Source organism: Billgrantia hypersalina (assembly GCF_052584175.1).
The window spans coordinates 111512-224775 of the sequence record NZ_JBMIQI010000012.1 but is presented as its reverse complement, the minus strand read 5'-3'; the positions used below and the strand labels follow the sequence as shown (position 1 = coordinate 224775).

At 63.2% G+C, this 113264-nt stretch carries 105 protein-coding genes, 1 tRNA gene and 1 pseudogene (2 of these 107 running past the window's edge); 62 read left to right on the top strand and 45 right to left on the bottom strand.

Annotation, left to right across the window (positions count from 1 at the left end):
* On the top strand, window positions 1-594 hold the 3' portion of the coding sequence (locus ACOJCM_RS11905; protein ID WP_445212259.1) for a universal stress protein. The gene continues 297 nt to the left of window position 1, outside the view; 594 of the gene's 891 nt are visible here — the last part of the coding sequence; its start codon lies off the left edge, out of view; it ends in the stop codon at window positions 592-594.
* A gap of 35 nt (window positions 595-629) precedes the next feature.
* Here the strand turns inward: ACOJCM_RS11905 and ACOJCM_RS11900 are convergent, their stop codons facing one another.
* The gene (locus ACOJCM_RS11900; protein WP_445212258.1) at window positions 630-1343 is read right to left on the bottom strand and encodes a DUF3581 domain-containing protein; all 714 of its coding nucleotides are present in this window, start codon (window positions 1341-1343) and stop codon (window positions 630-632) included.
* A gap of 243 nt (window positions 1344-1586) precedes the next feature.
* Window positions 1587-1808 carry a hypothetical protein gene (locus tag ACOJCM_RS11895; protein WP_445212257.1) on the bottom strand — a complete coding sequence of 74 codons (222 nt, stop codon included), beginning with the start codon at window positions 1806-1808 and terminating at the stop codon, window positions 1587-1589.
* A gap of 45 nt (window positions 1809-1853) precedes the next feature.
* Between ACOJCM_RS11895 and ACOJCM_RS11890 the strand changes: the two genes are divergently transcribed.
* The 4 genes from ACOJCM_RS11890 (at window position 1854) to ACOJCM_RS11875 (ending at window position 7204) form a co-directional block, all read left to right on the top strand.
* Window positions 1854-2288: a hypothetical protein gene (locus ACOJCM_RS11890; protein WP_445212256.1), complete on the top strand. Its 435-nt coding sequence runs from the start codon at window positions 1854-1856 to the stop codon at window positions 2286-2288.
* The gene (locus tag ACOJCM_RS11885; protein WP_445212255.1) at window positions 2257-3471 is read left to right on the top strand and encodes a hypothetical protein; all 1215 of its coding nucleotides are present in this window, start codon (window positions 2257-2259) and stop codon (window positions 3469-3471) included. Before ACOJCM_RS11890 ends, ACOJCM_RS11885 begins: the two co-directional genes overlap by 32 nt.
* A gap of 45 nt (window positions 3472-3516) precedes the next feature.
* The gene (locus ACOJCM_RS11880; RefSeq protein ID WP_445212254.1) at window positions 3517-6315 is read left to right on the top strand and encodes an EAL domain-containing protein; all 2799 of its coding nucleotides are present in this window, start codon (window positions 3517-3519) and stop codon (window positions 6313-6315) included.
* A gap of 76 nt (window positions 6316-6391) precedes the next feature.
* On the top strand, window positions 6392-7204 hold the full coding sequence (locus tag ACOJCM_RS11875; protein ID WP_445212253.1) for a PEP-CTERM/exosortase system-associated acyltransferase: 813 nt from the start codon (window positions 6392-6394) through the stop codon (window positions 7202-7204).
* Here the strand turns inward: ACOJCM_RS11875 and ACOJCM_RS11870 are convergent.
* Genes ACOJCM_RS11870 through ACOJCM_RS11860 form a run of 3 tightly spaced genes read right to left on the bottom strand, consistent with a single transcriptional unit; the run spans window position 7142 to window position 9678 of the window.
* Window positions 7142-8269: a DUF3541 domain-containing protein gene (locus tag ACOJCM_RS11870; protein WP_445212252.1), complete on the bottom strand. Its 1128-nt coding sequence runs from the start codon at window positions 8267-8269 to the stop codon at window positions 7142-7144. The genes ACOJCM_RS11875 and ACOJCM_RS11870 overlap by 63 nt on opposite strands.
* 33 nt (window positions 8270-8302) lie before the next feature.
* Window positions 8303-9079, bottom strand: a complete 777-nt coding sequence (locus tag ACOJCM_RS11865) for a trimeric intracellular cation channel family protein (RefSeq protein ID WP_445212251.1) — start codon at window positions 9077-9079, stop codon at window positions 8303-8305.
* A 17-nt stretch (window positions 9080-9096) separates the two neighbouring features.
* The gene (locus ACOJCM_RS11860) at window positions 9097-9678 is read right to left on the bottom strand and encodes a helix-turn-helix domain-containing protein (protein WP_445212250.1); all 582 of its coding nucleotides are present in this window, start codon (window positions 9676-9678) and stop codon (window positions 9097-9099) included.
* Between the two features lie 222 nt (window positions 9679-9900).
* On the opposite strand from ACOJCM_RS11860, the gene tdh reads away from it, so the two are divergent.
* The 4 genes and pseudogenes from tdh to ACOJCM_RS11840 all read left to right on the top strand — a co-directional run bounded on the left by tdh (window position 9901) and on the right by ACOJCM_RS11840 (window position 16231).
* Window positions 9901-10929: an L-threonine 3-dehydrogenase gene (gene tdh / locus ACOJCM_RS11855; RefSeq protein ID WP_445212249.1), complete on the top strand. Its 1029-nt coding sequence runs from the start codon at window positions 9901-9903 to the stop codon at window positions 10927-10929.
* 1 nt (window position 10930) lies between these two features.
* On the top strand, window positions 10931-12121 hold the full coding sequence (gene kbl, locus ACOJCM_RS11850; RefSeq protein ID WP_445212248.1) for a glycine C-acetyltransferase: 1191 nt from the start codon (window positions 10931-10933) through the stop codon (window positions 12119-12121).
* 180 nt (window positions 12122-12301) lie between these two features.
* Window positions 12302-14302, top strand: a pseudogene (locus ACOJCM_RS11845) (type VI secretion system Vgr family protein); the annotation flags it as partial.
* Between the two features lie 1089 nt (window positions 14303-15391).
* Complete coding sequence (locus ACOJCM_RS11840; RefSeq protein WP_445212247.1) at window positions 15392-16231, top strand: ankyrin repeat domain-containing protein; 840 nt, start codon at window positions 15392-15394, stop codon at window positions 16229-16231.
* Between the two features lie 140 nt (window positions 16232-16371).
* On the opposite strand, the gene copM is transcribed toward ACOJCM_RS11840, so the two are convergent.
* Window positions 16372-16968: a CopM family metallochaperone gene (gene copM, locus ACOJCM_RS11835; RefSeq protein ID WP_445212246.1), complete on the bottom strand. Its 597-nt coding sequence runs from the start codon at window positions 16966-16968 to the stop codon at window positions 16372-16374.
* 102 nt (window positions 16969-17070) lie between these two features.
* Here copM and ACOJCM_RS11830 point away from each other — a divergent pair, with 102 nt between their 5' ends.
* Window positions 17071-17523 carry an NfeD family protein gene (locus tag ACOJCM_RS11830; RefSeq protein WP_445212245.1) on the top strand — a complete coding sequence of 151 codons (453 nt, stop codon included), beginning with the start codon at window positions 17071-17073 and terminating at the stop codon, window positions 17521-17523.
* A gap of 69 nt (window positions 17524-17592) precedes the next feature.
* Window positions 17593-18642, top strand: a complete 1050-nt coding sequence (locus tag ACOJCM_RS11825; RefSeq protein ID WP_445212244.1) for an SPFH domain-containing protein — start codon at window positions 17593-17595, stop codon at window positions 18640-18642.
* Here the strand turns inward: ACOJCM_RS11825 and zapE are convergent.
* Together zapE and ACOJCM_RS11815 are read right to left on the bottom strand one after the other, a co-directional pair.
* Window positions 18639-19775 (bottom strand): cell division protein ZapE, encoded by a 1137-nt coding sequence (gene zapE / locus ACOJCM_RS11820; protein ID WP_445212243.1) that lies wholly within the window; start codon window positions 19773-19775, stop codon window positions 18639-18641. The two genes, ACOJCM_RS11825 and zapE, sit on opposite strands and share 4 nt — an antisense overlap.
* The gene (locus ACOJCM_RS11815; protein WP_445212242.1) at window positions 19772-20248 is read right to left on the bottom strand and encodes a GNAT family N-acetyltransferase; all 477 of its coding nucleotides are present in this window, start codon (window positions 20246-20248) and stop codon (window positions 19772-19774) included. Before ACOJCM_RS11815 ends, zapE begins: the two co-directional genes overlap by 4 nt.
* A gap of 127 nt (window positions 20249-20375) precedes the next feature.
* On the opposite strand from ACOJCM_RS11815, the gene ACOJCM_RS11810 reads away from it, so the two are divergent.
* The gene (locus tag ACOJCM_RS11810) at window positions 20376-21404 is read left to right on the top strand and encodes an SDR family oxidoreductase (RefSeq protein WP_445212241.1); all 1029 of its coding nucleotides are present in this window, start codon (window positions 20376-20378) and stop codon (window positions 21402-21404) included.
* A 29-nt stretch (window positions 21405-21433) separates the two neighbouring features.
* Here ACOJCM_RS11810 and astB read toward each other — a convergent pair whose 3' ends face one another.
* The 9 genes from astB to fabV all read right to left on the bottom strand — a co-directional run bounded on the left by astB (window position 21434) and on the right by fabV (window position 30481).
* On the bottom strand, window positions 21434-22792 hold the full coding sequence (gene astB, locus ACOJCM_RS11805; protein WP_445212240.1) for an N-succinylarginine dihydrolase: 1359 nt from the start codon (window positions 22790-22792) through the stop codon (window positions 21434-21436).
* The gene (locus tag ACOJCM_RS11800) at window positions 22789-22938 is read right to left on the bottom strand and encodes a hypothetical protein (RefSeq protein WP_445212239.1); all 150 of its coding nucleotides are present in this window, start codon (window positions 22936-22938) and stop codon (window positions 22789-22791) included. The genes astB and ACOJCM_RS11800 overlap by 4 nt, the downstream gene beginning before the upstream one ends.
* A complete protein-coding gene (astD, locus tag ACOJCM_RS11795) occupies window positions 22935-24404 on the bottom strand; it encodes a succinylglutamate-semialdehyde dehydrogenase (protein ID WP_445212238.1) in 1470 nt (489 codons plus the stop codon). Before astD ends, ACOJCM_RS11800 begins: the two co-directional genes overlap by 4 nt.
* Window positions 24401-25447, bottom strand: a complete 1047-nt coding sequence (astA, locus tag ACOJCM_RS11790; protein WP_445212237.1) for an arginine N-succinyltransferase — start codon at window positions 25445-25447, stop codon at window positions 24401-24403. Before astA ends, astD begins: the two co-directional genes overlap by 4 nt.
* Window positions 25448-26521, bottom strand: coding sequence for an arginine N-succinyltransferase (locus ACOJCM_RS11785; protein ID WP_445212236.1), 1074 nt, complete (start codon window positions 26519-26521; stop codon window positions 25448-25450).
* Window positions 26522-26574: 53 nt separating this feature from the next.
* On the bottom strand, window positions 26575-27789 hold the full coding sequence (locus tag ACOJCM_RS11780) for an aspartate aminotransferase family protein (RefSeq protein ID WP_445212235.1): 1215 nt from the start codon (window positions 27787-27789) through the stop codon (window positions 26575-26577).
* Between the two features lie 140 nt (window positions 27790-27929).
* Window positions 27930-28901 carry a GlxA family transcriptional regulator gene (locus ACOJCM_RS11775; RefSeq protein WP_445212234.1) on the bottom strand — a complete coding sequence of 324 codons (972 nt, stop codon included), beginning with the start codon at window positions 28899-28901 and terminating at the stop codon, window positions 27930-27932.
* Window positions 28902-29011: 110 nt separating this feature from the next.
* On the bottom strand, window positions 29012-29224 hold the full coding sequence (locus ACOJCM_RS11770) for a hypothetical protein (RefSeq protein ID WP_445212233.1): 213 nt from the start codon (window positions 29222-29224) through the stop codon (window positions 29012-29014).
* 60 nt (window positions 29225-29284) lie between these two features.
* Window positions 29285-30481, bottom strand: a complete 1197-nt coding sequence (fabV, locus tag ACOJCM_RS11765; protein ID WP_445212232.1) for an enoyl-ACP reductase FabV — start codon at window positions 30479-30481, stop codon at window positions 29285-29287.
* A gap of 159 nt (window positions 30482-30640) precedes the next feature.
* Between fabV and ACOJCM_RS11760 the strand changes: the two genes are divergently transcribed.
* Window positions 30641-31024 (top strand): DUF7079 family protein, encoded by a 384-nt coding sequence (locus ACOJCM_RS11760; RefSeq protein WP_445212231.1) that lies wholly within the window; start codon window positions 30641-30643, stop codon window positions 31022-31024.
* On the opposite strand, the gene ACOJCM_RS11755 is transcribed toward ACOJCM_RS11760, so the two are convergent.
* Window positions 31021-31515: a glutathione peroxidase gene (locus ACOJCM_RS11755; protein WP_445212230.1), complete on the bottom strand. Its 495-nt coding sequence runs from the start codon at window positions 31513-31515 to the stop codon at window positions 31021-31023. The genes ACOJCM_RS11760 and ACOJCM_RS11755 overlap by 4 nt on opposite strands.
* Before the next feature lie 221 nt (window positions 31516-31736).
* Between ACOJCM_RS11755 and ACOJCM_RS11750 the strand changes: the two genes are divergently transcribed.
* The gene (locus tag ACOJCM_RS11750; protein WP_445212229.1) at window positions 31737-33389 is read left to right on the top strand and encodes an acyl-CoA dehydrogenase family protein; all 1653 of its coding nucleotides are present in this window, start codon (window positions 31737-31739) and stop codon (window positions 33387-33389) included.
* Here ACOJCM_RS11750 and ACOJCM_RS11745 read toward each other — a convergent pair.
* From ACOJCM_RS11745 to ACOJCM_RS11735, 3 genes are all read right to left on the bottom strand, one after another.
* Entirely contained in the window at window positions 33329-34564 is a 1236-nt protein-coding gene (locus ACOJCM_RS11745) for an EAL domain-containing response regulator (protein WP_445212228.1), read from the bottom strand. The genes ACOJCM_RS11750 and ACOJCM_RS11745 overlap by 61 nt on opposite strands.
* Window positions 34565-34637: 73 nt before the next feature.
* Complete coding sequence (locus ACOJCM_RS11740) at window positions 34638-35255, bottom strand: LysE family translocator (protein WP_445212227.1); 618 nt, start codon at window positions 35253-35255, stop codon at window positions 34638-34640.
* A 117-nt stretch (window positions 35256-35372) separates the two neighbouring features.
* Window positions 35373-35531, bottom strand: coding sequence for a hypothetical protein (locus tag ACOJCM_RS11735; RefSeq protein ID WP_445212226.1), 159 nt, complete (start codon window positions 35529-35531; stop codon window positions 35373-35375).
* A 196-nt stretch (window positions 35532-35727) separates the two neighbouring features.
* On the opposite strand from ACOJCM_RS11735, the gene ACOJCM_RS11730 reads away from it, so the two are divergent.
* The 10 genes from ACOJCM_RS11730 (at window position 35728) to ACOJCM_RS11685 (ending at window position 47436) form a co-directional block, all read left to right on the top strand.
* Window positions 35728-36117 (top strand): YkvA family protein, encoded by a 390-nt coding sequence (locus ACOJCM_RS11730; protein WP_445212225.1) that lies wholly within the window; start codon window positions 35728-35730, stop codon window positions 36115-36117.
* Window positions 36118-36653: 536 nt separating this feature from the next.
* Window positions 36654-39074, top strand: coding sequence for a poly-beta-1,6 N-acetyl-D-glucosamine export porin PgaA (gene pgaA / locus ACOJCM_RS11725; protein ID WP_445212224.1), 2421 nt, complete (start codon window positions 36654-36656; stop codon window positions 39072-39074).
* Window positions 39071-41029 carry a poly-beta-1,6-N-acetyl-D-glucosamine N-deacetylase PgaB gene (gene pgaB / locus ACOJCM_RS11720; RefSeq protein ID WP_445212223.1) on the top strand — a complete coding sequence of 653 codons (1959 nt, stop codon included), beginning with the start codon at window positions 39071-39073 and terminating at the stop codon, window positions 41027-41029. The genes pgaA and pgaB overlap by 4 nt, the downstream gene beginning before the upstream one ends.
* Window positions 41026-42273, top strand: a complete 1248-nt coding sequence (pgaC, locus tag ACOJCM_RS11715) for a poly-beta-1,6-N-acetyl-D-glucosamine synthase (protein ID WP_445212222.1) — start codon at window positions 41026-41028, stop codon at window positions 42271-42273. Before pgaB ends, pgaC begins: the two co-directional genes overlap by 4 nt.
* Window positions 42266-42559, top strand: a complete 294-nt coding sequence (locus tag ACOJCM_RS11710; RefSeq protein ID WP_445212221.1) for a hypothetical protein — start codon at window positions 42266-42268, stop codon at window positions 42557-42559. The genes pgaC and ACOJCM_RS11710 overlap by 8 nt, the downstream gene beginning before the upstream one ends.
* Before the next feature lie 962 nt (window positions 42560-43521).
* Entirely contained in the window at window positions 43522-43692 is a 171-nt protein-coding gene (locus tag ACOJCM_RS11705) for a hypothetical protein (protein ID WP_445212220.1), read from the top strand.
* Window positions 43693-43951: 259 nt separating this feature from the next.
* Window positions 43952-44650 carry an NYN domain-containing protein gene (locus tag ACOJCM_RS11700; protein ID WP_445212219.1) on the top strand — a complete coding sequence of 233 codons (699 nt, stop codon included), beginning with the start codon at window positions 43952-43954 and terminating at the stop codon, window positions 44648-44650.
* A 169-nt stretch (window positions 44651-44819) separates the two neighbouring features.
* Complete coding sequence (locus ACOJCM_RS11695) at window positions 44820-45206, top strand: hypothetical protein (RefSeq protein WP_445212218.1); 387 nt, start codon at window positions 44820-44822, stop codon at window positions 45204-45206.
* A 503-nt stretch (window positions 45207-45709) separates the two neighbouring features.
* Window positions 45710-46153, top strand: coding sequence for a LexA family protein (locus ACOJCM_RS11690; protein ID WP_445212217.1), 444 nt, complete (start codon window positions 45710-45712; stop codon window positions 46151-46153).
* A 2-nt stretch (window positions 46154-46155) separates the two neighbouring features.
* Window positions 46156-47436, top strand: a complete 1281-nt coding sequence (locus ACOJCM_RS11685; RefSeq protein ID WP_445212463.1) for a Y-family DNA polymerase — start codon at window positions 46156-46158, stop codon at window positions 47434-47436.
* A gap of 7 nt (window positions 47437-47443) precedes the next feature.
* Here ACOJCM_RS11685 and ACOJCM_RS11680 read toward each other — a convergent pair whose 3' ends face one another.
* Window positions 47444-48106, bottom strand: a complete 663-nt coding sequence (locus ACOJCM_RS11680; protein WP_445212216.1) for an SOS response-associated peptidase — start codon at window positions 48104-48106, stop codon at window positions 47444-47446.
* 1839 nt (window positions 48107-49945) lie between these two features.
* On the opposite strand from ACOJCM_RS11680, the gene ACOJCM_RS11675 reads away from it, so the two are divergent.
* Complete coding sequence (locus ACOJCM_RS11675) at window positions 49946-50221, top strand: type II toxin-antitoxin system Phd/YefM family antitoxin (RefSeq protein WP_445212215.1); 276 nt, start codon at window positions 49946-49948, stop codon at window positions 50219-50221.
* A gap of 1200 nt (window positions 50222-51421) precedes the next feature.
* Here ACOJCM_RS11675 and ACOJCM_RS11670 read toward each other — a convergent pair.
* Window positions 51422-52024 (bottom strand): recombinase family protein, encoded by a 603-nt coding sequence (locus ACOJCM_RS11670; RefSeq protein WP_445212214.1) that lies wholly within the window; start codon window positions 52022-52024, stop codon window positions 51422-51424.
* 275 nt (window positions 52025-52299) lie between these two features.
* On the opposite strand from ACOJCM_RS11670, the gene ACOJCM_RS11665 reads away from it, so the two are divergent.
* On the top strand, window positions 52300-54009 hold the full coding sequence (locus tag ACOJCM_RS11665) for a hypothetical protein (protein WP_445212213.1): 1710 nt from the start codon (window positions 52300-52302) through the stop codon (window positions 54007-54009).
* Here ACOJCM_RS11665 and ACOJCM_RS11660 read toward each other — a convergent pair.
* The 8 genes from ACOJCM_RS11660 to ACOJCM_RS11625 form a co-directional block, all read right to left on the bottom strand.
* Window positions 53995-54564, bottom strand: coding sequence for a hypothetical protein (locus tag ACOJCM_RS11660; protein WP_445212212.1), 570 nt, complete (start codon window positions 54562-54564; stop codon window positions 53995-53997). The two genes, ACOJCM_RS11665 and ACOJCM_RS11660, sit on opposite strands and share 15 nt — an antisense overlap.
* A gap of 236 nt (window positions 54565-54800) precedes the next feature.
* Window positions 54801-55316 (bottom strand): hypothetical protein, encoded by a 516-nt coding sequence (locus ACOJCM_RS11655; protein ID WP_445212211.1) that lies wholly within the window; start codon window positions 55314-55316, stop codon window positions 54801-54803.
* A gap of 295 nt (window positions 55317-55611) precedes the next feature.
* A complete protein-coding gene (locus ACOJCM_RS11650) occupies window positions 55612-55944 on the bottom strand; it encodes a hypothetical protein (RefSeq protein WP_445212210.1) in 333 nt (110 codons plus the stop codon).
* A gap of 354 nt (window positions 55945-56298) precedes the next feature.
* A complete protein-coding gene (locus tag ACOJCM_RS11645) occupies window positions 56299-57636 on the bottom strand; it encodes a GIY-YIG nuclease family protein (protein WP_445212209.1) in 1338 nt (445 codons plus the stop codon).
* A complete protein-coding gene (locus ACOJCM_RS11640; RefSeq protein WP_445212208.1) occupies window positions 57633-59714 on the bottom strand; it encodes a DEAD/DEAH box helicase in 2082 nt (693 codons plus the stop codon). Before ACOJCM_RS11640 ends, ACOJCM_RS11645 begins: the two co-directional genes overlap by 4 nt.
* A 3-nt stretch (window positions 59715-59717) precedes the next feature.
* The gene (locus ACOJCM_RS11635; RefSeq protein WP_445212207.1) at window positions 59718-62459 is read right to left on the bottom strand and encodes a DNA methyltransferase; all 2742 of its coding nucleotides are present in this window, start codon (window positions 62457-62459) and stop codon (window positions 59718-59720) included.
* A 124-nt stretch (window positions 62460-62583) separates the two neighbouring features.
* On the bottom strand, window positions 62584-64149 hold the full coding sequence (locus ACOJCM_RS11630; protein WP_445212206.1) for a DUF6538 domain-containing protein: 1566 nt from the start codon (window positions 64147-64149) through the stop codon (window positions 62584-62586).
* A gap of 100 nt (window positions 64150-64249) precedes the next feature.
* Window positions 64250-64336, bottom strand: a tRNA-Leu gene (locus ACOJCM_RS11625).
* Window positions 64337-64484: 148 nt separating this feature from the next.
* Between ACOJCM_RS11625 and queA the strand changes: the two genes are divergently transcribed.
* From queA to secF, 5 genes are all read left to right on the top strand, one after another.
* Window positions 64485-65525, top strand: coding sequence for a tRNA preQ1(34) S-adenosylmethionine ribosyltransferase-isomerase QueA (gene queA, locus ACOJCM_RS11620; protein WP_445212205.1), 1041 nt, complete (start codon window positions 64485-64487; stop codon window positions 65523-65525).
* Window positions 65526-65631: 106 nt separating this feature from the next.
* Entirely contained in the window at window positions 65632-66750 is a 1119-nt protein-coding gene (gene tgt / locus ACOJCM_RS11615; protein WP_445212462.1) for a tRNA guanosine(34) transglycosylase Tgt, read from the top strand.
* A gap of 94 nt (window positions 66751-66844) precedes the next feature.
* Window positions 66845-67174 carry a preprotein translocase subunit YajC gene (yajC, locus tag ACOJCM_RS11610; RefSeq protein ID WP_445212204.1) on the top strand — a complete coding sequence of 110 codons (330 nt, stop codon included), beginning with the start codon at window positions 66845-66847 and terminating at the stop codon, window positions 67172-67174.
* Window positions 67175-67328: 154 nt separating this feature from the next.
* A complete protein-coding gene (gene secD / locus ACOJCM_RS11605) occupies window positions 67329-69179 on the top strand; it encodes a protein translocase subunit SecD (protein ID WP_445212203.1) in 1851 nt (616 codons plus the stop codon).
* A 22-nt stretch (window positions 69180-69201) separates the two neighbouring features.
* Window positions 69202-70128 carry a protein translocase subunit SecF gene (gene secF, locus ACOJCM_RS11600; RefSeq protein WP_445212202.1) on the top strand — a complete coding sequence of 309 codons (927 nt, stop codon included), beginning with the start codon at window positions 69202-69204 and terminating at the stop codon, window positions 70126-70128.
* A gap of 121 nt (window positions 70129-70249) precedes the next feature.
* Here secF and ACOJCM_RS11595 read toward each other — a convergent pair whose 3' ends face one another.
* Complete coding sequence (locus ACOJCM_RS11595) at window positions 70250-71044, bottom strand: inositol monophosphatase family protein (protein ID WP_445212201.1); 795 nt, start codon at window positions 71042-71044, stop codon at window positions 70250-70252.
* Between the two features lie 214 nt (window positions 71045-71258).
* Here ACOJCM_RS11595 and trmJ point away from each other — a divergent pair, with 214 nt between their 5' ends.
* The 15 genes from trmJ (at window position 71259) to ACOJCM_RS11520 (ending at window position 85364) form a co-directional block, all read left to right on the top strand.
* On the top strand, window positions 71259-72071 hold the full coding sequence (gene trmJ / locus ACOJCM_RS11590; protein WP_445212200.1) for a tRNA (cytosine(32)/uridine(32)-2'-O)-methyltransferase TrmJ: 813 nt from the start codon (window positions 71259-71261) through the stop codon (window positions 72069-72071).
* 115 nt (window positions 72072-72186) lie between these two features.
* The gene (gene cysE / locus ACOJCM_RS11585) at window positions 72187-73053 is read left to right on the top strand and encodes a serine O-acetyltransferase (RefSeq protein WP_445212199.1); all 867 of its coding nucleotides are present in this window, start codon (window positions 72187-72189) and stop codon (window positions 73051-73053) included.
* A 131-nt stretch (window positions 73054-73184) separates the two neighbouring features.
* Window positions 73185-73655 (top strand): Fe-S cluster assembly transcriptional regulator IscR, encoded by a 471-nt coding sequence (gene iscR / locus ACOJCM_RS11580; RefSeq protein WP_445212198.1) that lies wholly within the window; start codon window positions 73185-73187, stop codon window positions 73653-73655.
* 38 nt (window positions 73656-73693) lie between these two features.
* On the top strand, window positions 73694-74842 hold the full coding sequence (locus ACOJCM_RS11575; RefSeq protein ID WP_445212197.1) for an aminotransferase class V-fold PLP-dependent enzyme: 1149 nt from the start codon (window positions 73694-73696) through the stop codon (window positions 74840-74842).
* A 26-nt stretch (window positions 74843-74868) separates the two neighbouring features.
* On the top strand, window positions 74869-75195 hold the full coding sequence (locus tag ACOJCM_RS11570) for a HesB/IscA family protein (RefSeq protein WP_445212196.1): 327 nt from the start codon (window positions 74869-74871) through the stop codon (window positions 75193-75195).
* 220 nt (window positions 75196-75415) lie between these two features.
* Window positions 75416-75841, top strand: coding sequence for a nucleoside-diphosphate kinase (ndk, locus tag ACOJCM_RS11565; RefSeq protein WP_445212195.1), 426 nt, complete (start codon window positions 75416-75418; stop codon window positions 75839-75841).
* 74 nt (window positions 75842-75915) lie between these two features.
* The gene (rlmN, locus tag ACOJCM_RS11560) at window positions 75916-77040 is read left to right on the top strand and encodes a 23S rRNA (adenine(2503)-C(2))-methyltransferase RlmN (RefSeq protein WP_445212194.1); all 1125 of its coding nucleotides are present in this window, start codon (window positions 75916-75918) and stop codon (window positions 77038-77040) included.
* 135 nt (window positions 77041-77175) lie between these two features.
* Window positions 77176-77901, top strand: a complete 726-nt coding sequence (gene pilW / locus ACOJCM_RS11555) for a type IV pilus biogenesis/stability protein PilW (RefSeq protein WP_445212193.1) — start codon at window positions 77176-77178, stop codon at window positions 77899-77901.
* Between the two features lie 31 nt (window positions 77902-77932).
* On the top strand, window positions 77933-78910 hold the full coding sequence (locus tag ACOJCM_RS11550; protein WP_445212192.1) for a RodZ domain-containing protein: 978 nt from the start codon (window positions 77933-77935) through the stop codon (window positions 78908-78910).
* A 5-nt stretch (window positions 78911-78915) separates the two neighbouring features.
* A complete protein-coding gene (gene ispG / locus ACOJCM_RS11545; RefSeq protein ID WP_445212191.1) occupies window positions 78916-80031 on the top strand; it encodes a flavodoxin-dependent (E)-4-hydroxy-3-methylbut-2-enyl-diphosphate synthase in 1116 nt (371 codons plus the stop codon).
* A 27-nt stretch (window positions 80032-80058) separates the two neighbouring features.
* Entirely contained in the window at window positions 80059-81366 is a 1308-nt protein-coding gene (gene hisS / locus ACOJCM_RS11540) for a histidine--tRNA ligase (protein WP_445212190.1), read from the top strand.
* 33 nt (window positions 81367-81399) lie between these two features.
* Complete coding sequence (locus ACOJCM_RS11535; protein ID WP_445212189.1) at window positions 81400-82044, top strand: YfgM family protein; 645 nt, start codon at window positions 81400-81402, stop codon at window positions 82042-82044.
* Complete coding sequence (gene bamB / locus ACOJCM_RS11530) at window positions 82041-83207, top strand: outer membrane protein assembly factor BamB (protein WP_445212188.1); 1167 nt, start codon at window positions 82041-82043, stop codon at window positions 83205-83207. Before ACOJCM_RS11535 ends, bamB begins: the two co-directional genes overlap by 4 nt.
* Entirely contained in the window at window positions 83204-84607 is a 1404-nt protein-coding gene (der, locus tag ACOJCM_RS11525; protein WP_445212187.1) for a ribosome biogenesis GTPase Der, read from the top strand. Before bamB ends, der begins: the two co-directional genes overlap by 4 nt.
* Window positions 84608-84725: 118 nt before the next feature.
* Entirely contained in the window at window positions 84726-85364 is a 639-nt protein-coding gene (locus tag ACOJCM_RS11520; protein WP_445212186.1) for a hypothetical protein, read from the top strand.
* Here ACOJCM_RS11520 and ACOJCM_RS11515 read toward each other — a convergent pair whose 3' ends face one another.
* Window positions 85365-86234, bottom strand: a complete 870-nt coding sequence (locus ACOJCM_RS11515; protein ID WP_445212185.1) for an ATP-binding protein — start codon at window positions 86232-86234, stop codon at window positions 85365-85367.
* Between the two features lie 119 nt (window positions 86235-86353).
* Here ACOJCM_RS11515 and ACOJCM_RS11510 point away from each other — a divergent pair, with 119 nt between their 5' ends.
* Together ACOJCM_RS11510 and ACOJCM_RS11505 are read left to right on the top strand one after the other, a co-directional pair.
* Window positions 86354-87154, top strand: coding sequence for a M48 family metallopeptidase (locus ACOJCM_RS11510; RefSeq protein WP_445212184.1), 801 nt, complete (start codon window positions 86354-86356; stop codon window positions 87152-87154).
* A gap of 73 nt (window positions 87155-87227) precedes the next feature.
* Window positions 87228-87488: a hypothetical protein gene (locus tag ACOJCM_RS11505; RefSeq protein WP_445212183.1), complete on the top strand. Its 261-nt coding sequence runs from the start codon at window positions 87228-87230 to the stop codon at window positions 87486-87488.
* Window positions 87489-87491: 3 nt separating this feature from the next.
* Here the strand turns inward: ACOJCM_RS11505 and aroE are convergent, their stop codons facing one another.
* The 5 genes from aroE to ACOJCM_RS11480 all read right to left on the bottom strand — a co-directional run bounded on the left by aroE (window position 87492) and on the right by ACOJCM_RS11480 (window position 92122).
* Window positions 87492-88304: a shikimate dehydrogenase gene (gene aroE, locus ACOJCM_RS11500; RefSeq protein ID WP_445212182.1), complete on the bottom strand. Its 813-nt coding sequence runs from the start codon at window positions 88302-88304 to the stop codon at window positions 87492-87494.
* Window positions 88301-89227 carry an oxygen-dependent coproporphyrinogen oxidase gene (hemF, locus tag ACOJCM_RS11495; protein WP_445212181.1) on the bottom strand — a complete coding sequence of 309 codons (927 nt, stop codon included), beginning with the start codon at window positions 89225-89227 and terminating at the stop codon, window positions 88301-88303. Before hemF ends, aroE begins: the two co-directional genes overlap by 4 nt.
* Before the next feature lie 42 nt (window positions 89228-89269).
* Window positions 89270-89827, bottom strand: a complete 558-nt coding sequence (locus tag ACOJCM_RS11490) for an L-threonylcarbamoyladenylate synthase (protein ID WP_445212180.1) — start codon at window positions 89825-89827, stop codon at window positions 89270-89272.
* A 79-nt stretch (window positions 89828-89906) separates the two neighbouring features.
* Window positions 89907-90974, bottom strand: coding sequence for a DNA-processing protein DprA (dprA, locus tag ACOJCM_RS11485; RefSeq protein ID WP_445212461.1), 1068 nt, complete (start codon window positions 90972-90974; stop codon window positions 89907-89909).
* Between the two features lie 44 nt (window positions 90975-91018).
* Window positions 91019-92122 (bottom strand): LysM peptidoglycan-binding domain-containing protein, encoded by a 1104-nt coding sequence (locus ACOJCM_RS11480; protein WP_445212179.1) that lies wholly within the window; start codon window positions 92120-92122, stop codon window positions 91019-91021.
* Window positions 92123-92305: 183 nt separating this feature from the next.
* Here ACOJCM_RS11480 and def point away from each other — a divergent pair, with 183 nt between their 5' ends.
* The 7 genes from def to ACOJCM_RS11445 all read left to right on the top strand — a co-directional run bounded on the left by def (window position 92306) and on the right by ACOJCM_RS11445 (window position 99808).
* A complete protein-coding gene (def, locus tag ACOJCM_RS11475; RefSeq protein WP_445212178.1) occupies window positions 92306-92818 on the top strand; it encodes a peptide deformylase in 513 nt (170 codons plus the stop codon).
* 108 nt (window positions 92819-92926) lie between these two features.
* Window positions 92927-93913 carry a methionyl-tRNA formyltransferase gene (gene fmt, locus ACOJCM_RS11470; protein ID WP_445212177.1) on the top strand — a complete coding sequence of 329 codons (987 nt, stop codon included), beginning with the start codon at window positions 92927-92929 and terminating at the stop codon, window positions 93911-93913.
* Window positions 93913-95262 (top strand): 16S rRNA (cytosine(967)-C(5))-methyltransferase RsmB, encoded by a 1350-nt coding sequence (rsmB, locus tag ACOJCM_RS11465; protein ID WP_445212176.1) that lies wholly within the window; start codon window positions 93913-93915, stop codon window positions 95260-95262. Before fmt ends, rsmB begins: the two co-directional genes overlap by 1 nt.
* A gap of 37 nt (window positions 95263-95299) precedes the next feature.
* The gene (locus ACOJCM_RS11460; RefSeq protein ID WP_445212175.1) at window positions 95300-95506 is read left to right on the top strand and encodes a dodecin; all 207 of its coding nucleotides are present in this window, start codon (window positions 95300-95302) and stop codon (window positions 95504-95506) included.
* Between the two features lie 112 nt (window positions 95507-95618).
* Window positions 95619-96992, top strand: coding sequence for a Trk system potassium transporter TrkA (gene trkA / locus ACOJCM_RS11455; protein WP_445212174.1), 1374 nt, complete (start codon window positions 95619-95621; stop codon window positions 96990-96992).
* 43 nt (window positions 96993-97035) lie between these two features.
* A complete protein-coding gene (locus ACOJCM_RS11450; RefSeq protein WP_445212173.1) occupies window positions 97036-98484 on the top strand; it encodes a TrkH family potassium uptake protein in 1449 nt (482 codons plus the stop codon).
* Window positions 98485-98563: 79 nt separating this feature from the next.
* On the top strand, window positions 98564-99808 hold the full coding sequence (locus ACOJCM_RS11445) for a TraB/GumN family protein (RefSeq protein WP_445212172.1): 1245 nt from the start codon (window positions 98564-98566) through the stop codon (window positions 99806-99808).
* A 95-nt stretch (window positions 99809-99903) separates the two neighbouring features.
* Here ACOJCM_RS11445 and ACOJCM_RS11440 read toward each other — a convergent pair whose 3' ends face one another.
* From ACOJCM_RS11440 to aceK, 3 genes are read right to left on the bottom strand one after another with little or no spacing between them, the layout of a single operon-like run.
* Entirely contained in the window at window positions 99904-100677 is a 774-nt protein-coding gene (locus tag ACOJCM_RS11440; RefSeq protein ID WP_445212460.1) for a tRNA-uridine aminocarboxypropyltransferase, read from the bottom strand.
* 51 nt (window positions 100678-100728) lie between these two features.
* Window positions 100729-101463, bottom strand: coding sequence for an SIR2 family NAD-dependent protein deacylase (locus tag ACOJCM_RS11435; RefSeq protein ID WP_445212171.1), 735 nt, complete (start codon window positions 101461-101463; stop codon window positions 100729-100731).
* Between the two features lie 20 nt (window positions 101464-101483).
* Window positions 101484-103229, bottom strand: a complete 1746-nt coding sequence (gene aceK, locus ACOJCM_RS11430) for a bifunctional isocitrate dehydrogenase kinase/phosphatase (RefSeq protein WP_445212170.1) — start codon at window positions 103227-103229, stop codon at window positions 101484-101486.
* Window positions 103230-103407: 178 nt separating this feature from the next.
* On the opposite strand from aceK, the gene ACOJCM_RS11425 reads away from it, so the two are divergent.
* Both ACOJCM_RS11425 and ACOJCM_RS11420 read left to right on the top strand, forming a co-directional pair.
* Window positions 103408-104571 (top strand): glycosyltransferase family 4 protein, encoded by a 1164-nt coding sequence (locus ACOJCM_RS11425; RefSeq protein WP_445212169.1) that lies wholly within the window; start codon window positions 103408-103410, stop codon window positions 104569-104571.
* Window positions 104543-105085 (top strand): phosphatase PAP2 family protein, encoded by a 543-nt coding sequence (locus tag ACOJCM_RS11420; RefSeq protein WP_445212168.1) that lies wholly within the window; start codon window positions 104543-104545, stop codon window positions 105083-105085. Before ACOJCM_RS11425 ends, ACOJCM_RS11420 begins: the two co-directional genes overlap by 29 nt.
* Window positions 105086-105087: 2 nt before the next feature.
* Here the strand turns inward: ACOJCM_RS11420 and ACOJCM_RS11415 are convergent, their stop codons facing one another.
* Complete coding sequence (locus ACOJCM_RS11415; RefSeq protein WP_445212167.1) at window positions 105088-105753, bottom strand: SDR family oxidoreductase; 666 nt, start codon at window positions 105751-105753, stop codon at window positions 105088-105090.
* Window positions 105754-105924: 171 nt separating this feature from the next.
* Here ACOJCM_RS11415 and ACOJCM_RS11410 point away from each other — a divergent pair, with 171 nt between their 5' ends.
* The 5 genes from ACOJCM_RS11410 (at window position 105925) to ACOJCM_RS11390 (ending at window position 110905) form a co-directional block, all read left to right on the top strand.
* Complete coding sequence (locus tag ACOJCM_RS11410; RefSeq protein ID WP_445212166.1) at window positions 105925-107349, top strand: hypothetical protein; 1425 nt, start codon at window positions 105925-105927, stop codon at window positions 107347-107349.
* A 230-nt stretch (window positions 107350-107579) separates the two neighbouring features.
* On the top strand, window positions 107580-108878 hold the full coding sequence (locus tag ACOJCM_RS11405; protein WP_445212165.1) for a Glu/Leu/Phe/Val family dehydrogenase: 1299 nt from the start codon (window positions 107580-107582) through the stop codon (window positions 108876-108878).
* A gap of 87 nt (window positions 108879-108965) precedes the next feature.
* The gene (locus ACOJCM_RS11400) at window positions 108966-109733 is read left to right on the top strand and encodes a pseudouridine synthase (RefSeq protein WP_445212164.1); all 768 of its coding nucleotides are present in this window, start codon (window positions 108966-108968) and stop codon (window positions 109731-109733) included.
* 32 nt (window positions 109734-109765) lie between these two features.
* Complete coding sequence (gene tcdA / locus ACOJCM_RS11395; RefSeq protein ID WP_445212163.1) at window positions 109766-110620, top strand: tRNA cyclic N6-threonylcarbamoyladenosine(37) synthase TcdA; 855 nt, start codon at window positions 109766-109768, stop codon at window positions 110618-110620.
* 15 nt (window positions 110621-110635) lie between these two features.
* Window positions 110636-110905 carry a DUF1653 domain-containing protein gene (locus ACOJCM_RS11390; RefSeq protein WP_445212162.1) on the top strand — a complete coding sequence of 90 codons (270 nt, stop codon included), beginning with the start codon at window positions 110636-110638 and terminating at the stop codon, window positions 110903-110905.
* Here the strand turns inward: ACOJCM_RS11390 and ACOJCM_RS11385 are convergent.
* The 3 genes in view from ACOJCM_RS11385 to ACOJCM_RS11375 are tightly spaced (at most 9 nt apart) and all read right to left on the bottom strand, a layout consistent with a single transcriptional unit that may run on beyond the window.
* Window positions 110902-111669: an ABC transporter permease gene (locus ACOJCM_RS11385; protein ID WP_445212161.1), complete on the bottom strand. Its 768-nt coding sequence runs from the start codon at window positions 111667-111669 to the stop codon at window positions 110902-110904. The two genes, ACOJCM_RS11390 and ACOJCM_RS11385, sit on opposite strands and share 4 nt — an antisense overlap.
* Window positions 111670-111678: 9 nt before the next feature.
* Entirely contained in the window at window positions 111679-112467 is a 789-nt protein-coding gene (locus ACOJCM_RS11380; RefSeq protein ID WP_445212160.1) for an ABC transporter ATP-binding protein, read from the bottom strand.
* A 5-nt stretch (window positions 112468-112472) separates the two neighbouring features.
* A protein-coding gene (locus tag ACOJCM_RS11375; protein ID WP_445212159.1) for an ABC transporter substrate-binding protein crosses the window boundary here: on the bottom strand, window positions 112473-113264 show its 3' portion. 255 nt of this gene lie beyond the right edge of the window; 792 of the gene's 1047 nt are visible here — the last part of the coding sequence; its start codon lies off the right edge, out of view; it ends in the stop codon at window positions 112473-112475.

The following is a 113264-nucleotide window of genomic DNA, read 5'->3' as shown; positions in this document are numbered from 1 at the left end:
TTCGTGCGGCACCCGGCCCGCGCCATCCTCGACCATGCACGCAAGCAAGAGCGCTGCTTGCTGGTCGTGGGGGCACGGCATTCGAGCGACTTCGGCAAGCTCGTGGAAGGCAGCGTCAGCAATGAATTAGTGCATAAGGCCACCTGTCCGGTCACGGTCGTCCACCCCGAGATGGCCGACGAAACCGGAGAGCGCATCGGCAAGGTGCTACTTCCAGTCGATGGTTCCCCGCACTGCGATCGCGCTGCCGGGCTGGCAGGGGAACTGGCCCGTAGCGCCGGTGCCACGGTGGAACTGCTGTACTGTCGGCCGGCAGGCGCTCTTCCGTTCCAGGAAGGGGAGTCGGACGAATCCGAGCATGTCTTCGACCAGGCGCGCCAGCACCTGGGCGAGATTCCGGCCGGGGTCGCAACCCATTGTCTGGAGGGGGAACGCTACGCGGAAGTCATCATTAACTTTGCTCACGGCCTGTCCGATAGCCCTGTCATCGTTATGGGGCGCAGAGGGCTAGGAACCTGGCGTGAGAAATTGCTGGGCAGCGTCAGCCATCGCGTCATCGACCTGGCTCACTGCCCGGTTACCGTCACGGTGTAGCGATACCCTGCCGGACGACACTCAGCGGATCGGGTTCAACGCCCGCGTTCGTAGGCCGACTTGAGGCGATAGAACTCGGCGACGATCTCGTCCATCGCCGCTGCGTCGTAATCGCTCAGGCCACTGACGACCAGCTTTTTCGAACCGCTGCCCACGGCCTCGCCGCGGTCGACGATACGAAACTCGAGCTTCACGTCGCCGCGCTTTCCCGCAACGTCCAGCCTCGAGTCGACCAGCTCCAGGGTCGGGTCGACCAGGTCGACTCGATCGAGTGAAAAACCCATGCTGTCGTAGATCACCAGCGGACGCTTGGGATTGAACATTACGCCCTTTTCCTCGAGCAACGGCTTGAGAACATGGGGGAAGTTCTTGCCGGAAAACGCCACGTAGCAGCGCGTAAAGGCCTCGATGACGGATTCGTCATGGTTCGTCGCGCCATTCCGGCTCACTTCCAGGTACTGCTTCCCCTCGTCGTCGCTGACCGTGACCTGCCCCTCGGCTCGTTCCTCCAGGCAGAGCAAGGTGCCGTCTCCCACCATGCTGCGAAAACGAAAATCCATTCGCTGCGAGAGACCGAACCGACTCAGCACCAACGCGAACAGAAGATCGCCTGGGACGCAGAAGCGTCGGGCGTCCGCATCGTGTATCGGATTGAAATCTCCGGCGATGCGCTTGGCGAAATCGCTGGCCTGCTGCGCCGTAATGCAGACCCGCGAGCCCGCTTGCGTATGGTAGGAATCGAGAAACATGGGAGTTCTGGCCTGTCCTTGGTTGGAATGCCTCAGAATAGTGATGATGCCATACTTTACCTAGGTGAGGTCACTTCAAGCCGGACGGGGCAATATCGCGGGTTGCCCTCACCCTGGGTCGTGTCGTCGCTTTCGCGTTCTCGGGCTTCGCTCCTGCCGCGGCAATCCTACGTTGAATCTATGTTACCGTAGTCACACGAAACAACTGGCATCATGGGGGCGCGTGGCCAACGCCTGCGCATGTCATCCTTGTGAATCGTCAGTAGTGTGCAACGACACCCAGCGGCTAAAGTACGATACATAATCATCAGGGAGCTTGACATTGCCGGGCATGAGCGTTGCCGCCCGCAATGGCTCGGGGGATAACATTATCGATACGCTCGTGAAGTCCTGGCTGACCATCACCGTCACCGGGCCAGGCATGGGGAGAGTCCTGCCGGACCGTGCCGTGTCCTTGTCGCTCATGTCTCTCACCATGCCGATTCGGCAAGCCCTTTGGAAAGGTGGCGCGTGGCTGGGCTGACGCGACTGTTGCTGCTGCCGTTGGTGCTGGCTCTTTTCATTCCCGCGGCCCATGCCGATGAGCCGCGGGTCATGCTGATCGGCCACCCGCAGGTAGCCAATTCCACACTGACCCGCGATACCGCCCGGGCCATCTTTGCCATGCGTCAGCGCAGCTGGCCCGATGGCCAGGCCGTTCGCGTCTTCGTGCTGCCCAATAACCATCCCGTACACGCACGCTTCGCCAAGGAGCGGCTCACCGTCTATCCCCATCAGCTTCAACTGGCCTGGGATCGCATGGTGTTCTCGGGAACGGGGCAGGCACCCAATCAGGTCAGAAGTCAGTCAGAGATGCTGGAACGCGTCGCCGCCACGCCCGGCGCCCTTGGGTATCTGGAGAGGGAGTATCTGGATGATCGTGTCCAAGTCATTACCATGGAGTAGCCGCCTCTCACGTCCCATGCTGTTGGCTCTGGCACTGGCCTGGGCCCCCATGGCGGCGGCGGAAGACCTCATGGAGACCCTGCAGCTGCATGGCTTTCTCAGCCAGGCGCTGGTCATCACCGATCATAATGACTTCTTCGGCCCCAGCAGCAGCGGAGGCGGCAGCATCAAGTACACCGAAATCGGTGCCAACGCCTCGCTCCGGCCTCGCCACGACGTACTCATCGCCGCCCAGGTGCTGAGCCGTCGAGCGGGTGGCGATGGAAGTGACGCACGGCCGGTTCTCGACTATGGGGTCGTCGACTATCAGCCGCTCACGAATCAGCAACGCACCCTGGGCATACAGGTGGGCCGCTTCAAGAATCCCTTCGGCTTCTATAACCAGACGCGAGATGTCGCTTTCACGCGCCCCAGCATCCTCTTGCCACAATCCATCTATTTCGATCGTACGCGCTCGCTCGGGCTCGCGGCGGACGGCATTACCGCCTACTACGAGGAGCGCGTCCCCACGGGCACGGTTCGCGCCCAGGTCGGGGCGGGCGATACCCAGACAGGCGACGACCTGCGCCGCACCATGCGTCTGGAGAACACACCCGGCTCCCTGGAGCCGAGGCTCTCGGCCATCGGCCAGCTGCGCTATGAACACGATGGTGGGCGCGTGATCGCCGCCATCAGTGCCGCCAGCGCGAGGGCACGCTTCGAGTCCGGCATGCCCGGCATGAGAGATGGAGACTTCCATTTCCGCCCCTGGATCCTCTCGCTGCAATACAACGCCGAGCTGTGGAGCCTCACAGGGGAATATGCGCTGCGCACGTCCACGCTTCAGGGATTTGCCAATCCTTTCCTCAACTTCGACGTTACCGGGGAGAGCTGGTACGTACAGTACACCCGCCGCTTCAGCGACAATTGGCAATGGCTGGTGCGCTACGACAGCCTGGTCAACAATCGCGACGATCGGTCGGGGAGCCGGTACGAGGCCATGGGGGGCGGCCCGGCCCATACGCAGTATGCCGATGACCTGACCCTGGGGCTGCAGTGGAACGTGACGCCTCGGGTCCTGCTGTCCGGAGAGTATCATCACGTCGATGGCACAGGCTGGCTGCCATTGCATGACGAGCCGGAACCCAGCGAAACCCGCCGGCGCTGGAACATGGTGCTTTTCCAACTCTCGCTGCGCTTCTGAACGACGGCACGCGACGCCTCAATGAACCGGTCACGGACAGCCAGCATGCACGCTCACCCGACAGCCCCTCGTCCTCGCTTCAGCCTGACCTGGCGCGTGCTTGCCCTGAGCAGCCTGTTGTTGCTGCTCCTGGCGGGGCTGTTTACCTGGCTCGGACATGCCAACTTGACGCGCCAGTTCGAGGAGAGCCTCAGCGAGAGCAACGAACGGGAAGCGCGCGAGATTCGGCTGACCCTACAGCGCTCCGAAGAGAGCCTGCTACAGCTTGCTGCGCTGGCCGCGGCGTCTCCCGATCTGGGGCCGGCGCTGGCCGCCAGCGACCAGGCACAACTGGTCGGCTCCCTTTCCCCCCAATGGCCCACGCTTCAGCTCGAGGCCGGGGTCGACGAGATCATGGTGTTCGACGCACGCGGCCGCCGATTGGCCGAATGGGGGGAAGGCCAGGTCGACCAGGAGCGTCCGGTTCAGGAATGGGTCCGCCAGGTCATGGAGACCGAATATCCTCTAACGGCTCTGCGGTGCGCCAACGATTGCCGACAGTACGCCGCGGTTCCGGTACTGGTCGAGGGGGATAGTGTCGGCATGGTGATACTGTCGCGTTCGCTAGCCGATGTGACCCGCCAGGCCCAACAGGTTTCCGGCAGTGAAGTCGCCCTGCTGATCACCGGCTCCCTCGAGACGGATGTCCTGCCGGATCGACACTTGCCGAACTGGAGCGGCCACCTGGTGGCTTTGACGCATACCGAAGAGTACCTCCCGCTACTCCGCCAGGCTTCGCAGGAGGCCATGCTCAGCGACATTCTCGAAGCCCCGCTGCGGCTGGAGCATGGTGGGCGCGACTACGAGCTCTCGGCCGTGCGCATGGAAACCGATGAGAACCGACGCAGCACCGGCTTCTTCCTCCTCGCCACGGACATTACCCAGCAGATCCGCAACATCCAGCGCAATACACGCAACCTGCTGTTGGTCGGCCTCGGCGGCTGGCTGGCAGCCGAGCTCCTGCTGCTGGCCATTCTGCTGCGTCCCATGGCCAGGCTGCGACGTCTGGCCGGCGTCCTTCCGGCACTGGCCCATGGCGGCTTCGAGGAAACCCGCAGCGCCATACCCGCCCCGCGCAGCCGGCTTCAGGACGAAATCGACGTGCTGGAAGGTACGACGCTGGCCCTGTCCGACCAGCTCGAGGCGTTGCAGCAGGAAGTCACCGCACGCGGCGCCCAGCTTGCCGAACGGGTTGACGAACTGGCCCGCGAGCGCGATTTCGTCGGTAGCCTGCTGGATACGGCACGCGTCTTCATCGTTACCCAGGACAGTCAGGATCGCATCACGCTGGTCAACGATTACGCCCTTTCCATTATGGCCATGCAGGAGGAACGGCTCCTGGGCCGACCTTTCGATGATGTGTTCAATTCAAGCACCGGCAGCGGTCAGGAGTCCTTCCAGGAGGAGCGTAGCCTGATGACCTCGGATGGTCGACAGCGCACCATCGCCTGGTACCACGCTCCCCTGGCGGCGCGCGGCGACGACCGAGCGGCTCGCATCTCGGTCGGGCTCGATATTACCGACCGCAAGCTGGCCGAAGCGCGGCTCACCTGGCTGGCTGAGCGCGACCCACTGACGGAGCTGTACAATCGGCGCTATTTTCAGGAAGCCTTGGGCAACGTCATGCAGCGTGGGCGCAGCGGCGCGGTCCTGTTGCTCGATCTGGACCACTTCAAGGATGTCAACGAGCTCAGCGGGCACCACACCGGCGACCGCTTGCTGCGTATGGTGGCCGATTCGCTGTTTCAGGAGTTCGGCCACTGCGGCATCCTTGCACGCCTGGGTGGTGACGAATTCGCGCTGCTGCTGGAGGGCGCCGATGCCAGGCGAGCCATCAGCATCGCCAAGCAGATCACGCCGCTGCTCGACGGCACCGGCCTGGATACCGGCGGACAGCTCCACCGGGCAACCGCCAGCCTCGGCATTGCCCTGTTTCCCGTACATGGCACCAACCCTGCCGACCTGATGGCCAATGCCGACCTGGCCATGTACAAGGCGAAGGAGAGCAGTGCCCAGCGCTGGCACCTGCTCTCGACGCACGATCGCTCCAAGGACGAACTGCAGGAGCGCGTCTACTGGGTGGAACGAATTCGCCAGGCGCTCGATGAGGACGGTTTCGAGCTGATGGTACAGCCCATCATGCGCCTCAGCGATGGCGACGTGCGTCATTACGAAGTGCTTTTGCGCATGCGGGGCCACAAGGGCGCCCTCATCTCGCCCGCCCACTTCGTTTCCGTGGCGGAGCGCAGCGGCCAGATCGTGCAGATCGATCGCTGGGTACTGCAGCATAGCCTGCAGGCCCTGAGCCGAATCCAGGCGCAGGGCCTCAGCCTATCGGTCAACCTTTCGGGCCAGACCCTGCACGACGAGGGGCTCCAGCAGTTTCTCATGGAGGAGCTGGCGGCCAGCGGTGCAGACCCACGCCACCTGATCCTCGAGATCACCGAAACGGCGGCCGTTACCGATTTTTCCAGCGCTCGCGGCGTACTACATGCACTGCGCGACCTGGGCTGTCGCACCGCCCTCGACGATTTCGGCGTCGGCTTCAGCAGCTTCCACTATCTCGGTGAACTGCCCGTGGATTTCATCAAGATCGATGGCACCTTCATCAGCAGCCTGATCACCAATCCCGAGAGTCAGGTCATCGTCAAGGCCATCGCCGACATCGCGACCGGATTCGGCAAGCTGGCCATCGCCGAGTTCGTGGATCAGGAAGCGCTGATACCGCTTCTGACCTCGTATGGCATCACATACGGCCAAGGCTACCACTTGGGCAAGCCGTCACCGCTTCAGGATATCTTCTAGGCAGGGTTCATTCGTATCGACTAATTTATAGCACTGTAGAGTTGTCACCCACCGCGCTAGCGCAAGGAGTGCACCGATGGGAAGTCGCAGGACACCCGCGCAGGAAACGACCGGACGCAGCGAGCAGTTCCAGCAACTGATCGACGAGTTCTTCCTCAAGCTGGCCATTGACGAGCGAGACAGGCAACGCGTCTACCGCCTCAGGCATGAAGTCTACTGCCAGGAGATTGGTTATACGCCGCCCGATTGCCACAGCACAGGCATGGAACTGGACCCCTACGATGACAGCGCCCTGCATTGCCTGATGGTACATCGCCGCTCGGGCATCGATGCGGGATGCTTCCGTTTGATCCTTCCTCCTCCCGACGCCGAGCACACCGGGCTTCGCCTCCCTCTACAGGAATACGCCGGGACGAGTCTGACCCACGCCACTCTGCACCCGGGACGCCTGCCCCTCGACCAGATCTGTGAAATATCTCGTTTCGCCACGGCTCGCGTATTCCGCAACCGCCCCATCCGCCATGAAACGCTCGCCGATGGCCCTCTCACCCATGCATTTTCCGATCATGAGCGCCGGGTCTTCCCGCTGATCACCATCTCGCTGTTCCTGGCGACTCATGCACTGGTCGACCTGGTCGGGCGCCGGCACATCTTCGCCATGATGGCGGCCCGCCTGCCGCGGTTATTGGCCATGTCGGGGTTCCGCTTCACCCGGGTGGGTGATGCCATCGAGCTGCATGGCCAGCGCAACGCCTTTTATATCGACAACGAGGTGGCCAAGCGCGAGAGGAGCCGCGCCCTGGCAACCCCTTACCATCTTATCCGCTCACAGCTGGCTTGCCAGCTTCCGCTCGCCATTGCCGACCGGGAGCAGCTCGGCCTCTGGTAGCCTGCGTGACAGATCGGGCCCGGCGTAAAGCCGCCCAGGCCAGGTGAGCACCATGACAGCCAGCACGTTGCGATGTTCACCGCGCGCCAGGTCGGTTTCGCCTTCCGCGGAGGGGATGATGCCTGTGTCAGGATCGATGGCCTCGACCAAGCGCCGGCGAATTCGTGTCACGACCGGATGGTTCTCGTGGCCCGCCAGCAGAAAGCTGAGCGCGACTTCGGCCTGGATGTCGGCCGTCGCCTCATCCAGGATACGCTCGAGTTCGCTGGAGAACGCCTCGAGAATCCAGGCGTGCCTCTCGCTCTCCACCCAACGCTGATAATAGCGACTGTCGGCGATCACCATGTGCGTCATGCCGTAAAGCCGGTTGCGATAGTCGGCATCGCCCAGGGCCGCCACGCTATCCGCCGGAAAGGTATCGAGAAACGCCTCGCGCACTTCCTGGCGCAGGTCGGCGACACCCAACTGCTGCAGGAACCAGGCTTGGTTGGCTACCTGAGCGGCATACAGGCGCATGACGCCGGGATCCGTCAGGAAGCGCTGCCACGCCAGGCCTGCGAGGTAATCGAGCGCCCGTTCATGATCGGGTAACGCTTCCAGCAGGCCGTAGTACTCCAGCTGTACCAGGCGAAAAAGCAGCTGGCGAGCGAATGCCATCTCGCCCCACTCCGCCAGCATCGCCTGACGTGCTCGCTGCTTGGCCGTGCGGCGTGGATAATGAGCGATTACCTCGAGAGCCCGGGCTGCCGCATAGCCGGGTTCCTTCAGGCCATCGATGTCGCGTTCGAGCTGGAGCAGAAGCCGGCGGCCATGCGCCTTGATGGGACCGAGGTAGTGCGCCTCGCCGCTGATGCGATAGAGTCGCTGGGCATAGTGCCGCTGCTTGTCGCGAGGCAACTCGGTGAAGGCAGCCTCGTAGACGGCCTGAATGGTCTGGCCTGCCGCCGAGTCGTCGTGCGCCGGCCTCACGGACTCGACCGCGCATCCTGTCAGCCACAACAGCAACACCAGCGCGTACCAGCGGCCGCCAGGCAGGCACGGCAGGGCCGTTGCCGAGGGCTTCATGATCCTGCCTTTCGCCGTGGCTCATTCATGGTCTCAGCCTCCTTGGCGGCCTCGCTGCGTACGCTGCTGCCTGGGCGTGATCATGCGTACCCTGACCTTGGGGCGCGCCTGGACCCTCTTTTTCTGCTCGTCGGACGTTTCGCCTGCCCCGGGCTCGCCGTTCGGGGCCGCTGCCGGCTCCGTGGGCGGAGGAATGACCACCCAGGCGAACACCGGCAGGGCAAGCCCCCAGTAGATGGCAGCCAGTCGCAGACCCAGTGTGACCCCAAGCGCCAGGCCGATAGCGATACCGGCCGGTACGCCGAGCGCCCCCAGGCCCACATAGGCAATGCCGCCGGCAATGGAGGCCGTGGCATATACCTCCTGGCGCAGCACCATCGGCACGCGCCGTGCCAGCACGTCGCGCACCATGCCGCCCGCTACGCCTGTCAAAAGCCCCATCAACACCGCCACCACGCCCGGCGCTTCCAGCTGCAGCGCCTTGTGGGCGCCAATGACCGTGAACAGCGCCAGGCCGAAGGCATCGGCGACCGGGAGGAAAACCCGCGAAAGGCGGTGGATGTAGTGGAAGCCGACGATGGACAGGCCCACCGTGGCGAGGATCACCCACAGGTAGGTGGGATCGACCACCCAGAACACCGGACGCACGCCGAGCACCAGGTCACGCAGGGTGCCGCCGCCGATGCCGGTGACCGCGGCCAGCACCAGCATGCCGAATGGGTCCATGCGCGAACGGCAGGCGAGAATCACGCCCGAGAGGGCGAAGACGATCACGCCCGCCATGTCCAACCAGTACACCAGCCCCGTCAAGTCCACCTCCGCTCGCTCTATTGGTAGGTCACGACGAGAAAGCTCACCAACTCTTCCTCGCCATCGTTCTCGATGGTGTGCTCCAGGTCGGCATGGTAGTGGGCCGAATCTCCTGGGTTGAGCTCACAGCGGTTCTCTCCCGCCAGGATTCGCGCGTGGCCCTGGGTAACGGTCAGCAGCTCCCGGGTCCCCTCGTAGTGGGCCGAACTTTGCAGGCGCGCACCGGGCGCCAGCCGTACCTCGTAGAACTCCACGTTCTTTTCCATGTGCAGCGGCGAAAGCGTCCGGATGCGGCAATCCCGATCGTCGCGAAACAACTGGCTGGCGTCGTCGCTGCGTACCACCTCGATTCGCGAAGCGGTCCAGGGCTGATCCACCAGATCGCCGATATTCATGCCGAAGGCCTGGGCGATGCGCAGCGTCACCGCCAGGGTGGGATTGGCCTTTCCTCGCTCGATCTGGCTGAGCATCGAACGGCTGACCCCCGACGCCGCCGCCAGTTGCTCCAGGGTGAGCCCGCGCCGCTTGCGCAATTCGATCACGCGTGTGGAGAGACTGCCGGCCTCCGCCTGCGATCCGGTCGTCGTTCTGTCGTCCACCTACACTGCTCCTCATTGAATGACTATTTCCCGTCATGCTCAGCGTTCGAGCGACACTGTGACGAAGGGCGTCTCCATGATGCAGGATTTTTTTCTTGCATCGGGGATTTGTTCTGCAATACTGGAATTCATTCCTCTATAGTAAATGTCTTGTTGCGAATTGCCATAAGCCTCTCGCAACCCATCCACCGAACCCTCCAATCACAAGTCGGGAAGGTAGACATGAAAGCACTGATCAAGAAGGAGGCCGCACCCGGTCTCTGGCTGGATGAGGTGCCGGACCCACAGGTCGGCATCAATGACGTGCTCATCAAGGTGAAGCGCACCGCCATCTGCGGCACGGACGTGCACATCTACAAGTGGGACAACTGGGCGCAAAAGACCATTCCGGTGCCCATGGTGGTGGGCCACGAGTTCGTCGGCGAGATCGTCGAGGTCGGCTCCAACGTCAACGACTTCCACCCGGGACAGATCGTCTCCGGCGAAGGTCACGTCGTGTGCGGGCGCTGCCGCAACTGCCTGGCCGGGAGACGCCACCTGTGCGCCCACACCAGCGGCGTTGGGGTCAATCGCCCCGGTGCCTTCGCCGAATACGTCTCCTTGCCCATGTCCAACGTGTGGGAACACCAGGCGGGGATCGATCTTGACGTGGCTGCGCTGTTCGATCCGCTGGGCAACGCCGTGCATACCGCGCTGCAGTACGACCTGCTCGGCGAGGACGTGCTGATCACCGGCGCCGGCCCCATCGGCGCCATGGCCGCTGCCGTATGTCGCCACGCCGGAGCGCGCCACGTGGTGATCACCGACCTCAACCCGGGGCGCCTGGCACTGGCCAAGCGCCTGGGCGCCACCCGCACGGTTAACGTGGCGCATGAGAGTCTCGCCGAGGTGCAGCGCGAGCTGGGCCTCACCGAGGGCTTCGACGTGGGCCTGGAGATGTCCGGCAGCCCCGCGGCGCTTCGTGACATGCTGGCCAACATGTGCCACGGCGGCAAGATCGCCATGCTCGGCATACCCACCGAGGAGATCGGTATCGACTGGAACACGGTGATCTTCAATATGCTGACGCTGAAGGGAATTTATGGCCGCGAAATGTACGAGACCTGGTACAAGATGTCGGTCATGGTCGAGTCCGGCCTCGATATTTCGCCGGTGATCACCCACCGCCTGCCCTATACCGAGTTCCAGCGCGGCTTCGATGCCATGCTGAGCGGAGAAGCAAGCAAGGTCGTCCTCAACTGGGAGTCATGACATGTACGGAGCCTTTCAGCAGCACCTGCGCGGCGAACTCGATGCCATCCGCCAGGCCGGGCTATACAAGCACGAGCGCCAGCTGACCACCGCCCAGGGCGCCCACGTGGGTATCGGTGCCGGCCAGGAAGTGCTCAACCTGTGCGCCAACAACTACCTGGGCCTGGCCCAGCATCCCGAGGTCAACGCCGCCGCCAGGGCAGGCCTCGAAGCGTGGGGCTATGGCCTGGCCTCGGTGCGCTTCATCTGCGGCACCCAGAGCCTGCACAAGCTGCTCGAGCAGCGCCTGACCGATTTTCTCGGTACCGAGGACACCATTCTCTACCACTCCTGCTTCGACGCCAACGGCGGGCTGTTCGAGACCCTGCTTGGCGCCGAGGATGCGGTCATCTCCGACGAACTCAACCATGCCAGCATCATCGACGGCGTGCGCCTTTCCAAGGCCAGGCGCTACCGCTATCGCAACAACGACATGGCCGACCTGGAAGAGCAGCTGAAAGCCGCCGACCGCGACGGGGCGCGCTTCAAGCTCATCACTACCGACGGTGTATTCTCCATGGACGGCTACATTGCCCGGCTCGACGAGATCTGTGACCTGGCCGAGCGCTACGGGGCACTCGTGCATTTCGACGACTGTCACGCCACCGGCTTTCTCGGCGAGGGCGGGCGCGGCACTCACGAGTACCGTGGCTGCATGGACCGCATCGACATGACCACCGGCACCTTGGGCAAGGCGCTGGGCGGCGCCAGCGGCGGCTACACCAGCGGCAAGCGCGAAGTGATCGAGCTGCTGCGACAGCGCTCTCGACCCTACCTTTTCTCCAACACCGTGGCACCGCCGGTGGTGGCCGGCGCACTGAAGGCCATCGAGCTGGCCGCCGAATCCCGCCAGTTACGCGATCAGCTGCGCGAGAACACCGCCTTCTTCCGTGAAGGCCTCGAGCGGCTGGGGTTCGAGCTGCTGCCGGGCGAGCATCCCATCGTGCCGGTGATGCTGCACGACGCCGGGCTTGCTGCGCGCTTCGCCGAGGAAATGCTCAAGGAAGGCGTCTATGTCATCGCCTTCTCCTATCCGGTGGTACCCCAAGGCAAGGCGCGCATTCGTACCCAGATGTCCGCCGCGCTGAACCGCGACGACCTAACGTTCGCCCTGGCCGCCTTCGGGAGGGTCAAGGAGCGCCTGGGGCTATAGCCGTACGTGGGCAAGAAATTGCCAGGCAGGCAATTTCTTGCCCGCTTCAGGCAACAAGTTGCCTGATTCCACTTAGGATTCCTGCCGCCTTAGCCATAACATATTGCCACCTCTTGAATTAGGCGTGGCTGGCATAGCGCATGCTGCTCCAGGGCCGTATCCGTCTTCCAGGAGGGAAGCATGGCCCTTGAAACCGGACTCCGATTTACCTTGCAACTTGCCGGGGCGGCCGACACCGAGCTGAAGGTCACCGAATTCACCCACCGCGAGCAGCTCTCCGCTCCCTTCGCGCTGACCGTGCGTTTCGCCAGCCGGAACGGCACTCTTTCCGCCACCGACATCCTCGATCGCGAGGCCACGCTGACGATAAGGCAAGACGGCACGGCGTTGCGTCTCATCCATGGCGTGGTGAGCGAATTCGCTCGTGGCGACCGTGGCCACCGCCACACGTTCTATCGGATCGAGGTTCGACCCGCGCTGTGGCGCCTCTCGCTACGCCACAATTCGCGTATCTTTCAGAACGTCTCGCCGCTCACCGCGCTCAACACCCTGTGCGACGAGCACGGCCTGGTCGACATTTCCTTCGCCGTCACCCGGGAACCCGAGCGCCGCGAGTACCTGACCCAGTACCGCGAAACCGACCTGGCGTTCATCGAGCGCCTCGCCGCCGAAGAGGGGCTCTTCTACTTCCATGAGTTCCACAGCCTCAACGGCAGCGCCGCCCATCGGCTGCTCTTCGCCGACGCACCCCATGTGTTGCCCCACCTGGGCAACCGTACCTACCACAGCCGCCCCGGCGGCACGCCACCGAGCCGCCACGTCCGCCAGCTGGAACATTTCGCCCGCGTCGCTCCCTCCTCGGTGACGCTCAAGGATTACGCCTTCGAGCGCCCCGCCTATTCTCAGCTCCACGGTCAATTGGCCAACGGTCTCGAAGAGCATGCGCAGCGAGTCGACTACGAGCACTACGACTACCCCGGCCGCTACAAGGTCGATTCCTCCGGGGAGGCCTTCACCCGCATCCGCCTCGAGGCGCTGCGCCAGGATGCCAGCACCGCCGTCGCCGAGAGCGACCTGCCCGAGCTCGCCCCCGGCACCCGCTTCACCCTGACCGAGCACGACCTCAGTGAACTCAACCGCGACTGGCAGGTGCTCGCGGTGGTCCATCACGGCGCGCAGCCCCAGGCACTGGAGGAAGACGGCACCGTTCAGGGCGACGATAACGGCATGACCCGCTACCACAACGAACTGCTGCTCATGCCCGCCGATCTGGCCTGGCGCCCCACGCCCAACCCCAGGCCTCGGGTCGATGGCCCTCAGGTCGCCTTCGTCGTCGGGCCCGAGGGCGAGGAGATCCACTGCGACGAGCATGGCCGGGTCAAGGTCCAGTTCCCCTGGGACCGCTATGCCGAGCCCAACACCGCCGGGGCTGAAGGCGAAGCCGCTGAAAGAGCGTCCAGCGCCTGGCTCAGGGTCAGCCAGGATTGGGCCGGCGGGGGGTACGGCAGTATCGCCATCCCGCGAATCGGGCACGAAGTGATCGTCAGCCATCTGGAAGGTGACCCCGACCAGCCACTAATCACCGGGCGCGTCTACAACGCCGTCAGCACACCGCCCTATGCCCTGCCGACGCACAAGACGCGGACTCTCATCCGCACCCGGAGCCACCAGGGTGACGGCTTCAATGAACTGCGTTTCGAAGACGAAGCCGGCCAGGAACAGATCTGGCTCCACGCCCAAAAAGACCTGGAGTTGCTGACGAACCACAACCGCACCGAGGAAATCGGCAACGACAGCCACCTCACGGTTCACCGAAACCGCATCAGCGAGATCCATCGCGACGATCACCAGGCGGTTCACGGCCAGCGCCAAGTCCGTATCGACGGTGACGATCACCTTATCGTCGGCGGTACGCGCCACGAGAAGACCGCCCGCGCCCAGCTCGTCGAGGCCGGTCGGGAGATTCACCACCAGGCGGGTAGCAAGGCTGTCATCGACGCCGGTGCCGAGATCACGCTCAAGGCCGGAGGCAGCTTCCTCAAGCTCGACCCCAGCGGCATCACCATCGTTGGCGCCCAGGTCAGGATCAACTCCGGCGGCAGCCCCGGCACGGGGAGCGGGCAGGTCGCAGCCCCTGCCTTGGTGCCGGGAGCCGCCACGCCGGAAGCGAGTGAGGACGTGACGCTGAGGGCAGCCGGCACGCCACTGGCGGGCGGCTTCATGTCGGCAGCACTGGCAATTGCCGCCACAGCACCAGGCGAAGCCACGTCAGCGGTGAGCGAAGAAGCGACGGACTCGCGTGTAGACGACCTCGAGGCGGCCAGGCAGCAGAAAGCGGCGCGCTGGCAGTGCCGCCAGGGCCAGATCGCCGCCGCCAGGACCAAGCTCGACACCATGCCACCCGGCGGCTCCCGCGACACATTGGCTGCCACTACCGAGCGCTTCGCGCGCAACAACGTCGCCGTCGAACATGCCCGCCTGGCGCAGCATGTCTACGACCCCAGCCAGCCCGTGCCGGTGGGTTGGGAGGATATAAGTCAAAATGAGGAACTGCTTGAAAACTTGGGGCTCTCTCCCTCAGACCTCCATTCTGATGGGAGTTCTTTCAGGGCAGGAGCCTATCAACCCGACCTAAAAGTTTTTAGATACTCTTTAAGTCTCACAATAAGCTTTAAGGGTACAGACTTTTCAAACAGTGAAGACCTGCTCAATAACATAGCCCAAGGCCTCGACTTGCACTCAGATTATTACGAAAATGCAGTAAAAATAGGGGAATCTCTCACGACAAGTGGCTCTCAAGTACATTTGGCAGGTCATTCCCTCGGCGGTGGCCTGGTTTCCGCCGCCTCAAGGGCAAGCGGTCTTCCGGCAACAACATTCAATTCTGCAGGCCTGAATCGCAACACGGTGGAGCGCTATGGTGGCGCCTTGCATCAGCCTCGGCCCGACAACATCCGGGCGTTTCGTGTCGCGGGTGAGCTGTTGACTGCTATGCAAGAGCACTCCGTAACCTCCACCCTGGCAGCTGCCGGAGTGGGTGCAGCGGTGGGAGGAGGAGCGGGCGCCCTTGCCGCTATCGCCAGCAGCACGATACTGGCCACCTTGATGCCGGATGCGGAAGGCACACCGTATCGCCTGCCCGGACGCGGCTTCAATCCGGTCGAGCGGCACAGTATGGTGCAGGTCATCGAGGGGCTGGAAGCCCAGAAGGCTTTCGATCAGCGTATCCTGGCCGATGCCACGGGCCATCACTGCACGTAAGGAGTCTTCATGCAGGCCACGCGACGCCCATTTCTTCTGCACTTTTGTTCATTTTTATTGCTTGCCCTGCTTCTTCTTGTCAGCGGCTGCCAGCCAACCCAGGGATTGACAATGACACGCCAACACACTGCCGACGAGTTCTTCAGCGGCCCGCATCTCGAGCTGGCCCGGGCCATCGAGCGCAACGACATGGCGGCGCTGCGCCGCAGTGCCGAGGGGGTGGACCTCACCGCCCGGGGCGACAAGCAGATGACCCTGATGTGGTTCGCCCTGCTGCAGCAGAATCCGGATGCCGTACGGACTCTAGTGGAACTAGGGGTGCACCCCAGTGAAAGCCCTATGGAAGGTATGGCGGCGCGAACCCCCTTAGGCGCAGCCCTAATGAGTGAAAGTACGAAGTATTTTGAGGCTATGCTGGACGGAGGCTTGTCAGCAAATGACGAATCAGGGGACGGAACGCCTCTTCTTCACCGCACTATCACCAGTGGCAAACTGGAGCATATCAAACTACTGATTCAGCATGGCGCCGATATAAACAGCCAAGATAGTATTGGCAGGTCTGCCTTTCACGATGCTTGCCTCGGAACCAAACCAGAAATAGCTGTATACCTGCTTGAGCAAGGTGCGAGAGTAGATACCCGGCTAGCAACTGGAGTTACACCTGCCTGGGTTGTGTACGATAGGCTACAGCGCTTACCTCTTAGCGAAGTTCGACAAGGCTTCGAGACAGTAAGTGAGCTAATGATCGAGCGCGGCGTCGAGTTCCCGCCGCCTTCCCCCCTCGAGGTGCGCGAGCGGATGCGGGCCGAAGGGCTGACGCCGCGAGTGCCACCGGGCCATGATCGCTGACCCTTCATTTCCGTTATGGACGTTCCGGCAGCCCCTACCGCTGCTGTTTGCAGTCAGGGCTGCCAGGCCGTGTTGCTCTATCTATCGTTGCGGCGGTTTCAGGTTCCCACTCCGGTGGAGATTCAGTGCGGACAATGGCGCTATTCAGTCTCGTGCCCATGTTCTGCCAGCCAATCGCGCAGGAACGCGATTTCCTCCTCCTGGGCTTCGATGACTTCACGGGCGAGGTCGCGCACCGCCTGGTCCTCCCCATGCTCCAGGGCCACACGGGCCATGTCGATGGCGCCCTGGTGATGGGCAATCATGCCTCTGGCGAAGTCGACATCCGCGTCACCGCTGAACTCGGTCAGCATGTCGCGATGCATGCGCTCGGCGATGTCACGATAGGCCTGCACCGCCGGGTTGTCGGCGTGCTCGTCCTCCTCGGGCGCCATGGCGTGTTCGGTGTGCTCCGCATGGTCGGTTCCGGCACCCGCCTCGTCACTGGTTTCCTCGTCGACGGCTTGCTCCGCGCCTGCTCCCTCTCCGCTACGTTCTGCTTCCGTGGCTTCGCTCGCGTCTGACTCTGCCTCGATGGTTTCCGCTGGCCTCTCGTCCTGCTGCGTTTCGGCCTCCTCGATTCGTTCCTGCGCCTGGGCTTCTTCCTCCGCGGCCAAGACGGGAAGGGTCAAGAAGGCACTGCCAGCCAGGATGAAAGCCAGCGCCGGAAGGGAACGTACTGCGAAGGTGTGTGGCATGGTGCTCTCCTATACCATGGGGATCGTACGACTACGATAGAGCCATGCGCCGCGCAGGTCACCACACCTGCGCAGCCAGACACCATCATTACCGAGACTACCATGGACTGGAACCCTGCCCTGATCTGGCTGGCCATCGCCCTGCTGTTGGGCCTGGCGGAACTCTCCTCGGGCGGCCTGGTGCTGCTGTCGCTGGGGGTCGCTGCTGCCCTCACCTCGGCGTCGGCGGCACTCGGGCTTAGCCTGCCCTGGCAGCTTTTCGCCATGGGCGTGTTCTCGGGTATTCTGCTGCCGCTCGCGGTCAAGGTGATCCGCCCCTGGTTCTCGCCCAGCGGCGTGGCCTATGGCACCACCGGTACCGGCGTGGAGCAGGGGCGCACCTATACCACACTCAAGCGCGACTTCGACGGCGCCAGCGGCGTCAAGATCAACGGCGACTTCTACCGCCTGCGAGTGGCCGAGACAGGCGCGACCGAACTGCCGGAAGGAACCCTGGTGACCTTCGAACGCTTCGACGGGACCACTGCCATCGTCAGCCACGCCGAACCGCACTGAACCGAGCAAGACGACACTGAAGCATCAGCACAGTGCCATTTTGCTTGCACTACATGAAGGAAATTGAATATGGATCTACCCCTCAATCCAGGGCTGCTGTTGGCCCTTATCGTCGTTGTGATCGGCATCCTGATCGTCGCCAAGGGTCTGGTGATCGTGCGCCAGTCGGAGGTCATGGTCATCGAGCGCCTGGGCTCGTTCAACCGCCTGCTGGAGAGCGGGATCAACATCATCATTCCCTTTATCGAGCAGCCCCGTGCCATCACCATGATTCGCTATCAGAAGCGCGGCGACGAGTATTTTCCCGTCACGACCAGCGAGGTACGCATCGACCGCCGCGAAACGGTGATGGACTTTCCCGGTCAGCCGGTGGTGACCACCGACAACGTCACCGTACGCATCAACGGCGCGCTCTACTTCCAGGTCATCGATCCCCGCCGGGCCGTCTACGAGGTGGAGAACATGAGCCAGGCGGTGGAAGTGCTGGCCAAGACCACGCTGCGTTCGGTGGTCGGCAAGATGGAACTCGACAAGCTGTTCGAGTCTCGCGCCGAGGTCAACAACGAGATCCAGTCCGCCATGGAGGAGCCGGCTTCCAAATGGGGCGTGAAGATCTCGCGGGTGGAGGTACAGGACATCGCCATGCCCGATGAGGTCGAGGAAGCCATGCGCCTGCAGATGGCCGCCGAGCGCAAGCGGCGCGCCACCGTGACCGAGGCGGAAGGCGAGAAGGCTGCCGCCATCGCCAAGGCCCAGGGCCAGCGGGAATCGGCGATCCTCAACGCCCAGGGCGACAAGGAGTCTGCCATTCTACGCGCCCAGGGCGAGCAGGAGTCGATCAAGCTCGTGCTCAGTGCCATCGGCGACAGCGATGAGCACAAGCGCACCGTGGTCGGCTACCTGCTGGGCCAGAGCTACATCAAGGCGCTGCCGACCATGGCCCAGCAGGGCGAGCGGGTATTCGTGCCCTACGAGTCTTCCGCCCTGCTCGGTTCCATGGGCATGTTCCGTGAGATGGCCGGCTCACCGGAGGACACCGTGGCGCAGCATCTACGCACAAGCGAAAGGCAGAACGGCCTGCGCGGCGGCATGGTCGGCGGGGCGGGCAACGCCGGCTAGTATCCCGCCCCGAAGCGGGCCAGCTGCATTTCACGCAGCCGGCTGTGCGTGCGGCGAAAGGCAAATGCCAGGTAGCCATCGGCATAGAGGTCGTCCATGGCTACCTCGGCCTCGACATGGAGCGGCACGCGGCGGTCGTAGCATTCATCGACCAGCGCAATGAAGCGGCGCACCCCGTCGTCGCGTTTCGAGAGCGACGGCAACTCCCGCTCGCCGGCCTCGATGCGTTCGGTGCCGTCTTCGGTGCCCCGGGCGACCCCTCCGTTCACGTTCGCATCGCTGAGCCTTGGCACCTCGCCAAGCAGGATTTGTTCGAAGCCGTCGACCAGCGCGATGAAGTCCAGCGCCGCCAACGGCTGCTCGCACAGTTCGGCATAGCGGCACCACACCACCCGGTCGCTGCGCCGCTCCACCGCAATTTGGCGATGCCCCAGCTCGATGGGCTCGGTGCTCACCACCTCGCCCGCACTCAGCCGTTCGAAGACGGTCGCCAAGGCGCTCGGCCGGCCGGGCTCGGCCACCCAATAGCGCTGGTACGCCTGGCCGGGGTGCAGGCGATGATCGTAACCGCCGTCCAATTCCACGACCTCCATGCAGCGCTCTATGGCCTCGATGGCGGGCAGGAAACGTTCGCGGTTGAAGCCGTCGGCATAGAGCTGACGCGGTGCCTGGTTGGAGGTACATACCAGTACCACACCCTCCTCGAACAGCGCCTGCAGCAGCCGGCCAAGCAGCATGGCGTCGGCAATGTCGCTGACGAACAGCTCGTCGAGGCACAGCACTCGCGCCTCAGTCGCCAGCTCACGCGCCAGCGCCGCAAGCGGATCGGCGGTACCGCTCAGCTGGAACTGGCGCTGGTGCACCCAGCGCATGAAATGATGGAAATGCAGGCGCCGGGTGGGCACGTCGAGCTGCCGATGAAAGCCATCCATCAGCCAGGTCTTGCCGCGCCCTACCGGGCCCCAGAGATAAACGCCGGGAATGGCGCGACGCCGGTCCGAGACCGCTTCGTCGTGCAGCGCATGGAAGCAGGCATCGAGCCGCTCGGCTGCGGCATGCTGGGCCTCGTCCGGGGCGAAGCCGTGGCGTTCCACTGCCTCGCGGTAGAGATCGAAAGGCGAGGTCGCCGTCATGCCTCGAGCCGACGCACCATGATGGTGACCTCCTCGCCACGGTAGCTCAATTCCTCGAGATCGCGCCAGCCAAGCCGGCGATAGAGCGCCTGCTGGTCGGGCGTGAACAGGTAGAACCGATCGACACCGCTGGCGGCGGCCTCCTCCTCGACCCGTCGTACCAGCCTCGAGGCGATGCCTTGCCCACGCCACTCCGGCAGCACGAAGACCGATGCCAGCCAGGGCGTGAGTTCACGACGGCTGTCCATGTCTTCGGCCAGCAACGCCGCCGTGCCTACCGGCTGGTCTCCCTCCATGGCCACGAACACCGAGGGGACGCCGCCATCGCCGCATTCGCGGCGGAAGGCGTCACGGTAGGATTCGGCGGTACTGCCGGGGTGCAGGTGCCCCCATTCGGCGTAGGTCCAGCCGGCCACCGTGGCGACGTGGGGTGAGGCGGGAACCAGGCGTACGAGGGTGATCGGGTCTTTCATGCGCATTCCTATGCTGCCGGTGGATGAAGGCCGCTTCGCTTTGGCAGATCCCACAGGGCTTCTATCCTGAAACGAGATCGACCGATGAACGCCATGGCGCACGGGACGCGCCAGCAAGGAGAGCATTATGGCACTGCAACTGAAGCGACTCGAAGATCAGGTCATCGTCATCACAGGCGCCACCAGCGGTATCGGCCTGGCGACGGTACGTCAGGCCGCCGACAGAGGAGCCCGTCTGGTCGTCGCCGCACGCGACGAGCAAGCGCTCGATGCGTTGATGGTAGAGCTGAACTACCGTCACGCTGAGGCCGTCGCCGTGACAGCCGATGTCGGGGATAGCGAGCAGGTCCACAACATTGCGGAGACGGCCGTGCAGCGGTTCGGTGGCTTCGACACCTGGATCAACAATGCCGGCGTTTCACTGTTCGGCCACATGATTGATATCCCCGAGGAGGATCACCGCCGCCTGTTCGACACCAATTTCTGGGGCGTGGTGAACGGTTCCCTGGAGGCGGCGCGCCACCTGGGCATACGCGCCGATTCCCACGGTGGGGCAATCATCAACCTCGGCTCGGTAGTGTCGGACCGGGCCATTCCGCTGCAAGGCATGTATTCGGCGTCGAAGCATGCCATCAAGGGTTTCACCGACGCGCTGCGCATGGAGCTCGAGTCCGTGGATGCGCCGATCGCCGTCACGCTGGTCAAGCCGGGCAGCATCGCCACCCCCTTCCCCGAGCATGCCGGCAACCATATGGACGTCGAGCCGACCCTGCCGCCCCCCCTGTATGAACCGAGCGTCGTCGCCCAGGCCATCCTTTACTGCGCCGAGCACCCGCGGCGTGACATGCGCGTCGGCGGCGCCAGCAAGGGCATTGCCATGCTCGGTCACCTGGCGCCGCGACTGGCCGATCGCATCATGCAGCGCAGCATGATGGATCAACAGCGCTCCAATCGGGCGCCTCGCCACCGCGCCGGACTGCACATACCGGCCAGTGACGTGCGCCAGCGGGCCGACTACGGACGCTCCATCGCCAGCACCAGCCGCTATACCCAGGCTTCCATGCACCCACTGCTCGCCGCCACTGCCGTGGCCGGTGTCATGCTGGGCGTGGCCGCCCTGGGCAGCGGCAAGGCGAAGCATCTTCGGCGGCACTGAGCCCCGACGCCTCGCCCCAGGCGGCCCGGCTAGCCCAGCTGGAACGGATAGACCGGGCCGACCTGCAGGATCTGCGTCAGCTCGTCCAGGGCAGTCAGCGTCTCGTCGGCCAGTTGCGGGTCGGCCAGGTCGTCGGGCGCCAGCCGGTCGCGATAATGGCGCTCGACCCAGGCAGCCAGCTCATCGTGCAGGGCATCGCTGAGCAGCACGCGGCCGGTCAGCGCGGCACGCTCCTCGGCGGACAGCACAACCCGCAGGCGAAGGCAGGCGGGGCCACCGCCGTTGCGCATGCTCTGCTTGACGTCCTTGACGATCACCTCATTGATAGGATTGTGGCCAGCCAACAGGTGATCCTGAATGGCGCGCCACACCGCCTCGCGCTCCTGGCACTCGCCCGGGACCACCAGGGTCATGCTGCCGTCGGCGTTGCTCAGCAGCTGCGAGTTGAAGAGATAAGAGGCTACGGCATCCTCCAGGCTCACCGCCTCGAGGGGGACACGCACCGGAATGAGCGGCGTGGCCATCTTGTCGCGCAGCGCGTCGAGCGTGCCCTCCTCATCGAGGAAGGCCATTTCGTGATAGAGCAGCACCGGGCCATTGCCCACCGCAATCACATCGTTGTGGAACACGCCGGCATCGATGGCGTCGGGATGCTGCTGGGCGAAAACCGACTGCGCCGCGGCGAGCCCATGCTGGCGCGCCACCGCCTGGCTCGCTTCCAGGGTCTGGCGCGCGGGGAAGCGCTTCGGCGCCACCTCGCCGCCGAAGGCCTGGCGGCCATAGACGTACAGGTGCACGCCGGGTTCGCCATGGTCGCCGCACAGGCGGGTGTGGTTGGCCGCCCCTTCGTCGGAGAAAGCCGGCGTAGCCGGCAGCGCCGGGTGGTGGGCGAAGCGCGATTCGTCACGGAAAATCGCGGCCAGCACGCGGCCGGTGGTTTCCGGTTCCAGGTAGCGGTGGAAACTCGACTGCAGATTGGCCGGAGTGAAGTGCACCCGGCCGTCCGGCGCGTCGCGGCTGGGCGTCACCGTCCCGGCATTGGCCGTCCACATGCTCGAGGCCGAGCACACTGCACGCAGCACCTGGGGTGCTTCGCTGGCCGCCCGCGCCAGTACCTTCCGATTACTGCCGGAAAACCCCAGCGAACGCAGCGCACCAAGGTCGGGCCGCTGCTGCGGTGGTAGTACGCCCTGGGCGTAGCCGGCATCCATCAACGCCTTCATCTTGGCCAAGCCCTGCAGCGCCGCCTCGCGGGGGTTGGAAACCAACCCGCCGTGGCTCATCGAGGCCACATTACCGTGGGCCAGCCCCGAATAATTGTGGGTCGGCCCTACCAGGCCATCGAAATTGACCTCGCGGTAGTCGTCGGCGTTCTCGGCTCCGCTCATAACACCACTCCTGGCGGCAGGTTGTCGGGCAGGCTCAGGGTCTCGGCTTCCATCGAGGCCACGGGGTAGGCGCAGTAGTCTGCCGTGCCAAGTAAAGAGCGCGCTGACAGCGCCACACGCGGCAGCGTTACAACCCTTGCGATCATAACGTGACTCCCGGCGGCAGATTGTCGGGCAGGGAAAGCGTCTCGGCCTCCATCGAGGCGACCGGGTAGGCGCAATAATCCGCCGCGTAGTAAGCGCTGGGACGATGATTGCCGCTTATGCCCACGCCGCCGAAGGGGGCGTCGCCGGAGGCGCCTGTGGTCTGGCGGTTCCAGTTGACGATGCCGGCGCGAATGCGCAGCAGGAAGTCGTCCCAGTCGGTGCGTTCGCCACCGATCAGCCCCGCGGCCAGGCCGTAACGGGTATCGTTGGCCAGTTCGAGGGCTTGATCCCAGTTTCGATAGCGATAGACCTTGAGCAGCGGGCCGAAGTGTTCTTCGTCGGGTACCGGCAGGCCGGTAACGTCGATCAATGCCGGAGAGAGCAGGCTCGTGCCCTCCTGCAGGCACGCCATGCGCGCCAGCACCACGCCACCCAGCGCCTCCAGATCGTCCTGGGCCTTGAGCAAACCCTGGGCGGCCTCCTGGCTGACAAGGCCGCCATAGAACGGTGCCGGTTCCTCGAACTGGCCCGCCACCCGCAGGCGGGCAATGGCATCGACCAGGGCGTCGAGCAGGTGATCGCCGATCTGGCCTTCGGGAACGATCAGCCGGCGCGCACAGGTGCAGCGCTGCCCGCCGGAGAGGAATGCCGACTGCAGGATGGCCAGTACTGCGGCGTCCTGGTCATGCACCTCCTTGACCACTAGCGGGTTGTTGCCGCCCAGCTCCAGCGCCAGGATCTTCTCCATCTGGTCGGCGAACTGGCGGTTGAGCAGGCCGCCGACCCGGGCGCTGCCGGTGAAGAGCAGCCCGTCGATACCCGGGTGCGACGACAGCGCCTGGCCCACCGGGGCGGCCCCCTGTACCAGGTTGATCACGCCGGCCGGGAGCCCCGCTTCGTGCCAGCACTGCAGGGTGAGGTCGGCGGTCAGCGGGGTCTGCTCGCTGGGTTTGAACACCACCGTATTGCCGGCCAGCAGCGCCGGCACCATATGCCCATTGGGCAGATGGCCGGGGAAATTGTATGGGCCGAACACCGCCATCACGCCATGAGGCCGGTGGCGCAACACTGCGGTGGTATCGCCGACCTCACGGCTGCGCTCGCCGGTACGCTCCTGGTAGGCCCGCACCGAGATCGCCACCTTGCCGATCATGGCGCCCACCTCGGTTCGCGCCTCCCACAGCGGCTTGCCGGTTTCGCCGGCGATGGCGCGCGCCAGGTCTTCGCGGTGGGTTTCCAGCCTTTCGCGGAAACGCTCCACCACGCTCAGGCGCTCGGCGAAGGCCAGCCGGGCCCAGCCCGGGAAAGCGCCGCGGGCAGCTTCCACCGCTGCCGCCACCTGACGTTCGCTGGCTGCCGTGCCTTGCCACAGGGCCTCGCCGGAGACCGGGTCGTGCTTGGTGAATTCTTCCGCTTCGCCCGGCTGCCAGCGGCCGCCGATCGTCAGCTGTTGCATCGCTTTCATGAAGCCTCCTCGGTATCCAGTACGCGCAGGACATCGCCGCCCACCACGCCCAGGCGTCTCGCCTCCGCCTCGCTCAGGGTGAGGGTGCCCTCCTCGTCGGGGCCGCGAGCCACCCAGGCGGCGCGAAAATCGGCCATAACGGTGTTGGCCGCCAGCCAGCGCGGGCGAGCGAGTGGCGTCTCGTCAGCGCTGCGAATCTCGACCCGGCAGCGACGCGACTTGCGCACCGCACGCACGTCGTCGATATAGGCTTCCACCGTCGGACCGCCATCGAAGATGTCGATGAAGCCCTCCCAGCGCAGCCCCTCCTGCTTGAGCATGGCCAGCGCCGGGCGCGTGTCCCGGTGCACCTGGCCGATGCAGGCCCGCGCCTCCTCGGAGAGGAACGGCGTGTAAATCGGAAATTTGGGCATCAGCTCACCGATGAAGCTCTTCTGACCCAGCCCGGTGAGACGGTCGGCCTCGTCGAAGTCCATGGGAAAGAAGTGGCTGCCCAGGCATTCCCAGAACGGGCTCTTGCCGCGTTCGTCGAAGACACCGCGCATCTCGGCCAGCACCTTGTCGGGGAACTGGTCGCGAAACTCGGCCATGAACAGCCAGCGCATCATCGACAGCAGCGCTCCGTTGCGCTGGTGCGCTCGCTCCATGCCACGAAAGCCGGGGCGCAGGAACAGCGAGGCCACCTCGGCATCGCCGGTGTGGTCGGAGCTGAGGAAGAGGGTGTCGATGGTGCGATGCAGGTCGAGCTGCACCGAAGAATGGGCCAGCGTGCCCAGGCGATAGTGGTAAAACGGCACCTCGCGGCCCACCTGGCCCTCGATGGCACAGCAGCCCGCCAGTTCGCCGCTCTCCTCGTCTTCGAGCACGAAGAAGTAGTTTCGCCGGTCGACCGGGGTGCGCTGCTCGAAGGCGGCGACGGCGGCGGCAATCTTGGCCGAGAGAAACTCACGGTTGTCGGGCAGCGAGGTGAAGCCAACCCCGGTTTCGCGGGCGATCTTCTGCAGTTCTTCCAGATCGCCCTCGGCAATCGGTCGGATACGCATTTACAGCTCTCCCTCGTCGAAGCCCAGTTCTTCCTCACCGGCATTGGGTAGCGCCAGCGGTGCGGCAAGCACCGCCCGCCCCTCCTCCACGCCAAGCAGCTCGGCATGCTCCGGCGAAAGCATCAGCTGCCCGGTGGGCGACAGTGCGTAGCGCGCTACCACGCAGCGGAACTCGGCCAGGCGCTGATTGGCGATCATCGCGGGCTCGGCGTCCGGCAACGCGTGGGCCGGCCGCACCCGTACCGGATGCCAGGCAGCGCGACGGAACGTGTGCAGGCGATCGCGCTCGCCCTTGATCACCGGGCCGGCGTCGAACAGGTCGACATGGCGCGAGCGCATGAAGCCTTCCGCCAGCATCTCGGCCATGGCCGCCTCGTGGGCGGGGTGCTCACGGCCGATGGCGGCGCGTGCCTGGGGCGTGAGCAGCGCGAGGTAAAGCGGAAACTGCGGCATCACTTCGGCAATGAAGCACTTCGAACGCACCCCGGCGAGATAGTTGATCTCGTGGTAGTCACGGACGAAAAAGTGCCGGCCCACGCTGTTCCAGAACGGGGACTCGCCCTGCTCGTCGAGATAGCCGGGAAACGCCATCGCCAACACTTCGGCGAAGCGCTCCGGATACTGCGCGATGAACATCAGGCGCGCGCGGCGCAGCAGGCTCTCGGCGCTGGTGCCACGGTAGCGCGGGTCGAGCGACAGCGCGCAGAGCTGGGTGGTCTCGGACACCTCGTGGGAGAGCGAGAGGGTCTGCACCTCGCGACGCACGTTGAGCTGCTGCGAGGCGTGGATCAGGGTTTCCTGGCGATAGGTGTAGTAGGCCTCGCGCGCACCGGCCTCGGCGCGCAGGGTGGCGGTGCCCACCACCTCACTCCGTTCCAGGTCCTCGAGCACGAAGGTGTAGTGCTCGTCGCCGGGGAAATCGACCTCGCGCCCGAACGACTGGCGCGACCGGGCGATGCGCTCCTCGAGGCGGTCGCGATGCGCCGGCAGGTTGGTCAGGCTCGGCGTGGCCAAGCCCGCCAACCGCTCGAGCGCCGGCAGGTCGGCCTGCCTGACGGGGCGTACGACCATCATGGCGGGATCTCCTGGATGATTGGCGGTCGTGTCCTGCATGGCTTGGCCAGTCTTCACTTGGCCGCCACCAGCCGCGCCACGGCACGCTCCAGCCGCGCCATGCCTTCGGCAATGTCGGCCTCGGGAATCACCAGGGAGGGGGCCATGCGCAGCACGTTGGGACCGGCGATCAGCGCCATCAGCCCCTCCTCGATGGCCAGCGGCAGGATGTCCTTGGCCCGGCCTTCGAACTCGGGGGCCATTTCGGCGCCGATCAACAGGCCCCTGCCACGGATCTCCTTGAACACCCCATGCTGGCGATTGATCGTCTCGAGATGCTCACGGAACAGATCATGGCGCTGCTTGACGCCGCCCAGCACCTCCGGCGTGTCGATATACTCCACTGCCGCCAGGGCCACGGCCGAGGCCAGGGCGTTGCCGCCGTAGGTGGACCCATGGGTGCCGATGGCCAGCGCCGGGGCGACGCGGTCGGTGGTGAGCATGGCCCCGATGGGGAAGCCGCCGCCTAGCGCCTTGGCACTGGTGAGAATGTCCGGCTCGATGCCGTAGTCCATGTAGGCGTAGAGCGAGCCGGTACGGCCCACGCCGGTCTGCACCTCGTCGAAGATGAGCAGTGCATCATGGGCGTCGCACAGGTCACGCAGCCCCTGCAGGAACGCCTGGGTAGCCGGCACGATGCCGCCCTCGCCCTGCATCGGCTCGACCATCACCGCGCAGGTGTCGTCGTCGATCAGCTCGCGCACGCTGTCGAGGTGGTTGAACTCGCCATGCACGATGCCGCCGGGCACCGGGCCGAAGCCCTGGGAGTACTTGGGCTGGCCGCCGACGCTGACGGTGAAGAAGGTACGACCATGGAACGACTGGGAGAACGACACGATGCGATGCTTGTGCTCGCCGAAGTTGTCATGGGCCCAGCGACGTGCCAGCTTCAGCGCCGCCTCGTTGGCCTCACCACCGGAGGAGCATAGATAGACTTTATCGGCGAAGGTCCGCTCGACCAGCGTCTTGGCCAACTTCAACGCCGGCTCGTTGGTGTAGACATTGGAGAGATGCCACAGCTTGCCCGCCTGCTCGGTGAGTGCCTCGACCAGCACCGGATGGCAGTGTCCCAGGGAGTTCACGGCGATACCGCCGGCGAAGTCGATGTATTCGCGCCCCTCCTGATCCCACAGACGACTGCCTTCGCCGCGCACCGGAATGACCTTCTGGGGAGAGTAGTTCGGCACCATGTACTGGTCGAAGTCGGCACGGTTCGGGGTATGGCTCATCTCGTTCTCCATTCCTGCAGGGTGAAAGCACGCAACGATGTCACCCGAGTATAAGGAGCCTCGCCGCTGACGGCTTTCAGCTATGGGACCCTGATTTGTATAAAAGGGCTGGGGAAAGGCGCCGCCCTGCCCTGGAACGGCTAGAGGCGTTCTTCGCGTGGGGTGGCGCCGAAGTGGTTACGGTAGGCGGTGGAAAAGTGTGCCGGCGAGGAGAAGCCGGTCTTCATGGCGATCTCGCCGGCGGGCAGATCGCTTTCACGTAAGAGGCGCCGCGCCTCCTTCAGGCGCAGGTCGAGATAGTAGCGGCCAGGCACCGCCTGCAGGTATTTCTTGAACAGCCGCTCGAGTTGACGACGCGATATGCCCAGGTGTTCAGCCAGTTCATGGGTGGTGAGCGGCTCCTCGATGTTGGCCTCCATCAGCGTCACGGCATCCACCAGCGGCGCCGGGGCATGCCCCAACCGGGCGCGCAGCGGCACCTGCTGCGGTTCGTCGGCCATGCGCACCCGCTCCAGCACGAAATGCTCGGACACACGCTCGGCCAGTTCGCTGCCGTGGTGAGATGCGAGCAGGGTCAACATCATGTCCATCGCCGCCGTGCCGCCGCCGCAGGTCAAGCGGTCGCGGTCGATCTCGAACAGCTGCTGGGTCAGGCGCACGCGGGGGAAATCGCGAGTGAAGGCAGCAAAGCGTTGCCAGGGCAGCGTGGCGCGGTAGCCATCCAGCACACCGGCGCGAGCCAGCAGCTCGGTGCCGCCGCCGACACCCACCAGTACCACGCCGCTGCGGCCCAGCAGGCGAAGCTGGCCCGGCAGGGCGCTCTCGCGCATGGCCGGCAGCGGGCTGGGCGCACAGACGATCAGCATGTCCAGTTCGGCCGAGGCCAGCGAGAAAGGCGGACAGGCCGCCTGGCTGATATCCGCCAGGCTGGCCACCTCGCCTCCCTCGGGCGTGAACGCCTGGAGCCGATAGAGCCGCTGCCCCGCCAGTTGATTGGCCACCGTCAGCGGCTCGAGCGCGCAGGCCTGGGCCAGTAACGAGAAGCCGGGCAGCGTCAGAACGCCGACCCAGCGGGGATTGGCCAAGCGGGAGGTGACGGTGGAGTCGGGCATTGCACAGCGCCATGTACCGGAGCGAAGCAGAAATGGTACTCGATCAGCAGCGTCGGCAATACCAGGGTACGACTCGCCCCAGCGAAAGGCTGGAGCGAGCCAATAGCGGGTCAGCCCGCCACGATCCGCGGGAGCAGTACGAAGAGGAGGAAACCTGCCGCCAGGACCGCCACCCCCAGCACCAGCCAGTGCGAGCCCTTGGGGGAACGCTTGGCTTCCGGCTGTTCGGCATCGGGCTCGGGGTGCGAGAAGTCCTCGGGCAGTTTCTCATCCTTGAGGTGCTGCTTCTTTTCCTCTGGCGTCTTGCTCTCCCTGGTATCCATGGGACATCTCCTTGGACGCTGGATTTACCCGCCGAGGAGGTCGTTCACCGAATGGCGGGCTTACAAGTTCACGACATCGAAGTCTATGTCCGGGTTCACGTCGGCTTCATAGTCGACGTCGTCACGCTCGAACCCGAACAGCTTGAGGAAGTCGTGCTTGTAACCAGCATAGTCGGTGATCTGGTAGAGGTTTTCGGTGGTCACCTTGGGCCACAAGTCCTTGCACGCCTGCTGCACGTCGTCGCGTAGCTCCCAATCGTCCAGGCGCAAACGGCCGGCCTCGTCGGTCACGAACTCCCCACCGTAGAGCCGCTCGCCGAACAGGCGATTGAGCTGCTCGATGGTGCCCTCGTGCAGCCCCTTCACCTTCATCACCTTGTAGACCATGGCGATGTAGAGCGGCATGACCGGAATAGCGGCACTGGCCTGGGTCACTACCGACTTGAGCACCGCCACGTTGGCGCCACCGCCGTTGGTCTTGAGTCGCTTGTCGATTTCGCTGGCGGCGCGGTCGAGATCCTCCTTGGCCTTGCCCAGGGCGCCGTGCCAGTAGATCGGCCAGGTGATCTCGGTGCCGATGTAGCTGAACGCCACGCTACGGGCGCCGGGCGCGAGGACGCCGGCCTTGTCCAGGGCGTCGATCCACAGCTCCCAGTCCTCGCCGCCCATCACCGCCTTGGTGTCCTCGATCTCCTGTTCGGTGGCAGGTTCGACCTCGGCCTCGATGATGGTGTCCTTGTTGGTGTCGATGGCGGTGGCGCGATAGGTCTCGCCGATCGGCTTGAGGCTCGAGCGCTTGACCTCGCCGCTGTCAGGCAACCTGCGCACCGGCGAGGCCAGCGAGTAGACCACCAGGTCGACCTGGCCCATGTCCTGCTTGATCAGCTCGATGGCCTTCTCACGCGCCTCGTGGGAGAAGGCGTCGCCGTTGATCGATTTGCTGTAAAGCCCTTCGGCCTTGGCGAACTTGTCGAAGGCGGCGGCGTTGTACCAGCCCGCGGTGCCGGGTTTCTTCTCGCTGCCGGGTTTTTCGAAGAACACACCCAGGGTATCGGCGCCGTAGCCGAACGCCGCGGTGATGCGTGCCGCCAGGCCATAACCGCTGGAAGCGCCGACCACCAGCACCTTCTTCGGTCCGCTGGCCTTGTCGAACTGGCGGGCACGAGTCGCCTCGATCTGCTCGAGCACGTTCTTCTCGCAGCCGACCGGGTGGGTAGTGGTACAGATGAAACCGCGAACCTTGGGTTTGATGATCACGACAGACCTCGTTATTGGTGTTGCAGCGCCGCGCAGGACGCCGAATCGATACGAATGGACAGTGGCGTCATTCTAGCGGCCACGCCTCCGTCTGTCCGCACTTGAGCGAGCGCGGTGTCTGCGGCACGATGCACCTCCGGTTCTGCGCAGGAGAGAACAATGGATGCACAAGCGCTGGTGGATGAACGTGGCGAGCTGTGGCTGGCGCTGGCTCCACTGTGGCTGGACCGCGAGCCCAGCGAGCGCGATTTCGCTCACATGGTGAGGGTGATCCAGCATTACGACCTGACGCTGCACGAGCTGGAGTGGATCTATCGCCTGGAACTGGCCCCGGTATTGTCGCGCAATCAGATGTCGATTGCCGGCAGTTGGCGCGAATTCGACGATTACCAGTTGATGCAGCGGCTGGTGGCGCACAACCTGCGCCTGTCCGGCTGGCGGCGGAAGGGTTGGGCGCTGTTTTCGGGGCTGACCACGATGATGACACGGCATCGCTGGAACGAGCTGATGGCGCGAGTGATGATGGAGCGCGGGGAAGCCTAGAGCTGAAACTTCTCGTCGAGCGCATCTTCCAGCGCACGCTCCAGCTCCAGGCCGCTCTCGCGGGGCGAGAAACGCCGGATGACCCGGCCGTCGCGCGCCACCAGGAACTTGGTGAAGTTCCACTTGACCGTCTTGGTGTGCAGCAGGCCCGGCGCCCGCTGCTTGAGCTCGACAAACAGCGGATGCGCCCCGCCACCGTTGACCCTGACTTTCTCCATGACCGGAAACGTCACGCCGTACCGGCTCGAGCTGAAGGCACAGAAATCCAGTGCCGTTTCGGGCGACTGCCGGGCGAACTGGTTGCAGGGAAAGGCGAGCACGGTGAAGCCACGATCGCGGTAGCGTCGATAGAGTCGCTCGAGTTCGCCGAGCTGGGGCGTGAAACCGCAGCGGCTGGCCACGTTCACGATCAACAGCACCTGCCCCTGCAGGGCTCGTAGATTGAATGGCTCGCCGCGGAAGGTTCGGCATTCGTGTTCGTGGATGGCCATGTCTCGCCCGCTTCGCTGTTATCCCTCACCACGCCACGCTTCACACGTAGCACTTCCCAGCGCAACGAGGCAACCTTTATGGGTTCGGCCCAGTCCAGTCGTTCTTCGCACGCAGCCCCAAGCCTACCGAGAAGCATCGGCGCCGTCACGCCCGTCGCGCGTTGACCCCCTGACAAGGACTGTCCATGCTGCAAGGGAACAAGGCCCAGAGGACAGGCGCCATGCGCGACCCCGCACCCCGAAGCCGCCTCGCCACCCATGAGGTGGTCAACCAGCCCGACACCCCAGGCGATCGCGATTACTTCGCTTCGGACCTGCCGCTGCGCGACACGCTGGCGCGGGAAGCCCCGGCCTGGGTGGCCGAGAGACTGGCGTCGCTGGGCCGCGATGTGGGCAGTGCCCACATGCAGGAGCTCGGCGAGGCCGCCAACCGTTACCCTCCGGAGCTGCGCCTGTTCGACCGCCACGGCCGGCGGCTGGACGAAGTGCGCTACCATCCTGCCTATCATGAATTGATGCGTCTGGCCCTGGAAGGCGGCTGGCACGCAGTGGCCTGGCAGGAGGAGGGTCGCGGCGGGCACCAGGCGCATGTCGCCGCCCTCTACCTGCTGACCCAGGCCGAGCCGGGCTTCTGCTGCCCGGTCACCATGACCCATGCCGCCATACCGGTGCTGCGCCGCAGCCCCGAGGTCGAGGCCGAGTGGGCGCCGGGCGTCCTGGCCCACGCCTACGACCCCCGCCCGCTGCCCGCGCGCGCCAAGCGGGGGCTGACATTCGGCATGGCCATGACCGAGAAACAGGGCGGCAGCGACGTGCGCCGCAACACCACCCGTGCCGAACGCGACGGCGAAGGTTGGCGGCTCACCGGTCACAAGTGGTTCTGCAGCGCACCGATGTCCGATGCCTTCCTCACCCTGGCCCAGACCGACGACGGGCTCTCCTGCTTCCTGGCGCCACGCTTCACACCGGACGGCGAGCGCAACGCCATCGAGCTCCAGCGGCTCAAGGAGAAGTGCGGCAACCGTTCCAACGCCTCGGCCGAGATCGAGTATCGTGGCGCCTGGGCAATGCAGGTCGGCGAGCCCGGCCGCGGCGTGGCCACCATTATCGACATGGTCCAGCAGACCCGGCTCGATGCCGCCACCGCCCCCGTGGGCATGATGCGCCAGGCGCTTGTCGAAGCGTGGCGCCACGTGCGCCAGCGCCAGGCCTTCGGCCGCTCGCTGGCCGAACAGCCGCTGATGCAGGCAGTGATCGTCGACCTGGCGCTGGAAGTGGAAGCCGGCCTGGCCCTGGCCCTGCGCACGGCCCGTGCCTTCGACGGCGATGCTCGCGGCGAAGCCCACGAGACCGCGCTGGCGAGAGTACTGCCCACCCTGGCGAAGTACTGGCACAACAAGCGCGGGCCCGGCTTCATGGCCGAGGCCATGGAGTGTCTCGGCGGTATCGGCTACGTGGAGGAGACGCCGCTGGCACGGCTCTACCGCGAGGCGCCGGTGAACTCGATCTGGGAGGGCTCAGGCAACGTGATGTGCCTCGACCTGCTGCGAGTGCTGGCGCGCCATCCGGAGTCGATCGCCGCCCTTCGCGAGGAGCTCGGCGCCGCCCAGGGCGTGCAACAGGATCTCGATCTGGCCCTGGCCGGCCTCGAGCGCGACCTGGCGCTGTCCGCCGAGACACTCGAGCCGCGGGCCCGCTGGCTCGCCCAGCGCCTGGCCCAGAGCCTGCAGGCGGCGCTGCTGTTGCGTCATGCCCCCCATGAGGTGGCCGAGACCTTCTGCCGCTCGCGCCTCGGCGTGGAGGCCAGCCCCGCCTATGGCGTGCTGCCGGCCGGCACCCCGCTGGCGGCGATCCTGGCGCGAATCGACGACTGATCGCAAGCCAGCAGCGGGATCTCCGACGCCGGCACCGGTCGCGACAGGCCGAAGCCCTGCACGTGAGTACAGCCGAAGCGGGCAAGCGTCGGTAGGCAATCGAGCTCCTCGACCCCTTCGGCTACCACGCGGATGCCCAGGCGACGGCCGAGCAGCGCGATGGCCTCGACGATCGCCGCGTCCTGGCTGTCCTGCTGGAGGTGTCGGATGAAACTGCGGTCGATCTTGAGCTCGCTGATGGGCAGCATCTGCAGCCGCGAGAGCGACGAAAAGCCGACACCGAAGTCATCCACCGCCACCTCCATGCCGCTCAGGTGCAGCCGTGCGGCGATCTCGGAGCCCAGCAGTTCGTCGTCCATGGCGGCCGTCTCGGTGATCTCCAATACCACCAGGGGGGAGTCCTCCGGGGTCAGTTGGCGCGTCAGCGCCGGCAGTTGCGATTCCATGAGGTCGTCGGCCGTCACGTTGACCGAAAGCGACAGCAGCACACCCTGCTCGCGCCAGCGCTGGGCATCGGCTAGCGCCTGCTCGAGGACATGGGAGGTCAGGCGACGGCTCTGGGCGGACGTGAGCATGGGCAGGAAGCTGGCCGGACCGATCAGGCCGATCTCGGGATGCGCCCAGCGAACCAGCGCCTCGACGCCGCTCAGGCGCCCGCTGGCCAGCTCGAACTGCGGTTGGTAGTGAACGGTGAGCTCCCGGCGCTGGAGCGCCGACTCCAGCTCCTCGGCGGCGAAGAAGGGACTGTCCTCGGGCACCATGGCCGGCTTGCGCCCCGGGCTCAGTCGATCCAGGCACTGCCTGAGTTCGGCCAGCCGCATCGGCTTGTCCAGCGAGCCAAGCATCTGCAGTCCAAGGGTCCGGCCGACCCGCTCGGCAATGCGCGAAATCTTGCGTTCCACACCGCCCAGCAGCAACACCCAGCCGTCGTAACGCTGCTCGGCAAGCAGCCGCAGCAGCGCTATGCCGTCCGGGTCGCCAAACTCGAGACCCATGATCACCAGCTGCGGCGCGCATTCGTCGAGTTCGGCCAGCAGGGCGTCGGCCCGCCGATAGCAGCGACTCTCCAACCCCAGGACATGCAATTGAAGGGACAGCACCGCGACGACATCGGGATCCTCGTCGAGCACCATGGCCAGGGCCCGTTCTTCGTCTACGTCCGCTAAAAGGTTCATCAGGGGATCCCGCTCTCGAATTATCCTGAGGCTACCATCATCCCTGATGACAAGCTGGTGGGTTAATCAACGTTCAGCCGATGGGACCGGCCACGACCCGCAGGGCAAGCGCCAGCAACATCACGCCGGTAATACGGTGAATCCAGTGAGCCCGCGCCTGCAGCCAGGGCAGGATTCGTGAATGCGTCAACGACACGGCCACCAGCACGTACCAGGCGCCATCGATGATCATTGCCGTCGACACGATGATCGCCTTGGCGACAAGCGACATTTCCGGCGTCACGAACTGGCTGAGCAGCGCAACGAAGAAGAGGATCAGCTTGGGATTGCCCAACGCCACCAGCATGCCCTCGCGGGCCGCCTGGCGACGGGTGGTCGCCACGCCGGCTGCTTGCAGCGCCGCCGCCCTGCCGGCACGCAGCGCCTTGATGCCGAGCCAGGCCAGGTAGGCTGCCCCCGCCCAGGTGATCAACTGGAAGAAGGTGGGAAAGCGCACGATCAGTGCCCCGAGCCCCAGCACCGTGAGCAGGGCGTAGAAGCCAACGCCAAGGGCATGGGAAAGCGCCGCCACGACCCCGGGCGCCCGTCCGCCACCCAGCGTATGACGCAATACCAAGGCCAAACTAGGCCCCGGCGACATCGCGCCCATGGCGCAAACAGCTACGAGCGACAACCACAGCGTGAGCGGCATTCGCTGCTCCTTCCGACCATGCAACGAAAAAGCCCTTCGCCCTCGGCAGGGAGAAGGACTGTACACACGCCATCATAAGCTCAAGCCCGGGGAAAGTCAGTCCGCTAAATTAGAAACCTAGCTTCGCGGCCGGCGCCCCGACGTGGCCAGAACCGCGATGCCGACCGCCACCAGCGCCACGCCAACGAACGCTGCCGGGTTCAGCGCCTGCCAACCATATACCGCCAACCCAAGACCAAGCACCACCAGCGCCCAGGCGAACCATTTCACACCCATTGCGACCATCCTCGGCTTTACGTATCGGGTCAGCATGCAGTGGATGCCTGGGGACATCAAGGAGGGCGAGCCTCTCAGCCTGCTGTGGCAAACGACGCTACGCTGCGACTGGCTTGTTACGGGACCCACTGGCGTGCACGGAACGGGGCGACGCGTCGTGTGTCAAAGCGGCAGGCAATGTATCAAGAGGCCAGGCATGAAGACACATGACATTCACCGTGACGACAGCGGGCCAGTCGGCCTCGAAGGGACCCTTGAGGTAAATGCCGAGCATTTTTCCGAGGAAGGCTTCTGGGACAAGATCGCCCATAGCGCTCGCCGGGCAGGCAAGAATACGCTCATGCCGGCGCTGAAAATGTACTACTCCGCGCAGGACCCCAACACGCCACTCTGGGCCAAGACCACCATCTACGGTGCGCTGGGCTACTTCATCTCGCCCATCGATGCCATCCCCGACCTCACGCCGTTTCTGGGCTACACCGACGATATGGGTATCCTCGCCGGCGCACTCGCCATCGTCGCCGCCCGTATCAATGACAAGCACAGGGAACAGGCCAGGGCCACCATGGCAAGGTGGTTCGGCTAGGCATCGGGCTCCTGCAGGGAGACCCAGCCCAAGAGATGTTGGGTGGAGCAGCTATGTCCTGCCAGCCGTCGCGTACAGCTCCTGTCATCTCCCCATGTATTTAGTTTATTTGGCCATTCTGTGAGCCAGGCCCGATCCAGCCCGTAAGCCAGGCTCGCCGATCAACTCTATTTGCTTAAGTTGTAACAGAAACGTAAACCAACCCCCTCCTTCTCCAACCCTGGAACAAGCAGGCCTGCCGTGACCACACCACAAGTACAACAACAGGACAATAGGAAATCATTAGTTTTTTAACTTTAAATTTTTACCCCTCCTTTTTCTTTCCTTCATGGCTCACGACTCGCCTTTATAAGTAAAAAAACCGCCTACTCATTCAGCTAACGTCAGGTTGGCTCGTCGCATTCGCCTCCCTATCATATCCGCAGATTTATCGGTTCGTTACGCCAGGAAATAAACGACTACTAATATAAATAATTCGAGCCTGGTAGACCTTGTAACGACTGACTCTTGAAAAACGTGGCGAGGGGGTCGGGGCCATGAAGGTAAGGACGGGAACGCTGCTGTGTGCGGCTTCGCTGTTGTTGATGAATACGGCCTCAGCGCAGGGCAGCCTCGACTCCCAGCGAGAAGCCTGGGTTGTCACCGCCCGCCAAGGGCAGCCCAATGAAGCGATTATTGGCCTTTCGCAGCTCTACGAACAGACAGGTGACCGGTCTGTACTAGATGACCTTATTGCGCTGATGGTAAGTGACGAACGCTACCAGCAGGCCCTGGAGACCTGCACCTCTTGCAGTGTCGACGACTATTCCTCTGTCAGCCTGGAAGCGCTGGGCCGTGCAGCGCGCTTGGCCGGTGACCACCGGCGCGCGCAAGAATTCTACCAGGCCCTGACTTTCCGCGACCCCAACAACCCGCAAGGATGGCTTGGTCTGGCCCTTACCCATACCGAGCAAGGCTTTTATGAATCGGCTAGCTGGGCCTTGACCCGTTACGAAGAGTATTTTGGACAGACGTCTGCGTGGCTAGAGGCGCATGCCTATCTGGCGGCAAGCAGTGACAACCCCATCGCGGAACTCCAGGCGCGACAGCTACTCGTCGAACAACAGCCGCAGAACGAAGCGGAAATCAAGGCGCTCTATCGACTGGCTGTTAGTTTGGGAGCCGGCAGCGCCGCCGAGCGCGTGATGCAGCAACATCCCCATCTCTTTACCGAGTCGGATCGCCTATGGCTTCGTTATTACGATGGCGTTAACAAAATCCGCTTGGCTGACAGTACAAACGACCTGACTCGCACTGAGGCGGGCTTGGCAGATCTGGACGTGGTTATCGCTGAACAGCGCGCCGACCCTGGCCTGGTACAACGCGCGCTGTACGATAAAGTCGTGGCCTTGGCGACGCTGCGCCGCTTCGAAGAAGCCGAGGCCCTTGCCGCCAAGGTGGAAGCCCGCTACGGGCCGCTGCCCAACTATGTGCGCGAGTCGCGTGCCGATGCCCTCAGCGGCCTGGGCCGGCCAAGCGAGGCTCGCGCTATCTATACAGCGCTGATCGCTTCCAACCCCGACCTCGCGCGCGACCTCGAACGCCCCCGCAACGAATCGCTCATTTACGCCTATGCCGATGCTCGTCAGTACGATGAGGCCGAACAGGTGCTGAACCGGTGGAAACAAGAAGAGCCGGCTTCACGCTGGGATTTCACCCGAACTCAGCGCATCAACAACCCTAATTACGAACGAGTTCATCATCTGGACGTGATGCTCGCTGCCTGGCGCGGCGACGAAGACATCGCCTCAAGGCGCCTTGACACCTTGATCGAACAGGCCCCGGCCAACCCCTCGCTCTGGCGTATCGAGGGGGACCTGAACCGTTGGCGCGGCTGGCCTCGCCAAGCAGAGGAGAGTTATCAAAAAGCTGTCCAGCTTTCGCCCCCCGATAGCCGCCATGTGCCCACCTACGGCATTCTCGTGTCACGTCTCGACCGTGGTGACTGGCGCGGCCATGTCGAAACCATCGAACAACACATCGCGCATGCCCCCCCAAGCGTCTCCCTGGACGGCCTGGCCCGGGAGCTACGCGAGCAACGGGCCGGGCGTCTCAGCATCGCGGGCACACGTGGCGACAGTACCGGCAGCGGGATACAGAGCTCACGCGACTGGCGTCACGAAACCTTGTTGGAAGCACCTCGCAACAATGCCGGCTCGCGCTTCTTCGCCCAACGCATCGGCATGTACGGGGAGTATGAAGATGATTCGTTGTATGCCGCTTATACCGCTGCCGGCTATGAATTCAACCTCTACCCAGCCACCCTGAAGCTCGCCGTTGGTGAAGGCGCTCAGCTCAATGAAGAACTGCTGCTCTGGGGTGAAGTCAACTACGCCTTCTCAGATTACTGGTCGACTGTCTTTCGTGCTGAATTCAACAGCAGCGAGACGCCGCTGCGGGCGCTGCGCGATGGTTTCAACGCCGATCTTTATCGCCTCGAAGGTCGTTTCCGCCGCGATGAGTCCGGCATGGGCGGTGTTGGGCTGACACTCATGGATCTGGAAGATGGCAACCTGCGCCGTGCCCTCTCGGGTTATTGGAATGAACAGCTCTACCACCACGATGAGTGGATTGTCACGGCCGTGATTGTCGCCGGAGCATCGCAGAATGACGAAGTCGAGGCCAGCTATTTCAACCCACGACGAGATGGAAGCATAAGTGGCGAGCTGCAGCTCAGCCATACGCTGCCGCTGGGCTACCGTAAATCCTTTGTTCAATCTCTGACCCTGGGCAGCGGCAGTTATTGGCAGGAAGATTACGGCAGCGATGCGACCTGGTCCATCGGTTACCGCCATGGATGGGAACTGGAACCCAACGTCATCTTCCATTACGGCGTCAGCCGCCAGAAATCCGTTTACGACGGTATTCCCGAGTACGGCAACTTTCTCACTGCCGGTTTTGAATGGAGGTTCCTGTGAGCAAATGGATTGCCGCGCTGCTGGCCCTGTCCTTGATTATGCCTGCACTGGCATCCACCGATACCGGCTCTGAAGCAGGAAAGTTCAGTGTCATCAGTTATCACGACGTGGTCGATCTCGAGCAGTCCCCGGACACCAAGGTCTTTCCGCAAACGATCACACGCCAGTTACTGGTCGAGCATTTCAACCTGTTTGCCGAGCTTGGCTTCCACCCGGTGAGCTACCAGCAGATCATCGATGCGCGCGAGGGCAGACAGCCCCTGCCTGAAAAGGCCGTTCTGCTGACCTTCGATGATGGCTATCGCAGCTTCTACGACATCGTCTATCCGCTGCTCAAGCTCTATGACTATCCCGCCATTGCTGCCGTGGTGGGTAGCTGGCTCGACGTTCCGGCAGGCGAGCTCGTAACGTACGGCGAGACGACGCTGCCGCGCGAGCGCTTCATGTCCTGGTCCCAGCTACGTGAATTGCAGCAATCCTCCCTGGTCGAAATCGCCTCGCATACCTATGACCTGCACAAGGGCCTTATCGGTAACCCATTCGGCAATCTACAGCCAGCCGCAACGACAAGTGCCTGGTCACCTTCCGGCTATGAAAGCGAAAGTGAGTACGTCGCGCGCATACGCAACGACATGCAGATGACACGCCAGCGGTTTGAAGAGGAACTTGGCAAGGGACCACGCATCATGGTCTGGCCATACGGCGCCTATAGCAATGTAGCTCTTAGCCTGGCTCGCGAAGCGGGAATGTCGCACACCTTCAGCCTGCTTGGTCATGTCAACAATGTGAACGATGACCCAAAGGAAATGGGGCGTTTCCTGATCGACCAGGAAACCTCTCTGGAAACGCTCGAGGAGATCCTCACCGACCGTATCTGGGAACGCAACGTCGAGCGCATCGTGCATGTCGATCTCGATTATGTCCACGACGATGACGAGGCCCAGCAGGCGCTTAATCTTGACGTTCTTCTCGATCGGGTGAAAAAGCAGGGCGTGAGTACGGTGTACCTTCAGGCCTACGCTGATGACGATGGCGACGGTGTGGCAGAAGCCCTCTATTTTCCCAATCGTCACATGCCTATGAAGGCCGACCTCTTCAATCGTGTCGCCTGGCAGCTCAAGAAGCGGGCAGGGGTCAACGTGTATGCCTGGATGCCGATCATGGCGTTTGATCTTGGCGAAGGCTACCAGTACGTCGAGGATGGCCGTCATGGCCACCCCAATCCTGATTACTACCGCCGCCTTTCCCCCTACGTCGAGAAAAACCGCGTCATCGTCACCGAGATCTACGAGGATCTTGGCCGTATGGCAAAGTTCGACAGCCTGCTTTTCCATGACGACGGGCTGCTTAATGATTTCGAGGATGCCAGCCCAGACGCATTGCAGTGGTATACGCGCGAATGGAACCTCCCCGACAGCATAGCCATGATTCAACAAAATGAGGAGCGCATGGCACGGTGGACCCGTCTCAAGACCCAGTTCCTTATCGATTTCACCCTCGAGCTGCGTGATGCGGCCGACCTTTACCGACAGTATGATAACGAACGCTTCCTGACGGCACGCAACATGTATGCGGCGGTAGTCCTCGAGCCCGAAAGCGAAGCATGGTTTGCGCAGAATCTCGAGGAGTTCGGCAAAGCCTACGATTATACCTCCATCATGGCCATGCCCTATATGGAAGAAGCCAGTGACGCTGACCTATGGCTCAAGCGACTCGCGAGCGAGGCATTGAGGCGTGTTCCCGCCGAGCGCCTGGTCTTTGAGCTCCAGGCTACCGACTGGCGCGATCAATCGCAGGTCCCCAGCGAAACACTGGCTCACTGGATGCAAGTGATACGCAGCGAGGGAATCGAAAACTATGGCTATTATCCCGATGACTTCATCACTGGCCACCCCGATATCGGCGTGCTTAGACGAAACTTCTCGCTGGCCAACCATTTGGGTGAAGCGCGATGAATGCAATCGAGTACCTCGCGCTGTTTACCATTGGCTATCCCAGTTTGATGGCTACCGTGTGGGTCTGTGGCGGGCTCTATTATTTCTTCCATTGGGAGCGCAAGCAGACCGAGCGTCCTACTTCAGCCAGCGACCCTGACGCACCTCGTGTCACGGTTCTCGTACCCTGCCACAATGAAGGAAACAATATAGACGAGACGATTGGCCATCTTTTTCGACAAAACTACCCCAACCTTGAAATCATCGCCATTAACGATGGCAGCCGTGACGACACCGGAGATCGACTGGATGCACTCGTGCTTCAGCACCCAACACTGAAAGTGCTGCATCAAGTCAATCAAGGAAAAGCCAGTGCAATGAACAATGGCCTGTCACAGGCCAGCGGCGAAATCGTTGTCGGTATCGACGGCGATGCCGTGCTCGACTATGACGCGGTGGGCTGGATGGTGGAACATTTTCTTTCCAGCCCCAAGGTCGGCAGCGTGACCGGCAACCCAAGAGTACGAACTCGCTCCACGGCAATCGGCAAAATTCAGACAGGCGAGTTCTCCTCGATTATCGGCTTGATCAAACGGGCCCAGCGCATCTATGGCATGGTCTTCACCATCTCTGGGGTGATATGTGCCTTTCGCCGCAGCGCCCTAGAGAAGATCGGCGGATGGAGTACGGACATGATCACCGAGGATATCGATATCAGCTGGAAGCTCCAGCTATCCGGGTGGCAAGTTCGCTATGAGCCGCATGCGATGTGCTGGGTATTGATGCCCGAAACCTTGCGCGGCCTGTTTCGCCAGCGCCTGCGCTGGGCTCAAGGCGGCGCCGAGGCTTTTCTGCGCCATTTCAGCAAGGCCATTAGTTGGCGTAACCGCCGCTTCTGGCCCCTGCTTGCAGAATACGTCATCAGCATAATCTGGTGTTACTCCATGCTCACGCTGATCATGCTGGGGCTCTTTGACCTGGCCATCGCCACGCCGAGCTGGGATGCGGCAGCAGCCATTTTGAGCTCGGCAGCGGGGCTGATGATCTTTCTCTGCCTGATACAATTCTGTGTCAGCTTCTTCATAGACAGTCGTTATGACCAGGACATGACCAAGTGCCTGTTCTGGTGCATCTGGTATCCGTACTTCTACTGGATCCTGAACATGCTGACGGCCGTCATTGCATTTCCCAAGGCTGTGATGCGTCGCCGCGGCCAGCTCGCCACCTGGAGTAGTCCCGATAGAGGAGAAGCCTTCCGTGAATAACAAGCTTGGCTCCATGATCATCAGCAACCCGAAGCGGCGGGGGTTGGGGTACCGTTTTCGTGACACCACCATGGTGCTGGCGACCCTTGGCCTATGGTGTCTTTTCGGTGCCCAGTCTTATCTATCGTTAACAAATACCGAATTCCAGGTTACGCAGACTTATATCCTGTCGGTTCTCAAGATAACCGCCCTCGATTTCTTTGCTGTGTTCATGATCTACCACGTCTGGGTGAGCTATGAGCGCTCCCTGTTCCGCATGCGGTTAAAAACAGGATTAGATGGGTAGATTTGGTGCTTGTAGAAAGCAGGCAAAAATCCAAGGCAGGCCCAACGAAAACAACGCAAGCCCACGGGTCGTCGGGATAGGGTCCGAAGTACTGACCTGCGGACAGGCATTTCTTGCACAGGGAAATCCTTCAGCGGTTGCAAGGCCCGCTGCCACGCTGCAAGGCCGCCTAACCGAACAGCGCGTCCTGGTGCCGAGCTCTCGAAGTCGGTTCCATGAGCAGGGCCGGCCCGCATGAGCTGGGGGAGAGGCCAGAAACGCAAAACAGCCGCTCGTAAGCGACTGTTTTCCAAGTGGTACCGGCGGTCGGACTCGAACCGACAAGGGCTTGCACCCGGCGGATTTAGTCTAAAATCAAGCACCTACAACGCCAAGGATAGATCAGGCTTACCTAAAGTGTCACACCGAATTGTTCACAACTACACCCCATCCTAGCCCCTAGCCTGCCCCCGTCTCAATCTCTTCCGGAAGAAGACTCATTCGCCCAGAGGGTAGAGCTTAACCACGCGGAGTCCGCATGCCCCCTGACGTGTCACAGCTCACCCACAGGTTATCCACTTGAAGGCTTACGGAAAGCACATTATGTTGTGCCTTGTAGCTGAAACTCATGCCTATGTAGTAGTTTGCATTGGTTATGCTCAGGCTGGCTCAAGCTGATCGGCTACATGAAAGAGAAGAGCCCCACCTCTGCTGAGGAAGGGCTCTTCAAACTCCACCGGCAGTAGCGTGCCTGGTGGGGGGAGGTAACCCAAACCAAAGTGGATGCGGCGTTGCAGCGCCATTGCACCTACCGTTGGTTCAGACTGGATATCTACCTACGAGGATTACTGTAGTGCCGATGGCAAAACGTGTAAATAGCTTCTCGCGGGCGGTGGACCCAAACCATCACCACCCGTGGGTGCGACATCTGCGCTTCCTCGCCCCCCGCTACATGTGTGCTGCACAGCAATCAGGAACTGCTGATGAGCATGACGAAACGCGAGCTCTACGAGCTCAAGCGCCGCGAGGCAAGCGCTCATGCGCGTGGGATGCGTGTGTGGCAGTTGACACAGCATTATTTCAAGCGGCAGGCCGAGCTTGAGGAGGGAGGGCAGTCAGACTTGGACCTAGACCTGAGTGATGATCCCGGGTAGCTATAAAATCTCCGAGATTGCCACCCCTGACGGTGCTATGCCCTCGGGAGATTGCTCGCCAGCCTGGCTCCGGCTCAGTTGGCGGGCTCTAGACTGCTACGAACAGAGCCGCCACACGCCCAGGGCGCGGCTCAGGCGGTCTTGACACTCACAATACCCGGTCCTATGATTCGGGCATCCACGCCCCTGGCAGTAAGCCATCCCGCCCATCCTGGGATGAGCCGAGCCCTGGGGCGTTTTCGTTTTTGGAGAACGGAACGTGCCAACAGCGATACTTGTGGACGGTGCCTACTTCATTAAGCGCTTCCGCCGGATAGAGCCTGACAACGCCTATGATGCGCAGCGGGCTGCGGATTGTCTGCACCGATGGGCAGTCAGTCACCTTCACGATGGTAACGGCAAGCGCTCACGACAGACCAACCGCCGCCGCGACCTCTACCGGATCTTCTTCTATGACTGCCCTCCCCTAGTCAAGAAGATGCATAACCCGATCACCAAAAAAGCAATCGATTTCTCAAAGACGAATGAGGCGCAATTCCGTTCTGAGTTGCATGCAGCGCTTCTCAGCAAGAGAAAGCTCGCAGTCCGTCTCGGCCATTTATCTGAAGACGCGCAGTGGACCATAAAACCACAGGTCATCCGGAAACTGCTCAAGGGTCAGACAAAATTCGAGGACCTGAACGAGCATGATATCCAGGTTGATACCCGGCAGAAAGGCGTCGACATGCGTATCGGCGTCGATGTGACCTCATTGACGCTAAAGAAGCAGGTTGATCAGATCGTGCTGATCGCTGGCGATGCAGATTTCGTTCCGGCGGCGAAGATTGCTCGTAGAGAAGGTATCGATTTTGTGCTAGATCCTATGTGGCAGCAGATACCCTCAGGGCTTCATGAACATATTGATGGGCTGAGGACTACGTGCCCACGACCTAAGCCGGTTGAGAAAGCAAAGCAGTAACGAGTGCACCCTTCCCGAAGCTTGATGTCCAGTCAGCTCCTCTCACCCATGGGCTATCGGATTACAAGGGAAGTTGAGTTGGCAGCTGCGACTTGTAAAGTGTTTCCGCTCGGACTTGACCAGAACAAGGTGGTTTACGACATAATCGGTATGGACCAGAGAGGTAACCATGTGGACTGAGCTTGGTTCGGGAGTTATCGGGACCTTGATCGGCGGTTTCGCAGGACATCGGCTTGCGATCGGAAGGGACAGAAGGAAGGAGAGAAACGAGGTAAGAGAGCCGATGTTCATAGCCCTAGACAAATTGATCTCTGACAAGAACCCGAGCCGTATTACGCTGAGCAAGTTCCCCAAGGCTGCAACAGTAGATTCCTATAAGGCACGTGTGGGCTCTGGTGAATTTAAGCGCTTTGAAAGGTTGGTGGATGAGCTCCGTCAGTTCGCCGAAAAGAACGGCGGCGCCGATGGTTTTGGAGGCAGGATACTTCCGCCTACCAAGCAGGATGAGCTTCATAGAAGGCACAGGGCACTGCTGAAACACACTCGGCAACGCTAAGGGTGTAGCTCAATGGTAGAGCTGCACCAGCGCCGTCCGCCCTTTTGTTTCAATTGCTTACAGGACTCGCTGTCTACCAGATCGTCGATTGTCTAACATCTCCCAGCAACAGCCGTTGAGTAATCGGCGCCTGCAGACACCAGACACGCGAAGGCCCCGGCCACAGCGGCCGAGGCCCATCCCGTTGCATCTTTCCCTGGCGCGCCATTCCGTAGCATACCCATCCATGACGCTCATCCAGCCTGCCACGTGCCAGGCTGTGACGGGAGATGATATTTGTAGGAATTCCGATATTAGCGCTGTGCGATATGGCTTACAGACGTGGCGCGGCTCCCAAAGAATACTGTATAAATATCAGTATCGACACAAAAGGGAGACTTCACCATGACCAAGAAGCCCTGGGCGCGGATACTCGAAAAGACAGAGACAGTCGAGCCCCTCACGATGATTCCCCTCGATAATGGCGCCATCTGCCTTCGCTGGAATCAAGAGGAGGCACGCTGATGGTCTGCCTGCAAATTCTTGGGCGGGCTGATGAGGCGGCGCCCTCCCTTCCCCTGCCGTATCCACTGGCCCTGGGTCGCGCTGGCCTCAGCGGCTTCCCATCGCCTGCACAGGACTACGAAGGCCGCACCCTGGACCTCAACGAGCGGTTCGTGAAGAAGCCCTCTGCCACATTTTTTCTGGCGGTGACCGGCGACAGCATGGAACCTTTAGGGATTCGTGAAGGAGATACTCTTGTCGTTGATCGCTCCGTAGATGCCCGCCCAGGACAGATCATTGTCGCGATGATCGAGGGCGAGATAACCGTCAAACGCTATGAACGCATCGATGACAGGCACTACCTCAGCTCCGGCAATCCCCGCTATGCGCCCATACCTCTCGTCGATATCGAATGTCAGGTCTGGGGCGTGGTGCGTGCCGTCATCCACGAGTTTACGGTGTGAGCATGATCGGCTTAGTGGACTGCAATTCGTTCTATGTCTCGTGCGAACGCGTGTTCCAGCCGCGGCTGCGTGGTCTTCCTGTGGGGGTGATGTCGAACAACGACGGCTGCGTCATCGCGCTCTCCACTGAGCTAAAGGCACTTGGCATTACGATGGGCACACCCGCGTTCGAGCTGCAGCATCAGGTTCGCCGTGGGCAGATCCACCTACTCTCGAGCAATTATGAGCTCTACGGCGATATGAGTCAGCGCGTGCAGTCCGTGCTCGAAGAATACTCGCCCGGTGTCGAGCCCTACAGCATTGATGAGATGTTCGTCAGGTTCGACGGCTTCAATCAGACCCAGCTGATCGAGCACGCGCGGCAGCTACATCACAAGGTGCGCCAATACACTGGCATCCCGGTCTGCGTCGGCGTTGCGCCCACACGCACCCTAGCCAAATTTGCCAACCGAGCAGCCAAGAAAATTCCTGCCTATCGCGGCGTCTGCGTGCTTAGGTCCGGCACCGCGGAAACTCGTGCCCTACTACAGCGCTTCGAGCTGGGTGACCTCTGGGGCGTCGGACGCAGGCTGGTAGAGCGGCTTGCTGTGCTGGGCATTCGCACCGGCTGGGACCTCGCCCAGGCTGACCCGAAGAGAATCCGGAAGCAGTTCAGCGTCACCCTCGAGCGCACCGCCCTGGAGCTGCGCGGCGTTAGCTGTATAGAAATGAACGATTTCAACGAACCACGCCAGCGCATCATGACCAGCCGCAGCTTCGGCAAGCTGACTGATGATCTGGGCGAGATCCGAGAGGCCATCCGTCAGCACGGCCAACGCGGTGCCGAGAAACTGCGAAGTCAGAGCAGTCTTGCCCGTGCTGTGCTTGTGTTTCTAAAAACGAATCCATTTCGGCCCGACTTACCCCAATATTCACCGAGCCTGGCGGTTGAGCTGCCCCGCCCCACCGACGACAGCCGTGAAATTCTTCATGCAGCTGGCTACGCCTTGGAGCGCATCTACCGCAAGGGCTACCAGTATCAGAAAGGCGGCGTAATGCTGCTCGACCTCATCGATGCCGATCGGCAGCAGCTTTCTCTGCTGGATACGCCACAAAGCGATGCTGACAGGCTGCGCAGCCAGAAACTCATGGCCACTATGGATGAACTGAACAGGAGAATGGGGCGCGGCACCGTGAAACTTGGCTCTCCCAGCCCTGGAGCGGCCTGGCACCTGCGCTGTGCCCACCTCACGAAACGCTATACGACTCGTTGGGAAGAGCTGCCGGCGGTGACTGCGCGATGAAAAAATATCAGGTGGGATTGATCAACTCAGCACCCTGACCCTCGACAGGTTTATTCACGGCTCGACTCACCGGCCAATGCTCGATAGATGCAGCGTCCAAGTGCCGAACTACCTGCCGGATCGTCTCGCGGTCTGTCAGGTCAGGGTCGAGCCACGACTCAAGGCTAGCCTCGTTCAGCGCCAAAGGCATGCGGTCATGAATTTCCTGGGCAGCACCACGGGCCGGCTCTGTGAGAATCGCACAACCTGGCGAACCATCAGCTCGTTCGGCCCAGATCCCTGCAAAAAACAATGGCTCACGGTCGCGCCGGGACAGGTAATAGGGCTGTTTGCCGTGCTCGGTGACCAGCCACTCGAACCAGCCGTCGGCAGGGATCAGGCAACGGTGGCGCATGAATGCCGCATGGAAGTAGCGGCTGGTCGCCACCGTCTCGACTTTGGCATTGATCGGCTGCGGCGCGCCCTCCTTGGCCCAAGCCGGCCGAAAACCCCACCACAGTTGGTCGGCCGTTGGCTCGGAGTCAAGCTCCTGTCGCCGGACGGCAGTAATCCAAGTGCCCGGCGGAATATTGTAGCGCGGAGCCAGCTCTAGGTTCTGCTGAGCCAACCCTAGACCCAGCGCCTGGCTTAGCCGGGAGTAGCTGCTATACAAGGCGAACCGTCCACACATCTCGCCGCGCCTCTTACATGCGCTTCCGATATGGAAGGATGAAGACTATCGGTTGAAGAAAAACGCCAGCTCGGCTTGGAGCTGGCAGCTTGGTAATTAGTTAAACTAGTCCGAACCAGTGCTCATGCCAAGTTTTAAAATGTGTAGAAACCCGCGACTCAGCTCACCGGGAATTTCAGGGTCAGCCCCCTCAGTAGCATGACGCCAGACTTCGATGACAGATCGTTCACTAGTGGTAATCAGCGGTCCCAAACATCGCTCAATAGCCGATAATGTCTCAGGCATATATTCTGTCATTGCTAAGCGAAGCAGCCAAACCTGGTCGACACTGAGCACCGTAGCAAAAGAAGCCACCTTGTCCAGAGGAAGCTTAGTCCTCCCCTTCCGTATCATTGTTATTACGTTATGGTTGTGATAACCAGCAGCAGTAGCAAGCTCACGGTTTGAAACCCCTAACTCTCTCTGCCGGCGCACAATAAAATCAGAAACCTTTCCGCCCACGACCACATACTCCTAATTTTTTGCGAAGAGTTATACTCTCATGATTAACAGTGGCCCCTAATACATACTTCATCTCCAATACGACTGAATTTGACATTTCAACGCTTAGTATAAGAATTATTGTGAAGCCAACTTAAATACTCAAATAGGGCGATTGAAGCCATGTGAACAGCAGCCTGTTTGTTAGTCACATCCTGCTCAACCGATCCGATCCGACAGTCACGCGAAAGTCACGCAATCTCCGCTTCTGGGAAACGCTCTATAAGCGCTTCTGAGACGCCTCCCGATCGAATCCACGTCATCGCATAGCTCCGACGAGAAAACAGCGCAGAGACAAAATCTGACGCGATCCCGACGACACAAACGAGCAGACGCAGACCCCGGATTCCGAGAACAGCGCGACACAGGGGTTCGAGTGACAGGACGAGGCTTCAGGAAAGAGAACCAGACCAGGAGAGACGATCGACTCGAGCCCAGGCAGCCGGCCGCTCCGCGATTTCCGAGAGCACCATGAATCCAAGGCGATTCCGTGCAGACTCTGTAGTAACAAGAGAGGTGTATATTCCTCGGATGAGTGTTTATATACAGGGAGTGAGGCATTCAATACAAAAACTCTGCCTACTCCGTGAGCTGACCTCGGATGAGACGGTCTCTCCCCTCGCAGGCTCGGCATCAGTAACCACGCGCTGTCCCGCAGATCACGGTCTCTTCCGCTCAGGCACCTCCCACCAGGCAACGGTCTCCCGCGACCAGGCTGCCAATCCCAGAATCCCCGAACGCCACGAGATCAGGATCAAGTTTTCCCAGGGCTCAGCCGATCCAGCCAAGAATCCCGAAACACCACGGAATCGAGTGCAAACTTTCCAAGCCCTCGGGAGAGAACGGCCCCGGTCTCTGAATCAACACGCTGTAGGAGGAAAACAAGCACGGAGAGCCGGGGCAAGGTCCGAGAGAGAGACGAACCACAGGGACACGCTCGGAAACTTAATCAACAACCTGAGTGTAGGAATGACCAAAGCAACCTTGGGAAGAGAAGCGTGTAGTGTCGGTGAAGATTCGTGTGAGTGGGAGAGGAACCGTAAAGAGACAAATCGGGAGAGACAGAAAGAGCGGTCAGGTAGAAGGGAGGGGGGAATCGGGGCCGGGTGCCGCCATTGCCATCGCCGCCCCTATCCACCGAACCTTTTGATACCAAGACCGCTGCGCCAAATAGGGAACGGCTCCGCCGGCATACCGCCCCCAGGCGCCAAGGCTGCTCACCTACAAGGCCCGTTCATTACGCTTCGCTCACACATTCCATCAGCTATATTGGTAACGAGATCAGGAGGGGACGTGGGAATGAAGATCGCCATTGAAGAAGCCCAGCTACGGCTCGATGAACTGATTGAACGAGCACACCAAGGCGAGCAGATTCTCATCTCGGGGGGTGATGGCGCTCTGGTGGAGATGCTCCCCGTCAACATGCCGGAATCGAGACAGAGAAAGACCGACACCCTTCGAGGCGCTCTGCGAGGCGAGATCCAATACGAAGACGGCTGGGACGAACCCATGACCGATGATGAAGTGAGCTGCTTTCTAGGCTTGGGCGCTGGAAAAAGAGACGCCCAAAGGTAGTGATCGTCAGTCGCCTCCATGACCTTCGATGCTATGCTCCGGGCGCTCGCACTGAAACGAGGCGGCTGCGGTTCGCGAGTTTCGGCCTCACTAATATCAGCCCACCTGCGCTCCAAGTATAAGAACTTATCCGATCATGCAACAGGCTCATATCATGTGAGCCGCGACAGATCCACACGCTAGCGAATCGCTCGGCTTGGCCTGCCATCGTTAAATAAGTTTTTGCTTGCGCTGATCACCGGCCATGAAGATAATCGTCTCGTGCTCGACCCAATCGGGCAACAGTATGCAAGACCCTGCGGAGGTATCGGTGCAAACTTACGTTCGGCCGCGGGGGTAAGTCGATCTGCAACACAGCTCATGTGCCAGATAACGCCGACGAAAGGCGACAAGGGGCGACGTGCTCTGTGATGGTCGACGACAGCTAGAAGAGATCCGCGACAACAAGCTGTGCCTGACGAGGTTCTCCTGGTGGAACGGCCACCAGGGGTCGCTGAACGAGGCGTCGCGGTCGTTACGAAAGGTGGCCCGAATCTCACAGCCTTTCGTAGCGGGGTTCAGCGCAGTGAGGAAGGAAGGCCCCATACGGATGGCGGTGTGAGAAGCCGCGGTTAAGCATGGGTGGCTGGAGGGAGAGCCTTACCGAAGCGACGATCTCAGCGTTGCGACGGTAAGGAGTTTTCTACCCTCCCCACCGGATGCAGTCTCAAATTCAAAGATTTATCTTAAACCCCTTCTTGTTGAACCAGAACAAGAAGGGGTTTGTCGTTGTTGGACAGGAAGGGTGGGGGCCGTCGCGCCGAAGATCATCAAGTCCAATACCCATGACCCGCTGATCGGTTCGTCGCCACCTCACTGCCAAAGTAGACAACCGGCGGAGGAGCAAAGCCTGAGTCGAAGCACAGCGCGCCGCAGAAGCTCCACAGGTCTCGCTGTAGCCTTCGGGCACTCGATACTACCCCACCCCCATTGCCATGCCCTCAGAAGCCTTGCAAAGCCTCTGGCGAAGCCACAGAGGATTCCGCCACCCCTGCATGAACAACTTCGCGTGAACAGATCAACATGAACTGCTGAGCCCCGTAAACTGCGCCTCGCATATCCTGTCGCCTTGGGAAGTAAAGCCCTAGAAAATCGGCGACATGCTCTGGGCAGTGCTGCCTGTTCGGGGCGTCTCTTGGGCTCCAAGCCTTATAGCGGCGGTTAGCCCGCCCGCTTGACACTTGGTCCCAACCAGCCCTCTGCCCTGGCTCTGCGCCACGCTCTCTTCACCGATGGCACCGAGATGCCGAAGTGCTGTGCCGTTCTGGAAATCGTCTCGCTGTTCTCCCAGCGCCATGTCGCCACAGCCCGGTCATCAATCACTTTCTCACGCCCCAACCGACGCCCTTCAGCCCTCGCCTTCACGATGCCTGCCATCTGACGTGCCTTGATGTTGGTCCGCTCCAGTTCGGCAATCGCAGCCAGCATCGTCAGCATCGCTTTCCCTACCGGGGTTCCCAACTCGAAGCCTTCCCTTATAGAGACGACGGCCACACCTTCGGCATGTAGTCGCTCAACCGTCTCCAGCACATCCACCGTGTCACGCCCCAAGCGATCGATCGCATTGACGACAAGCGTGTCTCCTTCCCGGATATAACTCATCAGACTCGAGAATCCGTCTCGGCGTGTTGCCTTAGTTGCTCCTGATACCGCATCGTCGGAGAACCAACGATCAACCTTATACCTAGACTCGATGGCATGACGTTGCGCGCCAGTTTGCTGCTCTTCAGTGCTGACTCTGACATATCCGATGATCGCACCCATGATTTTCCTCCGCTCTTATATGGTTCGAAACTTCGGATCGCAGTATCATCTGCGGATCAGTATTATTTTCACTCAACTGATCCTGGCGAGCAGCAGTTATTCGTAGCGGATCACAAGGTAAACCCTGTGATCCACGCGAAACAGACAGCAGCGTGACACGTTCTTTTTTATAACTAACCGTGACGTGTCACACTCAACTTAAGCCAGCACAAAACCGAAAAAAAGCCGCTCTCCAGAGTAGAGAGCGGCAATCACGATTCAGAAGGAATTATAGCATGCCCCGAACAACATCGGTGCCATCACCCTGTGCAAACAACGCACCTGAACAGCATCAGCATCAACAGCGCAGACTGCGCTCTAACGCAGAGCGCGCGCGGCTTTGGCAGCTGAACCTGGTCATTGGTCAACACCTCTGCCCAGTAACTCTTCCCTTAGAGTCCATCTCCCTGAAGAACTGGGCACGGAAGACACTGCGCCAGACCTTCGACGGACACAGCCTATCCCTGGAACTGCGTCTCTACTTCATGACGCTCTACTACCTCGTCAGCAACACAGCAGGTGGGAAACTAGCTTTCCTCACCGTGAACTTCTCCCAGTCGATGACCGACAAGCTGGCGAGGGAGGCGGCGCGGGCGCCGGCGACGAAGCACGCTGACCTGGTCAACAAGCGCCTCAAGAAGCTCGGCATCGATGCTCGCTGGTTCGGCGTTCTCGAAGATCACCGAGGCAACCTGCATACCCACTGTGTAGTCGCTTATCACCAAGACGATGAGCAGGCAGTCAAAGCCTGCTTCGGTCAGGACACGGACTTGGTCAACTCCGGGTATCGCCTTCAGCACACCTACAAGCAGCGCTGCAAGGCGATGACCAAGCCCCACCTATTGCAGCAACACTACCCTCACCAAGATGCGCTCGGAAAATACCGTCACGCTCAGATAGACGTAGGCGTCGCTGATTACATGTCGAAGGCACTGGAGAAGCCGAGCCGCTACATGGACGCTGGCAAATGCCGAATCTACGCGTCCAAGCCGATCCGCTGCGAATCCTCCGAGCGATACGAACGAGCCAGGATGAAGCAGCAGCGAATTACGTCTGCGAAGACTGACCTCTCAGGTCTTACGGTTCACCAGGCCTTGTCCTACTTGCTTCACGGCTGGATTCCTGAAGTCGATCCCGAAGATGACCGGCGCCACGAACAGCATGCCTCGGAGATCGACGAGCTGATCGCATGGGACGAGTTCCGGAACAGCTCACCTGCCTACGACTGGCAATACGAAGAGAATGATGCTGAGCTGCATGCGTATCGCGAAGCCGAGCGCTGGACGTCGACTGAACCCTCGGAGCGTGACTACGACCAGATCGTCTCGGAAGCGACTCTCCAGGCCCGGCATGAATGGAACGCACGACAGCCTACCGAACGTGAGTATGACCAGCTCATACTGGAGGTCGAGGCCTTCCTGGGTCAACGGCACTGGGCACGGTGTTTACCTGAGGTCGACCCAGACGTGTCGGATGATGTAGACGAGGCGTTTTCTGAACTTGTTGAGCTGATCGCCGTGCGCACAGACGTAATCTCGGCTGCATCGCCCTTCACCCTCGAAGACTCAGCCGCTTGGCCGATTAGCGAGTCCTGCCTGGACCAGGTGATCTCTCGGCCTTGCCCTGTTCGACCAGACGATTGCAACGAGACCTCACGTAGCAGCAAAGTTGGTTGTTTACCCCTGGGGCTTTACAGCACCCTCCAGAACGCTCGCAGACGCCCCTGGGAGCGTCGTGAACGTCGGGGTATAGATAGACGTAGCCCTGACGCTAGAACACGACTGAGGCGCGCTCTGACGCGATACAGAGCGGATAGTGTGAAGCTCGGTATATCTCTGACTCCTCGGTGCGTTGGACCACCGCTGCGCGCCGCTAAAGAAGTTCCAAGTCGGGAACGCAGCGGCATCGGCAAGCCTGATCGCGAGGAGCTATCACAACGGGCATAACTCATACATACCGGGGGTGCTGTAATCGACGGTCTGTATCAACCAGCCAAACTCTGTTCTATTAACGCCGATATAAATTCGCGGAGCAAGACCTAGGGCTAAGGCAGTGCGGAACTCCTGCACGATGTAGAAGGGTAAATACACGCTAAAAGTCAGGCCGCGTGGTGGCTCGCCATCGACATAGCCAATTGAGCGTGGTGAATCAAATACAGGAATCCACTCGCCGTCACGCTCTATGTATTGCGGTTTACCATTCTCGCCCCTGCCCTGCACATCTGAGACGCGCAATCTTGACCAATCTTCATGCATGTCTGCGCCTTTCAAGAAAACCGCACACTCCACATCGCTGAGCTGCATTGAAGAAAGGCACTTCGCCGCAATATCGATTTCCATGTAGCTAGAATGCAGCGGCTGGTCAAGAAGCTCCCCCAAGGCCGAGGGTGCTGCCGTCGCTCTGATTCCCGCCGACATCCGGACTTCGTATGTCCCGACTTCTAGCTCATACACTTCATAGCTCGTCTCGGACTCACGCTTCACGCGCTTACTCTCCTTCATGCCAACCTCCCGCGAGCTCGTTCCCGACGCTCAAGTATAAGCATCAGCAACACGGCGAAAAACGGAATATGAAGCTCCAAGCGGATCAAATCAGGCGCATCACACATGAGCCATAGAGAGAACGTAACATCACTCGTCCACTGAGGGGTTCTTATTGGCAATGCATGCCGTTGAGGACAATGCAGAAAGCGGTCGAGGTAGTCTGTGACATGTAGGTAACCTTCACCTCTGGGGAGCTACTTTCCGTCGAGTGCCGTGGAGGCCGCACAAGATGCCTCGGTGCTCAGCCGCTTGCGCTCAGGCTCAACGACGTCCCGGAAGAAGGCCTCCTCCGCTCCGATGCCTCGAACGTCTGGATTGGGCCACAGAACGCTGATCAATACGAAGCGCACCGTATTCGGGTAGAGCATCAACATGGATTCGAGCTGATCCTGGAGGCTACTCTGCCACTCGAACGCGAAATCTCTGGCGTAGACGGCCTCCTCTTGCCCGAACAATCTGGCTTGTTCGGGGCTGGTCTTGTGCTCACGCAGCCAGGTCAGCCTGAAGCGTGCCGCCAGCATGTCATGGAGCCATTGCACGTCCCGATGATCGAAGGTCTTGATCGGCAGGAAGGGGGTTAGCTCCGGCGCCAGATCGTCCACTCGGCACTCAAGACACCGCACAAGACGCTTGGTGGTCCCATGGTAGTCCCGATGTTGCAGCTCGGCGAGGGCCAAGTCATCGCCTTTGAACCATTCGCTATCGATCATGCGGCACCTCCTTTGCTCGGCTTTTGGCCACCGGCACAGTATCTTAGTGTTCCTGCTCGACCACCAGCCGCTGACGTCGAGCGAGCATACTATGCGCAAACACCAGGGCACGCCACAGAACGTCCCAGTTGCGTGAAAGTGCTACAAGGACATAATAGGCAGGCTGACCTACCCATTGGTTCAGGGCCGCTATCAATGTATGGAACCGCGCCTCCCGCACAAACGGGGGGTAAAGGCCCAGCATCGCCTATAGGAAGATTTAGCCGCCTATAAGCGATGCAATTAATTAACAAGTTCAATTTAGTGCAGGAAGTTCCTGGGGAGAAACTACATACGTAGTTCCGTTATTGTCCTGCTTGAAAACAAAGCCGTAACGGAACTCGACATCGCCTGGCAACCAGAAAACTTTAGGCTCCTCTCGAAAATCACCTTCCCAGCTGTGTGTGCCAGCCAACTCTTTAGCATGATCCCAGCTTCTAAGAAAAGCATTAATCTCCGAAGCATCTATTTCATTACCACCATCATAAGCGGCACCATACGACACAATGTCAGACAAAGTTTCTCTGACCGACTTCAAGTGCTCCCAGCCAATATCAATCGGAGGAATTTCATAAACAAACCAGCTCATAACCTTACTCCTCTAAACCACCTTTTGTCTACAAAACCAAATCTAGTGACCGCGGACTTAATTATTTCTTTTTTTTGTTTGGAAATAAAACAATACTGAAATTATAATACCTACCATTATCTGCATAGCCCATTTTATTTCATCTATGCGATAATAAGGTCCATTTCCATACCCTCTATCAAAAGATGAAAATATAAATCTTAGCACATAACCTGAGTCAGGATACCCATGCTTGTAGGTAACAGGGAACAAAAAGCATAGTAACACAACAACAGCCCCAATGATTAATGAATACTTCTGCAACTTCTCCATAAATCGCCCCTTACGTTTTTATCTAAAATTAATTTTTACTAACTACTTTTTTAACAACCGGCCTCTCGTATTATCCATTCGATACTGAGCAATCGTTCCGTCCACAATCCGATTCACAATTTCACGGGCTGCATCCAATTCGACATCGAACCACTCACGCGGCCGGTAGGTGCTTCCGTCACGGCTGTGTAGTAGAACATTGACGCGCTGATGGTGCAGCATGGCGTGAACCAAGCGCTCGAATCGCCGCGGATCGAGGTTGTAGCATTCAAATGAAGTGACAACCTGAACAGGCGCTTCCAGATAAGTCTGCTGCCGCTCAGCCCCAGCGATACGCTTCTCCACCTCCGTCTCGGTGTAGCCGATCTTGTAAAGGTTGCGGATGCCCCGCAGCGCCGGGTCTTGGCTGAGGGAACGCAGGATGTAGATAACGCCTGTGCGCTTGTCATGATGGTTGATGCCCTGCATGGCATCGAAGGTGCTACCTCGACGGAGAATGCGCCGGCCAGTCTCATCTTTGTAAAGTGCGCGTGCGAGCGAGCGCAGCAACAGGTTCGACTCGGTGCCATTGTCAAAAACCACACGCAAACGCGGGTTGAACTTGCGGCCGGCACCAACGCTCTCTTTGCCAACCTGGTCGGCGATGCACAACATGCCATTGAGCACGAACATGTCGCCCTCGTCGATCTGTGACTCCATCTGGAACGGCACCGCCTCGGCGTCCCCCTGGCGCAGCTCGTCTCGAACCTCATCGAATAGCGCCTCGAAGCGGTAGAAATCATCACACTGGGTGCGCTGAGCTATCACGTCCGGCATGTCCCGCTCACTGGCCTCAGGCACATGGGTCAGGTCGAAGATCGACTCGACGCTCTCGTCTCCACCACTCAGCAGGCCGAGGGCGTCGCTGTCCCAAATGTCGTCCAGCGAGGTAACGCTATCCGGTGAGACGGTGGCTTTCTCGGGAGAGGACGAGGTGACCTCGGCTGTGGCGCTACTGCCCCCCTTACCTGCCCCATCCACCGTGACAGCCTGCTGGTCGTCATCGCCGCCACCTTGCCCCTCAGAATCGCACCTAAAGGCTCTCAGGAGCCCGAGCGAGTCCCAGGCAGTCAATCCCTCCACCTTGGCGGGATCGCTTCTCAGAGCGGCCAGTTGGACGGCTAGCGTGGCCTCGTTGAGATCTTTGACGTCTTTCTGTGGCTCACGCCCATGCTGGGTGACGAACGCTTCAATCCCCCGGAGGGTCGCCACTAGCCGCTGATCGGCACTCGGTGCCGACGACCTGGGCGGTGCCACGTTCAGCAAGCCCAATTCATCAGGCTCAGCAAAGATGTCAGCCAGGGTGCGCCGCTTGGGCGGCTCTCGACGTGTCCGAATCATGCCGAAGCCCTCTTCATCCTCTCCCGCTTCTGCTTCTGGATGTAGGCCAGTGCCTCAGCGTAGCGCACCTCCATGTGGTCATCACTGTGAACCGAGGGTGCGCGCCCATGCTCTTTGGCAAACGCCTGAATCTTGGGCCACAGGATCACCGCTTCTTCCTCGGTCATCTGGGTGCGGTTGCCAACCACAGTATCTTGGATGGTTTTCAGCACCGGGGCGGTCAACGCTTTGGACAAGATCTCGTAGGCACCCTGGAACGGGTTGATCTGGTTGATCAGGTCGATGTTGAGGTGCTCGATGTTGACGAACTTCTCACCGATCTTGATGAACTGACGGTTGCCCTTGGGTTCACCGTCATTCGCATCGTCACCGAGATTGCGACCATCTGGGGTAGCACCGGGATCAACAGGCACGCCGTTCTCATCGGTGGAGTAGACCTGTCCGGGCTCATGGATCACCGCGTTCTCGGGAAGGTCCTCCTCGTTGAAGAGGCCGCCCGTAGAACGCGCCCCCATGGTGGTCAGCACTGTCTCCCGCAGAATCTCGCGCTCGCTCTCGTCGAGGTCCGGGTGCAGCTTCTCGATGATCTTGGGCAGCTCCACCTGGTTGATGACTTCGGGCTCAGTGTTATCTGTCACGGCGGCAGCGGCCACCTCAGGCTTCTGGAGCAGCGCGGCGATGATGTCCTCCTGCCCGCCAGACTCCAGGATTCCCATGACCTTGTCGGAGACCGGCGCCTGGGTATCTTCGATGATCACCGTGCCGGGCTCGGCCTGCTCGCCCTCACGCATCCGTGAGCGTGGCTTGAACGACACGCTTGGAGCCAGCACCTGTTCCATCAGCAGCGAGACGGTGATCGCCTTGAGCAGGTTGTTGACGCTTACCTTCACGTCATCGTCGTCGGCATCAGGCTGAGCGATCAGGTTGGTGAACTGCGCATGGACCTTGCCCTCGCTGTCACGAGTGGCACGCCCGATGATCTGGACGATCTCAGTCATCGAGTTACGGTAGCCGATGGTCAGCACATGCTCGCAGAAGGGCCAGTCGAAGCCCTCCTTGGCCATGCCCAGTGCGATGATGACGTCGACGTCCTCGGGTTTGCTGACCTGACGGAGGTATTCCTGCACGTCACGCCGGATCGGGGTATCGGAGACGAGATCAGCAACCTTGAGCTGCTTGCCGCTGAGGTGACGCACCGTGAAAATTCCAGTGCGGCTATCCTGCACATCCACCTCGCCCAGCGCTTCTAGGATGTGGTCTACTTCGCCATATTTGTCCTTGGTGCTCTCGCCGCTGTTGACGTTGGGGATGTGGACGATGGTCTTCTTGGCAGGGTCCAGCACCTCGCGGATCGCGTCGAGGTAGCGCCCCTGATAGAAGTGATAGCCAATGCCAAGGGACTTCAGGTAGCGGTAACCGTTGAGCTGCTCGTAGTAAGTGTAGGTCACCTTGTCGAAGCGAGCCTCATCGTCCGGTAACAGGATCGGGGCGGCATCACCACGGAAGTAGCTCCCAGTCATGGCGACGATATGGGCGGTGGAGCCCTGTATCAGGTCGTCGATCAGGCCACCCAGCCTGTTGCTCCCATCGACCGAGACATGGTGGAACTCGTCGATGGCTACCAGGCAGCCGTCGAAGTCCGAGGGCTTCAGCTTGGCGAAGGCGTAGCGGAGCGTGGCATGGGTGCAGACCAGGGTGCGGTCGTTGGGATCGGCCATGAAGCGGCAAAAAGCGTCCACCTTGCCGCTGTCGTTGCCTGCACGGCAGAGGTCGTTGCGATCCTCAACGTGCCAGTCCCAATCAAAACCGTGGGACGTGAGATCTGTATCTTTGAACGACGCCCCGATAGACATCTCCGGCACTGCCACGATGGCCTTGCGCAGCCCCAGACGGTTGAGCTTGTGGAGTGCCAGGAACATCAGCGCCCGTGACTTGCCTGAAGCCGGTGGCGCCTTGAGCAACAAATATTGGCTGTCGCGTTTCTCGTAGGCCCGCGCCTGCATCTCACGCATACCAAGTTCGTTGCTGCTTGCACTCTTGCCGGTGCGCTCGTATTCGACCTTGATCAGCTCCGCCATACCTTAGCCCTCCGTGGTAGTGGCTGTGCGAGATGTCTTCTTTCGACCAACCTTGGCTGCCTTCTCGGCCTCGATCAGCTCTTCGTAGCGGGCCAGCAGATACTCCTGACGCTCGGCGGTGTCGCGGAAAGGACGGTCGCGATAGAGCTTCTCCACCGCCTGATCGAGCGCCTGATGGGCCTCCAGCAGGTTCTCGGGCATCTTGTCAGGATCGTAGAGCTGCGCCATGGTCTTGTCGGGATGGGCGGCGCGGGCCAGTATCACTGCACGACCTAGCTCCTCGATTCCTTGGCGCTGACGTTCAGATGCATCGGGCCATGGGAACGTGTTGTAGACTAACTTTGCAGAATAACGATAGTCGCTTTTCAATCGACCAGTAGCTAGCCGAAGCCAGGCCATGTGCATTTGAGTAGACAGCATCGCAAAGTCATAAAGCGTTCCGCCCAAAACCATTTGAACCAGATCTGTAGTTATTACATCACTATCAAAAAACCCAACCGGGGCATAATGCCTTCGCTCGGAAGTTACACGCGGAACGAGTATGTAACTTCCACTACTTGGCTGGCGGATCTCTCCGAAAACATGCGACATTGATGCTTGCTTTCTAGTCAAAGCCTTTTTACTAGAAAGACGCATATCCCGAACTTTCATAACTCGCCTGTGCACAGCAGGCATGTCCAGAATATCTGTTTCATCCGCAGAGCGGAGCCATAAGCACCACCTCTCTTTTCCCTGGAGAAACTCTTGAGACCCAAGAAGCTTTCTAATCCATTTCTCGGCCCTAGGCTCTTCGTTTAAAAGAGAATCTTTCTCCTCACGACTCAGAATAAGATTTCCGCCATCAGTAGGTTGATTCCCCTTCGTCATTAAACTAGAACCCACAAGAGGCTTGCTGCGGCTGACCACAACTGTATTTCCGCCCTCAAGCAAATAAGGACTTATATTGGAGACTTCTTTGGTGCGCCAAACACCATCTATCAGCTGAAACATCTTCTTTGGGATCGGTGCCGATGAAACGCCAATAATAACCACATGGACCCCGGCATTCATCTGCGCACTATTTTTCCAAGAAAACGTCTGATAAGCGAAACTAATCTCGACCCCCAATCCCAAAATCGAAGGCCATAGCATTGCTACTTGCTCACCTTGGCAGATTGAGTTCGTGGACACAAAAGCTAGTTCCCCGCCGCTCCTGACATATTTCGAGCCTTTCCAAAAAAAGCAAGCAACATAGTCTAAGTAACGGTGCTTACTGAAACCCGAAAATACTACATCCATATCATCATTCTGCTCCTGAGAACGATAAGATGCACCACGATACGGAGGGTTCCCGCAAACATAGACCTCTGATGACTCTGCAACTGGACATACCTCTTCCCAATCCAATCGCAGGCTATTCCCCAGAACCAGATTCCCACTATCCTTCAGCGGTAACATTGGTTCAACGTGACCAAACTCTTCGGCGAATGCCGCATTCATTTGATGTTCGGCCAACCATAGGGATAACTGTGCGACCTCATGAGCAAAGTCCGCAACCTCAATCCCATAGAACTGACTGAGTCGAATCCCGCTCATGAACATCTCTTGCTGACCAGACACCTCCTGTAGCGCTCGAAATACTGCCATCTCCAGGCGGCGAAGCTCCTTATAGGAGATGATCAGAAAGTTGCCCGATCCCATCGCCGGATCAAACACGCGAATTCGCGTAAGCCGCTCCAGCAGCGCCTCAAGCTTTTTACGGTTGCCCATCGCCTTGTGCAGCTCTGCGTAGAGCTTGTCGAGGAACAGCGGGCGGATCACCTTCATGATGTTGGGAACGGAGGTATAGTGCTGCCCCAGCGCGTCGCGGCTCTCCTCATCCACGACCGCCTGGAACATTGAGCCGAAGATGTCGGGGTTCACCGCTTCCCAGGCAAGCTGACCGCACTCGATCATCATCCGCCGCCCTTTGCCGCGAATCTCGGGCACTGGCAGGTCATCACGGAACAGGCCGCCGTTGACGTAAGGGAACTGATCGATGTGAGCAGGTAGATCGGTAGGCCGCTCATGCTCCGGTTGGTTCATCACCCGGAAGAGTTTGGCTAGCAGATCAGAGAGCCCCTCCCCGTTCTCACCACTGGCCTCAGTAATCACCTTTGTGAAGGCATCCTTGGGGAAGATGCCAGTGTCATCGGCGAAGTAGCAGAACAGCAGTCGAGTCAGGAAGACGTTCAGCCCATGCAACTGCTCGGGCGTGCTGAACTCATTGACCTCTTTCAAGCGGTCGAACAGGCGCCCCATCTTCGCCGCGGCCTTCAGGTCAGCCGACTCTTCCTCGAAATGCTTGGTGCGCTCAAGGCCGGCCATCGGGGCGAAGAAAAGGTATTGTGTTGCCAGATCGCTGAACCCGACCTCAAGTCGCTCATCGGTCTTGGTGTCCAGCGCGGTCAGCTCGCGGAAGTCCGTCACTACCAGGAATCGGCACTTGTGCCGGGCTGGCTCATCCTCATCGGCCAGCACCTGCAATGCCTCATGGATACTCTCCCCTTGGCGCACCGGCATGAAGTAAAGCCAGTTCTTCAGTGCGACGTGCCCTTTGTCCTTGCGGCTAGCCACGTTGCGCTGCCCGCCGTTGCGGACCTGGGTGATAGTGGCCTTGGGGAATCCGTAGGCGTCGAGGAAGGCATAGATGAACTCACCGCTGTCGGTATCAGGCCGTGTCGCAGCGGTGAGGGTGTCCATGCAGTAGGTCTGATCGAAGGCCATGTGCCCCATGCTCCCTGCGTGGCGGCTCCAAACTGGAAGCCGCTAACAATTCTTTACCATGAGTCTACCCATACGTTCAGCTGGGTGTCACTCATGGAGGAAGCCAGAATAGGGGGACGATGGTCTACTCCGAGGGCATCACGTGCGACCAGTCAAGAAGCTCGACCACTTCCTTCAGCACTGGCAACCACTTCCGCTTGTCGGTGGCACTGCCGTAGTGGGCTGACATCGAGGTTCCCGTGTGCCCTACTAGCCATTCTATGTGCGTGAGAGAGACACCCTTCAGTTTCAGCGCCTCGATGACGGTGTGCCGATAGCCGTGGAAATCGGGGCTGATATTCAGCTGATCTCGCAGATAGACGAATGCTTTCGAAGCGCGCTTTCCATACTGACCCTTGTAGGGCTCAATGGTGAACAGGCGCTCGTGCCCCTTGCGGCTTGCAACATAGTCCAGCAGCCCCATGCTAACCAATTGGGAGTGGACCGGAACTACACGCCAAGATGACACGTTCTTGACGAACCGACCGTCCTCGCCATGGATTTTGAAAGCCTGCACGCCTTCGTGCTCGAAGAAGTCACTAGGGGACAGCGCGGCAAGCTCCTCCAGCCGCGCCCCGCAATAAATCGCGATCAATGGAAGCCAGAATTTCCATGCATACCGCGGGCAAGTGCGATGCTTCAGCAGCAGATCCGAGTGGAACCAGCTGCGCAGCTCCGCCTCGGTCCATGTCCGTGCTGGGTCAGGTGCCTTGGCTTTCTTCTTTTGCTTGATCTTGAAAGGGTTGCTGGCCAATTCGTCAATCTCTACGAGCCAGGCGGCGAACGTGTGCAGATTGCCGATGATGTTGTGCTGAGTCGTGTCACTGATGGGCTGCTTGCCTGCGGCACGTATGTCTGCAAGCGACATGGCTTTCCAGCGACCGTGATTTCGATGGGTCGGGTAGGTCTTGAGCAGCCTGAAGAATTCCCGGACGACTTGCTTGGTCAGCCTGTGTGCAGGCAGGTCACCCATCAGCTCGATGAATACGTTGAGGTGCTGCCTCATCGTTTCCTTTGACTTCTCGCGTGCGTCAGCCAGCCGTTCGAAGGCGAACTGGTTGAATAGAATGCTTAAGCGTTCCGACTTCGCAGGAGAAGAATCAGGCGGCGCAACTAGTCCCCGCGCTGAATACGGAACGCCCACAGCGTCACCGGGTGCAGCCGACCCTTTTGCTTGCGCCCAGGCTTTGACGAGCCGCTCTGCCCCTTCAAGCTCAGCCTGGGTCGGGTTGTCGAGGACGATCTCGCCCGTAACGGGATTGATGGATACGAACGAAACGGTGAATCGGTTGCCTTGGGTATCCACAGCCGTCAGCGACGTGATCTCTCCGAACGTGTAGACAGGTTCGGTCGAATCATTAGGTGATGTCTTAGCATCAGTTTGTGCTTCACTTGTCAGGAAGGCGAGCGCCCCCCAAGTAGGAGAGATATTGACCACAGGCAGACCGCTCCGCAGCGACTCGAACACCTGTTGATAGGCCAACCATAGCGTCAAGGCACGGCGCCGGGCGGTCACCTTGCAGGAGGTTTCGAGTGTTTTCCGAATCTCTCGCTTTCGCCCGTAGGCATGGCGGAGGTCATGGGGAATGACAATCCGAGCATACCAGTTGGTGCTATGGCGATTACGTGTCAGGTAGGTTCCATATGCCATGTCAGACCTCGGGAGTGGATCACCGAAGTGTCACACCTCAGGGTCTGATCAAGGCCCCTTATCCCTTAGGCTCCCATGGTTATTGGGGTCTAAGTATAAGTGGTGCCGGCGGTCGGACTCGAACCGACAAGGGCTTGCACCCGGCGGATTTTGAATCCGCTGCGTCTACCAATTCCGCCACGCCGGCAGCGCCGAGCATTATACGTGGCCGGTGCGGCAGGTCAATCGGCGGACCTGACGCGCTGAGCGATTTTCGGTATCCTTGCCCGCTGTTTCCGGCTGCCCGGCAGCCACCGCGAACGAAACCCCTCGATTATCAAGCGGACCCGACCTGCATGCAGCGCGCCGACTTTCACTATGAGCTCCCCGAGGAGCTGATCGCCCGCTATCCCTCCGAGCGGCGCAGCGACTGCCGCCTGCTGTGCGTGGATGGCGTAACCGGCGAGCGGGTCCATCGCCGCTTCACCGACCTGGTGGAGCTGCTCGCCCCCGGCGACCTGCTGGTATTCAACGACACCCGGGTGATCCCGGCACGACTGTACGGCCACAAGGCGAGCGGCGGCAAGGTGGAGTTGTTGCTGGAGCGTCCGTTGGACGCCCACCGCGCCCTGGCCCATCTCCGCTCCAGCAAGTCGCCCAAGCCCGGCACCGAACTGATCTTCGAAGGCGACGTTCGCGCCGTGGTCGAGGGCCGTCGCGAGGCGCTGTTCGAGCTACGCTTCCTCGGCGAGACGCCGCTGATCGAGCTGCTGGAGCGACACGGCCACATGCCGCTGCCGCCCTATATCGACCGTGCCGACGAGCTTGCCGACCGGGATCGCTACCAGACCGTCTACGCCCGCCAGGATGGGGCCGTGGCAGCCCCCACCGCCGGACTGCACTTCGACGAACCGCTGCTGGAGCGACTGGCGGCGAAGGGCATCGAGAGCGCCTTCGTCACCCTGCACGTGGGTGCGGGCACTTTCCAGCCGGTGCGCGCCGACGACATACGCGAGCACAAGATGCACAGCGAGTGGATCGAGGTAAACGAAACGGCCTGCGCCAAGGTTCGTGCCGCTCAGGCAGCGGGGCGTCGGGTGATAGCGGTGGGAACCACCAGCGTACGCTGCCTGGAGAGCGCCTGTGCGGCCGGCGCCAACGGCGAGATCGCTCCGCTCTCCGGCGAAACCGATATCTTCATTTATCCCGGCTATGAGTGGCGCTGCGTGGACGGCCTGATCACCAACTTCCACCTGCCTGAGTCGACCCTGCTGATGCTGGTGTCCTCCTTTGCCGGGTATGAAACCACCATGGCGGCCTACCGCGACGCCGTTGCCGAGCGCTATGCGTTCTTCAGCTATGGCGACGCGATGTTCCTGACCCGCAAGAGTTCCTGATCCGCAGGCCGACAGGGGGCGACCCTGCTGTGTAACCGACGACACAGTAGCGTGCACCCAACCGGCCCTGCCTGACGACGAGATTTCCATGCGCAACGAATGCTTCATGTCCTTCGAGCGGCTGGCCAGCGATGGCCGCGCGCGTCGCGGCCGTCTTACCTTCCCCCGCGGTACTGTGGAGACGCCGGCCTTCATGCCGGTAGGTACCTACGGCACGGTCAAGGGCATGACGCCCGCCTCGGTGGAAGAGATCGGCGCCGAGATCATCCTCGGCAACACCTTCCACCTGTGGCTACGCCCGGGCACCGAGGTGATCGAAGCCCACGGCGACCTGCATGACTTCGCCCAGTGGCACAAGCCCATCCTCACCGATTCCGGCGGCTTCCAGGTCTTCTCGCTGGGCGAGATGCGCAAGATTACCGAGGAAGGCGTGCACTTCCGCTCGCCGGTGGATGGCGCCAAGGTATTCATGGGCCCCGAGGAGTCGATGGCGGTGCAGCGCTCGCTGGGCTCCGACGTGGTGATGATCTTCGACGAGTGCACGCCTTACCCGGCCACCGAGAAGGAAGCCGAGCTGTCCATGGAACGCTCGCTGCGCTGGGCAAGCCGCTCGCGCATCGCCCACGGGGAGTCTCCTTCGGCGCTGTTCGGCATCATCCAGGGCGGCATGTACCCCGAGCTGCGCCGCCGCTCGCTGGAGGGCCTGCTCGAGATCGGTTTCGATGGCCTGGCCATTGGCGGTCTCTCCGTGGGCGAGCCCAAGGAGGAGATGATCGGCGTGCTCGATTACCTGCCGCAGTGGATGCCTGAGGCGTACCCCCGCTACCTGATGGGCGTGGGCAAGCCCGAGGACTTGGTCGAGGGCGTGCGCCGCGGCGTCGACATGTTCGACTGCGTGATGCCTACCCGCAACGCGCGAAACGGCCATCTGTTCACCGCCGAGGGCACGATCAAGATCCGTAACGCCAAGCATCGCCACGACACCCGCCCGCTGGAAGAAGCGTGCGACTGCTACACCTGCCGGAACTTCTCCCGCAGCTACCTGCACCACCTGGACCGCTGCGGCGAAATGCTCGGCTCGATGCTCAATACCATCCACAACTTGCGGTATTATCAGCGCCTGATGGCCGGTTTGCGCGGTGCCATCGAAGCGGGTACATTGGCTGACTTCGTGTCAGGTTACTATGCGCAGCGGGGGCTGCCGGTACCCGACGCACCCGATTGAAACGACCGGCTGCCGCTCCCGCTCCGTGGTGGCAGCGGCCGGCAGCGACATCCTCATTCGCGACTTAACTTACCTTTCAGGAGATACGCTTCTCATGCTGGACTTCTTCATCTCACCGGCCATGGCCCAGGACGCCGGCGCCGCTGGTGGCGGTATTGCCCAGATCGTCATGCTGGTCGGCTTCGTGCTGATCTTCTATTTCCTGCTGTGGCGCCCCCAGGCCAAGCGGGCCAAGCAGCATCGCGAGCTGGTCGGTGGCCTGTCCAAGGGTGACGAGGTGGTAATCGGCGGCGGTCTGGTGGGGCGCATCACCAAGGTGGGCGACGAGTTCCTCACCCTGGAGATCGCCGACAACACCGAGGTCAACGTACAAAAGAGCGCCGTGGCCAACGTGCTGCCCAAGGGCACTATCAAGTCCATCTGACGTCGATGCTCCTCGCCCTTGCCGGTGGCTCCTCCTGGAGCCGGGTGACGGCGAGGGTCGCATGGCGGCCGGTTATCCCGTGTCCTCATGGATCGGGGCATCCGGCCGCGCTGCCGTCCTGTAGCCTTCTTTACGCAACCTAGGCAGGGCTCCCATGCTCAACCGTTATCCCCTGTGGAAGTATCTGCTGATACTCATCGTGCTGCTTGCCGGTCTGATCTACTCGCTGCCCAACCTCTTTCCCGAGGACCCGGCGGTGCAGATCAGCAGCGAGCAGGGCGACTCTACCCTCGATGAGGCACAGCTTGAGCGCGTCCAGCAGTCGCTTCGCGATGCCGGCATCGACATCAAGGCCATCGAGCGGGAAGAAGCCAGCGTGCTGATTCGTCTCGAGGAGGCCGACCATCAGCTGCGTACCCGCGACCTGGTCGCCGAGCAGCTCGGCAACGATTACGTCGTGGCCCTCAACCTCGCCGAATCCACTCCTTCCTGGCTGCAGGGCCTGGCCGCCTCGCCCATGACACTGGGCCTGGACCTGCGCGGCGGCGTGCATTTCCTGCTCGAGGTCGACATGAACGCAGCGGTGACCCAGCGCCTGGAGGTCAACGCCAGCGCCATGCGCGAGCAATTGCGCAGCGAGCGCATCCGCTACCGCGGCACCGACATCGATGGTCGCACCCTGACCATTACCTTCGCCAGCGAAGAGGACCGCGACAGCGCGCGTCGCCTGATCAGCCGTGAGTTCGGCGACTTCGAGTACAGCAACGAGCAGGAGGGGCGTGCCTCTCTACTGGTTCTGACACTGACGGAACAGGCTGTGGCCGAGATCCAGGACTACGCCATCAACCAGAACCTCACCACCCTTCGCAACCGCGTGGATGAGCTGGGCGTGGCGGAGCCCCTGGTGCAGCGCCAGGGCCCGGATCGCATCGTCGTCGAATTGCCCGGCGTACAGGACACCGTGGCCGCCAAGCGCGTCGTGGGCGCCACCGCCAACCTGGAATTCCGCCTCGAGGCGCGCCCCGACACGCCGGACGCCGAAACCGAGACCTTCGCCTTCCGCAACAACCCCAGCCGCACCGCCGACCTGATGCGCGACGTGATCATCACCGGCGATAGCGTCTCCAGTGCCAGCCGCAGCTTCGACGAGAACGGCCGCCCCCAGGTCAACATCAACCTGGACGGCACCGGCGGCACGCTGATGAACCGCGCCACCCGCACCAACATCGGGCGCAACATGGCGGTGCTGTTCATCGAGCACAAGACCCGCGACCGGGTCGTGATGGAAGACGGCGAAGAGGTCACCGTTCGCGAGCCCTACACCGAACGCGGCCTCATCAGCCTGGCCACGATCCAGAGCGCGCTGGGCAACAGCTTCCGCATCACCGGGCTCGACTCCCCGACCGAGGCGGCAGAGCTTGCGCTGCTGCTGCGTTCCGGCTCGCTGGCGGCGCCCATCTACTTCGTGCAGGAGCGCACCATCGGCCCGAGCCTTGGCGCGGAGAACATCGAGCGCGGCATCATGTCGGTGCAGATCGGCCTGCTGCTCGTCGTACTGTTCATGCTGATCCGCTACAAGGTGTTCGGCATTTTCGCCAACCTGGCGTTGGCCTTGAACCTGACCCTGCTGATTGCGGCCATGTCCCTGCTCGGCGCCACCCTGACGCTGCCGGGCATTGCCGGCATCGTCCTGACCCTGGGCATGGCGGTGGACGCCAACGTGCTGATCTTCGAGCGAATACGCGAAGAGCTTCGCGGCGGCCTATCGGTCCAGCAGGCGATCCATGCCGGCTACGAGCGCGCCTTCAGCTCCATCGTCGATGCCAACATCACCACCCTGCTGGTAGCGGTCATTCTGTTCTCGATCGGCACCGGCCCGGTCAAGGGCTTCGCCGTGACCCTGTCGCTGGGGATCCTCACCTCGCTGTTCACCGCGCTGCTGGTGACGCGAGCGATGGTGAACCTCACCTATGGCGGCAAACCGGTCAAGAAGCTCTGGATCTAAGGCACACTAACTTGAGGTGGTTATGAAGACCCTCGTCAATCGACAGTTCGACTTCATGGGCAAGCGCCGGAGCGCCTTCGTGCTCTCCGGCCTGCTGCTGCTGGTGTCGCTCGCCTCGCTGCTGCTCCAGCAGCTCAATCTGGGGCTGGATTTTACTGGCGGCACGCTGGTCGAGGTGCGCTACGCCGTGGCCCCGTCGCTGGATGCGGTGCGCCAGACCCTGGAAGCCGCCGAGTTCCGCGACGTTTCGGTGCAGACCTTCGGCGCCTCCAATGAAGTGCTCATTCGTCTGCAGCAGGCCTTCGACGCCGACGTGGGCGACCGGGTGGTGGAACTGCTGCGCGCCGAGGGCGAGGCCGTGGAACTGGTACGTGCCGAGTTCGTCGGCGCCCAGGTCGGCGACCAGCTGCGCGACCAGAGCGGGCTGGGGTTGCTGGTGGCCCTGGGCATCGTGATGCTCTACGTGGCCTTTCGCTTCCAGTACAAGTTCGCCATCGGCGCGCTGCTGGCGCTGATTCACGACGTCATTGTCGTGGTCGGCGTGTTCTCGCTGTTCCAACTGGAGTTCGACCTTACCGTACTGGCGGCACTGCTGGCGGTGATCGGTTACTCGCTCAACGACACCATCGTCGTCTATGACCGTATCCGCGAAAGCATTCGCACCTCGCGTATCGACGACATGCCGGCAATCTTCAACGAAGCCATCAATCTCACCCTGTCGCGCACGCTGGCCACCTCCGGCACCACCCTGCTGGTGTTGCTGGCACTGCTGGTGCTTGGCGGCGACATGATCCACTACTTCTCGATCGCGCTGATCGTCGGCATCGTGGTGGGCACCTTCTCCTCGATCTACGTGGCGGCCGCCCTGCTGCTCACGGTGAAGCTGGAGCGCAAGGACCTGATACCGCCGAAGAAGGAGGTGGACGAGGAGGAGGAGCAACTGCCCTAGGAAAGACCCATAACTTGCTGCGCTCGAGAGCCTTTCCGCGCTTTAGTAGCTGCAACGCAAACCGCCCCCGCAGCAGCGCTGCGGGGGCGGTCTCGTTTCGGGTCTGGCTTGCGCTTAGAGCTTAGAAGTGTGGCTTGAGCTGCTGCACCAACGTCTTGTAAAGGCGCGGGCCGGCGGCCATCAGCTGGCCCTCGGTCTCCACGCTGGGCTGGCCGTCTGGCGTACCCATGAGCGCCCCGGCCTCCTTGAGCAGCAAGCTACCGACCAGGCGGTCCTGGTCTTCCAGCCCCAGCACGAAGGCGGCATCGACGCGCCCCGCGGCCAGCTCGGCCATGTCGAGCAGGCCGCTGCCGGTGGCCAACTGGGTCTCCACCTGGGGACCAAGCTGCTGAATCAGGGTCAGGTAGGCGGGCAGGTGGCGTGACCGCTGCCCGCTTTCGGGCAGGCTCATGGCCACGCGAGCCCCGAGGATGGCATTGGCCTTGGGCACCCGGATTCGCTTGCCGTTGTGCTGGGCACCGCGGCCACGGCTGGTCAGGTATTCGTCATCACTGAAGGGGCAGATCACCACCGCATGCTCCGGGCGACCCTTTTCCAGGCACACCACCGACAGCGCAAAGCCGCTGCCGGCCACGCCCAGGCTGGAGTAGCCATGGAAGGGCTCGATGCGCCATTCGATGTCCCTACCTTCGCCTTCGCCGGCGCGGTGGGGGGTGTAGCGGCCCATCACCCCGTGTTGGGGGTAGCCGCGATTGAGCTGCCGAACGATCAGCGTTTCGGCATTGCGGGCGGTGTCCTCGAGCAAGCGCGGGATGTTGTGTTCCTCGTGAGCGTTCTCGATGCGCTCACGAATGCGCAAAAACTGTTCGGCGGCGCTGCGCGTGGCGCGCAACGCGAATTGGACCATCGGATGCATGATCGGGCCTTGGAGCGTCGGTGATGTTAAAGAACAGGCTAGCTCGCCCATCGAGCACGGGTCGAACACGAACTCGGTCGAGCCTGGCGTACGGGGTCGAACGCGTGGCGCGCATCCTAGCAGAACTGCAGGCCCAGCGCCATCGCCCCGGCGGGCATGGTAGACTCACCCTTCCCGGGTTTTCCCCTATGACGTCAACGGCAGAGACAGTTCCATGCTCGACCGCATTCGCATCGTGCTGATCGGCACCAGCCACCCCGGCAATATCGGCGCCACCGCACGCGCCATGCACAACATGGGGCTCGGTGACCTGGCCCTGGTCGCGCCGCGCTGCCAACCGCTCACCAGCGAGAGCATCTCGCGCGCCTCGGGTGCCGATCATATCGTCCATGCGGCCCGGGTCGTGGAGACCCTGGAGGAAGCGGTCGCCGACTGCACCCTGGCGGTGGGTGCCAGCGCCCGTTCGCGCACCCTGCCGTGGCCGATGATCACGCCGCGCGACCTGGGCAGCCGCCTGCCTGCGGAGCTGGCTGCACCCGACTCGCGGGTGGCGCTGGTCTTCGGTCGCGAGGACAGCGGGCTCTCCAATGCCGAATTGCAGCGCTGCCATGCTCACGTCCACATTCCCACCAACCCCGATTTCAGTTCGCTGAACTTGGCCGCCGCGGTACAGGTGCTGGCCTATGAGTGCCGCCTGGCCTGGCTCGACGCCGGCAGTGTCGCCGACACGCAGGACGAGGAGGAGCCTCTGCCACTCGCGAGCCACGAGGAACTGGAACGCTACTTCGTTCATCTCGAACGCACCCTGGTCGCGATCGGCTTCCATGACCCGGCCATGCCGCGACAGTTGATGGCCCGGCTGCGGCGTTTCACCCTGCGCGCCCGCCCCGAGCGCATGGAAGTCAACATCCTGCGCGGCATCCTGTCGGCGACGGAAAAGTGCGCCGCCGCGCGGAAGGGGGATACCATGGGAACGAGCGACAACGGAAAGCCGGGCACCGGCGAGACGAACGGTGATGCAACGTGATCGGGCCCGAGCGGCAGATGCCTTGAACGCGACCCCACGCGCCCCCATATGAAGCCACTATCACATACCGCTTTCCCGCCGCCCCGGCCGCCTCTTCGCCACCAAGGACCGCTGCATGTTTCAACGACTGCGCGAGGACATCAATAGCGTATTCGCCCGAGACCCGGCGGCGCGCAATTTCCTGGAAGTACTCACCAACTATCCGGGGCTGCACGCGCTGTTGCTCCACCGGGTCGCCCACTGGATGTGGCTAAGGCAGCTCAAGTGGCTGGCCCGAACACTGTCGACCTTCTCGCGCTGGCTGACCGGCATCGAGATCCACCCCGGAGCGAAGATCGGCCGACGCTTCTTCATCGACCACGGCATGGGCGTGGTGATCGGCGAAACCGCCGAGGTCGGCAATGATGTCACGCTCTACCAGGGCGTCACCCTGGGGGGCACCAGCTGGCACAAGGGCAAGCGGCACCCGACGCTGGAGGATGGCGTCATCGTCGGCGCCGGGGCCAAGATCCTCGGCCCCTTCAGCGTGGGTGCAGGCGCCAAGGTCGGCTCCAACGCCGTGGTGACCAAGGAGGTTCCTGCCGGCGCCACGGTAGTCGGCATCCCCGGCAAGATCGTCAAGCGCGCCGAGCCGGATATCGCCGAGGCGCTGGAGGTCGACCCCGAGCGCCGTGAAGCGATGCGCCGCAAGTTCGGCTTCGACGCCTACGGCGTGAGCGAGGACATGCCCGATCCGGTGGCGCGCTCGATCCAGGCCATGCTCGACCACATGCATGCCGTGGACGAGCGCATCGAGCGGATGTGCGGTACGTTGCGCAAGCTCGACGCCAGCTATCGCGAAGGCAAGTTGCCGGCGCTGCGCGACGAGGACTTCGCCGACATCCTCTCCGACGTCGACGGCTGCTGCGGCCCGACGGGCGATTCCAGCGGCGGACATGACGGGGATCAAGGCAGCCCGCACACGCCGCCGGGGAATGGTTGACCTTCCCAGTCAGGCTTTACCATAATGGCGCATTGATCACGGCTCGCCGTTGCCGGCGAGCGTTTGCCGCCTCTTCCGGCCCCTGCTCGAGGGGGCAAGGTACGCTTCCCGATGCGCCTGATGAGCCCGCCATGCGTTTGACTACCAAGGGACGCTACGCCGTCACCGCCATGCTCGACCTGGCCCTGCATGCGGACAAGGGACCCATCTGCCTGGCCGACATCTCGCGCCGCCAGGAGATCTCCCTGCCCTACCTGGAGCAACTCTTCGCCCGCCTGCGTCGTGCCGAGCTGGTCAAGAGCGTACGCGGCCCCGGCGGCGGGTACCTGCTCGCGCTGCCCGCCGGCGACATCTCGGTATCGCGGGTGATCGATGCCGTTGACGAATCGGTAGACGCCACCCGCTGCCAGGGACTGTCGGACTGCCAGCAAGGCGATACCTGCCTGACCCACCAGCTCTGGTGCGACCTCTCCGAGCAGATACGTGGCTTCCTCAGTGGCGTCACCCTCGGCCAGCTGGTCGAGCGCGGCGACGTCCGGCGCATTGCCGCACGTCAGCGCAAGCGCCACGATGACAATACCATCCTGACCTCCCCGCCCTGAATCAGGGCGGGGAACAGACCGGAGATCCCCGCGAGATCATGAGCGCCCTCGTCTATCTCGACTATGCCGCCACTACCCCGGCCGACCCCCGTGTCGCCGAAGTGATGCAGCGCTATCTCACCCTGGACGGCACCTACGCCAACCCTGCCTCGCGCAGCCATATGCTCGGCTGGCAGGCGGAACAGGCCGTGGAAAGCGCCCGCCGCCAGGTCGCCGACCTGATTGCGGCCGACCCGCGTGAGATCGTCTGGACCAGCGGCGCCACCGAGGCCGACAACCTGGCCTTGATCGGCTTCATGCGCGCCAACCGCGAGCGCGGCCGCCACCTGGTGACGTCCGTCATCGAACACAAGGCGGTCGTGGATACCGCGGCAGCGCTCGAGCGGGAGGGCTTCGCGGTGACCTGGCTGACGCCGGGGCGCGACGGACGCGTCAGTCCCGCCCAGCTGCGCGAAGCCATGCGCCCCGACACCATCCTGGTCTCATTGATGGCGGTGAACAACGAGCTGGGCAGCATGCACGACCTGGCGGCCCTCGCCGAGGTGGCACATACCGGGGGCGCGGCTTTCCATGTCGATGCCGCCCAGGGCGTCGGACGCATCGACCTCGACGTGGGCCGCCTGGGGGTCGACCTGATGTCGCTCTCGGGCCACAAGGCCTATGGTCCCAAGGGTATCGGTGCACTTTACGTGCGACGCAGCCCTGATATTCGTCTCGAGCCGTTGATCCACGGCGGCGGGCACGAACGCGGCATGCGTTCCGGCACCCTGGCGACCCATCAGATTGCCGGCATGGGCGAAGCCTTCGCACTGGCTGCAGCCGAAGGCGAAGCCGACCAGGCACGCATCCGGGCACTACGGAACCGACTGCTCGATGGGCTGTCCGAACTGGATGGCATTCATTGCAACACGGCGGTCGACGTGGCGGTGCCCAACATCCTCAACCTGGCCTTCGAGGGTGTGGACGGCGAATCGCTGCTGATGGCCCTGCGCAGCGTTGCGCTGTCGACCGGCTCGGCATGCAATTCCGCCAGTGTCGAGCCATCCTATGTATTGAAAGGTATCGGCGTGCCGCGATCGCTGGCCCTGGCCTCGCTGCGATTCAGCTTCGGGCGTTTTACCACCGAAGCCGATATCGACGCCGCTCTCGAGGCCTTGCATCATGCCCTTCCGGGCTTACGCCGCTAGACATACGCGCTGCAGGAGAAACGAACATGTCGCATCTGTCGATTACCACCGCCGCCGCCGAGCAGATCCAACGGGTCCTCGAGGAGCGTGGTCAAGGACTGGGCCTGCGTGTCTCGGTCAAGCCCAGCGGCTGCTCCGGCTACAGCTACGTGCTCGACTTCGCCGACGAGGCCGCCAATGACGACGCGGTATTCGAGGAGCACGGTGTCACTGTCTTCGTCGCCCCCGAGGCGCTGCCGATGCTCGACGGCAGCGAAGTCGACTATGTGTCGGAAGGACTCAACCGCTTCTTCCGTTTCAACAACCCCAACGTGAAGGATCAGTGTGGGTGTGGCGAGAGCTTCACTGTCTGACCGCGCAAAGGTCGGCAATTGTTCAACGCCTGCCGGCAGCGGTATACTCTGCGCCCATTATCGATCGACTGCGCTGCCCATCGCCCACGAAGCCCAGGGCAGCGACGGCGAGCGCATCCGAACCCTTTAGCGCCGCGCCGTACCGACTCCTTGCGGGAGCAGGTGCGGCGTGGCGCTAGCACATTCGAACCGTCAGTCCACTATCAACGAAGAGGCCCCCATGGCAACTGAACGCACCCTCTCCATCATCAAGCCCGACGCCGTCGCCAAGAATGCCATCGGCGAGATCATCTCCCGCTTCGAGAAGGCCGGTCTCAAGGTCGTCGCGGCCAAGATGCTGCACCTGTCGGAAGAGCAGGCCGGTGGTTTCTATGCCGAGCACAAGGAGCGCCCCTTCTTCAAGGATCTGGTGGGCTTCATGACCTCCGGTCCGGTGGTGATTCAAGTGCTGGAAGGTGACGATGCCATCGCCAAGAACCGTGAGTTGATGGGCGCCACCAATCCCAAGGAAGCCGCGCCGGGCACCATCCGTGCCGATTTCGCCGAGACCATCGATGCCAACGCCGTGCACGGCTCCGACTCGCCGGCCTCGGCTGAGCGTGAAGTGGCCTATTTCTTCAATGCCGACGAGATTCATTCACGCTGAGGCTTCGGCCGACCGTGCATTCCGCGGGGGTGCTTCAGCCCCCGCCCTCGTCCCGCCCCGATCTACGTGATGCCATGACCGCTACCACCGCCCAACGTACCAACCTGCTCGGCATGACGCGCGAGGAGATGGAAACCTTCTTTCTCTCCATCGGCGAGAAGAAGTTCCGTGCCGCCCAGGTGATGAAGTGGATTCACCACGAGGGCTGCGACGACTTCGAGGCCATGACCAACCTTTCGAAGGCGTTGCGTCAACGGCTTGCCGAGGTAGCCGAGATCCGTGGCCCCGGCGTGGTCTATGAAGGCACGTCCAGCGACGGCACGCGAAAGTGGGTGCTGGAGGTGGAGGATGGCAGCTACGTGGAGACGGTGCTGATTCCGGCCGACAACGGCAAGCGTCGCACCCTCTGCGTCTCGTCACAGGTGGGCTGTTCGCTCGACTGCAGCTTCTGCTCTACCGGCAAGCAGGGGTTCCAGCGAAACCTCACCGCCGCCGAGATCATCGGCCAGGTGTGGGTCGCCCAACGCAGCGTGGGCCCGCGCAAGGATACCGCCAACCGCCCGGTTACCAACGTGGTGATGATGGGTATGGGCGAGCCGCTGCTGAACTACGACAATGTCGTCCCGGCGATGAAGCTGATGCTCGACGACAACGGCTACGGCCTTTCCAAGCGCCGTGTGACCCTGTCGACCTCGGGGGTGGTGCCGATGCTCGACAAGCTCGGCGACGAACTCGACGTGAGCCTGGCCATCTCGCTGCACGCCGCCACCGACGAACTGCGCAATGAGCTGGTGCCGCTCAACCGCAAGTACAACATCCGCACCCTGCTGGATGCCTGTCACCGCTACCTGGCCAAGTGCGACGACACGCGCATGGTCACGATCGAGTATACGGTGATCAAGGACATCAACGACCAGCAGGAGCACGCCAGTCAGCTTGCCGAGCTGTTGCGTGAGCTGCCTTGCAAGATCAACCTGATCCCGTTCAATCCGTTTCCCCACTCCGGCTACGAGAAGCCGTCGCGCAACCAGGTGATGCGCTTCCAGCAGTGGCTTTATGAGCTGGGCTATACGGCGCCGATCCGCAGCACCCGCGGCGATGATATCGATGCGGCCTGCGGCCAACTGGTAGGACGCGTGAAAGACCGCACCCGGCGTCACGAACGTTATATACGCTCGATCCAGATCGACGCCGACTGAAGCGGGGGCCTCGCCTTGACTTCAACACGTCACGGCGCTTTGATGGACAGGCTTTTTTTTGCCCCGGGTCAGCGCCCACGGGGCGCCAGGCACGCAAGACACCCACAGCCCGACAGGCCCGACCATGAGGATGCCATGACGCGCTTCCCCCCTCTGCCAAGCCGAAGCATGCCGCTGGTAGCCTTGATGGTGGGATCGTTGTGGCTTGCCGGCTGCGCCAGTCAATCCGAGCAGCCCGAGGGAGAGCCGGCCGAGGCCTTCACCGAGCTGGGCATGGCGTACCTCGAGCGAGGCAATCTTCCCCGAGCCATGGCAGCGCTCAACCGCGCCCTGGAACGCTCGCCCGACGACCCCGAGGCGCTGCAGGCGATGGCCATCGTCTATCAGCGCCAGGGCGAGCGGCAGCAGGCCGACGAAATGTTCCAGCGCGCCATCGCGGCCGACCCCGGCAATAGTCGCGCGCGCAACAATTATGCCGTGTTCCTTTACGACAACGGCCAGGTGCAGCGCGCCTGCGAACAGCTCGAAGCGGCCTCGCGGGATACGCGCTATGCCAACCGCGCCCAGCTGTTCGCCAACCTCGGGCAATGCCATTGGGAACTCGGCGAGATCGAGAGGGCACGCCAAAGCCTGGAGCGTGCACGAAGCCTCGATCCACGCAACCCCAGAAGTTACTTCACCCTGGCGGAGCTGGAGCTTGCCCAGGGCAACCTTGATCGCGCCAGACAGCAACTGGAAGTTTTCGTCGGGCTTGCCGGCATGACGCCGGATGCCCAGGCGCTGGCCAGGCAGATCGCTGCCGGCGGCGCACAAAACTCGAACGTCACCCCCGGCCCTGACACCCAGCGTGACGCACCTTGATTAACGACTCCAAGACGAAGGATGCTCAGCCATGAGCGAAAATCATGACATTGATGCCGTCGGCCTCGCGACCCCGGCCTATCCCGGGGAGATGCTGCGCCGTGAGCGTGAAACGCAAGGGCTGTCGCTCGAAGAGGTCGCGACGGCGCTGAACTTGCGCCCCGCCGTGGTCATCGGAATGGAGGAGGACAACTACGAGCAAGTACCGGTTGCCACCTATCGTCGCGGCTACCTGCGCGCCTATGCCCGGCTGCTGGGCATGGATGACAGGCCCGTGCTGCAGGCCTATGCGGATCGCTTCGCCACCCAGGAGAACGAGCAGCGCGTCACCCCGGTCCAGGTCACCCGCCCCCCTTCGCGCATCGGCGCCTGGCTGTTCAAGCTGGTGACCTTGCTGGTGATCGCCGGATTGATCGGCCTGACGCTGGTGTGGTGGCAGAGCCGGGACGGCAACGAAGCCCCCGAGGTCGACGACAGCGAGCCGGTCTCGGTCGAGACGCTGGATGGCACCACCACCATCGAGGAAGAGCCGCAGCCAGAGGTCGAGGAATCCCTGCCGCCCGTGCCGGTGGAGGGTGTCGACCCGATCGGCGAGGAAACCGCGCCTTCACTCGGCGAAGTCGACCCCACCGGGGCCGAAATCATTGCGAGCATGAGCGAAGAGGAGCCGGCCATTGAAGATGAAGCCAGTGCCGAGGCGCCTGCCGATCCGCCGATCGTGAGCGAGGAAGAACCGCAGGTGGCTGAAGCGGCACCGCCCAGCGATCGACGCACGCTTGAATTGACCTTCAACGAACAGTCGTGGACCGAGATCTTCGATGCCAGCAATCGCCGCGTCTTCGTCGGCCTTCAGGAACCCGGCACCACGGCAACCGTCGAAGGAGAGCCTCCGTTCCGACTGACCGTCGGCAACGCCTCTGCCGTCGAACTGACCTGGGCCGGGGAGCGCGTCGACCTGCCCGCTCGCGCCGGGGCCAACAATGTCGCCCGATTCACTCTGGGAGAGTGATGCCTATGCATTCCCCATCGCCCATCGTTCGCCGTAAATCGCGCCAGATCCACGTCGGCAAGGTGCCGGTCGGTGGCGATGCGCCGATCTCGGTGCAGAGCATGACCAACACCGACACCCTGGACGTGGCCGCCACGGTGGCGCAGATCGAACGCCTGGAGGCCGCCGGTGCCGATATCGTGCGTGTCTCGGTGCCGACCATGGACGCCGCCGAGGCCTTCGGCCGCATCAAACGGCAGGTCAACGTACCGCTGGTGGCCGATATCCACTTCGACTACAAGATCGCCCTGCGCGTCGCTGAGCTCGGCGTCGACTGCCTGCGCATCAATCCTGGCAACATCGGCAAGGAGGAGCGCGTTCGTGCCGTGGTCGGCGCCGCCCGCGACAACGGCATCCCGATCCGTATCGGCGTCAACGCCGGCTCGTTGGAGAAGGAGCTGCAGCGCAAGTACGGCGAGCCCACACCGGAAGCGCTGGTCGAATCGGCCATGCGTCACATCGATCATCTCGACCGCCTCGATTTCCAGGAATACAAGGTCAGCGTCAAGGCCAGCGACGTGTTCATGGCCGTCGCCGCCTATCGCCAGTTGGCCAAGTTGATCGAGCAGCCGCTGCATCTGGGGATCACCGAGGCCGGCGGGCTGCGCTCGGGTACCGTCAAGTCCTCCATCGGCCTTGGCATGCTGCTGATGGACGGCATTGGCGATACCATTCGCGTCTCGCTTGCCGCCGATCCGGTGGAGGAGATCAAGGTCGGCTACGACATGCTCAAGAGCCTGCGCCTGCGCAGCAAGGGCATCAACTTCGTCGCCTGCCCCAGCTGCTCGCGCCAGAACTTCGACGTCATCGGTACCATGAACGCGCTCGAGGAGCGTCTCGAGGACATCATGACGCCGCTCGACGTCTCGGTGATCGGCTGCGTGGTGAATGGCCCTGGCGAGGCCAAGGAGAGCGACATCGGCCTGACCGGCGGCAGCCCCGCCAACCTCGTCTACATCGATGGCAAGCCCGCGTCCAAGCTGCGCAATGAACACCTGGTCGACGATCTCGAGGCCCTGATCCGCGCGAAGGTGCGCGAGAAGGAACAGGCCGAGAAGGACGTGATCGCCCGCGAGGCCTGAGCGCCTTCGACCATCAAGGAGCCACCGTTGAGCAAGTCCGAGAGCATCAAGAAGATCCAGGCCATCCGCGGCATGAATGACCTGCTGCCGGGGCAGTCCGCCCTGTGGCAATACTTCGAGGGCACGGTCCAGGCGCTGATGAGGCGCTATGGCTATGCCGAGATCCGTACGCCCATCGTTGAGCAGACGGCGCTGTTCGCCCGTTCCATCGGTGAAGTCACCGACATTGTCGAGAAGGAGATGTACACCTTCGAGGACCGTAACGGCGACAGCCTGACGCTGCGTCCCGAGGGCACGGCGAGCTGTGTACGGGCCGCCATGGAGCACGGCCTGCTGCACAACCAGACCCAGCGCCTGTGGTACCAGGGCCCGATGTTTCGCCACGAGCGTCCTCAGAAGGGGCGCTACCGGCAGTTCCACCAGGTCGGTCTGGAAGCCTTCGGGCTGGAGGGGCCGGATATCGATGCCGAAGTGATTTTACTGTCGGCGCGTCTGTGGCAGGAGCTGGGCCTCATCGATCACGTCACCCTGGAACTCAATTCGCTGGGCTCCAACGAGGCGCGCGCCGCCTATCGCGACAAGCTGGTGGCTTACTTCGAACAGCATCGCGACCAGCTCGACGAGGATTCGCTGCGTCGTCTCGCCAGCAATCCGCTGCGTATCCTCGACTCGAAGAACCCTGACATGGCGCCGATGCTGGCCGACGCGCCCCGGCTGATGGACCACCTCGACGACGCCTCCCGTGAGCACTTCGAAGGCCTCACCGCCCTGCTCGAGGCCGCCGGCATCGACTACGTGATCAACCCGCGCCTGGTGCGTGGTCTCGACTACTACTGCCGCACCGTATTCGAGTGGACCACCACGGCGCTGGGCAGCCAGGGCACGGTCTGCGCCGGTGGCCGCTACGACGGCCTCGTCGAGCAACTCGGCGGCAAGCCGACCCCCGCGGTGGGCTTCGCCATGGGCATCGAGCGCCTGATATTGCTGCTCGAGACCCTCGACCTGATACCCGAGGCCGCCCTGGGCGAGCTGGACCTCTACGTTCTGCCCATGGATGATGGCGCCACCGCCCGGGCAATGCTGCTGGCCGAAAGGCTGCGTAGCGAGCTTCCCTCGCTGCGCCTGCAGTTGCACTGCGGCGGAGGCAGTTTCAAGAGCCGTATCAAGAAGGCCGATCGCAGCGGGGCCCGGCTGGCGCTGCTGCTGGGCGAGGATGAGCTGGCCCAGGGCAGCGCCACGCTGAAGTTCCTGCGCGAGGAGCGCGAGCAGTTGAGCTTGGCGCAGGAGGCTCTGACCGGGAGCCTCGCCGACCTGATCAACGGCGAGCGTGCCTGACCGTACCGCATACTGTATGAAAGGAGACCGCCCGTGGCGGAGCTGAGAACCGAAGAAGAGCAGCTTGAAGCCATCAAGCGCTGGTGGAAGGAGAACGGCACCTCGCTGATCGCCGGCGTTGCCATCGCAATCGCCGGCGTGGTGGGCTGGAATGCTTGGCAGAACTACCAGGACAATCAGGCCCAGGCGGCCTCGATGAACTATCAGGAGCTGATCAACCTCACCGACAGCGGCGAGAGCGACGAAGCCCGCAACCTCGTTGCCGAGATCACCGACAACCACGGCCGCACCCTGTACGCCGACCTGGCGCGACTGATCGACGCCCGGCTCGCCGTCGACGAAGGGAACCTGGACGAAGCCCGTCAGGTACTCGAAGGCGTAATCGAAACCAGCGGACGCGACTACATACAGGGCCTGGCGCGCCTGCGCCTGGCCCGGCTGCAGGTGGCCACCGGCGATGCCGAGGCCGCGCTCGATACGCTGGCACGGGACATACCGGCCGCTCTGGCGGCACAGCAAGCCGACGTGCGCGGTGACGCCCTGCGCGACCTGGGCCGGCGCGACGAAGCCCGCCAGGCCTGGCAGGAAGCGCTCGCCGTCGCCGAACAAAACGATCAGCCGATCTATGGCGTCCAGCTCAAGCTCGACGACCTGGGTGTCGAAGAGGCCACGCTATGAAGACCATCTTTTCTCGCAAGTCCACCCTGGCCCTGGCGGGGGCGCTGGCCCTCGGCCTGCTGGCCGGCTGCGCCAACAAGGCGGAACCGCGCTACAGTCCCAAGGAGCTGCAAAGCTTCGAGGCCCGTGCCGAGCTCGACACCGATTGGCGCCAGCGGGTCGGCAAGGGACTGGGCCGCGCCGTCTACCCGATTTCGCCGTCACTGGATGGTGGCGTCATTTATGCCGCCGACGAGCGCGGCCGGGTCATGGCAGTCGAAGCCGAGAGCGGCGAACGCCGTTGGCAGACCGACCTCGACGTCGGCGTCTCCAGCGGCCTGACCGCCGTTGCCGGCCAGGTCTACCTCGGCACGCGCAATGGCGAGGTCCTGGCGCTGAACCAGTCCGATGGCGAAGTGACCTGGCGCGCCCGCGTCTCCAGCGAGGTGCTGGCCCCGCCGCAGCCCAACAACGAGCTTCTCATCGTGCAGAGCGTGGATGGTGCCGTCACCGCACTGGATCGCCGTACCGGCGATGAGCGCTGGGCGCATACCACTACCGAGCCCGCCCTCACCCTGCGCGGCACCGGCACGCCGATGGTGATCGACCCGGTGACCTTCGTCGGCTTCGCCAACGGTCGCCTGGCCACGCTGGACAACCGCAGCGGGCAGACCCTTTGGGAACGCCGCATTGCCGTGCCGCGCGGTCGCAGCGAGATCGACCGCATGGTCGATCTGCGCGGCCAACCGGTACTGACACCAGACGGCCGCCTCTACGTGACCAGCTACAACGGTCGCCTGGTGGCGCTGGAAGCGCAGAGCGGCGAGGTTCTGTGGGAGCGTGAGCACTCCAGCCATCAGACGCCGGTCCTGGTGGGCGATCGCCTGTTCACGGTCAACGAAGCCAGCCACGTCACCGCCTACGACGCAGGCAGCGGCGAAGAGATCTGGCAAAACCGCGACCTCGAGGGGCGTTGGTTGACTGCGCCCGCCTTTGCCGACGGCAACGTGGTGGTGGGCGACTTCGAGGGCTACGTGCATCTGATCGACACCCAGAATGGCCGCTTCACCGCGCGTACGCGGATCGACGGCTCCGGCATCAGCGTGCGTCCGGTCACTGACTTCCGTCGCATCTACGTGCTGAGCAACAACGGCCGCCTGGAAGCACTGGACATCGCACGATGACCCCCGTTATCGCCCTGGTCGGCCGCCCCAACGTGGGCAAGTCGACCCTGTTCAACCGCCTGACCCGCAGCCGCGACGCCTTGGTGGCGGACTTCCCCGGGCTCACCCGTGACCGCAAGTACGGTAACGGCATGCTCGGCGACAAGGCGTATACGGTCATCGATACCGGCGGCATCAGCGGCGACGAAGAGGGCATCGATGCCGCCATGGCCGAGCAGTCCCTGGCGGCCATCGACGAGGCCGATATCGTGCTGTTTCTGGTGGATGCCCGCGCCGGCCTCCACGTGGCCGACGAAGCCATTGCCAACCACCTGCGGGTCAACCAGAAGAAGACCTGGCTGGTGGTCAACAAGACCGACGGGCTGGAAGAGCATTCGGCCATGGCCGACTTCTGGCAGCTGGGGCTCGGCGATCCTCGCCCCATTGCCGCCGCCCACGGGCGCAACGTCACCAGCCTGATCGAGGAGGTGCTGGCCCCCTTCCCCGAGCGCGACCTGAGCATTCCGGCGGATACCGGCACCAAGGGCATCCGCATCGGCGTCATTGGACGGCCCAACGTGGGCAAGTCGACGCTGGTCAACCGCCTGCTCGGCGAGGAGCGGGTGGTGGTCTTCGACGAGGCCGGCACCACCCGCGATGCCATCGAGATTCCCTTCGAGCGGCGCGGCAAGCCCTACGTGCTGATCGATACCGCCGGCGTGCGGCGACGCAAGAACGTCAGCGAGGTTGCCGAGAAGTTCTCGATCATCAAGACGCTTGAAGCGATCAAGGAGTGCCACGTCGCGATCCTGGTACTCGATGCCCGCAGCGGCCTGGTGGAGCAGGACCTGCACCTGCTCGACTATGTGCTGACCACCGGCCCTGCCCTGGTACTGGCGGTGAACAAGTGGGACGGCCTGGAGCACGAGGCCAAGGAGAAGATGCGCGCCGCCATCAAACGTCGCCTGGGCTTCGCCGACTACGCCGACCTGCACTTCATCTCGGCGCTGCACGGCACCGGCGTTGGCGATCTCTATCCCTCCATCGAACGCGCCTTCGCCTCCGCCAACAGCCACTGGTCCACCAACCGGCTCACCACCCTGCTGCAGGACGCCGTCAGCCAGCATCCCCCGCCGCTGGTTCACGGCCGTCGCATCAAGCTGCGCATGGCCCACCAGGGCGGCAGCAATCCGCCGATCATCGTCGTTCACGGCAACCAGACCGAGGCCCTGCCCGAGGCCTACAAGCGCTACCTGACCAATACCTTCCGCAAGGTGCTGAAGGTACGCGGCACGCCGATCCGCTTCGAGTTCCGCTCCGGCAAGAATCCGTTCGACCCGCTGGCTGACGCCAGCGATCGCGAGAAGGCCAAGCAGCGCGAACTGGGACGTACCCGCGCCGCCCGGAACAAACGCCGCTGAACCCCATCCGCCAGGTGTCCGGCCGCCAGGCCGGACATCGAACGTCCACTGGTAGGCCCTCCTGGACTACCCTGCCACCCCCCATCGACTGATCCGCTTCACCCTACAGGAGGAGCCCATGTTCCTGAGCCGTATGCTGCCGTTCGTGCTACCGCGCCGTCGCTCGCGCCTGCTCATCCCGCTGAGCCTGGCCACGCTGCTCGCCGGCTGTCTCGCCCTCCCTCAAACCGGCCTGTTCGCCTTCCGCCTGGCAGTAACTTCGCTGGGCGTAGAGGAAGTGCGCATCGGCCCCTACACGGTCAATGCGGGGCTCGACACCAGCGATGTTGCCTCGTTGATCGCCTCGAGCCTCGGCATGGGCAGCCTGCCCGTGCAGGCCACCCTGGCCATGGGCCTGTCGCTGCCGGCCGGCATGCCGGCGGTCGAGATGTCGGGCTTCCGGTGGACATTGGACGTGCCTGGCGCCGAGCCGGTCAGCGGCAACTATCAGCAGGACGTGACGCTGACCTCAGGCGACGACGCCCGCCTGCGCCTGCCCGTGGCCTTCGACGTGCTGGCCACGGACAGCAGGCGGCTCGCGCCCATGGTGGAACTCGCCACCCAGCTGGCAAGCCAGGGCGAGCTGCCTGCCGGCAGCGAACTGGCCATCACGCCAGGCAGCTTGCGCGGCCTGGGCGTGACCCTGCCCGCCGGGCTCTGGACGCCGACGCTGCGTTTCGCCGTGGGTCAGGATGGCGAGCTGAAGCCGCAGCGCTGATCAATCCCCGGCGTGGAGGCGGCGGCGACCGACCCACTGGCAAGCGAACTGCCAGGCCCCCCGGCCGCTGCGTCCGCCGCGCAGCGTGGCAAAGCGGATCGCCTCGGCGCGCGCCTCGGCGCTCCAGTCCTGTGCGCTTCCCAGCTGCGTGACCCAGTGGCAGCAAGCCTCCAGAAAGGTGTCCTGGCTGAAGGGGTAGAAGCCGAGCCAGAGACCGAAGCGATCGGAGAGCGAGATCTTCTCCTCGACTGCATCGCCATGGTGAAGCTCTTCCCCGACCAGTCGCGTGTCCGCATTGTCGGCCAGCGACTCCGGCAGCAGGTGGCGGCGATTCGAGGTGGCATAAAGCAGGACATTGGGTGGCGGACCGGTGAGCGCGCCGTCGAGTACGCTCTTGAGCGCCTTGTAGGCGTCATCGTGGCCTTCGAAGGAGAGGTCGTCGCAGTAGACGACGAAGCGATGCGGCTGACGGCGCAGCTGCTCGACCAGAATGGGCAGGCCGGCCAGGTCATGGCGATCCACCTGCACCAGGCGCAGCCCCTGCGGCGCCAGGCTGTTGAGCAGGGCACGGATCAGCGATGACTTGCCGCTGCCGCGGGAACCCCATAGCAGGGCATGATTGGCCGGCAGCCCCTTCAGGAAAGCCCGGGTATTGTCGACCAGCGCCAGCTTCTGGCGCTCGATGCCCAGCAGGTCGTCGAGCGACAGGGCGTCGCGGGGAGGTACCGGCAGGAGCCTCCCGCCCAGCACATGACGTTGCCACAATGCGGCCACGTCGCGGGTCCAGTCGACCTCCTGCGGGGCGGGCGGCAGCCAGTGCTCCACGTGGTCCAGCAGCCGGCTCAGGCGTCTGCTCAGCTCGTCATCCATTGGCATCTCCTTGGGAATTCCACCGTTCACAGTTGACCTTGTGCTCGTTCGGGGTATCTTGTGGCGAACCGTTACCCCCGTCCAGGGTCTCAAGGGATCTGAACGAACGAGGATCGAAAATGCGCTGGATTCGCTGTGCTGCCGTGGCCACCCTGGCCCTGACCCTTTCCGCCTGTACCACTTCGCCGACCGGCCGCCAGCAGCTGACGCTGATGTCGGACGATCAGCTCAATCAGATGGGCCAACAAGCCTTTGAGCAGTATCAGCAGGACCTGCCTCCGGCCGGCCAGGCCCAGCAGCGCTACGCCGAATGCGTAGCCAGTGCCATTGTCGAGGTGCTGCCCGAGCAGGAGCGCGACAAGAATTGGCAGATCCGTGTCTTCGAATCCGAGCAAGCCAACGCCTTCGCCCTGCCCGGCGGCTACATGGGCGTCAATACCGGTCTGCTCGACATCGCCACCAACCAGGACCAGCTCGCCTCGGTGATCGGCCACGAGATCGGTCATGTGCTGGCTCGCCATGCCAACGAGCGGGTCTCGACCCAGACCTCGACCCAGCTCGCCCTGTCGGTGCTGTCGTCGGCGGCCGGCCTCGAAGGCCCCGGTGGCGAGCAACTGATGGGCGCGCTCGGTCTCGGCGCCCAGTACGGTATCCTGCTGCCTTTCTCACGCCGCCACGAGAGCGAAGCCGACGTGGTCGGCCTGCGCCTGATGGCCGACGCCGGGTTCGACCCACGCGCCAGCATCGCGCTGTGGGAGAATATGGGCGGCCAGGGCGGCTCGAGCCCACCCGAGTGGATGTCCACCCACCCCAGCCACGGCCAGCGCATCCAGGGCCTTCAGGCGGAGATGGACAATGCTCTGGCGCGCTACGAGCAGGCACGCGAGGCGGGGCGACAGCCGAACTGCTCACGTCCCTAGGAAACGCTGATAAGTTGCTGCGCTCGATATCTATCAGCGCCTGCCCAAACCCGATTCATTTCATGGAGCGCTGATGCTACGCCTGGGATTGCTACTGTTGATCCTCCCCATCTTCGTGTTGTTGGGCGTCTATTTCTGGGAATTCAGCAGCGTGCGCGAGTGTACCCTGATCCAGGGCGGGCACTGGGACTACCTGGAGGGCGCGTGCCGTGAGTCGCCCCAGGCCTTCGTGCCCTGGATAGAGCGCCTGCCCTGGCTGGTCAACGGCGGCATGCTGCTGTCGCTGGCCGGAGTCGTGATGTGCATGCTGGGGCTCTACGTCAAAAGACGCTGAGCCCTACAGGGACCTGCGCAGCGCCTCGCGCACCGGCCCCGTCTCGGGGCGTTTGTGTCGCCACAGAAAGAACGACTCCGCAGCCTGTTCCACCAACATGCCGAGCCCATCGAGGGTGCGCCCGCCTCGCGCTTCGGCCCAGCGCAGGAACACGGTCGGTTCGGCACCGTACATCATGTCGTAGGCCGTGGCGTCCTCGGCGAACAGCTGGTCGGGAAGCGGCGGTAGCTCACCGGCCAGGCTGGCGCTGGTACCGTTGATCACCAGGTCGAACGGCCCCGTTACGGCATCGAACCCCCCTCCCCCGATCTCGCCCAAGTCGGCGAAATCCTGAGCCAGCGCCGTTGCCTTGGCCGGCGTGCGGTTGGCAATGAGGACACTCGCCGGCCGCGATGCCAGCAGCGGCTCGAGCACGCCGCGCACCGCCCCGCCCGCGCCCAGCACGAGGACGCGAGCGCCAGCCAGCGCCACGCCATGGTGCTGCAGATCGGCTACCAGGCCGACCCCATCGGTGGTATCGCCATAGGTGAGGCCGTTCTTGCCCAGCGACAAAGTGTTCACCGCTCCGGCACGCTGGGCGCGCAAGCTCAGGGTGTCGCAGAGGTGGAAGGCGGCCTCCTTGAAGGGCACGGTGACATTGGCCCCCCGCCCCCCTTCCGCCGCGAAGCGGCGCCAGGCGCCGGCGAAGTCGTCCAGCGGCGCCGCGATGGCGGTGTACTCGAGAGTCTCACCGGTCTGCTCGGCGAAGGCCGTATGGATCGTCGGCGACTTGGAATGCGAAATGGGATTGCCGAAGACACAGTAGCGGTCTGTCATGAAGGCTCCTCTTCACCCAACCAGTCACGAGGGCGCAGGTAGTCACGGTAGAGTACCTCCTCGGCGCTGCCCGGCTCGGGCTGCCAGCCATACTCCCAGCGCGCCAACGGCGGCATCGACATCAGGATCGATTCGGTGCGCCCACCGCTCTGCAGGCCGAACAGGGTGCCGCGATCCCACACCAGGTTGAACTCCACGTAGCGCCCGCGTCGATAGAGCTGGAAATCACGCTCGCGCTCGCTCCAGGGCGTGTCGCGGCGGCGCTGCACGATAGGCAGGTAGGCGTCGAGAAAGGCATCACCCACCGCTCGCTGAAAGGCGAAGCAATCGGCGAATCCCCACTCGTTGAAATCGTCGAAGAACAACCCGCCAACACCGCGTGTCTCATCGCGGTGCCTGAGGTAGAAATAATCGTCGCACCACGCCTTGAAGCGCGGATAGATCTCGGGGCCGAAGGGGGCGCAGGCATCGCGGGCGACCCGGTGCCAGTGCAGCACGTCCTCGTGCACCGGGTAATATGGCGTCAGGTCGAAGCCGCCGCCGAACCACCAAACCGGCGGCTCGCCCTCCTTTTCGGCGATGAAGAAGCGCACGTTACCGTGGCTGGTGGGCACGTGAGGGTTTTCGGGGTGCAGCACCCAGGACACCCCTACCGCATGAAAGCTGCGTCCTGCGAGCTGGGGCCGGGCGGCTGTTGCCGAAGGCGGAAGCCGGTCGCCGTGGACATGGGAGAAGTTGACCCCTCCCTTCTCGAAGACCCGGCCGTGTTCCATCACTCGCGAGCGACCGCCACCGCCCGCCTCGCGCTGCCAGCTCTCCTCACGAAAGTCGGCTCCACCATCTTCGCTGGCAAGGCCGGCACATAGCCGGTCCTGCAGGTCGAGCAGGTAGCGTTTCACCGTCTCGAGATTGGCCTGCGCCATGACTCCTCCCTAATTCGCCGAGTGCAGGGTTCGTCAACGCCCTCAGGCGCGAAGCACCCGGCCGCTACGCAGGTCGCGGATCGTGCTGGGCCGGTCGAGGCCACCCAGTTCGCCTTCGACGATGGCATCGAGTGCGTCGCCGAATATCGCCTTGACCTCGATGGCGCTCATGGCCGATGGCTCGCTGGCCCGGTTGGCCGAGGTCGAGACAATCGGCCCACCGAAGGCGCGGCACAAGGCCACGACACCAGGATGATCACTGACCCGCAGTGCCACGCAGTCATGGGCCCCGCGTACCAGCGCATGACTGCGGCCGTTGTCAGGCACCAGCCAGGTATTGGGGCCCGGCCAGCTGGCAACGAGGGGTGCATGCAGCTCCGGTGCCAGGCCTTCGAGCCAGGGTGCGAACTGCTCGATGGAAGCGGCGACGAGAATGAGTCCCTTGGCCGGGTCACGCTGCTTGAGCCGCAGCAGGTGCGCCAAGGCCGCGTCGCTGTCGGGATCGCAACCCAATCCCCAAACGCCCTCGGTCGGGTAGGCAATCACGCCGCCTGCACGCAGCGCAGCCGCGGCAGCATCGAATGTGTCGGCCACGTTCATGATTCTCCTGCAAGGCAAGGTAGCCATATCAGCCGAGGCCAAGTCACCACGGCGATCGAAAGACCCAATGCTAGCATGGCTAGGCACTGTCAGGCAGGCGTACCCAGCCGCCGGGGGCCTGGGCGGCACGGCCTTCAAGCTCCAGCTCGAGTAGACGCCGCTGGCAGTCGGGCACGGCCAGGCCGGTCAGGTTCACCAGGGCATCGAGGGGTGACGGTGAGTCGCTCAGCCAGCGCAGCAGCGGGTCTGCGGCGCCGTGTTCGCGACTCGTCTCTTCCTGGGGCGGGAGCGGAACCGCCGCGACCGCCCATTGACTCAGCTCCTCGAGGATATCGTCGACATGACGCACCAGCACCGCTCCCTGGCGTATCAGCTTCAGGCAGCCGCGGGCCTGGGGGTTGTGGATCGAAGCGGGCAAGGCAAAGACCTCGCGATTCTGTTCCATCGCCAGCCGTGCACTGACCAGCGAGCCGCTCTTCTCGGCGGCTTCCACTACCAGTACGCCCAGCGAGATGCCGGTGACAATACGGTTGCGGCGTGGAAAGAAGCCTGGTCGCGCCTGAGTGCCGGGCGGGTGCTCCGAGAGAATCAGCCCGCCGCACTCAAGCAGCTGTTGATAAAGCCGCGCATGGCGCGGCGGATAGATGACGTCGACGCCGCAGCCCAATACCGCCACGCTGCGTCCGCCGGCTTCGAGGGCAGCTTGCTGGGCGGCTCCGTCGATGCCCAGTGCCAGCCCGCTCACCACGCACCAGTCACGGCTGGCAAGCTCCCGGCCGAATGCCGCGGCATTGCCCAAGCCCTCTCGCGTGGGTCGGCGCGAGCCGACGATGGCCAGTCCGGGCGGCTCCAGGGCCATCAGGTCGCCGAGCGCCCAGAGCACGGGCGGCGGATCGGCAATCTGTTCGAGCAACGCAGGCCAGGCGGTGTGCCCCGGGTGAAGCAGATGCCGCTCGGGTGAAGCCGCCAGCCAAGCCAGGTCGGCCTCGACCGCCTGAGCCAGCGGGCTGCGTGCCGGATGGTCGAGCCATAGCCGCAGCGCGGTGGCTGCCTGTCGCGGCAAGCGCGCCAGCCAGCCGGCGGGCCAATCCGGAGCGACGGAGACGATGTCTGCCAATCGCGCGGCGCCCATGCCGGGCAGCCGCATCAGCGCCAGCCAGTCGCGCGGGCTCGGTGCCAGTTGCCCTTCGCTCACCGCTGTGCCACCCCCACCCCGCGGCGGGGGTTGTGGATGCGATCGCCGACTTCCAGCGAACGGGTCGCCTGCATCACCAGGCCGTAGCTCATCTTCTCGTAGGGCCGGAAGACCATGATCAGGCCGGCATCGGTGCCCGGCAGGCGCAGTGCCTCGCCGTCGCGCGGGTCGACGACGCGCTCGCCCTGCTGCTCGACCTGCAGTACGTGCCCCGTCTCCAGGCCGTCGCGCCGCCCCCGGTCGAGCGCCACCACCTGCAGCCGGCCGATGAAGCGCACCCCTCCCGGGACCGCCAGGATGGTGCCCTGGACCTCATGCTCCGGCGCGCGGGGGATGAACTCGCTGACCAATTCGCGCTCTTCCAACGGCAGTACGATGTCCTCGCTGCGCACCTCCTGGTTGGCGGAGAGCAGCGTCATCACGGCGATACCCTCCTCGCTACGCTCGGCCCGGGCACGCCCGATGCTGACCAGCTCCAGACCCAGCACCTCGCCGGTGGCGGCATCGCGGTAGCGCTCGCCGATGCGGTAGATGCCATAGCGCAAGCCGGGCTGCAGCTCGCCGCGGGCGTAGACGCGATCGCCGGCACCGCTGATGATGCGCCGATCGTCGCCGGCCACCACGTAGGCCAGCTCGTCCAGCGCCTCGGGGTCGTCCACCACCCGGTGCTCGCGCAGAAAATGGCGCACCGTATCCAGCGGAATCGGCTCGATCGCCTCGCGAACGGGGACGCGGCGCACCTCGGGCGAGAGCCGAACCACGCCCTGGCCGCGCTCGAGCCCCAGGCAGGGGCGGCCGTCGCAATCGTAGAGGTAGATCACGTCACCGGGATAGATCAGGTGAGGGTTGCGAATCTGCGGGTTGACCTGCCATACCTCGGGCCATTGCCAGGGATGGCGCAGAAAGCGGCCCGAGATGTCCCACAGGGTATCGCCACGTACCACCGTGTAGCGATCCGGCGCATCGCGGCGTAGCCCCTGATCCCAGCTCAGGCCTTGGGCCTGGACCAGCAGCGCCGATGCCGCCAGCACGGCCCCGCTTGCCCACGCCAGCGCCCTGCTCAGCGGACCGGCCCGCCGCCGCTTAGAGTTCTCGTCCATCCCCTCGCTCCCCTGCCCTTGACACCCATCGACCCACTCGCCGTTCTGCACGCCGGGAACCGGCATGCCATGCTATAGTCCAATGCTATTGAAGTGATAAGCGTGCCTGCGGTTTCACCCTGGCCCGCCGCCCCCTAGAATAGGGGCAATCCCGAATGACAGCATAACGGTGGTTCCAACGCCATGGCCAAATTACCCATCCTCGAATTTCCCGACGAACGACTGCGCACCCGGGCAGCGCCGGTCGAAGCGGTTGACGACGAGGTGCGCCGGCTGGTCGACGACATGCTCGAAACCATGTACGACGCTTCCGGCATCGGCCTTGCCGCCACCCAGGTGGACGTTCACCGCCGTGTGATCGTGATGGACGTCAGCGACGATCGCAAGCACCCCCTGGTGCTGATCAACCCCGAATACACGCCCATCGGAGAAGAGCGCGAGCTGATGTCCGAGGGTTGCCTGTCGATTCCCGAGTACTACGCCGAGGTGCCGCGGGCCCTGAAGGTGCATCTCAAGGCGCTGGATCGCGACGGCAAGCCCTATGAGCTCGACGCCGAGGGTTTGCTGGCCCACTGTATCCAGCATGAGTACGACCACCTCGAGGGCGTGCTGTTCGTCGATTACCTCTCGCCGCTCAAGCGCGAGCGCGTCCTCAAGAAGATGCAGAAGCGCCACAAGCAGATGCAGACCGCCTGATATCCAGCAACGTATCGCACCGAAGGCTGACGTGTCCTACGTCAGCCTTCGTCGTTTCCGGCCGCCTCCGTTATGATGAGGGGACCGATCATTGGCTAGGCTCGATCCATGTCCCGACCACAGCGCATCATCTTCGCCGGTACACCCGAATTCGCCGCTGCCAGCCTATCCGCCCTGCTGCAGAGCCAGCATCGGGTGGTAGCCGTCTACACCCAGCCAGACCGGCCCGCCGGCCGGGGCCGCAAACTGACAGCCAGCCCGGTCAAGTCGTTGGCCCTCGACCATGGGCTGCCGGTCCGTCAGCCCGCAAGCCTGAAAACGTCCGACGTCCAGGCAGAGATCGCCGCCTTCGATGCCGATGCCATGGTGGTGGCGGCCTACGGGCTGATCCTGCCGCAGGCCGTGCTCGATATCCCCCGGCTCGGCTGCCTCAACGTCCATGCCTCGCTGCTGCCGCGCTGGCGTGGCGCCGCCCCGATTCAGCGCGCCATCGAGGCCGGTGACAACGAAAGCGGCATCACCATCATGCAGATGGACGCCGGTCTCGACACCGGCCCCATGTTGCTCGTGCGACGAACGCCCATCACATCCACGACCACCGGAGGAGAGCTGCACGATACGTTGGCCAGCCTCGGCGGCGAGGCGATCGTCACGGCGCTGGATGCCCTGTCCGACGAAGGCTTGACGGCAACGCCCCAGCCCGAGGAGGGCGTGACCTATGCCGCCAAGCTCTCCAAGGCCGAAGCCGAACTCGACTTCACCCGACCTGCCGGCGAACTCGCCGCCAGGGTGCGTGCCTTCAACCCCTGGCCGGTGGCCTGGTGCGCCCTGGGCAACGAGCGGTTGCGTCTGCTGATGGCAGACTCCGCCAGCGGGCGCGACGGGGAATGGCCCGCCGCACCGGGCACTCTGCTTGAACCCGATGCCGAGGCCCTGCGCATTGCCTGCGGCGCGCAAGGCGGCGAAGTGCTGCGGGTGGCCCGGGCGCAGTTGCCCGGCGGCAAGCCGCTGCCGGCCCGCGACCTGCTCAATGCCCGCAGCGAGCGACTTGCACCCGGACGCCTCCTGGGCCAGACGAGCGAGGAGAACGCCTGATGCATCGCTCCACGCCATCCACCCGCACCGGCAAGCCGGCCCAGGACGGCGGCCAGGCAGTACGCGCCAGTGCCGCCCGAGCCCTGGTGCCCGTGATTACCGGCAAGGGCTCGCTCAACGACCTGGACGATCATCAGGTAGTGATACGCGACCGGGCGCTGTTCAGGGCGATGTGCTACGGCGTGTGCCGCACCTTGCCACGCCTCGAGGCACTGGCCGAGCGCCTGCTGAAGTCACCCTTCAAGACCCGTGATGCCGACGTGCAGGCCCTGCTGCTGCTGGGCATTTATCAGCTGCTCTACCTGCGCATCCCGGCCCATGCCGCCGTGGGCGAGACCGCCGGCGCCGCACGCCAGCTGGGCAAGGAGTGGGCCACCCGGGTACTCAACGGCTGCCTGCGTCGGCTGACCCGGGAATCGGCGGCACTGCAGGCCGAAGTCGACCAGGATCCGGCCGTCGCGTTGCTTCATCCACGCTGGCTGCTCAAGGCGTTGCGCCAGGCCTGGCCCGACGACTGGCGCGCCATTGCCTTGGCCAACAACGAACCCGGGCCGATGACGCTGCGCATCAATCGCCGCCGCGGCGATCGCGAGGCTTATCTGGCCAAGCTGCTCGAATGCGGCGCCGAGGCGCACCTGTGCACGCATTCACCCGACGGGCTGGTGCTGGACAAGCCCTGCGACGTCCAGACGCTGCCCGGCTTCGCCGCAGGCGACGTCAGCGTACAGGACGAAGCCGCCCAGCTTGCTGCCGAGCTGCTCGGACCGGCGCTGGCGCCACGCCCCGGGGGCCGTGTGCTCGACGCTTGCTGCGCTCCTGGCGGCAAGACGGCGCACTTGCTCGAGCTGTTCGACATCGAACTGCTGGCGCTGGACAGCGATGCCGTGCGTCTGGCCCGGGTCGAGGATACGCTGGAGCGCCTGGGGCTTTCGGCCACGCTGGTACACGCCGACGCCACCCATCGCGACTGGTGGGACGGCACGCAATTCGATGCCATCCTGCTCGACGCGCCCTGCTCCGGCAGCGGCGTGATTCGTCGTCACCCCGACATCAAGCGGCTGCGACGCCCCTCGGACATCGCCAAGCTGGTCGAACTGCAGGTGAGCCTGCTCGACAATCTCTGGCCGCTGCTGCGCCCCGGCGGCACGCTGCTCTATGCCACCTGCTCCGTGCTGCGCGAGGAGAATGACGAGCAGATTCGTCGTTTCCTGGCCCGGACGCCGGACGCTTCGGACACCACGCCCGAGGAGATGAGCTGGGGACGCCGGATGGAAGCCGGTCGGCAACTGCTCCCCGAACCCGACGGCCACGACGGCTTTTTTTATGCCAGACTGAAAAAACAGGGCTGACGGGCCCTGCCATCGATCACTTCAGCAAGGAGCACTCATGAGCGATCACGTGTACAAGCACATCGAGCTGACCGGTTCCTCCGAAAAAGGCATCGAGGACGCCATTCAGCGTGCGTTGGACAAGGCGTCGCAGTCCCTGCACGGCATGCGCTGGTTCGAGGTGACCGATACGCGTGGCCACATCGAGAACGGCCGCGTCGGGCACTGGCAGGTCACGATCAAGGTCGGCTTCACGCTCGACTGACAGCGCGATGCCGGACGCACCTGTTACATCACTTTCGGCTGGTTTATCCTAGCCGAGGATGCTGCGGCGCCATATCGGCGTCGCAGAGTCGTTTGATGGGCCCCGAGAACCTATGAAGATCATCATCCTGGGCGCCGGGCAGGTCGGCGGCACGCTGGCCGAGCACCTGGCCCGAGAGGAAAACGACATCACGGTGGTGGATACCGACGGCGAGCGGCTCCGCGAGCTGCATACCCGGCTCGACATCCGCACCGTGGTGGGCCCGGCCTCATACCCGGTAGTGCTGCGCCAGGCCGGCTGCGAGGATGCCGACATGTTGATCGCGGTGACCAGTGCCGACGAGGTCAACATGATCGCCTGCCAGGTGGCCCACACGCTCTTTCGCACCCCGACCAAGATCGCTCGGGTGCGCGCCACCGCCTATCTCACCCGCAAGGGGCTGTTCGCCCATGAGGCGGTACCCATCGACGTATTGATCAGCCCCGAGCAGGTGGTCACCGACCATATTCGGCGCCTGATCGAGCATCCGGGGGCCCTGCAGGTGCTGGAGTTCGCCGGCGGCCTGGTGCAACTGGTGGCGGTCAAGGCCTACTACGGCGGTCCGCTGGTGGGTCAGGACCTCGGTTTCCTGCGCCGTCACATGCCCAGCGTCGATACCCGGGTGGCGGCCATCTATCGCCGCAACCGCCCCATCATCCCGCGCGGCGACACCGTGATCGAGGCCGACGACGAGGTGTTCTTCATCGCCGCCCGGCGGGACATCCGCGCCGTGATGAGCGAGCTGCGCCGCGTCGACCGCGACTTTCGCCGGGTGATGATCGCCGGGGGCGGCAACATCGGCGAGCGACTCGCCGAGCATCTCGAGCACAGCCATCAGGTCAAGATCATCGAACACGGGTTGGAGCGCTGCACGGTACTCTCCGAGCGACTCGACCGCACCGTGGTGCTGCATGGCAGCGCCACCAACAAACGCCTCCTGGAAGAGGAGAACATCGAGGATTGCGACATCTTCTGTGCGCTGACCAACGACGATGAGGTCAACATCATGTCGTCGATGCTGGCCAAGCGCATGGGCGCCAAGAAGGTGCTGACGCTAATCAACAATGCCGCCTACGTCGACCTGGTCCAGGGCGGCGAGATCGACATCGCCATCTCGCCGCAGCAGGCCACCATCGGCAGCTTGCTGACCCACGTCCGTCGCGGCGACATCGTCAATGTGCACTCGCTGCGCCGCGGCGCGGCGGAGGCCATCGAGGCGATCGCCCACGGCGACATGCAATCGTCCAAGGTAGTGGGGCGTGCCATCGGCGAGATCGACCTGCCCCGGGGCACCACGATCGGCGCCATCGTACGCGGCAAGGAAGTGCTGATCGCCCATGACGACGTCGTGGTGGCGTCGGGCGATCACCTGATCCTGTTCGTGATCGACAAGCGCCGCATCCGCGACGTCGAGCGCCTGTTCCAGGTCGGGCTGACCTTCTTCTGATGATGGGCTCGATGACCTTCCGCGACGCAAGGCACGCCGCCCGATGAGTCTGCGCGTTATCCTTCGCATCCTCGGCCTGCTGCTGATGATGTTCAGCCTGACCATGATGCCGCCGATCCTGGTGTCACTGCTGTTCGGCGACGGCCAGTGGGTCGCCTTCAGCATCGCCATTCTGATCACCGTCCTGACCGGCATGGTCATCTACTTGCCCAATCGCAATGCGCACAAGGAGCTGCGTACACGCGACGGCTTCCTCATCGCCGCGCTGTTCTGGAGCGTGCTGGGGCTGTTCGGCTCGCTGCCGCTGATGCTGACCGGCGATGCCGCGCTTGCACCCACCGATGCGGTGTTCGAGTCGTTCTCGGGGCTGACCACCACCGGGGCCACCGTGATCACCGGCATCGAGTTCTTGCCCGAATCAGTGCTCTACTACCGCCAGCAATTGCAGTGGCTCGGCGGCATGGGGATCGTGGTGCTGGCGGTGGCGATCCTGCCGACGCTCGGCGTCGGGGGGATGGCGCTGTACCGCACCGAGATCCCCGGACCGCTCAAGGACTCCAAGCTGACCCCGCGTATCACCGAGACGGCCAAGGCGCTGTGGTACATCTACGCCGCGCTGACGCTGACCTGTTTTCTGGCCTACCTGGCCGCGGGAATGGATTGGTTCGATGCCCTGGGCCACAGCTTCTCCACCGTGGCCATTGGCGGCTTCTCCACCTACGACGCCAGTATCGGCCATTTCGACAGCGCCTTGATCGAGCTGATCTGCATCTTCTTTCTGGTCATCTCGGCGATGAGCTTCAGCCTCCATTTCCTCGCCTGGCGTGGCCGTCAGCTCAGCCACTACCTGCTCGACCCCGAGGCACGCTTCCTGTTGATATTCCTTACCGGCCTCGCCGTCATCGCCGTGGTTTCTCTGTGGCTGACCGATACCTACGACATCGAGCGCGGGTTGCGCCACGGGCTGTTCCAGGCGGTCTCGATCGCCACCACCGCCGGTTTCGGCGTGGATGACTTCTCGGCCTGGCCGGGCGCGCTGCCCTTCCTGCTGTTCATGGCCGCCTTCGTCGGCGGCTGCTCCGGCTCCACCGGCGGCGGCATGAAGGTGATCCGCATCATCCTGATCCTCAAGCAGGGCATGCGCGAAGTGATGCGCCTGATTCATCCCAGCGCCGTGATTGCGGTCAAGGTGGGCAGGGTTAGCGTGCCCGACGGCATCGCCCAGGCGGTATGGGGGTTCTTCTCCGCCTATCTGATGCTGTTCTTCCTCATGCTGGTAGGTGTGATGGCCACCGGCGTCGACCAGGTGACCGCCTGGTCGACCGTGGCCTCGGCGCTCAACAACCTGGGCCCGGCGCTGGGGGAAGCGGCCGCCCACTACGGCGAACTGCCGCAGCTCGCCAAGTGGATCCTGGTGGTGGCCATGCTCCTCGGTCGCCTGGAGATCTTTACCGTGCTGGTGCTGTTTACCCCCGCTTTCTGGAGAAAATGACGCCACGCGGCTGCCGGGTTTGGCCCCTTGCCTGGCATCGTGGATAATCGTCACTTAACTCCCTGCAACCCGAGCGTTCATGACCGACTCCCAGGACTCCGTGACCGACCCGCGCCAGGAAAGCGCCATCAGCGGCCCCCACCGCGTCGTCGAGGTGGAGGGTAGCCGCTATACCTTGCTGGGCACTGCGCACGTTTCCGCCGAAAGTGCCGAGGACGTGCGCCGCATGATCCGCTCCGGCGAGTTCGATGCCGTGGCCATCGAGCTGTGCGACGCACGCCACCACAACCTCAGCAACCCGGATGCCCTCGCCCAGCAGGACCTGTTCGAGATCTTCCGCCAGGGCAAGGCCGGCATGGTCGCGGCCAACCTGGCGCTCGGCGCGTTCCAGCAGCGAGTGGCCGAGCAGTCCGGCATCGAGCCGGGGGCCGAGATGCGCGCCGCCCTCGAGGAGGCACGCAACCACGACCTGCCGCTGCTGCTGGTGGACCGCGACGTGGGGGTTACGCTCAAGCGTATTTACGGCAACGTGCCGTGGTGGCAGCGCATGTCGCTGTTTACCGGTTTGCTCGGCAGCGTGATGTCTCGCCAGGAGATCAAGCCCGAGGAGATCGAACGCTTGAAGGAGGGCGACGTGCTGGAATCGACCTTCAGTGAGTTCGCTGCCGAATCCGAAGCGCTCTATACCCCGTTGATTTCCGAGCGTGACCGCTACATGGTGCTGCGGCTGGCGGAACAGGCGCCGCCCGGACGTTTTCGCAACGTGCTAGTCGTTATCGGTGCTGGCCACATGAAGGGCATGGTCGAGCATCTGGAGGCCCCGTTGCCTGCCGCGCCGCAGGCCGAACGCCAGGCGCTGGAGCACACCCCCCCGCCATCGAAGGTGTGGCGCGCCCTGCCGTGGCTGATCACCGCGCTGGTCCTGGCCGGGTTCATCATCGGCTTCTCGCGTAACACCGAACTCGGCTGGCAGCTGGTCGCAGAGTGGTTCCTGATCAACGGCCTGCTGTCGGGCCTGGCAACGCTCGTCGCCCTGGCCCATCCGGTTACCGTCGTGGCCACCATGTTCGCCGCCCCGCTCACCTCGCTCAATCCCACCATCGGCGCCGGCTTCGTCGCCGCCGGCGTGGAGCTATGGCTGCGCAAGCCCAAGGTGCGCGACTTCTCGATGCTGCGCCACGACGTCACCGAGCTCAAGGGATGGTGGCGCAACCGGGTTTCGCGCACGCTGCTGGTGTTCCTGTTCGCCACCCTTGGCTCCGCCGCCGGCACCTGGATCGCCGGCTTCCGCATCGCCGGGGCGCTGCTCGGCACCGCAGGCTGACCAGGGCCACTCCCGACAACGCGGGCCGGGCCCTTTCGTCAGGCGAACGTAAGGGCAGGGCCGCGTAGGGATGCTGTTCGTGAGGCCTGAATGGCTCACCAGCCGCGACGGGCCAGCAGCCGCCGCATCGGTGCGGTGGGCGTCTCGATTTTCTCGTAGCGACGGCTAGCGGCATAACTGACGTTGAAGGCGTCGAAGTAGTCATCCAGCACTTGGGCTGCCTCGGCGTCTCCGCTCTGACGCAGGAGTTCGGCGGCTACCTCGGCGGTGCACAGGTGGGCCTGGGAGGCAGGCTTGCGGAGCTGGTACCGGGTCAGCCGCGCCGTGGCCAGCGGCAGCACCGGCAGGCGCTCGAGATAGGGGCTCTTGCGAAAGATCCGCCGCGCCTGGCGCCAGGTGCCGTCGAGCAGGATGAAGACCGGTACCTTGTCCTCGCGCTTGGCCTCCTCGACGCGGCTTATGCCCACTACCCGGTCGGCATAGTCGGGCTGGTCGTCGGGGAAGATCACGAAGGGGGCGAAGCGAGGATCGTCTAGCAGCGCCAGCAGCCGCTCATCCGGCGCCGTTCGGTACCAGGTGAAAACTTGAGTCGTAGGCAAAACATCGCGGATCAGGCGTCCGGTATTGGTCGGCTTGAGGTGTTCGAGCGGATGGGTGATCAACCAAACGCGCGCCACGCTTTCGGCACTGGCCTGGTAGGGACAGAGACAATTCAATACCGGCAGGTTGCAGCCGGGGCAGCGCTCGGTGAAGCTGCCTCGCGCCTTGAACTCGCGCCGCGGCGGGCGCGGATGCCCCGTGGCGGGGTCACGGCCAAGCGTGGCGGCGGCACACTCGGAAGCATCGGCCCGGCAAGTCTCGTCCAGCATCATCACGTATCCAGGGGGAGCAAGGGGCGGCATTCTAGCATGCTCTTCCGTTCAGCCCAGCAAGGTCTCCGGCACCCACAGCCTCCCCTCGCGCTGCCAATGGCGCACCAACGCCGGCACGCCCTGTCCTGCGGGCTGAGTGATACGGATAACGCCCGGGGGCGCCAGCGCCTCGGCCTCGGGGTCGACCAGCACGCTGGGCGCATCGAGCGGCGCATACTCGAGCAGCGAGGCCGCCGGCATCACCGCCAGCGAAGTGCCCACCACCAGCAGCAGGTCCGCCTCGGCGACGATCTCACAGGCCTCCTGGAAGTGAGGCACACTTTCGCCGAACCACACCACGTCGGGGCGCAACTGGCTGCCCTTGTCGCAGATGTCGCCCAGGTCTATCCCGCCGCGGGGCAACGAATACTGCATGCGGGCGTCCACCGTGGAACGCGCCTTGAGAATCTCGCCATGCAGGTGCAGCACGTTGCGCGAGCCGGCACGCTCATGCAGATCGTCGATGTTCTGAGTGATGATACTGACGCGAAAGCCCTGCCGCTCCAGGGCCGCCAAGGCCTTGTGGGCGGCGTTGGGGCGCGCCCGGCGCACCTGCTCGCGACGCCGGTTGTAGAACTGCAATACGCGGGCAGGATCGCGTCGCCAGGCTTCCGGCGTGGCGACCTCTTCGATGGGGTGCTCGGCCCATAGGCCGTCGCCGGCGCGAAAGGTCTGGATGCCGCTCTCGGCGCTGATGCCGGAGCCGGTGAAGACCGCCAGATGCGGGCGCCTTTCGTCTGCCATTGCTGCCCTCGCTCGTTACGTCAATAGACCAGACCGCTGTCTTCGCCGGCGCTGAAGCGCTGCTTGTTGCGATAGGGGTAGACGTCGATCACGCGCCCGTCCACGATCGCCTGCTGCAGCCCTTTCCAGTAGTCGGCGTCGAACAGCTCGGGGTGCAACTGATAGAAGAGCTTGCGCAGCTTGAGGTCGGCGAACAGAAACGGCCCGAACTCCTCGGGAAAAATATCATTGGGCCCCACCGAGTACCAAGGTTCGCCGGACAGTTCCTGCTCCGGATACATCGCCTCGGGGATATGGCGGAAGTTGCACTCGGTGAGGTAGCACACCTCGTCGTAGTCGTAGAAGATCACCCGACCGTGACGAGTGACGCCGAAATTCTTCAGCAGCATGTCGCCGGGGAAGATGTTGGCCGCGGCCATCTGCTTGATGGCATTGCCGTAGTCCTTGAGTACCGCCCGGGTCTCGGCCTCGCCGATCTGCTCCAGGTAAAGGTTGAGTGGCGTCATCATGCGCTCGGTGTAGCAGTGCTTGATGACGACCTTGTCCCCCCGGAGATAGACGGTGGACGGCGCCACCTCCAGCAGGTGTTCGAGGCACTCGGGGGCGAAGTGGTCCTGGCGTGCAATGAAGTTGGAGAATTCCTGGGTATCGGCCATGCGCCCGACCCGGTCATGCCGCTTGACCAGTCGATACTTCTCGCGCACGGTCTCGTGGCTCATCTCCTTTGACGGGTCGAAGCGGTCCTTGATGATCTTGAACACGGTGCGAAACGACGGCAGCACGAATACCGCCATGACCATGCCGCGCACGCCAGGGGCAATGATGAATTGGTCCTCGCGCTTGGCCACCTGGCGGTTCAGCGCGCGAAAAAACTCGGTCTTGCCGTGCTTGAAGAAGCCGATGGCCGAGTAGAGCTCACCCTCCGGCTTGTCGGGCATGAGCTGCTGGAGATAATTCACGAACTCGCCCGGCACCTGCACCTCGACCTGGAAGTAGGCGCGGGTGAACGAGAAGATGATCGAGACCTCGTCCGATTCGATCAGCACGGTATCCAGGTGCAACCCCTCGCCCTGCTCGTGCAGGATCGGTAGCACCAGCGGCACCTGCTCGCCATTGCCCCGGATTCGCCCCACCAGGTAGGCCCCCTTGTTGCGATAGAAAACCGTCTTGAGCAGCTCGACCTCGGCATCCGCGGCGTCGAGTATCGCCCGTGGCAGGTGGCCGCGCAGGAACTCGCCGCCCAGGCGCGTGTCCCGTGCCAGGTTCTCGAAGGGCGTCTCGAACGGCGCCTCGCGCAACGCCCAGCGGATCGCTCCCTCCCAGTCGCCCTCGACCCGCCGGCTTCGACACGGTTCGAGGCCGGAATGGTGGGCCGCCGCGTCCCGCGAACTGTAGACGAACATCCAGTCATTGCGAATATGGCGGTGATGAAAGATCGAGCAGAACAGCGAATTGAAATAGGTCTCGGCCAGTTCGTAATCGAGCCGTTCGCTGATCAGTTCGGCATAGTGATTGCGCGCCTCGCGCCAGCATTCGCAGTGGGTCAGGTCGTCTTCGTCCAGTGCGCGCCTGAGTCGCCCCAGGGTTTCGCCGACCTTCTCCTCGTACAGGTTGATGCGCTCCGCCGATGCCTGCTGGGCCTCGCGCCAGGCCGCATCGCGAAAGCGCCGACTGGCATCGGCGGTGATCTCCTTGAAGCGAGTACGGTACTCGTCGAAGCCGTGCAGGATGGTGGCGGCAAGGCGATAGGCGGGCGAATGCTTCATGACTGACTCCGGGCAGCGTAGGCCAACAGCTTCGCCAATTCTCGTCATCCGTGCGAGCCGACCATGGTGGAGCGTGCTGTAGTGCGGCGACATCGTCATAGTTTCATCACGACGCTGTCGCCGCAGCGTCATTCTCGGCTGGCATGCTCGTCACGAGCACCCAGGCAACGAGGATGCCATGCGAATCTGTCTTGTCAGCGAGACCTGGTCGCCCGAGATCAACGGCGTCGCCCATACGCTCTTTCAGCTGAGCCAGGCGCTGCTGGCACGTGGCATGTCGCTGCAACTGATCCGCCCCCACCCGGCGGACGCCAATGCCCCGCCACGTACGCCCGGCATGCAGGCCGAACTGCGCGTACCGGGGATGGGCATACCGGGCTACCGTGCCGTGCGCATCGGCATGCCCGCGACGCGACGCATCCAGCGCATGTGGCACGGACAGCGCCCCGACGTGGTCTACCTGGCCACCCAAGGACCGCTGGGCTGGTCGGCGCGGCGCACGGCAAGGCGCATGGGCATACCGCTAGTGGCCGGCTGGCACACCAACTTCGACCACTACTGCAGTGACTACGGCGCGCCCTGGCTGGCACCGGTGCTGATGCGTGGGCTGCGTCAGTTCCATAACGCCTGCCAGGTCAACCTCGTGCCCACCCGGCAGCTAGCGGATGCGCTTGCCCGTCAGGGTTTTCGCGGCCTTGCGGTGATGGGCCGCGGCATCGACCACCAGCGGCTGAACCCTGCGCTGCGCTGTGCCGAGCTGCGCCGCAGCTGGGGCGTCGACGACCATCAACCGGTGGCACTGTATGTGGGACGCCTGGCGGCGGAGAAGAACCTCATGCTGCTGCGCGAGACCCTGCACGCCATGCACAGCGCGCGCCCCGACATGGCCCAAGTGATCGTCGGCGACGGTCCGGCGCGCCGCTCGCTGGAAAAGGCGCTGCCGGAGGCACGCTTTACCGGCTTCATCTCGCCCGAGTCCCTCAGCCGTCACTACGCCAGTGCCGACCTGTTCCTGTTCCCCTCGCTCTCCGAGACCTGGGGCAACGTAGTGCCGGAAGCCATGGCCAGCGGCTTGGCCGTGGTGGCATACCGTCATGCTGCTGCGGCCGAACTGATCGAAAACGGCGTCAATGGCGTGACCGTTCCCGCCGGCGATGCCGACGCGTTTCGCGAGGCAGCCGTTGCGCTTTGCCAACAGCCTGCCCGCTACGCCCAGATGGGCCGCGCCGCGCGCCTGCGCAGCCAGGCCTGTCGCTGGCCGGCCATTGCCGACACGTTCCTTTCCGCACTCGAACAAGCCCGGGAGGTGAGCCATGCGACCACGCGCCCTTGCGGTATTTGATCGCCTTGACCTGCTGGAGTGGCGCCTGTGCCAGCGCTTCGCCAGCCTCAGCCTCTACGCGCCCTGGCTTGCCACCCTGCGCCTGGCCAGTCGCGTGGGCGACTGGCCGGTGTGGGTACTGCTGATCGCCGCCCAGCCGCTGCTCCAACCCGAGGCCGGCGCCAACTTCCTGCTGCAGTATGCCGCGACGGGGCTGGCCGCCATCCTCGTCTACCGCCTGATCAAGACCCGCCTGTGCCGGGAGCGTCCTTTCATCACCTTCGTCAATCTCATCCAGTGCGGCGAGCCGGCTCGTGACCGCTACAGCTTTCCCAGCGGCCACACCATGCATGCCGTGATGTTCTGCGTGCTGACGGCGGCCCACGCGCCCTGGCTGCTGCCACTGCTGATACCGCTGGCGGTACTCATCGCGCTCTCCCGGGTCGGGCTCGGGCTGCACTATATCAGCGATGTCGCCGCCGGCGCCGCCATCGGCTACGTGTTCGGCCTCACCAGCCTCTACCTGGCCGGATGATGCTACCAGGGCAATGCCTCGCCATTGCTGTGCCAGAAGCCGCCGCTGGTTTCCAGCGTCAGCGCCTCGATGCGCGCGGCGATGCCGGCGGCTGCCTCTTCGGGAGGGATAAGGCCACCGAAGTCGACCATGCGCGTCTGTACATAGCCCGGATGGAGCTGGGCAACGGCGATGCCTCTGGGCTTGAGATCGATGGCCAACGACTTGCCGAAGGCGTTCAGCGCCGCCTTCGAGGCCCGGTAGCCATAGCGGCCGCCAGAATCGTTATCGGCAATGGAACCCATGCGGCTGGTGACATTGGCGACCTTGCTACCGGCTCCCAGGTTGTCGAGCAGCGCCTCGGTTACCCGCAGCGGGCCGTAGGCGTTGACTTCCATCTGCTCGCGGATGGTGTCGAAATCAAGCGAGCCCAGTGACTCATCGTGGAGCAAGCCGGCATTGTTGATCAGCAGGTCCAGGCGCTTTCCTTCAAGCGCATCGACCACGTGGGCCATGTCCCCGGCCCGGGTCACGTCAACACCCTCGATCACCTGCTCGGCGATCTCGTCGAGTTCGGCAGACGTGGCGCGACACACTCCGACGACCTGCCAACCCTCGGCATGATAGTGACGGGCCAGCGCCAGACCGATGCCGCGATTGGCTCCCGTAATCAGCACGCGGGAAGACATAAGCGACTCCTCTATGAAGGGGTGGTGGATGTCAGTGTGGTGGTGCGCGCAGTGAGTTCAAGTGCCGATTCGGCACATATCTCTCAACGCAAGGGTCGCCTTATACTGGTTACGCAATGTAACCCACGATCAACCCACTACCGATGCCTGCCATCGAACAAGGATGCTTTCATGGCCAATCGCGCCTCTAGCATGACAATCGCCACCCTGGTCGGTGCCGCCATCGGCCTGGTCGTCGGCTGGCAGCTGCCCCAAGCCGCACCAACGGCGGTACCGATCATCGAGGCGGCCGAAGCCGAGACTGACACCGCCTCCCCACCCACGCTGACGCTGGGCGAACGCCAGCGCGGCGAGATCACCTCGGCCAGTGAACTCAACGGCAAGGACGGCAGCCGCTTCGAGCGCTTCATCCTGCCGCTCGAGGAGGAGGCATTGGTCGAGATAGAGCTAAGCGGCCCTCTGCAGGGCACCCTCTCGCTCTATGACGCCGATGAGCATCTGCTCGCCTCGAGTGCCAACCCGGCCTATTACGATGCTCCGGCGGCCGCCTCCCTGCGCCGCCGCATCGACGAGAGCGGCGACTACCTGCTGGTAGTCAGCGGGCACGACATGCATAGCTATGGCCCCTTCACGCTGACCAGCCGCGAGATGGAACTCACCACCAGCGACACGCTCGAGATACCCTCTCGTGCCGATGGCTGGCTGCAGGATGACGGCGATACCTTCAGTGTGACGATCGAAGAGAGCGGCCTGTACCAGATCGAAATGCGCTCGAGCGACGTGGATGCCTACTTGGTGCTGGAGGGACCCAACGGCTACCGGCGTGAGGATGATGACAGCGCCGGCAACCTGGACGCCCGCATCGCCGACTTCCTCGAACCCGGCGAATACCGGCTTACCGCACGCTCCGCCTACGATCAGGAAGGGGGCCTCTACTCCCTGGAGCTGGCCCCCCACGAACTGGCCACCGACGAGACGCTACGCAACAGCGGCACGCTGGCGCTGGACGAACCGCTGCACGGCTGGTTCAGCGGCGAGACGCTGACCTACGAGTTCAGCCTCGAGTCACCGGCGGCGGTGACCTTCGAAATGCTCTCATCCGATTTCGACGCCTACATCGAGCTGCAGGGCGACAATGTCTTCGCCAGCGACGATGACGGAGGCGAAGAGCTCAATGCCCGGCTGCACACCCCGCTGGAAGCCGGAAGCTACCGCGTGATGGTGCGCGGCCACGGCAACCACGGCAGCGGACTGTTCGAGCTTCGTGCCAGTGCCACCCCGCTTGACGAGTTGCCCAGCAGCGGCCAGTTGGACGTCGACAGCCCGGTCAGCGCCAGACTGGAGCCGGGCGCTCGCGACTACTACGAGCTGGTGGTCGAGGAAGCCGGCCGCTATCGTCTCGACCTGCTCTCGGACGATTTCGATGCGTATCTCGAGCTAGACGGCCAGGGCCAGTACCTGCGCGACGACGACGGAGCCGGCGACCTCAACGCACGCATCAGTAGCCACCTGGAACCGGGCAGCTACCGCGCCACGGCCCGCGCCTACGGCAGTAGCGAGAGCGGCAGCTATACGCTGCAGCTACACCGCGAGTGAAGTGAGCCGCGGCTCGCATCCTGTGACCCGACCGGGCGGTGGAAAGCGCCATCATCGACACCGTCCGCGGCACCCATCCCCGAGTGGGGTGCCTGGGTGAGGAGCCCGGCGCGACGCTCGCTCGAAACGGCGATGTCACGCACGCGCGTTCCCCCTGCCATGGATCGTTCTCCCGCCTGGGACTACGCTGAACCAGGCAAACGACGAACACGCTCATCAGGAGGAAGCCGATGTCAGGGCAAAAGGACCATGCCAACCTGTTCGAAGACGCCCGCTCACACCTGGAAGAGGTTTTCGACGCCATCGACGTTCATGGCGATGCCAGGGAACGCCTGATGCAGCCCAACCTGTCACTTCAGGTCAGCGTGCCGGTGCGCATGGACGATGGCAGCCTCAAGGTCTTCCCCGGCTGGCGCGTGCAGTACAGCAATACCTTGGGGCCGGCCAAGGGCGGCATCCGCTTTCACCCCGATGTCAGCCAGGACGAGGTGACCACGCTGAGCTTCTGGATGTCAGTGAAATGCGCCGTGGTCGACCTGCCCTACGGCGGCGGCAAGGGAGGCGTGAAGGTCGATCCCAAGCAGCTCTCCAGGCTGGAGCTGGAACGGCTTTCGCGCAGCTACGTGCGGGCCATCGCCGACATCATGGGACCTGACCGCGACATTCCCGCACCGGACGTGAACACAAACCCCACGGTCATGGGCTGGATGGCCGATGAGTTTGATCACCTCGCCCGCGGCAAGGTGCCGGCCGCTATCACCGACAAGCCGCCCGAGCTGGGCGGCTCTCTTGGCCGCGTCGCCGCCACCGGACGCGGCGCCCTCCATGTGCTCGACCTGTGGGCGGCACGCGAGGGGCGCAAGCCCGAGGAAACCACCCTGGCCATCCAGGGCTTCGGCAACGCCGCCTACCACTTCGCCCGCCTGGCCCACGCGCGGGGCTATCGCGTCGTCGCCGTCTCCGACTCCAAGGGGGCGATCTACAGTCGCCAAGGCCTCGATCCCGATCCCATCATGGAACAAAAGTCCAAGAAACAGCGCCTTCACGAGATGGTCTACTGCGACGATTCCGTGTGCATCGCCGAGGACGTGGAACGCATCGAGCGCGACGCGTTGCTGACTGTGGAGGCGGACGTGCTGGTGTTGGCCGCGCTGGAAAATCAGATTCATGGGGAGAACGTCGACCGGGTCAAGGCCGGCACGCTGCTCGAGATCGCCAACGGCCCCGTCACCAGCCAGGCCGATGCGCGGCTTGCGGAGCGTGGCGTGCCGGTACTGCCCGATGTACTGGCCAACACCGGTGGCGTCATCGTCAGCTACTATGAATGGGTACAGAACCGCAGCGGCGAGCGCTGGTCCGAGGAAGAGGTCAATTCACGCCTCGCCGAGCGCCTGGAGCGCCAGAGTCGTCTCGTCTTCGAGCGCGCCGAACGGGAGGGCATCTCCTACCGCAAGGCCGCCTACCGCCAGGGCATCGAGCGAATCGCACGAGCCGTCGAACTGCGCGGCAACTGTCAGCACAGTGAGTGAGTCGAACGCTCTCATCGACGTGCAAGGATGACAAGCACCGCGGCGGACGCGACAATGGCGGCCCCTTGCGCAATAAACCGGGCCGCCATGACGGAACCCCTGACCCTGCTTCATCGGGACGACCACCTGGTGGCGGTGCACAAGCCATCGGGTCTGCTGGTCCATCGCTCCAAGCTGGCGCACGGCGCGAGCGAATTCCTGCTGCAGCGCTTGCGCGACCAGCTGGGCCAGCGTGTCTATCCGGTCCATCGCCTCGATCGCCCCACCTCGGGCGTGATGGTCTTCGCCCTGGATTCGTCCACCGCGGCGCGGCTGGGTGAAACCTTTACCGAGCGCCGGGTCGCCAAGCGCTACCTGGCCGTGGTCCGTGGCATCGGCCCAGAGCGAGAACGGCTCGACTATGCGCTGCGTGAGGAGGATGGCTGCCGTCCCAAGAGTGAAATGCCGGCGCTGGAGGCCGTAACCGACATCAGGCGTCTCGACAGCGTGGAACTGCCGATCCAGGTCGACCGCTACCCGTCCAGCCGCTATTCGCTGATGGAGGCCCGCCCCCTGACCGGCCGCCGCCACCAGATACGTCGCCACCTTTCGCGGCGCGGCTATCCGATCATCGGCGATGCCAAGCACGGCAAGGGCAATCACAACCGCTTTTTCGCCGATCGCCTGGGCTGTTCGCGGTTGCTGCTGGCCGCCGTGGGCTTGAGCTTCGAGCATCCGGCAGGAGGACAGCGGCTGACCTTGAGCTGCGGTCTCGATGCTTCCATGACGGCGCTTTTCCGACGCTTCGGCTGGGCCGGTCACTTGCCGCTCGACGCTGCCCGTTGCCACGCCGCCAGCGAGCCGTCCATCCCCTGAACACCCTTGAGCCGGAGACCCGATTCGCCGCCATGACTGCCCCGCTACGTCCGCAGCACCCTGCCCCGTCGCCCCAGGACGACTACGACTTTCGCTTCGGTGGCATCCGCCGCCTCTACGGCACCCGCGCGCTCGAGCGCTTCCGCCAAGCGCATGTGGTGGTGGTGGGCGTGGGCGGTGTCGGCAGCTGGGCGGTGGAAGCGCTGGCCCGCTCGGGCATCGGCCGACTCACCCTGATCGACCTTGACGACGTCTGCGTCTCCAACGTCAACCGTCAGCTGCCGGCGCTGGACGGCTCCATCGGCCGCCCCAAGGTCGAGGTGCTGGCCGAACGCTGCCGGGCGATCCAGCCGGGCATCGAGGCCATCGCCGACACCGCTTTCGTCACCCCGACCAACCTGGCGCAGCGCATCCCCGAGGATGCCGATTACGTGGTCGACGCCATCGACAGCGTGATGGCCAAGGCGGCGCTGATCCACTGGTGCCGCCGTCGCAAGCTGCCCATCGTCGTGGCCGGTGCCGCCGGGGGCCAGACCGACCCCACGCGAATCAAGGTGGCGGATCTTGCCCGCACCGAGCACGACCCGCTGCTGGCCAAGGTGCGTGCCCGCCTGCGCCGCGACTACGGCTTTTCGCGCAATCCCAAGCGGCGCTTCTCGGTGGAGTGCGTCTATTCCGACGAACAGCTGGTCTATCCGGGAGCGGACGGCGAGGTCTGCCTGCAAAAACCGGGTACCGGCGAAACCACCCGCCTCGACTGCGCTTCCGGCGTGGGCGCCGCCACTTTCGTCACCGGCAGCTTCGGCTTCGTCGCCGCCTCGAGGGTCCTCGCGCGCCTGGCCAAGCAGGCCGCCAAGGCAGCATCCAACAACGACCAAGCCCCCTGACCTGGAGCTCAACGGATGTCTCACCCCTACCCCGCCCCTGGCATCTACAGCCACTACAAGGGCAACCGCTACGAAGTCATCGGTGTCGCCCACCATAGCGAGACCGAAGAGCCGCTGGTAGTCTATCGCGCCCTGTACGGCGACTACGGCCTGTGGGTGCGGCCGCTGGCCATGTTCACCGAGACCGTCGAGGTGCGCGGCGAACCGGTACCGCGTTTCGAACTTGAGAAGGCGTTCGGCGATCAAGCGCTGCCCGACAGTGATGGCTCTACCGGGACTCCCTAACGCTGGCCGCGATGCGCCCACCCTGTCATCCGCTTCTCCAGGATGGCAAACAGCTCGTACATCGCCATGGCCATGGCGCTGATCACGATCAGGCCGGCGAATACCAGCGACATGCGCATCTGCGAGCCGGCGCTCATCATCAGGTAGCCGATGCCCTGGTTGGACGCCACCGTTTCCGACACCACGGTGCCGACGAAGGCGAGCGTGATGGCGATCTTCAGCGAGGCGAAGAAATAGGGCAGCGAGCGGGGCAGGCCCACCTTGAGCAGCACATCCATGCGCCTCGCGCCCAATACCCGCAGCACGTCTTCCAGTTCCGGCTCCAGGGTGGCGAGGCCGGTGGCCACGTTGACCACGATGGGAAAGAAGCAGATCAGGAAGGCGGTGAGAATCGCCGGCACGGAGCCGATGCCGAACCACACCACCAGGATCGGCACGAAGGCCACCTTGGGAATGGCATTGAAGCCCACCAGCAGCGGGTAGCAGGCGTGGTAGAGAAAGCGTGATGACCCAATGACGAAGCCCAGCGACAGGCCTACCGCGACGCCCAGAGCGAAGCCTGCCAGGGTGGTCCAGAAAGTTTGCCACGAGTGCATGCCGATGGGACCGGCGAAAGTCACCAGGGCGTGAACGGTGGCCGAGGCGCTGGGAAAGATGAACTCGGGCACCTGGAGCAGGCGTACGCTGAGTTCCCAGATCGCCACCAGCACCGCAACGGCTACCCAGGGCGCCAGCCGCTCACGCAGCTTCTCGTTCTTGCTCATGTTCTCTCCTCAGGCGCTGCGGATATCGCCGATCAGGCTGCGTAGCTCCTGCACCATGGCGATGAAGGGCTCGGAATACGTGGTGGCCAGCTCGCGCGGACGCGGCAGATCAACCTCACGCCGCTCGATGATGCGCCCCGGCCTGCGGCTCATGACATAGACGGTATCGGCCAGGAACACCGCTTCCCGCAGGTCGTGTGTCACCAGCACCACGGTGAAGCGCTGGGCCTCCCACAGGTCGCGCAACACGCACCACAGCTCCTCGCGGGTGAAGGCATCCAGGGCGCCGAAGGGCTCGTCGAGCATCAACAACCGCGGGCGGTGGATCAGCGCGCGACAGATCGAGGCGCGCTGCTGCATGCCACCGGAAAGCTGCCAGGGATACTGATCCTCGTAGCCCTCGAGCCCCACGGTGCGCAGCAGATCCCGCGCCCAGCCGACGAACTCCGGACGCCGCTTGCGGAACTGCGAACGGTACGGCTTGACGATTTCCAACGGCAGCAACACGTTGTCCAGCGTGGTGCGCCACGGCAGCAAATTGGCGTTCTGGAACGCCATGCCCGAGATCTTAAGCGGTCCGTCGACCGGTTCGCCGTCGATTCTCACGCGACCGCCGGTGGGTGCGTGCAGCCCGGTGCAGAGTTTCATGAAGGTTGACTTGCCGCAGCCCGAGGGGCCGACAAACGCCACGAACTCGCCCTCCTCGATGGAGAGCGAGATATCCTCGATGGCGTTGCCGGATTCGTCGTAGGCCAGGCTGACGCAGTCGAAGTCAACGAAGGAGGCGGCTTGCTGCATCGCCGTCACTCCGCGCGCTCCGGAAAGATCATGCGCTCCTCCTGGGGCGGCAGGAAGCGCGAGGTGAAAACCCGCTCGGGCTCGGGCACCGAGGGCAGGTCGTAGGCGTCGGCGACCAACTGGATTGCATTGGCGAGGCGCTGCTCGTCGACCGCACCGGCACCGTTGGCCCGGGCTTCCTCGGTATCGATCACGCTATCGATGGCGAGCTTGAGCCGGCGCGTTTCCATCTCGACGTCGATCAACTCGTCGCGATTGCGGACGTACTGGATCGCCCCGTCGGGGTCGGCCAGGGTCTCTTCCAGCGCTCGGTTGAAGGCGCGCAGAAAGCCCTCCACCGCTTCGGGATGCGCCTCGGAGAATGCCTCGCTGGCGATGATGGCGTTGCCGTAGAGCGGTACACCGTAGTCGGGGAACGGCATGATGGTGAGCGCCTCCTCGTCCATGCCGCGCCCTTCGAGATTGAGCAGGCTGGTGAAGTAGAAACCGGTAATGGCATCGACATCGCCGCGTACCAGCAGCGTCTCGCGCAGCGTGGGGTCGACGTTCTGCCACTCGACGGCGTCCGGCTCCAGGTCGTTGGCGGCGGCGAAGATGCCCCAGGCACGATAGCCGGTATCGAAAGCGGGAGCCGCGAGTGACTTCCCTGCCAGGTCCGTGGGCGACTCGATGCCACGATCCTGGCGAGCGAAGACCGCTGCTGGCGTGCCGTCATAGACCACGTAGACGCCCTGGATGCCGGGCCCCTCGGGATTCTCGGCGAGGAATTCCACCAAGGCGTTGAGATCACCGAACCC

What these genes read in the sequence shown, in the direction of transcription:
- ACOJCM_RS11900 (WP_445212258.1), bottom strand. Translation starts at nt 1,343, where the DNA reads ATGTTTCTCGATTCCTACCATACGCAAGCGGGCTCGCGGGTCTGCATT.
- ACOJCM_RS11895 (WP_445212257.1), bottom strand. Translation starts at nt 1,808, where the DNA reads ATGAGCGACAAGGACACGGCACGGTCCGGCAGGACTCTCCCCATGCCT.
- ACOJCM_RS11885 (WP_445212255.1), top strand. Translation starts at nt 2,257, where the DNA reads ATGATCGTGTCCAAGTCATTACCATGGAGTAGCCGCCTCTCACGTCCC.
- ACOJCM_RS11880 (WP_445212254.1), top strand. Translation starts at nt 3,517, where the DNA reads ATGCACGCTCACCCGACAGCCCCTCGTCCTCGCTTCAGCCTGACCTGG.
- ACOJCM_RS11875 (WP_445212253.1), top strand. Translation starts at nt 6,392, where the DNA reads ATGGGAAGTCGCAGGACACCCGCGCAGGAAACGACCGGACGCAGCGAG.
- ACOJCM_RS11870 (WP_445212252.1), bottom strand. Translation starts at nt 8,269, where the DNA reads ATGAAGCCCTCGGCAACGGCCCTGCCGTGCCTGCCTGGCGGCCGCTGG.
- tdh (WP_445212249.1), top strand. Translation starts at nt 9,901, where the DNA reads ATGAAAGCACTGATCAAGAAGGAGGCCGCACCCGGTCTCTGGCTGGAT.
- kbl (WP_445212248.1), top strand. Translation starts at nt 10,931, where the DNA reads ATGTACGGAGCCTTTCAGCAGCACCTGCGCGGCGAACTCGATGCCATC.
- ACOJCM_RS11840 (WP_445212247.1), top strand. Translation starts at nt 15,392, where the DNA reads ATGCAGGCCACGCGACGCCCATTTCTTCTGCACTTTTGTTCATTTTTA.
- copM (WP_445212246.1), bottom strand. Translation starts at nt 16,968, where the DNA reads ATGCCACACACCTTCGCAGTACGTTCCCTTCCGGCGCTGGCTTTCATC.
- ACOJCM_RS11830 (WP_445212245.1), top strand. Translation starts at nt 17,071, where the DNA reads ATGGACTGGAACCCTGCCCTGATCTGGCTGGCCATCGCCCTGCTGTTG.
- ACOJCM_RS11825 (WP_445212244.1), top strand. Translation starts at nt 17,593, where the DNA reads ATGGATCTACCCCTCAATCCAGGGCTGCTGTTGGCCCTTATCGTCGTT.
- zapE (WP_445212243.1), bottom strand. Translation starts at nt 19,775, where the DNA reads ATGACGGCGACCTCGCCTTTCGATCTCTACCGCGAGGCAGTGGAACGC.
- ACOJCM_RS11815 (WP_445212242.1), bottom strand. Translation starts at nt 20,248, where the DNA reads ATGAAAGACCCGATCACCCTCGTACGCCTGGTTCCCGCCTCACCCCAC.
- ACOJCM_RS11810 (WP_445212241.1), top strand. Translation starts at nt 20,376, where the DNA reads ATGGCACTGCAACTGAAGCGACTCGAAGATCAGGTCATCGTCATCACA.
- astB (WP_445212240.1), bottom strand. Translation starts at nt 22,792, where the DNA reads ATGAGCGGAGCCGAGAACGCCGACGACTACCGCGAGGTCAATTTCGAT.
- ACOJCM_RS11800 (WP_445212239.1), bottom strand. Translation starts at nt 22,938, where the DNA reads ATGATCGCAAGGGTTGTAACGCTGCCGCGTGTGGCGCTGTCAGCGCGC.
- astD (WP_445212238.1), bottom strand. Translation starts at nt 24,404, where the DNA reads ATGAAAGCGATGCAACAGCTGACGATCGGCGGCCGCTGGCAGCCGGGC.
- astA (WP_445212237.1), bottom strand. Translation starts at nt 25,447, where the DNA reads ATGCGTATCCGACCGATTGCCGAGGGCGATCTGGAAGAACTGCAGAAG.
- ACOJCM_RS11785 (WP_445212236.1), bottom strand. Translation starts at nt 26,521, where the DNA reads ATGATGGTCGTACGCCCCGTCAGGCAGGCCGACCTGCCGGCGCTCGAG.
- ACOJCM_RS11780 (WP_445212235.1), bottom strand. Translation starts at nt 27,789, where the DNA reads ATGAGCCATACCCCGAACCGTGCCGACTTCGACCAGTACATGGTGCCG.
- ACOJCM_RS11775 (WP_445212234.1), bottom strand. Translation starts at nt 28,901, where the DNA reads ATGCCCGACTCCACCGTCACCTCCCGCTTGGCCAATCCCCGCTGGGTC.
- ACOJCM_RS11770 (WP_445212233.1), bottom strand. Translation starts at nt 29,224, where the DNA reads ATGGATACCAGGGAGAGCAAGACGCCAGAGGAAAAGAAGCAGCACCTC.
- ACOJCM_RS11760 (WP_445212231.1), top strand. Translation starts at nt 30,641, where the DNA reads ATGGATGCACAAGCGCTGGTGGATGAACGTGGCGAGCTGTGGCTGGCG.
- ACOJCM_RS11755 (WP_445212230.1), bottom strand. Translation starts at nt 31,515, where the DNA reads ATGGCCATCCACGAACACGAATGCCGAACCTTCCGCGGCGAGCCATTC.
- ACOJCM_RS11750 (WP_445212229.1), top strand. Translation starts at nt 31,737, where the DNA reads ATGCGCGACCCCGCACCCCGAAGCCGCCTCGCCACCCATGAGGTGGTC.
- ACOJCM_RS11745 (WP_445212228.1), bottom strand. Translation starts at nt 34,564, where the DNA reads ATGAACCTTTTAGCGGACGTAGACGAAGAACGGGCCCTGGCCATGGTG.
- ACOJCM_RS11740 (WP_445212227.1), bottom strand. Translation starts at nt 35,255, where the DNA reads ATGCCGCTCACGCTGTGGTTGTCGCTCGTAGCTGTTTGCGCCATGGGC.
- ACOJCM_RS11735 (WP_445212226.1), bottom strand. Translation starts at nt 35,531, where the DNA reads ATGGGTGTGAAATGGTTCGCCTGGGCGCTGGTGGTGCTTGGTCTTGGG.
- ACOJCM_RS11730 (WP_445212225.1), top strand. Translation starts at nt 35,728, where the DNA reads ATGAAGACACATGACATTCACCGTGACGACAGCGGGCCAGTCGGCCTC.
- pgaA (WP_445212224.1), top strand. Translation starts at nt 36,654, where the DNA reads ATGAAGGTAAGGACGGGAACGCTGCTGTGTGCGGCTTCGCTGTTGTTG.
- pgaC (WP_445212222.1), top strand. Translation starts at nt 41,026, where the DNA reads ATGAATGCAATCGAGTACCTCGCGCTGTTTACCATTGGCTATCCCAGT.
- ACOJCM_RS11705 (WP_445212220.1), top strand. Translation starts at nt 43,522, where the DNA reads ATGAGCATGACGAAACGCGAGCTCTACGAGCTCAAGCGCCGCGAGGCA.
- ACOJCM_RS11695 (WP_445212218.1), top strand. Translation starts at nt 44,820, where the DNA reads ATGTGGACTGAGCTTGGTTCGGGAGTTATCGGGACCTTGATCGGCGGT.
- ACOJCM_RS11690 (WP_445212217.1), top strand. Translation starts at nt 45,710, where the DNA reads ATGGTCTGCCTGCAAATTCTTGGGCGGGCTGATGAGGCGGCGCCCTCC.
- ACOJCM_RS11685 (WP_445212463.1), top strand. Translation starts at nt 46,156, where the DNA reads ATGATCGGCTTAGTGGACTGCAATTCGTTCTATGTCTCGTGCGAACGC.
- ACOJCM_RS11680 (WP_445212216.1), bottom strand. Translation starts at nt 48,106, where the DNA reads ATGTGTGGACGGTTCGCCTTGTATAGCAGCTACTCCCGGCTAAGCCAG.
- ACOJCM_RS11675 (WP_445212215.1), top strand. Translation starts at nt 49,946, where the DNA reads ATGAAGATCGCCATTGAAGAAGCCCAGCTACGGCTCGATGAACTGATT.
- ACOJCM_RS11670 (WP_445212214.1), bottom strand. Translation starts at nt 52,024, where the DNA reads ATGGGTGCGATCATCGGATATGTCAGAGTCAGCACTGAAGAGCAGCAA.
- ACOJCM_RS11665 (WP_445212213.1), top strand. Translation starts at nt 52,300, where the DNA reads ATGCCCCGAACAACATCGGTGCCATCACCCTGTGCAAACAACGCACCT.
- ACOJCM_RS11660 (WP_445212212.1), bottom strand. Translation starts at nt 54,564, where the DNA reads ATGAAGGAGAGTAAGCGCGTGAAGCGTGAGTCCGAGACGAGCTATGAA.
- ACOJCM_RS11655 (WP_445212211.1), bottom strand. Translation starts at nt 55,316, where the DNA reads ATGATCGATAGCGAATGGTTCAAAGGCGATGACTTGGCCCTCGCCGAG.
- ACOJCM_RS11650 (WP_445212210.1), bottom strand. Translation starts at nt 55,944, where the DNA reads ATGAGCTGGTTTGTTTATGAAATTCCTCCGATTGATATTGGCTGGGAG.
- ACOJCM_RS11645 (WP_445212209.1), bottom strand. Translation starts at nt 57,636, where the DNA reads ATGATTCGGACACGTCGAGAGCCGCCCAAGCGGCGCACCCTGGCTGAC.
- ACOJCM_RS11640 (WP_445212208.1), bottom strand. Translation starts at nt 59,714, where the DNA reads ATGGCGGAGCTGATCAAGGTCGAATACGAGCGCACCGGCAAGAGTGCA.
- ACOJCM_RS11635 (WP_445212207.1), bottom strand. Translation starts at nt 62,459, where the DNA reads ATGGCCTTCGATCAGACCTACTGCATGGACACCCTCACCGCTGCGACA.
- ACOJCM_RS11630 (WP_445212206.1), bottom strand. Translation starts at nt 64,149, where the DNA reads ATGGCATATGGAACCTACCTGACACGTAATCGCCATAGCACCAACTGG.
- queA (WP_445212205.1), top strand. Translation starts at nt 64,485, where the DNA reads ATGCAGCGCGCCGACTTTCACTATGAGCTCCCCGAGGAGCTGATCGCC.
- tgt (WP_445212462.1), top strand. Translation starts at nt 65,632, where the DNA reads ATGTCCTTCGAGCGGCTGGCCAGCGATGGCCGCGCGCGTCGCGGCCGT.
- yajC (WP_445212204.1), top strand. Translation starts at nt 66,845, where the DNA reads ATGCTGGACTTCTTCATCTCACCGGCCATGGCCCAGGACGCCGGCGCC.
- secD (WP_445212203.1), top strand. Translation starts at nt 67,329, where the DNA reads ATGCTCAACCGTTATCCCCTGTGGAAGTATCTGCTGATACTCATCGTG.
- secF (WP_445212202.1), top strand. Translation starts at nt 69,202, where the DNA reads ATGAAGACCCTCGTCAATCGACAGTTCGACTTCATGGGCAAGCGCCGG.
- ACOJCM_RS11595 (WP_445212201.1), bottom strand. Translation starts at nt 71,044, where the DNA reads ATGCATCCGATGGTCCAATTCGCGTTGCGCGCCACGCGCAGCGCCGCC.
- trmJ (WP_445212200.1), top strand. Translation starts at nt 71,259, where the DNA reads ATGCTCGACCGCATTCGCATCGTGCTGATCGGCACCAGCCACCCCGGC.
- cysE (WP_445212199.1), top strand. Translation starts at nt 72,187, where the DNA reads ATGTTTCAACGACTGCGCGAGGACATCAATAGCGTATTCGCCCGAGAC.
- iscR (WP_445212198.1), top strand. Translation starts at nt 73,185, where the DNA reads ATGCGTTTGACTACCAAGGGACGCTACGCCGTCACCGCCATGCTCGAC.
- ACOJCM_RS11575 (WP_445212197.1), top strand. Translation starts at nt 73,694, where the DNA reads ATGAGCGCCCTCGTCTATCTCGACTATGCCGCCACTACCCCGGCCGAC.
- ACOJCM_RS11570 (WP_445212196.1), top strand. Translation starts at nt 74,869, where the DNA reads ATGTCGCATCTGTCGATTACCACCGCCGCCGCCGAGCAGATCCAACGG.
- ndk (WP_445212195.1), top strand. Translation starts at nt 75,416, where the DNA reads ATGGCAACTGAACGCACCCTCTCCATCATCAAGCCCGACGCCGTCGCC.
- rlmN (WP_445212194.1), top strand. Translation starts at nt 75,916, where the DNA reads ATGACCGCTACCACCGCCCAACGTACCAACCTGCTCGGCATGACGCGC.
- pilW (WP_445212193.1), top strand. Translation starts at nt 77,176, where the DNA reads ATGACGCGCTTCCCCCCTCTGCCAAGCCGAAGCATGCCGCTGGTAGCC.
- ACOJCM_RS11550 (WP_445212192.1), top strand. Translation starts at nt 77,933, where the DNA reads ATGAGCGAAAATCATGACATTGATGCCGTCGGCCTCGCGACCCCGGCC.
- ispG (WP_445212191.1), top strand. Translation starts at nt 78,916, where the DNA reads ATGCATTCCCCATCGCCCATCGTTCGCCGTAAATCGCGCCAGATCCAC.
- bamB (WP_445212188.1), top strand. Translation starts at nt 82,041, where the DNA reads ATGAAGACCATCTTTTCTCGCAAGTCCACCCTGGCCCTGGCGGGGGCG.
- der (WP_445212187.1), top strand. Translation starts at nt 83,204, where the DNA reads ATGACCCCCGTTATCGCCCTGGTCGGCCGCCCCAACGTGGGCAAGTCG.
- ACOJCM_RS11520 (WP_445212186.1), top strand. Translation starts at nt 84,726, where the DNA reads ATGTTCCTGAGCCGTATGCTGCCGTTCGTGCTACCGCGCCGTCGCTCG.
- ACOJCM_RS11515 (WP_445212185.1), bottom strand. Translation starts at nt 86,234, where the DNA reads ATGGATGACGAGCTGAGCAGACGCCTGAGCCGGCTGCTGGACCACGTG.
- ACOJCM_RS11510 (WP_445212184.1), top strand. Translation starts at nt 86,354, where the DNA reads ATGCGCTGGATTCGCTGTGCTGCCGTGGCCACCCTGGCCCTGACCCTT.
- ACOJCM_RS11505 (WP_445212183.1), top strand. Translation starts at nt 87,228, where the DNA reads ATGCTACGCCTGGGATTGCTACTGTTGATCCTCCCCATCTTCGTGTTG.
- aroE (WP_445212182.1), bottom strand. Translation starts at nt 88,304, where the DNA reads ATGACAGACCGCTACTGTGTCTTCGGCAATCCCATTTCGCATTCCAAG.
- hemF (WP_445212181.1), bottom strand. Translation starts at nt 89,227, where the DNA reads ATGGCGCAGGCCAATCTCGAGACGGTGAAACGCTACCTGCTCGACCTG.
- ACOJCM_RS11490 (WP_445212180.1), bottom strand. Translation starts at nt 89,827, where the DNA reads ATGAACGTGGCCGACACATTCGATGCTGCCGCGGCTGCGCTGCGTGCA.
- dprA (WP_445212461.1), bottom strand. Translation starts at nt 90,974, where the DNA reads ATGCGGCTGCCCGGCATGGGCGCCGCGCGATTGGCAGACATCGTCTCC.
- ACOJCM_RS11480 (WP_445212179.1), bottom strand. Translation starts at nt 92,122, where the DNA reads ATGGACGAGAACTCTAAGCGGCGGCGGGCCGGTCCGCTGAGCAGGGCG.
- def (WP_445212178.1), top strand. Translation starts at nt 92,306, where the DNA reads ATGGCCAAATTACCCATCCTCGAATTTCCCGACGAACGACTGCGCACC.
- fmt (WP_445212177.1), top strand. Translation starts at nt 92,927, where the DNA reads ATGTCCCGACCACAGCGCATCATCTTCGCCGGTACACCCGAATTCGCC.
- rsmB (WP_445212176.1), top strand. Translation starts at nt 93,913, where the DNA reads ATGCATCGCTCCACGCCATCCACCCGCACCGGCAAGCCGGCCCAGGAC.
- ACOJCM_RS11460 (WP_445212175.1), top strand. Translation starts at nt 95,300, where the DNA reads ATGAGCGATCACGTGTACAAGCACATCGAGCTGACCGGTTCCTCCGAA.
- trkA (WP_445212174.1), top strand. Translation starts at nt 95,619, where the DNA reads ATGAAGATCATCATCCTGGGCGCCGGGCAGGTCGGCGGCACGCTGGCC.
- ACOJCM_RS11450 (WP_445212173.1), top strand. Translation starts at nt 97,036, where the DNA reads ATGAGTCTGCGCGTTATCCTTCGCATCCTCGGCCTGCTGCTGATGATG.
- ACOJCM_RS11445 (WP_445212172.1), top strand. Translation starts at nt 98,564, where the DNA reads ATGACCGACTCCCAGGACTCCGTGACCGACCCGCGCCAGGAAAGCGCC.
- ACOJCM_RS11440 (WP_445212460.1), bottom strand. Translation starts at nt 100,677, where the DNA reads ATGCTGGACGAGACTTGCCGGGCCGATGCTTCCGAGTGTGCCGCCGCC.
- ACOJCM_RS11435 (WP_445212171.1), bottom strand. Translation starts at nt 101,463, where the DNA reads ATGGCAGACGAAAGGCGCCCGCATCTGGCGGTCTTCACCGGCTCCGGC.
- aceK (WP_445212170.1), bottom strand. Translation starts at nt 103,229, where the DNA reads ATGAAGCATTCGCCCGCCTATCGCCTTGCCGCCACCATCCTGCACGGC.
- ACOJCM_RS11425 (WP_445212169.1), top strand. Translation starts at nt 103,408, where the DNA reads ATGCGAATCTGTCTTGTCAGCGAGACCTGGTCGCCCGAGATCAACGGC.
- ACOJCM_RS11420 (WP_445212168.1), top strand. Translation starts at nt 104,543, where the DNA reads ATGCGACCACGCGCCCTTGCGGTATTTGATCGCCTTGACCTGCTGGAG.
- ACOJCM_RS11415 (WP_445212167.1), bottom strand. Translation starts at nt 105,753, where the DNA reads ATGTCTTCCCGCGTGCTGATTACGGGAGCCAATCGCGGCATCGGTCTG.
- ACOJCM_RS11410 (WP_445212166.1), top strand. Translation starts at nt 105,925, where the DNA reads ATGGCCAATCGCGCCTCTAGCATGACAATCGCCACCCTGGTCGGTGCC.
- ACOJCM_RS11405 (WP_445212165.1), top strand. Translation starts at nt 107,580, where the DNA reads ATGTCAGGGCAAAAGGACCATGCCAACCTGTTCGAAGACGCCCGCTCA.
- ACOJCM_RS11400 (WP_445212164.1), top strand. Translation starts at nt 108,966, where the DNA reads ATGACGGAACCCCTGACCCTGCTTCATCGGGACGACCACCTGGTGGCG.
- tcdA (WP_445212163.1), top strand. Translation starts at nt 109,766, where the DNA reads ATGACTGCCCCGCTACGTCCGCAGCACCCTGCCCCGTCGCCCCAGGAC.
- ACOJCM_RS11390 (WP_445212162.1), top strand. Translation starts at nt 110,636, where the DNA reads ATGTCTCACCCCTACCCCGCCCCTGGCATCTACAGCCACTACAAGGGC.
- ACOJCM_RS11385 (WP_445212161.1), bottom strand. Translation starts at nt 111,669, where the DNA reads ATGAGCAAGAACGAGAAGCTGCGTGAGCGGCTGGCGCCCTGGGTAGCC.
- ACOJCM_RS11380 (WP_445212160.1), bottom strand. Translation starts at nt 112,467, where the DNA reads ATGCAGCAAGCCGCCTCCTTCGTTGACTTCGACTGCGTCAGCCTGGCC.